The organism is Salmonella sp. A29-2 (assembly GCF_020150755.1).
Lineage (GTDB): Bacteria > Pseudomonadota > Gammaproteobacteria > Enterobacterales > Enterobacteriaceae > Salmonella > Salmonella enterica.
The window spans coordinates 4,145,637-4,260,979 of record NZ_CP083731.1 but is presented as its reverse complement, the minus strand read 5'-3'; the positions used below and the strand labels follow the sequence as shown (position 1 = coordinate 4,260,979).

Annotated in this window: 96 protein-coding genes, 1 tRNA gene and 4 pseudogenes (1 of these 101 only partly in view); 46 read left to right on the top strand and 55 right to left on the bottom strand. The window is 51.5% G+C overall.

Translation table 11 applies throughout. From position 1 onward, the window contains the following. The first annotated feature begins 203 nt into the window (after positions 1 to 203). On the top strand, positions 204 to 1,613 hold the full coding sequence (gene cycA, locus K8W53_RS20710) for a D-serine/D-alanine/glycine transporter (protein ID WP_000228322.1): 1,410 nt from the start codon (positions 204 to 206) through the stop codon (positions 1,611 to 1,613). 111 nt (positions 1,614 to 1,724) lie between these two features. On the opposite strand, the gene ytfE is transcribed toward cycA, so the two are convergent. The 3 genes from ytfE to K8W53_RS20695 form a co-directional block, all read right to left on the bottom strand. After that, positions 1,725 to 2,387 (bottom strand): iron-sulfur cluster repair protein YtfE, encoded by a 663-nt coding sequence (gene ytfE, locus K8W53_RS20705; protein ID WP_000331471.1) that lies wholly within the window; start codon positions 2,385 to 2,387, stop codon positions 1,725 to 1,727. Positions 2,388 to 2,489: 102 nt separating this feature from the next. Further along, the gene (locus K8W53_RS20700) at positions 2,490 to 3,455 is read right to left on the bottom strand and encodes a DMT family transporter (RefSeq protein ID WP_000623290.1); all 966 of its coding nucleotides are present in this window, start codon (positions 3,453 to 3,455) and stop codon (positions 2,490 to 2,492) included. A gap of 80 nt (positions 3,456 to 3,535) precedes the next feature. Beyond that, entirely contained in the window at positions 3,536 to 4,384 is an 849-nt protein-coding gene (locus tag K8W53_RS20695; protein WP_023224888.1) for an SDR family oxidoreductase, read from the bottom strand. Between the two features lie 87 nt (positions 4,385 to 4,471). Here K8W53_RS20695 and K8W53_RS20690 point away from each other — a divergent pair, with 87 nt between their 5' ends. After that, complete coding sequence (locus tag K8W53_RS20690) at positions 4,472 to 4,858, top strand: winged helix-turn-helix transcriptional regulator (RefSeq protein WP_001201294.1); 387 nt, start codon at positions 4,472 to 4,474, stop codon at positions 4,856 to 4,858. A gap of 57 nt (positions 4,859 to 4,915) precedes the next feature. Here the strand turns inward: K8W53_RS20690 and K8W53_RS20685 are convergent, their stop codons facing one another. Then, positions 4,916 to 6,859 carry a bifunctional 2',3'-cyclic-nucleotide 2'-phosphodiesterase/3'-nucleotidase gene (locus tag K8W53_RS20685; protein ID WP_023224887.1) on the bottom strand — a complete coding sequence of 648 codons (1,944 nt, stop codon included), beginning with the start codon at positions 6,857 to 6,859 and terminating at the stop codon, positions 4,916 to 4,918. A gap of 267 nt (positions 6,860 to 7,126) precedes the next feature. On the opposite strand from K8W53_RS20685, the gene cysQ reads away from it, so the two are divergent. Continuing rightward, complete coding sequence (cysQ, locus tag K8W53_RS20680) at positions 7,127 to 7,867, top strand: 3'(2'),5'-bisphosphate nucleotidase CysQ (protein WP_000893398.1); 741 nt, start codon at positions 7,127 to 7,129, stop codon at positions 7,865 to 7,867. Here the strand turns inward: cysQ and K8W53_RS20675 are convergent. Continuing rightward, positions 7,857 to 8,414, bottom strand: coding sequence for a YtfJ family protein (locus tag K8W53_RS20675; protein ID WP_000175305.1), 558 nt, complete (start codon positions 8,412 to 8,414; stop codon positions 7,857 to 7,859). The two genes, cysQ and K8W53_RS20675, sit on opposite strands and share 11 nt — an antisense overlap. A gap of 326 nt (positions 8,415 to 8,740) precedes the next feature. On the opposite strand from K8W53_RS20675, the gene K8W53_RS20670 reads away from it, so the two are divergent. Next, complete coding sequence (locus tag K8W53_RS20670) at positions 8,741 to 8,947, top strand: DUF1107 domain-containing protein (RefSeq protein WP_000689229.1); 207 nt, start codon at positions 8,741 to 8,743, stop codon at positions 8,945 to 8,947. An 84-nt stretch (positions 8,948 to 9,031) separates the two neighbouring features. Here K8W53_RS20670 and K8W53_RS20665 read toward each other — a convergent pair whose 3' ends face one another. Both K8W53_RS20665 and msrA read right to left on the bottom strand, forming a co-directional pair. Further along, entirely contained in the window at positions 9,032 to 10,375 is a 1,344-nt protein-coding gene (locus K8W53_RS20665) for a hemolysin family protein (RefSeq protein ID WP_000934970.1), read from the bottom strand. A gap of 182 nt (positions 10,376 to 10,557) precedes the next feature. Then, positions 10,558 to 11,196, bottom strand: a complete 639-nt coding sequence (gene msrA / locus K8W53_RS20660) for a peptide-methionine (S)-S-oxide reductase MsrA (protein ID WP_023224886.1) — start codon at positions 11,194 to 11,196, stop codon at positions 10,558 to 10,560. Positions 11,197 to 11,408: 212 nt separating this feature from the next. On the opposite strand from msrA, the gene tamA reads away from it, so the two are divergent. Genes tamA through K8W53_RS20645 form a run of 3 tightly spaced genes read left to right on the top strand, consistent with a single transcriptional unit; the run spans position 11,409 to position 17,265 of the window. Then, entirely contained in the window at positions 11,409 to 13,142 is a 1,734-nt protein-coding gene (gene tamA / locus K8W53_RS20655; protein WP_001120231.1) for an autotransporter assembly complex protein TamA, read from the top strand. After that, positions 13,139 to 16,918, top strand: a complete 3,780-nt coding sequence (gene tamB, locus K8W53_RS20650; protein ID WP_052939503.1) for an autotransporter assembly complex protein TamB — start codon at positions 13,139 to 13,141, stop codon at positions 16,916 to 16,918. Before tamA ends, tamB begins: the two co-directional genes overlap by 4 nt. Positions 16,919 to 16,920: 2 nt before the next feature. Continuing rightward, positions 16,921 to 17,265, top strand: coding sequence for a gamma-glutamylcyclotransferase (locus K8W53_RS20645; RefSeq protein WP_001219167.1), 345 nt, complete (start codon positions 16,921 to 16,923; stop codon positions 17,263 to 17,265). Between the two features lie 53 nt (positions 17,266 to 17,318). On the opposite strand, the gene K8W53_RS20640 is transcribed toward K8W53_RS20645, so the two are convergent. The 4 genes from K8W53_RS20640 to fbp form a co-directional block, all read right to left on the bottom strand. After that, positions 17,319 to 18,527 carry an MFS transporter gene (locus K8W53_RS20640; RefSeq protein WP_000203131.1) on the bottom strand — a complete coding sequence of 403 codons (1,209 nt, stop codon included), beginning with the start codon at positions 18,525 to 18,527 and terminating at the stop codon, positions 17,319 to 17,321. Further along, on the bottom strand, positions 18,524 to 19,687 hold the full coding sequence (locus K8W53_RS20635; protein ID WP_023181360.1) for a metallo-dependent hydrolase: 1,164 nt from the start codon (positions 19,685 to 19,687) through the stop codon (positions 18,524 to 18,526). The genes K8W53_RS20640 and K8W53_RS20635 overlap by 4 nt, the downstream gene beginning before the upstream one ends. A gap of 409 nt (positions 19,688 to 20,096) precedes the next feature. Beyond that, the gene (gene ppa, locus K8W53_RS20630) at positions 20,097 to 20,627 is read right to left on the bottom strand and encodes an inorganic diphosphatase (protein WP_000055079.1); all 531 of its coding nucleotides are present in this window, start codon (positions 20,625 to 20,627) and stop codon (positions 20,097 to 20,099) included. Positions 20,628 to 20,853: 226 nt separating this feature from the next. Then, entirely contained in the window at positions 20,854 to 21,852 is a 999-nt protein-coding gene (gene fbp / locus K8W53_RS20625) for a class 1 fructose-bisphosphatase (RefSeq protein ID WP_000853764.1), read from the bottom strand. A gap of 174 nt (positions 21,853 to 22,026) precedes the next feature. On the opposite strand from fbp, the gene mpl reads away from it, so the two are divergent. Together mpl and iolR are read left to right on the top strand one after the other, a co-directional pair. Beyond that, the gene (gene mpl, locus K8W53_RS20620; protein WP_001219837.1) at positions 22,027 to 23,406 is read left to right on the top strand and encodes a UDP-N-acetylmuramate:L-alanyl-gamma-D-glutamyl-meso-diaminopimelate ligase; all 1,380 of its coding nucleotides are present in this window, start codon (positions 22,027 to 22,029) and stop codon (positions 23,404 to 23,406) included. Positions 23,407 to 23,896: 490 nt separating this feature from the next. Further along, positions 23,897 to 24,730 (top strand): myo-inositol utilization transcriptional regulator IolR, encoded by an 834-nt coding sequence (gene iolR / locus K8W53_RS20615; RefSeq protein ID WP_000033840.1) that lies wholly within the window; start codon positions 23,897 to 23,899, stop codon positions 24,728 to 24,730. Positions 24,731 to 24,780: 50 nt separating this feature from the next. Here iolR and iolT1 read toward each other — a convergent pair whose 3' ends face one another. Further along, on the bottom strand, positions 24,781 to 26,214 hold the full coding sequence (iolT1, locus tag K8W53_RS20610; protein WP_000107709.1) for a myo-inositol import MFS transporter IolT1: 1,434 nt from the start codon (positions 26,212 to 26,214) through the stop codon (positions 24,781 to 24,783). A 227-nt stretch (positions 26,215 to 26,441) separates the two neighbouring features. Then, complete coding sequence (locus tag K8W53_RS20605) at positions 26,442 to 26,636, bottom strand: hypothetical protein (RefSeq protein ID WP_023224155.1); 195 nt, start codon at positions 26,634 to 26,636, stop codon at positions 26,442 to 26,444. 36 nt (positions 26,637 to 26,672) lie between these two features. Here K8W53_RS20605 and iolT2 point away from each other — a divergent pair, with 36 nt between their 5' ends. Next, on the top strand, positions 26,673 to 28,109 hold the full coding sequence (gene iolT2, locus K8W53_RS20600) for a myo-inositol import MFS transporter IolT2 (protein ID WP_000083108.1): 1,437 nt from the start codon (positions 26,673 to 26,675) through the stop codon (positions 28,107 to 28,109). A gap of 352 nt (positions 28,110 to 28,461) precedes the next feature. Here iolT2 and iolB read toward each other — a convergent pair whose 3' ends face one another. From iolB to K8W53_RS20585, 3 genes and pseudogenes are all read right to left on the bottom strand, one after another. Then, positions 28,462 to 29,271, bottom strand: coding sequence for a 5-deoxy-glucuronate isomerase (gene iolB / locus K8W53_RS20595; protein ID WP_000002010.1), 810 nt, complete (start codon positions 29,269 to 29,271; stop codon positions 28,462 to 28,464). A 24-nt stretch (positions 29,272 to 29,295) separates the two neighbouring features. Continuing rightward, entirely contained in the window at positions 29,296 to 30,801 is a 1,506-nt protein-coding gene (iolA, locus tag K8W53_RS20590; protein WP_000450729.1) for a malonate-semialdehyde dehydrogenase IolA, read from the bottom strand. Between the two features lie 15 nt (positions 30,802 to 30,816). Next, positions 30,817 to 31,119: pseudogene (locus K8W53_RS20585) on the bottom strand (hypothetical protein). A gap of 122 nt (positions 31,120 to 31,241) precedes the next feature. Between K8W53_RS20585 and reiD the strand changes: the two are divergent. From reiD to iolI1, 5 genes are all read left to right on the top strand, one after another. After that, positions 31,242 to 32,066 carry a myo-inositol utilization transcriptional regulator ReiD gene (reiD, locus tag K8W53_RS20580; protein WP_000332219.1) on the top strand — a complete coding sequence of 275 codons (825 nt, stop codon included), beginning with the start codon at positions 31,242 to 31,244 and terminating at the stop codon, positions 32,064 to 32,066. Between the two features lie 259 nt (positions 32,067 to 32,325). Next, positions 32,326 to 33,246 carry a myo-inosose-2 dehydratase gene (gene iolE / locus K8W53_RS20575; RefSeq protein ID WP_012601329.1) on the top strand — a complete coding sequence of 307 codons (921 nt, stop codon included), beginning with the start codon at positions 32,326 to 32,328 and terminating at the stop codon, positions 33,244 to 33,246. An 18-nt stretch (positions 33,247 to 33,264) separates the two neighbouring features. Then, complete coding sequence (iolG1, locus tag K8W53_RS20570) at positions 33,265 to 34,275, top strand: inositol 2-dehydrogenase IolG1 (protein ID WP_000172704.1); 1,011 nt, start codon at positions 33,265 to 33,267, stop codon at positions 34,273 to 34,275. A gap of 97 nt (positions 34,276 to 34,372) precedes the next feature. Next, positions 34,373 to 35,716 carry a lysosomal glucosyl ceramidase-like type III secretion effector SrfJ gene (gene srfJ / locus K8W53_RS20565; RefSeq protein ID WP_000678388.1) on the top strand — a complete coding sequence of 448 codons (1,344 nt, stop codon included), beginning with the start codon at positions 34,373 to 34,375 and terminating at the stop codon, positions 35,714 to 35,716. Beyond that, on the top strand, positions 35,717 to 36,550 hold the full coding sequence (gene iolI1 / locus K8W53_RS20560) for a 2-keto-myo-inositol isomerase IolI1 (RefSeq protein ID WP_023224154.1): 834 nt from the start codon (positions 35,717 to 35,719) through the stop codon (positions 36,548 to 36,550). Here the strand turns inward: iolI1 and K8W53_RS20555 are convergent. Both K8W53_RS20555 and K8W53_RS20550 read right to left on the bottom strand, forming a co-directional pair. After that, positions 36,547 to 37,713, bottom strand: coding sequence for an MFS transporter (locus K8W53_RS20555; protein ID WP_001111174.1), 1,167 nt, complete (start codon positions 37,711 to 37,713; stop codon positions 36,547 to 36,549). The two genes, iolI1 and K8W53_RS20555, sit on opposite strands and share 4 nt — an antisense overlap. A gap of 60 nt (positions 37,714 to 37,773) precedes the next feature. Further along, complete coding sequence (locus K8W53_RS20550; RefSeq protein ID WP_014343940.1) at positions 37,774 to 39,711, bottom strand: bifunctional 5-dehydro-2-deoxygluconokinase/5-dehydro-2-deoxyphosphogluconate aldolase; 1,938 nt, start codon at positions 39,709 to 39,711, stop codon at positions 37,774 to 37,776. A gap of 416 nt (positions 39,712 to 40,127) precedes the next feature. On the opposite strand from K8W53_RS20550, the gene iolD reads away from it, so the two are divergent. From iolD to iolH, 5 genes are all read left to right on the top strand, one after another. Beyond that, complete coding sequence (gene iolD / locus K8W53_RS20545; RefSeq protein WP_000849477.1) at positions 40,128 to 42,068, top strand: 3D-(3,5/4)-trihydroxycyclohexane-1,2-dione acylhydrolase (decyclizing); 1,941 nt, start codon at positions 40,128 to 40,130, stop codon at positions 42,066 to 42,068. A gap of 180 nt (positions 42,069 to 42,248) precedes the next feature. Next, positions 42,249 to 43,271 carry a D-chiro-inositol-2-dehydrogenase IolG2 gene (iolG2, locus tag K8W53_RS20540; protein ID WP_000736098.1) on the top strand — a complete coding sequence of 341 codons (1,023 nt, stop codon included), beginning with the start codon at positions 42,249 to 42,251 and terminating at the stop codon, positions 43,269 to 43,271. Between the two features lie 72 nt (positions 43,272 to 43,343). After that, entirely contained in the window at positions 43,344 to 44,570 is a 1,227-nt protein-coding gene (locus tag K8W53_RS20535; protein ID WP_000661780.1) for an MFS transporter, read from the top strand. Between the two features lie 160 nt (positions 44,571 to 44,730). Beyond that, positions 44,731 to 45,546 carry a 2-keto-myo-inositol isomerase IolI2 gene (gene iolI2 / locus K8W53_RS20530; protein ID WP_001019382.1) on the top strand — a complete coding sequence of 272 codons (816 nt, stop codon included), beginning with the start codon at positions 44,731 to 44,733 and terminating at the stop codon, positions 45,544 to 45,546. A gap of 52 nt (positions 45,547 to 45,598) precedes the next feature. Beyond that, entirely contained in the window at positions 45,599 to 46,483 is an 885-nt protein-coding gene (gene iolH / locus K8W53_RS20525; RefSeq protein WP_023224153.1) for a sugar phosphate isomerase/epimerase IolH, read from the top strand. Between the two features lie 55 nt (positions 46,484 to 46,538). Here iolH and yjgA read toward each other — a convergent pair whose 3' ends face one another. Beyond that, positions 46,539 to 47,090 carry a ribosome biogenesis factor YjgA gene (yjgA, locus tag K8W53_RS20520; protein ID WP_000166287.1) on the bottom strand — a complete coding sequence of 184 codons (552 nt, stop codon included), beginning with the start codon at positions 47,088 to 47,090 and terminating at the stop codon, positions 46,539 to 46,541. A gap of 95 nt (positions 47,091 to 47,185) precedes the next feature. On the opposite strand from yjgA, the gene pmbA reads away from it, so the two are divergent. The 11 genes from pmbA (at position 47,186) to K8W53_RS20465 (ending at position 56,730) form a co-directional block, all read left to right on the top strand. After that, the gene (pmbA, locus tag K8W53_RS20515; protein WP_052939502.1) at positions 47,186 to 48,538 is read left to right on the top strand and encodes a metalloprotease PmbA; all 1,353 of its coding nucleotides are present in this window, start codon (positions 47,186 to 47,188) and stop codon (positions 48,536 to 48,538) included. Positions 48,539 to 48,636: 98 nt separating this feature from the next. Then, positions 48,637 to 49,023: a cytochrome b562 gene (gene cybC, locus K8W53_RS20510; protein ID WP_001232231.1), complete on the top strand. Its 387-nt coding sequence runs from the start codon at positions 48,637 to 48,639 to the stop codon at positions 49,021 to 49,023. A 277-nt stretch (positions 49,024 to 49,300) separates the two neighbouring features. After that, on the top strand, positions 49,301 to 49,639 hold the full coding sequence (locus K8W53_RS20505; RefSeq protein WP_001255103.1) for a glycine dehydrogenase: 339 nt from the start codon (positions 49,301 to 49,303) through the stop codon (positions 49,637 to 49,639). 10 nt (positions 49,640 to 49,649) lie between these two features. Beyond that, the gene (locus tag K8W53_RS20500; RefSeq protein ID WP_000435389.1) at positions 49,650 to 50,012 is read left to right on the top strand and encodes an SFCGS family glycine-rich protein; all 363 of its coding nucleotides are present in this window, start codon (positions 49,650 to 49,652) and stop codon (positions 50,010 to 50,012) included. Beyond that, the gene (locus tag K8W53_RS20495) at positions 50,012 to 50,314 is read left to right on the top strand and encodes a DUF4312 family protein (protein ID WP_000975187.1); all 303 of its coding nucleotides are present in this window, start codon (positions 50,012 to 50,014) and stop codon (positions 50,312 to 50,314) included. Before K8W53_RS20500 ends, K8W53_RS20495 begins: the two co-directional genes overlap by 1 nt. Before the next feature lie 22 nt (positions 50,315 to 50,336). Next, positions 50,337 to 51,113 (top strand): DUF4311 domain-containing protein, encoded by a 777-nt coding sequence (locus K8W53_RS20490; protein ID WP_000478578.1) that lies wholly within the window; start codon positions 50,337 to 50,339, stop codon positions 51,111 to 51,113. An 11-nt stretch (positions 51,114 to 51,124) separates the two neighbouring features. Beyond that, complete coding sequence (locus K8W53_RS20485) at positions 51,125 to 51,769, top strand: DUF4310 family protein (protein ID WP_000392127.1); 645 nt, start codon at positions 51,125 to 51,127, stop codon at positions 51,767 to 51,769. A 58-nt stretch (positions 51,770 to 51,827) separates the two neighbouring features. Next, positions 51,828 to 52,961 (top strand): amidohydrolase/deacetylase family metallohydrolase, encoded by a 1,134-nt coding sequence (locus K8W53_RS20480; RefSeq protein WP_023224151.1) that lies wholly within the window; start codon positions 51,828 to 51,830, stop codon positions 52,959 to 52,961. Beyond that, positions 52,945 to 54,063, top strand: a complete 1,119-nt coding sequence (locus K8W53_RS20475; RefSeq protein ID WP_023224150.1) for a DgaE family pyridoxal phosphate-dependent ammonia lyase — start codon at positions 52,945 to 52,947, stop codon at positions 54,061 to 54,063. Before K8W53_RS20480 ends, K8W53_RS20475 begins: the two co-directional genes overlap by 17 nt. Beyond that, positions 54,060 to 54,800, top strand: coding sequence for a 2-dehydro-3-deoxy-phosphogluconate aldolase (gene dagF / locus K8W53_RS20470; RefSeq protein ID WP_000779255.1), 741 nt, complete (start codon positions 54,060 to 54,062; stop codon positions 54,798 to 54,800). Before K8W53_RS20475 ends, dagF begins: the two co-directional genes overlap by 4 nt. A 16-nt stretch (positions 54,801 to 54,816) precedes the next feature. Next, positions 54,817 to 56,730, top strand: a complete 1,914-nt coding sequence (locus K8W53_RS20465; protein WP_001212148.1) for a BglG family transcription antiterminator — start codon at positions 54,817 to 54,819, stop codon at positions 56,728 to 56,730. Positions 56,731 to 56,790: 60 nt separating this feature from the next. Here the strand turns inward: K8W53_RS20465 and K8W53_RS20460 are convergent, their stop codons facing one another. The 7 genes from K8W53_RS20460 to treR form a co-directional block, all read right to left on the bottom strand. Further along, a complete protein-coding gene (locus K8W53_RS20460) occupies positions 56,791 to 57,207 on the bottom strand; it encodes a type II toxin-antitoxin system VapC family toxin (protein WP_000048134.1) in 417 nt (138 codons plus the stop codon). Beyond that, the gene (gene vapB / locus K8W53_RS20455) at positions 57,204 to 57,434 is read right to left on the bottom strand and encodes a type II toxin-antitoxin system VapB family antitoxin (protein ID WP_001261294.1); all 231 of its coding nucleotides are present in this window, start codon (positions 57,432 to 57,434) and stop codon (positions 57,204 to 57,206) included. The genes K8W53_RS20460 and vapB overlap by 4 nt, the downstream gene beginning before the upstream one ends. 167 nt (positions 57,435 to 57,601) lie before the next feature. Continuing rightward, a complete protein-coding gene (nrdG, locus tag K8W53_RS20450; RefSeq protein ID WP_001009178.1) occupies positions 57,602 to 58,066 on the bottom strand; it encodes an anaerobic ribonucleoside-triphosphate reductase-activating protein in 465 nt (154 codons plus the stop codon). 216 nt (positions 58,067 to 58,282) lie between these two features. Further along, the gene (gene nrdD / locus K8W53_RS20445; protein ID WP_000187821.1) at positions 58,283 to 60,421 is read right to left on the bottom strand and encodes an anaerobic ribonucleoside-triphosphate reductase; all 2,139 of its coding nucleotides are present in this window, start codon (positions 60,419 to 60,421) and stop codon (positions 58,283 to 58,285) included. 408 nt (positions 60,422 to 60,829) lie between these two features. Then, a complete protein-coding gene (treC, locus tag K8W53_RS20440; RefSeq protein ID WP_000155049.1) occupies positions 60,830 to 62,482 on the bottom strand; it encodes an alpha,alpha-phosphotrehalase in 1,653 nt (550 codons plus the stop codon). A gap of 49 nt (positions 62,483 to 62,531) precedes the next feature. Next, positions 62,532 to 63,950, bottom strand: coding sequence for a PTS trehalose transporter subunit IIBC (gene treB / locus K8W53_RS20435; protein ID WP_023194702.1), 1,419 nt, complete (start codon positions 63,948 to 63,950; stop codon positions 62,532 to 62,534). A 137-nt stretch (positions 63,951 to 64,087) separates the two neighbouring features. Continuing rightward, positions 64,088 to 65,035 carry a trehalose operon repressor TreR gene (gene treR / locus K8W53_RS20430; protein ID WP_001675396.1) on the bottom strand — a complete coding sequence of 316 codons (948 nt, stop codon included), beginning with the start codon at positions 65,033 to 65,035 and terminating at the stop codon, positions 64,088 to 64,090. Between the two features lie 156 nt (positions 65,036 to 65,191). Between treR and mgtL the strand changes: the two genes are divergently transcribed. Further along, positions 65,192 to 65,290 (top strand): mgtA regulatory leader peptide MgtL, encoded by a 99-nt coding sequence (mgtL, locus tag K8W53_RS24065; protein WP_107320725.1) that lies wholly within the window; start codon positions 65,192 to 65,194, stop codon positions 65,288 to 65,290. Between the two features lie 140 nt (positions 65,291 to 65,430). Next, complete coding sequence (gene mgtA / locus K8W53_RS20420) at positions 65,431 to 68,139, top strand: magnesium-translocating P-type ATPase (protein ID WP_000920858.1); 2,709 nt, start codon at positions 65,431 to 65,433, stop codon at positions 68,137 to 68,139. Between the two features lie 115 nt (positions 68,140 to 68,254). Here the strand turns inward: mgtA and K8W53_RS20415 are convergent, their stop codons facing one another. From K8W53_RS20415 to pyrL, 5 genes are all read right to left on the bottom strand, one after another. Further along, the gene (locus K8W53_RS20415) at positions 68,255 to 68,701 is read right to left on the bottom strand and encodes a transposase (RefSeq protein ID WP_023224642.1); all 447 of its coding nucleotides are present in this window, start codon (positions 68,699 to 68,701) and stop codon (positions 68,255 to 68,257) included. A gap of 74 nt (positions 68,702 to 68,775) precedes the next feature. Beyond that, complete coding sequence (ridA, locus tag K8W53_RS20410) at positions 68,776 to 69,162, bottom strand: 2-iminobutanoate/2-iminopropanoate deaminase (RefSeq protein ID WP_000047544.1); 387 nt, start codon at positions 69,160 to 69,162, stop codon at positions 68,776 to 68,778. Positions 69,163 to 69,238: 76 nt separating this feature from the next. Beyond that, positions 69,239 to 69,700, bottom strand: a complete 462-nt coding sequence (gene pyrI, locus K8W53_RS20405) for an aspartate carbamoyltransferase regulatory subunit (RefSeq protein ID WP_017465841.1) — start codon at positions 69,698 to 69,700, stop codon at positions 69,239 to 69,241. Positions 69,701 to 69,712: 12 nt separating this feature from the next. Beyond that, entirely contained in the window at positions 69,713 to 70,648 is a 936-nt protein-coding gene (pyrB, locus tag K8W53_RS20400) for an aspartate carbamoyltransferase (protein WP_000013055.1), read from the bottom strand. A gap of 35 nt (positions 70,649 to 70,683) precedes the next feature. Beyond that, a complete protein-coding gene (pyrL, locus tag K8W53_RS20395; RefSeq protein WP_000249504.1) occupies positions 70,684 to 70,785 on the bottom strand; it encodes a pyr operon leader peptide in 102 nt (33 codons plus the stop codon). Between pyrL and K8W53_RS20390 the strand changes: the two are divergent. Beyond that, positions 70,765 to 70,906: pseudogene (locus K8W53_RS20390) on the top strand (hypothetical protein). The gene pyrL and the pseudogene K8W53_RS20390 sit on opposite strands and share 21 nt — an antisense overlap. Here the strand turns inward: K8W53_RS20390 and K8W53_RS20385 are convergent. The 5 genes from K8W53_RS20385 to arcA all read right to left on the bottom strand — a co-directional run bounded on the left by K8W53_RS20385 (position 70,876) and on the right by arcA (position 76,289). Beyond that, positions 70,876 to 71,364: an arginine repressor gene (locus tag K8W53_RS20385; RefSeq protein WP_000666051.1), complete on the bottom strand. Its 489-nt coding sequence runs from the start codon at positions 71,362 to 71,364 to the stop codon at positions 70,876 to 70,878. The pseudogene K8W53_RS20390 and the gene K8W53_RS20385 sit on opposite strands and share 31 nt — an antisense overlap. Positions 71,365 to 71,550: 186 nt before the next feature. Continuing rightward, complete coding sequence (locus K8W53_RS20380; protein ID WP_000514424.1) at positions 71,551 to 72,954, bottom strand: YfcC family protein; 1,404 nt, start codon at positions 72,952 to 72,954, stop codon at positions 71,551 to 71,553. Positions 72,955 to 73,009: 55 nt separating this feature from the next. Next, the gene (argF, locus tag K8W53_RS20375; protein ID WP_023224641.1) at positions 73,010 to 74,014 is read right to left on the bottom strand and encodes an ornithine carbamoyltransferase; all 1,005 of its coding nucleotides are present in this window, start codon (positions 74,012 to 74,014) and stop codon (positions 73,010 to 73,012) included. 111 nt (positions 74,015 to 74,125) lie between these two features. Beyond that, positions 74,126 to 75,058, bottom strand: a complete 933-nt coding sequence (gene arcC, locus K8W53_RS20370; RefSeq protein ID WP_000428751.1) for a carbamate kinase — start codon at positions 75,056 to 75,058, stop codon at positions 74,126 to 74,128. A 10-nt stretch (positions 75,059 to 75,068) separates the two neighbouring features. Then, complete coding sequence (arcA, locus tag K8W53_RS20365; protein ID WP_000410846.1) at positions 75,069 to 76,289, bottom strand: arginine deiminase; 1,221 nt, start codon at positions 76,287 to 76,289, stop codon at positions 75,069 to 75,071. 675 nt (positions 76,290 to 76,964) lie between these two features. On the opposite strand from arcA, the gene K8W53_RS20360 reads away from it, so the two are divergent. Beyond that, a complete protein-coding gene (locus K8W53_RS20360; RefSeq protein WP_000635207.1) occupies positions 76,965 to 77,417 on the top strand; it encodes a YhcH/YjgK/YiaL family protein in 453 nt (150 codons plus the stop codon). Positions 77,418 to 77,491: 74 nt separating this feature from the next. On the opposite strand, the gene argF (K8W53_RS20355) is transcribed toward K8W53_RS20360, so the two are convergent. After that, on the bottom strand, positions 77,492 to 78,496 hold the full coding sequence (gene argF, locus K8W53_RS20355; protein WP_000103041.1) for an ornithine carbamoyltransferase: 1,005 nt from the start codon (positions 78,494 to 78,496) through the stop codon (positions 77,492 to 77,494). Further along, positions 78,466 to 78,561, bottom strand: a complete 96-nt coding sequence (gene argL / locus K8W53_RS24060; protein ID WP_223148976.1) for a putative translational regulatory protein ArgL — start codon at positions 78,559 to 78,561, stop codon at positions 78,466 to 78,468. The genes argF (K8W53_RS20355) and argL overlap by 31 nt, the downstream gene beginning before the upstream one ends. Before the next feature lie 100 nt (positions 78,562 to 78,661). Between argL and rraB the strand changes: the two genes are divergently transcribed. Both rraB and miaE read left to right on the top strand, forming a co-directional pair. Beyond that, positions 78,662 to 79,078 (top strand): ribonuclease E inhibitor RraB, encoded by a 417-nt coding sequence (gene rraB / locus K8W53_RS20345; RefSeq protein WP_000002940.1) that lies wholly within the window; start codon positions 78,662 to 78,664, stop codon positions 79,076 to 79,078. Between the two features lie 11 nt (positions 79,079 to 79,089). Next, a pseudogene (gene miaE, locus K8W53_RS20340) lies at positions 79,090 to 79,901 on the top strand (tRNA isopentenyl-2-thiomethyl-A-37 hydroxylase MiaE). Positions 79,902 to 80,134: 233 nt separating this feature from the next. Here the strand turns inward: miaE and K8W53_RS20335 are convergent. Beyond that, positions 80,135 to 80,623, bottom strand: coding sequence for a DUF3617 domain-containing protein (locus K8W53_RS20335; protein WP_000826193.1), 489 nt, complete (start codon positions 80,621 to 80,623; stop codon positions 80,135 to 80,137). 106 nt (positions 80,624 to 80,729) lie between these two features. After that, entirely contained in the window at positions 80,730 to 81,233 is a 504-nt protein-coding gene (locus tag K8W53_RS20330) for a GNAT family N-acetyltransferase (RefSeq protein WP_001519079.1), read from the bottom strand. Between the two features lie 194 nt (positions 81,234 to 81,427). On the opposite strand from K8W53_RS20330, the gene K8W53_RS20325 reads away from it, so the two are divergent. Continuing rightward, positions 81,428 to 82,615, top strand: a complete 1,188-nt coding sequence (locus tag K8W53_RS20325) for a YjgN family protein (protein WP_023224639.1) — start codon at positions 81,428 to 81,430, stop codon at positions 82,613 to 82,615. A 141-nt stretch (positions 82,616 to 82,756) separates the two neighbouring features. Here the strand turns inward: K8W53_RS20325 and K8W53_RS20320 are convergent, their stop codons facing one another. The 3 genes from K8W53_RS20320 to pepA form a co-directional block, all read right to left on the bottom strand. Continuing rightward, positions 82,757 to 85,612 carry a valine--tRNA ligase gene (locus K8W53_RS20320; protein ID WP_023224638.1) on the bottom strand — a complete coding sequence of 952 codons (2,856 nt, stop codon included), beginning with the start codon at positions 85,610 to 85,612 and terminating at the stop codon, positions 82,757 to 82,759. Further along, a complete protein-coding gene (gene holC / locus K8W53_RS20315; RefSeq protein WP_001523689.1) occupies positions 85,612 to 86,055 on the bottom strand; it encodes a DNA polymerase III subunit chi in 444 nt (147 codons plus the stop codon). Before holC ends, K8W53_RS20320 begins: the two co-directional genes overlap by 1 nt. 136 nt (positions 86,056 to 86,191) lie before the next feature. After that, complete coding sequence (gene pepA, locus K8W53_RS20310; protein WP_000397158.1) at positions 86,192 to 87,703, bottom strand: leucyl aminopeptidase; 1,512 nt, start codon at positions 87,701 to 87,703, stop codon at positions 86,192 to 86,194. Between the two features lie 280 nt (positions 87,704 to 87,983). Between pepA and K8W53_RS20305 the strand changes: the two genes are divergently transcribed. The 3 genes from K8W53_RS20305 to lptG all read left to right on the top strand — a co-directional run bounded on the left by K8W53_RS20305 (position 87,984) and on the right by lptG (position 90,280). Beyond that, positions 87,984 to 88,034 (top strand): hypothetical protein, encoded by a 51-nt coding sequence (locus K8W53_RS20305; RefSeq protein ID WP_212724070.1) that lies wholly within the window; start codon positions 87,984 to 87,986, stop codon positions 88,032 to 88,034. Positions 88,035 to 88,097: 63 nt separating this feature from the next. Continuing rightward, positions 88,098 to 89,198 (top strand): LPS export ABC transporter permease LptF, encoded by a 1,101-nt coding sequence (gene lptF / locus K8W53_RS20300; protein ID WP_000584132.1) that lies wholly within the window; start codon positions 88,098 to 88,100, stop codon positions 89,196 to 89,198. Continuing rightward, positions 89,198 to 90,280: an LPS export ABC transporter permease LptG gene (gene lptG, locus K8W53_RS20295; protein WP_001182242.1), complete on the top strand. Its 1,083-nt coding sequence runs from the start codon at positions 89,198 to 89,200 to the stop codon at positions 90,278 to 90,280. Before lptF ends, lptG begins: the two co-directional genes overlap by 1 nt. Before the next feature lie 216 nt (positions 90,281 to 90,496). On the opposite strand, the gene idnR is transcribed toward lptG, so the two are convergent. The 4 genes from idnR to idnD form a co-directional block, all read right to left on the bottom strand. Next, a complete protein-coding gene (idnR, locus tag K8W53_RS20290) occupies positions 90,497 to 91,495 on the bottom strand; it encodes a DNA-binding transcriptional regulator IdnR (protein ID WP_001244065.1) in 999 nt (332 codons plus the stop codon). Positions 91,496 to 91,558: 63 nt separating this feature from the next. Then, entirely contained in the window at positions 91,559 to 92,878 is a 1,320-nt protein-coding gene (gene idnT, locus K8W53_RS20285; protein WP_023224636.1) for a gnt-II system L-idonate transporter, read from the bottom strand. A 61-nt stretch (positions 92,879 to 92,939) separates the two neighbouring features. Next, positions 92,940 to 93,704: a gluconate 5-dehydrogenase gene (gene idnO / locus K8W53_RS20280; protein ID WP_000998688.1), complete on the bottom strand. Its 765-nt coding sequence runs from the start codon at positions 93,702 to 93,704 to the stop codon at positions 92,940 to 92,942. Positions 93,705 to 93,728: 24 nt separating this feature from the next. Then, positions 93,729 to 94,760 carry an L-idonate 5-dehydrogenase gene (gene idnD, locus K8W53_RS20275; RefSeq protein ID WP_023224635.1) on the bottom strand — a complete coding sequence of 344 codons (1,032 nt, stop codon included), beginning with the start codon at positions 94,758 to 94,760 and terminating at the stop codon, positions 93,729 to 93,731. Positions 94,761 to 94,976: 216 nt separating this feature from the next. On the opposite strand from idnD, the gene idnK reads away from it, so the two are divergent. Further along, positions 94,977 to 95,507: a gluconokinase gene (gene idnK, locus K8W53_RS20270; RefSeq protein WP_052939501.1), complete on the top strand. Its 531-nt coding sequence runs from the start codon at positions 94,977 to 94,979 to the stop codon at positions 95,505 to 95,507. Between the two features lie 27 nt (positions 95,508 to 95,534). Here idnK and ahr read toward each other — a convergent pair whose 3' ends face one another. Beyond that, positions 95,535 to 96,554 carry an NADPH-dependent aldehyde reductase Ahr gene (gene ahr, locus K8W53_RS20265; protein WP_000152557.1) on the bottom strand — a complete coding sequence of 340 codons (1,020 nt, stop codon included), beginning with the start codon at positions 96,552 to 96,554 and terminating at the stop codon, positions 95,535 to 95,537. Between the two features lie 222 nt (positions 96,555 to 96,776). Here ahr and K8W53_RS20260 point away from each other — a divergent pair. From K8W53_RS20260 to K8W53_RS20245, 4 genes and pseudogenes are all read left to right on the top strand, one after another. Next, positions 96,777 to 96,861: transfer RNA gene (locus K8W53_RS20260), tRNA-Leu, on the top strand. 221 nt (positions 96,862 to 97,082) lie between these two features. Beyond that, a pseudogene (locus K8W53_RS20255) lies at positions 97,083 to 97,367 on the top strand (Arm DNA-binding domain-containing protein); the annotation flags it as partial. A gap of 361 nt (positions 97,368 to 97,728) precedes the next feature. Next, positions 97,729 to 101,244: an AAA domain-containing protein gene (locus tag K8W53_RS20250; protein WP_023224633.1), complete on the top strand. Its 3,516-nt coding sequence runs from the start codon at positions 97,729 to 97,731 to the stop codon at positions 101,242 to 101,244. Positions 101,245 to 101,340: 96 nt separating this feature from the next. After that, positions 101,341 to 102,330 (top strand): restriction endonuclease, encoded by a 990-nt coding sequence (locus K8W53_RS20245; RefSeq protein WP_077944497.1) that lies wholly within the window; start codon positions 101,341 to 101,343, stop codon positions 102,328 to 102,330. A 60-nt stretch (positions 102,331 to 102,390) separates the two neighbouring features. Here the strand turns inward: K8W53_RS20245 and K8W53_RS20240 are convergent, their stop codons facing one another. The 7 genes from K8W53_RS20240 to brxC all read right to left on the bottom strand — a co-directional run. Continuing rightward, on the bottom strand, positions 102,391 to 103,740 hold the full coding sequence (locus K8W53_RS20240) for a phospholipase D-like domain-containing protein (RefSeq protein ID WP_023224631.1): 1,350 nt from the start codon (positions 103,738 to 103,740) through the stop codon (positions 102,391 to 102,393). Between the two features lie 122 nt (positions 103,741 to 103,862). Next, positions 103,863 to 105,932 (bottom strand): protease Lon-related BREX system protein BrxL, encoded by a 2,070-nt coding sequence (gene brxL, locus K8W53_RS20235; RefSeq protein ID WP_023224630.1) that lies wholly within the window; start codon positions 105,930 to 105,932, stop codon positions 103,863 to 103,865. A gap of 10 nt (positions 105,933 to 105,942) precedes the next feature. Continuing rightward, the gene (pglZ, locus tag K8W53_RS20230; RefSeq protein WP_023224629.1) at positions 105,943 to 108,540 is read right to left on the bottom strand and encodes a BREX-1 system phosphatase PglZ type A; all 2,598 of its coding nucleotides are present in this window, start codon (positions 108,538 to 108,540) and stop codon (positions 105,943 to 105,945) included. Then, on the bottom strand, positions 108,540 to 109,109 hold the full coding sequence (locus K8W53_RS20225; protein WP_023224628.1) for a hypothetical protein: 570 nt from the start codon (positions 109,107 to 109,109) through the stop codon (positions 108,540 to 108,542). Before K8W53_RS20225 ends, pglZ begins: the two co-directional genes overlap by 1 nt. Beyond that, a complete protein-coding gene (locus K8W53_RS20220) occupies positions 109,103 to 110,224 on the bottom strand; it encodes an AAA family ATPase (protein ID WP_023224627.1) in 1,122 nt (373 codons plus the stop codon). Before K8W53_RS20220 ends, K8W53_RS20225 begins: the two co-directional genes overlap by 7 nt. Beyond that, entirely contained in the window at positions 110,224 to 113,880 is a 3,657-nt protein-coding gene (gene pglX / locus K8W53_RS20215) for a BREX-1 system adenine-specific DNA-methyltransferase PglX (RefSeq protein ID WP_023224626.1), read from the bottom strand. Before pglX ends, K8W53_RS20220 begins: the two co-directional genes overlap by 1 nt. 48 nt (positions 113,881 to 113,928) lie before the next feature. Further along, on the bottom strand, positions 113,929 to 115,343 hold the final stretch of the coding sequence (brxC, locus tag K8W53_RS20210; protein WP_052939500.1) for a BREX system P-loop protein BrxC. Its footprint extends 2,200 nt past the window's final position; the window shows 1,415 of its 3,615 coding nt (coding positions 2,201-3,615); its start codon lies beyond the right edge, outside the window; its stop codon occupies positions 113,929 to 113,931.

The following is a 115,343-nucleotide window of genomic DNA, read 5'->3' as shown; positions in this document are numbered from 1 at the left end:
TTACGTGTATTTTTGTGAGCTAATTCGCATTATCAAAGTGATATAACACTCATTTTAAACATAAAATTAACATTGTATTTAAATCTTAGTATTCATCCCGCCGATTCTTACCTAATATCGATGAGTCCTGATAACAGGATCGTCGTATCATAGACCAAAGGCCGTAGAGCCCGCACAACACAGACAGGTACAGGAAGAAAAACATGGTAGATCAGGTAAAAGTCGCAGCCGACGAACAGGCTCCGGCTGAACAGTCGCTACGGCGCAATCTTACAAACCGTCATATACAGCTTATCGCTATTGGCGGCGCTATTGGTACCGGTCTGTTTATGGGATCGGGTAAAACGATCAGTCTCGCCGGACCGTCGATCATTTTTGTGTATATGATCATCGGTTTTATGCTTTTTTTCGTGATGCGCGCCATGGGGGAATTGCTGCTCTCGAATCTGGAATATAAATCGTTTAGCGATTTTGCTTCCGACCTGCTTGGCCCCTGGGCGGGATATTTCACCGGCTGGACGTACTGGTTTTGCTGGGTAGTGACCGGTATGGCTGACGTGGTGGCGATTACCGCCTACGCGCAGTTCTGGTTTCCCGGCCTTTCCGATTGGGTCGCCTCGCTGGCGGTAGTGATCCTGCTGCTAAGCCTCAACCTCGCCACCGTTAAAATGTTTGGTGAAATGGAATTTTGGTTTGCTATGGTCAAAATCGTCGCCATCGTGGCGTTGATTGTGGTCGGGCTGGTGATGATTGCGATGCACTTTAAATCGCCGACCGGCGTTGAAGCGTCTTTCGCGCATCTGTGGAATGACGGCGGCTGGTTCCCGAAAGGTATTAGCGGGTTCTTTGCCGGTTTCCAGATTGCGGTGTTCGCCTTCGTGGGCATTGAGCTGGTCGGTACTACCGCCGCAGAAACTAAAGATCCGGAAAAATCGCTGCCGCGCGCGATTAACTCAATACCGATCCGTATCATCATGTTCTACGTCTTTGCGCTGATTGTCATTATGTCGGTGACGCCGTGGAGTTCCGTGGTGCCGGATAAGAGCCCGTTCGTTGAGCTGTTTGTACTGGTGGGTCTGCCTGCCGCCGCGAGCGTGATCAACTTTGTCGTGCTGACCTCGGCGGCGTCTTCCGCCAACAGCGGCGTCTTCTCGACCAGCCGTATGCTGTTTGGCCTGGCGCAAGAAGGCGTGGCGCCAAAAGCGTTCGCTAAGCTATCAAAACGCGCGGTACCGGCGAAAGGCCTGACCTTCTCCTGTATCTGCCTGCTGGGCGGCGTGGTTATGCTGATGGTCAACCCGAGCGTGATTGGCGCATTCACCATGATCACTACGGTTTCGGCTATCCTGTTTATGTTTGTCTGGACCATCATTCTGTGTTCATACCTGGTGTACCGCAAAAAGCGTCCCCACCTGCATGAAAAATCCATCTATAAGATGCCGCTCGGTAAGCTGATGTGCTGGGTCTGTATGGCGTTCTTTGCGTTCGTGCTGGTATTACTGACGCTGGAAGACGATACGCGCCAGGCGCTGATCGTGACGCCGCTGTGGTTTATCGCGTTGGGTCTGGGCTGGCTGTTGATAGGTAAGAAACGGATGGCGGGAATGCGTTAATTGTTTTGCCCGGTGGCGCTGGCGCTTACCGGGCTTACAGCGTAGCGTTGATTTGGAGGCCGGATAAGGCGCCGTTTACAGCCGCCATCCGGCAAAATGCCCGGCTGGCGATTATTCCCCGGCCAGCGCGCGTGGGAACAGCACGTTATTCTCCAGGCTGATGTGCTCCATCAGATCATCAATCATCTCATTAATGCCGTTATACATCGCTTTCCAGGTGGTACAGGCTTCTGGCGGCGGCGTTACATTTTGGGTGACGTGTTTGATGACGTCTACCAGCTCTCCCGCCTCGTCATGCTCGCTTTCCATTACGCTTATCGGGCCCGTTGCCTGGCGACCCATACCCTGTTTGATCATGGGGAACAGGATCTGTTCTTCTTTCATCATATGGCTGGAAAGCTCTTCATGCAGCGCGGTGAGATATTTTGTCAGGCCGCGTGGGACGTTTGGCTTATCCGCGTGGACGCGTTCCACTTTGGTTGCCTGCAGGATAAGCTCCGGCAGTTGTTCGCGATGTCGGTCATGATAGCGCACCACGATATGGTCAATAATGTCCGCCAGCGGAACGGCGCGCCAGTCTTTTTCGATGGGCTGTTCAGCCAACTGCGCGAGTTGCGCTTCAATGATGTCAATATCGACGTCGTGACGCGCGGCGGCGCGCGCCAGCGTCTGTTTTCCACCGCAGCAGTAATCCATATCGTACTGGCGAAACAGCGCCGATGCGCGGGGAATAGAGAGCGCCAGTTCGCCTAAAGGTTGATCGCGATAAGCCATAGCCGTTACCTCATTTGCAATAATATAAGTTGTATTTTAAATGCATCTTTAAGGCGAGGCTATAACTCTTTCGGGGTGCGTATAATTTAAGCGAGTATGAAATTAGCGTTCCGTGACCGGAACGACGGTCGCTTTTTCCGGTTTCGCTCTCACGGCAATGACCACGCCCGCCACCAGGAGCGCAATGCCGCTTAACGTCAGGAATGGCGGGATTTCCTGGCGCAGAATGAAGGTATAGAGCAGTCCCGCCAGCGTCTCAAAAACAATCAGCGGCCCTAAAATAACGGTTGGCAATTTTTGGCTGGCGATATTCCAGCACAGCGCGCCCACCCAGGAACACAGCACCGCGATGGCGATCATCAGACCGATAAACAGCGCGGGATGCGGGCCAAAGGGCAGGGTAAACAGCGGTTTCTGGATACTCAGCCACAGACAGACCGCCGCATAGCCGATTAACGAGACCGGCAGCGTAACCAGCGCCTGCGCCGTTGCCCACATCATGGGATGTTTGTCGGGATTTTCCCGCAGCCAGCGGGCGTTGCGCAGCGCATACCATGCCCAGCACGCTACGGAAATCAGCGCCAGCACAATGCCTGAACCATAGCGCCAGCCGCTAACATCGGATAATCCTTGACTAAGTTCAGCAATATTGACGCACAGCAGGCCAAAACCGATAAGCGCCAGCGCGGGCGCTAAACGCCGCCAGGATAATCTGCCGTCTCGTTGGCTATAGAGAACGTTAGCGAAAAGCGGAATGACGACCGGCAATGTCCCGATGATCATCGTCGACACCGGCGCGCCGGTTCGCTGAATGGCGCTGGCGAGGCAGGCGTAATAGATTACATTGCCCATCAGAGTCAGCGACAGGGCGGTGGACCAGTCTTTGCGCGTCAACTGGCGTAACCGCGTGCGGCCTAACCAGGCAATCGGTAGGGCAATCAGCCCCAGCGCCAGATAGCGTCCCATTGACTGTAAGAGGGCCGGGTAATCCGGCACGATTAACGGGCCGACGAAAATCAATCCCCACATTAGCCCTGCCAGCAGGGCGTATAGCACGCCGCTAATCATCAGATTCTCCTCATAAACCGTTCCGTCATTATCAGAGAAGGTCTATGAGGATGCTACATAAATTAACTAAATTTTAACACTTACAGTACGGAGCGAAGGCTTTCTGTGAGCGTCGTCGTCGGGCGACCGATGAGTTTACGCAGCGTATGGCTGTCATCAAACAGGCCGCCTTTCGCCGCGCCAGCGTCAGAATTGGCCAACATATCCGCCAGTCCGTCAGGCAGGCCTGCGCCTTTCAGCGCGGCGGCAAAATCGACTTCGCTCAGGTTCTGGTAGACGATTTTTTTTCCGCTCTGATGAGTAAGTTCATCCGCCAACTGGCGTAATGTCCAGGCGTCATCACCCGCCAGCTCGTAGACATTCCCGGCGTGACCCTCTTCACAGATGACGCGCGCGGCGGCGGCGGCATAGTCAGCGCGCATTGCGGAGGCGATTTTCCCTTCTCCCGCCGCGCCAATAAAGACGCCATGTTTCAGCGCGGCAGGGACGCTCGCCAGGTAGTTTTCCGTATACCAGCCGTTACGTAATAGCGTGTGAGGAATACCTGACTCAGCCAGCATCTTTTCCGTTTCAATATGTTCATCGGCGAGCGCCAGCGGCGATTTATCCGCATGTAGCAGGCTGGTATAGGCGATGAATTTCACCTTCGCGGCAATGGCGGCCTGAATAACGTTGCGGTGCTGCGCGGTGCGTTGTCCCACTTCGCTGGATGATATAAGCAGCAGTTTATCAACGCCCTGTAAGGCGGTGGTCAGCGCGGCTTCGTTAGCGTAATCCGCCTGGCGAACGGCAATCCCGCGCTGACTGAGCGGGGCGGCTTTTTTCGGGTTACGGACGATCGCGATGAGGTGACTGGCGGGCGTCGTTTTTAGCAGGTTTTCAATAACGTGTTGGCCCAGTTGGCCTGTTGCGCCAGTGATAGCAATCATGGTGAACTCCTCAGTGTTGGTCTTGTGTTTTATTACGCTACCACCTAAACTTACTTTTAGTAAGTACGTACAAAAAGGTAAGTATCAATGCGCGCTCATACTCTTTCCCGGCAGTTGCGTGAAGGCAATCTCTTTGCTGAACAGTGCCCGTCCCGTGAGGTGTTAAAACATGTCACCAGTCGCTGGGGCGTACTGATTCTGGTGGCGTTACGCGACGGTACACACCGTTTTAGCGACCTGCGCCGCAAGATGGGAGGCGTGAGTGAAAAGATGCTGGCGCAGTCGTTACAGGCGCTTGAACAGGACGGATTTCTCAACCGGGTGTCATATCCAGTTGTTCCGCCGCATGTGGAGTACAGCCTGACGCCGCTTGGCGAGCAGGTGAGTGATAAAGTCGCCGCGCTGGCGGACTGGATAGAACTGAATTTGCCCCAGGTATTGGCGCAGCGGGACCGTTTATCAGATGACGGCTAGCGCTTTATTCGGCCTGCCAGTCAGGCCGAATAAACGCAGCGCCATACGGGACACACGTTACTTGCTCAAATCCACCTGATAAATGGCAAAACCAATATCATCGACGGCAACCTTCTTCATCGGATACTGTCCTTTCGCTTTAATGAAGGCAGCGGCTTTATCGCCTGGCGATGTTTCAAAGCGGATATCCAGCGCCGTATTGCTGTGGATTGGCGCCAGACGCCAGTTATTATCCGCCGCCGGATGGATTTCGCCCGCGCGTTTTGACTCTGCGCCAATCCATGCCGCCAGCACGGCGCGATTTTCATCCGGAGATGCAAAGGCGATATGGCTGTCGCCCGTGCCGGCAAACTTGCCGCCGTAAGCGCGATAGTTATTCGTGGCGACCAGGAACGTAGCGTTCGGGTCGACAGGCTTACCGTTAAAGGTCAGGTTTTTAATACGTTCCGCCTGCGGATTCACCATCTGGCATTCGCCATCATAGCGGGCGGGCTGTGACACATCGATTTGATAATTCACGCCGTCAATGACATCGAAATTATAGGTGCGAAAGCCATCCCAATTGATCAACGATTGCGGTTTGTTGCTGTGAATATCAATCTGATTAAATTGTCCGGCAGAACATTCCAGCCACTCTTTTACCTCCTTGCCGCTGGCTTTCACCACCACCAGCGTATTCGGATAGAGATAAAGATCGGCGGCGTTACGGAAGGTCAACTGGCCTTTTTCCACTTCGACAAAACTGGCAGGATCGTTCTTACGCCCGCCAACTTTAAACGGCGCGGCGGCGGACAGCACCGGCAGTTTCGCCAGATCCGGATCGCCCTGAATAAAGTGTTCCACATACGCTTTTTGCGCGTTATTCACCACCTGTACGGTAGGATCGTCCTGCACCAGAGCAAGATAACTGTACATGTTATCGGCGGATTTACCGATGGGCTTGCTGACAAACTCGCGGGTGGCATCGTGATCGGCTTTCAGAATACCGACCAGCTTACTGTCTTCCGCTGCCAGCGACTTTTTAGCGGCGGCGTCATAGATAGGCCGCGCTTCCGCTTTCGCCTGCGTAACCTGCCATTTGCCGCTGTCGTTATTGAGCACCAGATCGACCACTCCCAGATGGTCGCCCCACATGCCAGGCATTACCGCAGGAATGCCGTTAAGCGTACCTTTGGCGATATCCGCGCCTTTGATGTCGGCAAAATCTTTACCGGGGAAGACGGCGTGGGCGTGGCCAAACATAATCGCGTCGACGCCGGGAACTTCGCTGAGGTAATAAACCGAGTTTTCCGCCATGCTGTGGTACGGATCGGCAGAAAGGCCTGAATGAGCAATGACTACCACGATATCTGCGCCTTTCTCGCGCATTTCGGGCACATATTTCCGGGCGGTTTCCGTAATGTCATTGACGGTAACTTTGCCGCTCAGGTTCGCTTTATCCCAAATCATGATTTGCGGCGGGACAAAGCCGATATAGCCAATTTTCAGGGTTTGCGGGTTGCCGTCTTTATCAATAACGTTCGTCTCTTTAATCAGATAAGGCGTAAAGAGCGGCTTTTGGGTTTTAACGTCGATAATATTGGCGTTAACATAAGGGAATTTCGCGCCAGCCAGCGCGTTATGCAGATAGTCCAGACCATAATTAAACTCATGGTTGCCGAGGTTTCCAACCGCGTAATCCAGAGTGTTGAGCGCTTTATAGACCGGGTGAACGTCACCGTCTTTGAGCCCTTTTGCCGCCATATAATCGCCCAGAGGGCTCCCCTGAATCAGGTCGCCGTTATCCACCAGCACGCTGTTTTTGACTTCATTTCGGGCGGCATGAATCAAACTTGCGGTACGTACCAATCCGAATTTTTCGGTTGCGGTATCCTTGTAATAATCGAAATCCATCATGTTGCTATGTAAATCAGTAGTTTCCATGATACGGAGATCGACGGTGGCCGCATTCACGCTGGCGGCGATCAGCGTAGCCAGAAGCGTTGCACTAAACTTAATCATCAGAGGCACCTTTTAAGAACGCAATAGAAAAGCCGGATAGTGAAAAATAGCGATGATAAACAGTGAAACCCGATATCGTTCCGACCGTCGCCAGAAGAAGGCGAAACCGCCCCATCCGGCCGATTTTTTGCGAGTGTTCACAGAAGGGTGAATCATGCCATGAAAGGTATTATCAAAACCGCAGACGGTATCACAGTTGGCGGAACCCTTAACGATCGGGTATAAGTAAAACAACGAGTTAACGCCCCCGTCATAAAGAGGTGGAGAATGTTAGAACAAGTATGCCAGCTTGCACGGAACGCGGGCGATGCCATTATGCAGGTTTATGATGGAGCCAAACCGATGGAGTACGCCCGCAAGCAGGACGATTCTCCAGTCACTGCGGCGGATATCGCCGCACATACCGTGATTCTCGAAGGGTTACGCACGCTCACGCCGGATATTCCGGTGCTTTCAGAAGAAGATCCGCCTGCCTGGGAAGTGCGCCAGCACTGGCAGCGCTACTGGCTGGTCGATCCGCTCGACGGCACCAAAGAGTTCATCAAGCGCAATGGCGAATTCACGGTCAATATCGCGCTGATTGAGCAGGGCAAACCGGTGTTGGGCGTGGTCTATGCGCCGGTGCTGAAAGTGATGTACTACGCGGCGGAAGGTAAGGCCTGGAAAGAGGAGTGCGGAGTGCGTAAGCAGATTCAGGTCCGGGATGCCCGCCCGCCGCTGGTGGTGATTAGCCGTTCGCATACGGATGATGAACTCACCGAATATCTCCAACAGCTTGGCGAACATCAGACAACTTCTATTGGTTCCTCGCTGAAATTCTGTCTTGTGGCGGAAGGCCAGGCGCAGCTTTACCCCAGATTTGGGCCGACCAGCGTCTGGGACACTGCCGCAGGTCATGCCATTGCCGTTGCAGCCGGGGCGCACGTTCACGACTGGCAGGGAAAAACGCTGGACTATACCCCTCGTGAATCGTTCCTTAACCCCGGCTTCCGGGTGACTATTTACTGAGGAGCTTATGCAGCAGGTCGACCACCTGCTGTACCTCTTGCTGGGTTAACGCGCCATCTTTCACCCATTGAACCCGACCGTCTTTGTCAAGCACGATGACGGCGGACCCCTCTTCTTTTAATTGCCAGGCGTTACGCGCCACGCCATTGCTGTCGACAATAAATTGCGACCACGGATAGAGCTTTTTATTACTTTCTATACTGCTACGCACGAACATACCGGAGCCTGGGATCGCATCATCAGTGTTCACAATTGTGGTCGTCTGGTATCTGTCATGCGGGAGCTTGGCTGATTTAATCGCTTCAATCAGCGTGGCGTTTTTTTCCTTCGCTGACGTTCGACCCGCAATGTGCAGCAGGACGCGCACTTTTCCCGCCAGCTGCGCGCTATTCCAGTTTTTATAACTAAACTCATCTTTATTCAACGTCAGTTCGCCACGATCGGCAATGCCTACCGGCGGCACCCGTTGGTTAACTTCAAGGTTATGCGCACAAGCCATTATGGGGAGTAGCAGACACGACATCGCCAGAATTTTACGTAGGGTCATGGTCATTCCTTCTTTATTTTTTTGCAGGTGATCCGACCACTTTGGGCCGATAGTTAATCATATGTGCGATTGATGCTTTTTCCCGCAAAGGGGATGCCAGTTTGCGGGCGGGCGCACACTTCCTGTGAAAAATGAAGGCATATACTGAGAAAAATGAGCTGATGTTTAGATAATTCTGAATAACTGTAATCAAAAGGTAAATATACTTATGCACACTGGAAACGACGTAGATATGGTCTATAGTCATATGGCATTAAAATTTGCGCCTTAAAACTGTTGGGCCGATTGTGGCACCGCAAGGGCGTAATACACTGCAGGAGACAACAATGAAAATTTTCCAACGCTACAACCCGCTACAGGTGGCGAAGTACGTGAAGATCCTGTTCCGTGGACGGTTATATATCAAGGATGTTGGCGCTTTTGAGTTCGATAAGGGGAAGATTCTTATCCCAAAAGTGAGAGACAAGCAGCACTTGTCTGTGATGTCTGAAGTTAACCGTCAGGTTATGCGTCTGCAAACTGAGATGGCGTAACCAAAAGTGCTATGCAGTAGGTTAAAAAAGTAAAAAAAAACGGCTCCTGAATCAGGAGCCGTTGATGTTTCTGGCAAACGGATTTCAGGCCGCGCTGTCTTCTTTACCTTGCGCATCGGGCAGTTTCGGTGCCGGTACGTTGCTTTTATTGTCGAGACGCGTCACCAGCAACTGATCGATACGGTAGTTGTCGATATCCACCACTTCAAATTTGTAGCCGGAAAACTTCACCGAATCAGTACGTTTTGGAATCTTGCGCAGCATAAACATCATAAAGCCGCCAATGGTTTCATAGTTGCCGGATTGCGGAAACTCATCGATATCCAGCACGCGCATGACGTCGTCAATCGGCGTGCCGCCGTCAACCAGCCAGGAATTTTCATCGCGCGCCACAATTTGCTCTTCCAGTCCCTGGCCGACCAGGTCACCCATTAGCGTGGTCATCACATCGTTCAGCGTAATGATACCGACGACCAGTGCGTATTCATTCATAATGACCGCGAAATCCTCGCCCGCCGTTTTGAAACTTTCCAGCGCCTCAGAAAGGGTCAGCGTATCCGGCACAATCAAGGTATTGCGAATTTGCACGCCGCCATTCAGCGCCATACTTTGGTTCGCCAGCACGCGGTTCAGCAGATCTTTGGAGTCTACATAGCCGATGATGTGGTCGATATCTTCATTACACACCAAAAATTTTGAGTGCGGATGTTCGGCGACCTTTTTCTTCAGGCTTTGTTCGTCTTCGTGCAGATCAAACCAGATGATACTTTCGCGCGGCGTCATGGAAGACGGTACGGTGCGGGATTCAAGTTCAAACACATTTTCAATCAGTTCATGCTCTTGCTTGCGCAAGACGCCCGCCAGCGCGCCGGCTTCCACCACTGCGTAAATATCATCAGAAGTAATGTCGTCTTTCCGCACCATTGGAATTTTGAACAGGCGGAAGATGTTGTTTGCCATGCCGTTAAACAGCCACACCAGCGGGCGAAAAACGAACAGGCAGAAGCGCATCGGGTTGATGATACGCAAAGCCACAGCTTCTGGCGCAATCATACCGATGCGTTTCGGGGTTAAATCCGCGAACAGGATAAACAGCCCCGTCACCAGCGAGAAAGAGAGAATAAAGCTCAGCTGCTCGGAGAGTTCTGGCGACATATAGTGCGAGAAAAGGGCGGAAAAGGCGGGCGAAAATGCCGCATCGCCGACGATACCGCCAAGAATAGCGACGGCGTTCAGGCCAATTTGCACAACGGTGAAAAACATGCCGGGATTTTCCTGCATTTTCAATACGCGTTGTGCGTTGATACTGCCTTCATCAGCTAATAACTTAAGTTTAATCTTACGTGATGCGGCAAGCGAGATCTCGGAGATGGAGAAGAACGCACTTACAGCGATCAGGCAGAATATAATGAATATACTGTTTAACATATCTTATCCGGCGAAACGCCAGATCCTCGGAAGGGAAGTTTATAAATCCGTGTGGTAACGTTTAATGAAAACCGGCTCGTAGCAGTGAGCCGATAAGTTCAGGGCTAGTATAGCGTAAGCTACTGTAAAGTCGCCAGAGGGTTCATTTTCAACTCCGACAAGTTCCCCCTACGCCAGCGTCGTCACGCGTCAGGCGGCAGGCAAACGCCGATCCCGCCAATCCCGCAGTAACCGTATGGATTTTTGTGCAGATACTGTTGGTGTTCATCTTCGGCGTAGTAAAACGGCGTCGCATGGGCGATTTCCGTGGTAATAGGGCGATGGTCTCCGGCGGCGGCCATTGCCGACTGAAAGCGCTCGCGACTGGCGTGAGCGGCGGCATTCTGTTCCGGCGTTAAGGGATAAATTGCAGAACGGTATTGCGTACCGTGATCGTTACCCTGTTGCATCCCCTGCGTCGGATCGTGATTTTCCCAGAAGGTCTGTAAAAGCTGCTCATAACGGATAACGGCAGGATCGTACACTATCCGTACCGCTTCGGTATGACCGGTCTGCCCGGAGCAGACTTCCCGGTAGGTTGGATTAGGCGTGTAACCGCCTGCATACCCTGCCGCGGTGCTATATACGCCGGGCAATTGCCAGAATAAACGTTCTACGCCCCAGAAACAGCCCATAGCGAAGTAGGCGATCTCCATCCCGGCAGGGACATTGGTCATAGAGTGTTCATTTACCGCATGCAGAGTGGCGATCGGCATCGGGGTGTTGCGTCCTGGTAACGCATCTGCTTGAGTAACCAGATGTTTTTTATCAAATAAACTCATGAGCTATTCTCCCGAAAGCGTTAATTGGCGTTAAGGTTGTAACGAGACGCATCTTTGCACACAATAACAACATTAATGTATCTGGATTTAACCATAAGAAATATTTGGGCAGTCGTCTGCTTTTCAATCGCAATTGTTGATTTTATGTTAAGCCGCGGAGCGGTAGTGTGATTTTTTCCAGGGGTGGGAATAGGGGATATTCAGGAGAAAATGTGCCACATATCCGTCAGTTATGTTGGGTTAGCTTACTGTGCCTGAGCAGTTCTGCGGTAGCCGCAAATGTTCGTCTGAAAGTCGAAGGGCTATCCGGAGAGCTGGAAAAAAACGTTCGCGCACAGCTCTCTACGATTCAGAGCGATGAGGTGACGCCGGATCGGCGCTTTCGCGCCCGAGTTGATGATGCGATTCGCGAAGGGCTTAAAGCGTTAGGCTATTACGAACCCACTATCAAATTCGACTTGCTTCCACCGCCTGCGAAAGGACGGCAGGTATTAATCGCCAGGGTTACGCCCGGCCAGCCGGTGTTGATTGGCGGTACAGAAGTCATTTTACGCGGCGGCGCGCGCACGGACAAAGATTATCTGGCCTTACTGAAAACGCGTCCGGCAATCGGCACGGTGCTGAACCAGGGAGACTATGACAATTTTAAAAAGTCGTTAACCAGCGTGTCGCTACGTAAAGGCTATTTCGACAGCGAATTCATTAAAAGTCAGTTGGGAATTGCTCTGGGCCGTCATCAGGCGTTTTGGGATATTGATTATGATAGCGGTGAGCGCTATCGCTTCGGGCCTGTCACCTTCGAAGGTTCGCAGATTCGTGATGAATATTTACAAAATCTGTTGCCGTTTAAAGAGGGTGATGAGTACGAATCGAAAGATTTGGCGGAACTAAACCGCCGACTTTCCGCTACCGGATGGTTTAATTCTGTTGTGGTGGCGCCGGAATTTGAGAAGTCGCGTAAAACAAAAATTCTGCCGTTAAAAGGCGTGGTATCGCCGCGAACCGAAAACACGATTGAAACCGGGGTGGGGTACTCCACCGACGTCGGGCCGCGCGTGAAAGCGTCGTGGAAAAAACCGTGGATGAACTCCTACGGTCATAGCCTGACCACCAGCACCAGTATTTCTGCGCCGGAACAGGTGCTGGATTTTAGTTATAAAATGCCGCTGCTGAAAAACCCGCTGGAGCAATACTATCTGGTACAGGGCGGTTTTAAACGTACCGATTTGAATGATACGGAGCAGGACTCGACCACGCTTGCCGTTTCGCGTTACTGGGACCTTTCCAGCGGTTGGCAGCGGGCGATTAACCTGCGCTGGAGTTTCGACCACTTTACCCAGGGGAACGTCACCAACACCACCATGCTGTTCTACCCGGGCGTGATGATCAGTCGAACCCGCTCGCGAGGGGGACTGATGCCAACCTGGGGCGATTCGCAGCGCTATTCAGTAGACTATTCGAATACGGCCTGGGGCTCCGACGTGGATTTCTCCGTGCTGCAGGCGCAAAACGTCTGGATTCGGACTTTGTACGATCGCCACCGTTTTGTGATGCGCGCCAATTTGGGCTGGATAGAAACCGGTGATTTCGACAAAGTTCCGCCGGATTTACGTTTCTTCGCCGGGGGCGACCGCAGTATTCGCGGCTATAAATACAAATCTATTTCGCCTAAAGATAGCGACGGCAATCTTAAAGGCGCCTCAAAACTGGCAACCGGATCGCTGGAGTACCAGTATAACGTCACCGGCAAATGGTGGGGGGCGGTGTTTGTCGATAGCGGCGAGGCGGTGAGTGATATTCGCCGTAGCGATTTCAAAACCGGGACCGGGGTCGGCGTGCGCTGGGCGTCGCCGGTTGGGCCTGTCAAACTCGATTTTGCCGTACCGGTCGGCGACAAAGACGAACACGGTTTACAGTTTTATATCGGTCTGGGGCCTGAATTATGAGTTTATGGAAGAAAATAAGCCTCGGCGTGTTGATTTTCATTGTGGTGTTACTGGCGAGCGTTGCGTTTCTGGTCGGGACGACGACGGGGCTGCATCTGGTATTCAGTGCGGCGAACCGCTGGGTGCCGGGGCTGGAGATTGGGCAGGTCACCGGCGGCTGGCGGGACTTATCGTTAAAAAATATCCGCTATGAGCAGCCGGGCGTTGCGGTGAATGCGGGCGAAATTCATCTGGGCGTCGGGCTTGATTGCCTGTGGCGCAGTAGCCTGTGCGTCAATGATCTGGCGTTAAAAGACATTAATGTCGCTATCGACAGCAAAAAAATGCCGCCTTCCGAACCGGCGCAAGAAGAGGAAGAAAGCGGACCGCTGAACCTCTCCACCCCCTGGCCCATCACGCTGTCGCGCGTGGCGCTGAATAATATCAATATCAAGATTGATGACACTACCGTTTCGGTGTTGGATTTTACCTCCGGGCTGGCATGGCAGGAGAAAAACCTGACCCTGAAACCGACGCGGCTTCAGGGATTGCTGATCGCGCTGCCGAAGGTCGCTGACGTGGCGCAGGAAGAGGTGGTTGAACCCAAAATCGAGAAACCTCAACCGGATGAAAAGCCGCTTGGCGAAACGCTAAAAGATCTGTTTGCAAAACCGGTAATGCCGGAGATGACTGATGTTCACCTGCCGCTCAATCTGAATATCGAGTCATTTCGCGGCGAGCAGCTACGCATCACCGGCGATACCGATCTGACGGTGCGCACGATGCTGCTTAAAGTCAGCAGTATCGACGGTAATATGAAGCTGGATACTCTGGATATCGACGCCAACCAGGGCACGGTGAAGGCCTCCGGTACGGCGCAGCTCGCCAATAACTGGCCGGTTGATATTACGCTCAACAGTACGCTGAATATCGATCCGCTAAAGGGTGAAAAGATAAAACTCAAGGTCGGCGGCGCGTTACGCGAACAACTGGAGGTCGGGGTGAACCTTTCCGGGCCGATGGATGTCGCGCTTCGCGCCCAGACGCGGCTGGCGGAGGCCGGTTTACCGCTCAATCTTGAAGTCGTCAGCCAACGCATTGCCTGGCCATTGACGGGTGATACCCAGTTTCAGGCTGACGATCTGAAGCTCAAACTGAGCGGTAAGATGACCGACTATACGTTGTCGATGCGAACCGCCGTGAAAGGACAAGATATTCCGCAGGCGACCATCACGCTGGATGCCAAAGGGAATGAGCGGCAGATTAATCTCGATAAACTCACCGTCGCCGCTCTGGAGGGAAAAACCGAACTGAAAGCGCTGGTGGACTGGCAGCAGGCGATTAGCTGGCGTGGCGAACTGACGCTGAATGGCATCAATACCGCTAAAGAGATCCCGGACTGGCCCGCGAAGCTTAACGGCGTCATGAAAACCAAAGGCAGCCTCTACGGCGGCACCTGGCAGATGGATGTCCCGGAGCTCAAGCTGACCGGCAATGTGAAGCAGAACAGCGTTAACGTCAACGGGACGCTAAAGGGCAACAGCTACATGCAGTGGACGATCCCGGGGCTGCACCTTGCGCTGGGCCCAAACAGCGCCGATATAAAAGGCGAGCTTGGCGTTAAGGAGCTGAATCTTGACGCCGCCATCGATGCGCCGGGGCTGGATAATGCGCTGCCAGGACTGGGCGGCATGGCAAAAGGAATCGTTAAAGTCCGCGGTACGGTAGAAGCGCCGCAGCTGTTGGCGGATATCACCGCCCGCGGTCTGCGCTGGCAGGAGCTGTCTGTCGCCCAGGCGCGCATTGAAGGCGATATTAAATCCACCGATCAGATAGCGGGCCATCTCAACGTTCGCGTAGAGCGGATTTCGCAGCCCGACGTTAACATCAATCTGGTGACGCTTGACGCCAAAGGCAGCGAGAAGCAGCATCAGCTACAGCTCCGTGTTCAGGGAGAACCGGTATCCGGTCAACTCTCCCTGACAGGCAGTTTTGATCGCGAGGCGGCGCGCTGGAAAGGGACGTTAAGCGACACCCGTTTCCAGACGCCGGTGGGGCCATGGTCGTTGACCCGCGCGATTGCGCTGGACTACCGTAATAAAGAACAGAAAATCAGTATCGGGCCGCATTGTTGGCTGAACCCGAACGCCGAGCTGTGCGTACCGCAAACCATTGATGCGGGCGCCGCAGGACGGGCGGTGGTCAATCTCAACCGCTTTGATCTGGCGATGCTGAAGCCATTTATGCCTGATACCACTCAGGCCAGCGGGGTCTTTAGCGGGAAAGCGGACGTGTCGTGGGATACCACCCAGGAGGGATTGCCGCAGGGGAAGGTCACGCTTTCCGGTCGTAACGTGAAGGTCACGCAGACCGTCAATGACGCGCCGTTACCGGTCGCGTTTGAGACGCTGAACCTCAGCGCCGAACTGCATAATAATCGCGCCGAGCTGGGATGGCTGATTCGCCTGACGAACAATGGTCAATTCGATGGCCAGGTGCAGGTAACCGATCCTCAGGGGCGGCGCAATCTCGGCGGTAACGTCAACATGCGCAATCTCAATCTGGCGATGGTCAACCCTGTCTTTTCGCGCGGCGAAAAAGCGGCGGGAATGTTAAACGCCAGGCTACGTCTGGGCGGCGATGTGCAAAGCCCGCAGTTGTTTGGTCAGTTGCAGCTTAGCGCGCTGGATATTGACGGTAATTTTATGCCGTTTGAGATGCAGCCGAGCCAGCTCACCATGAACTTTAGCGGTACGCGTTCGACGCTCGCCGGTATCGTGCGAACACAACAAGGGCAAATTAACCTGAACGGTAACGCCGACTGGAGCCAGATTGACAACTGGCGCGCGCGGGTGACGGCGAAAGGCAGCCGGGTGCGGATTACCGTTCCGCCGATGGTGCGCCTGGATGTCTCGCCGGATGTGGTCTTTGACGCGACGCCTTCGCTGTTCACGTTGGATGGGCGTGTGGACGTTCCGTGGGCGCGAATTGTGGTGCACGACCTGCCGGAGAGCGCGGTCGGCGTCTCCAGCGATGTGGTTATGCTCAACAATGACCTGCAACCAGAAACGCCGCAGACAGCGTCTATTCCCATCAACAGTAATCTGACGGTCCACGTCGGCAACAACGTGCGCATCGACGCCTTCGGGCTTAAAGCGCGTTTGACCGGCGATTTGAAAGTCGCGCAGGATAAGCAGGGGCTGGGGCTGAATGGTCAAATCAATATTCCTGACGGCCGATTCCGCGCCTACGGCCAGGACCTGCTTGTCCGTAAAGGCGAGCTGCTGTTCTCCGGCCCGCCGGATCAGCCGCTGCTCAATATCGAAGCGATCCGTAACCCTGACGCCACCGAAGACGATGTCATTGCGGGCGTGCGCGTCACAGGCACTGCTGATGAACCCAAAGCGGAAATCTTCTCCGATCCGGCGATGCCGCAGGCTGAAGCGCTTTCTTATCTGCTGCGTGGGCAGGGGTTGGACAGCAATCAGAGTGATAGCGCAGCAATGACCTCCATGCTTATTGGCCTGGGGGTTGCGCAAAGTGGTCAGGTTGTGGGTAAAATCGGAGAGACATTCGGTGTAAGTAATCTGGCGCTGGACACGCAAGGGGTGGGCGATTCGTCCCAGGTTGTGGTCAGCGGCTATGTACTGCCGGGTCTACAGGTGAAGTATGGTGTAGGGATATTTGACTCTCTGGCGACGCTCACGTTACGTTATCGCCTGATGCCTAAGCTATATCTGGAAGCAGTGTCTGGCGTAGATCAGGCACTTGATTTGCTCTATCAGTTTGAGTTTTAGCAATGCGAATATTTGTCTATGGCAGTTTACGACAGAAACAAGGCAACAGTCACTGGATGACCAATGCCCAATTGCTTGGCGATTACCGTATCGATAACTACCAGTTGTATAGTCTGGGCCACTATCCAGGCGCAGTTCCGGGAAACGGAGCGGTATACGGTGAAGTTTATCGAATTGATAACGCCACGCTGGCCGAACTTGATGCTTTGCGCACCAGGGGCGGTGAATACGCACGCCAGTTAATCCAGACGCCTTACGGCAGCGCATGGATGTATGTATATCAACGTCCTGTTGATGGGTTAACTCTGATTGAAAGCGGTGACTGGTTAGACAGAAACCAGCCCTGAACTGAACACGCCACCCTCGGGTGGCGTTGTTTTTTACATTCTGGCTGATGGCGCTAGCGCCGGGCATGGTGAGCTCTTATTCTGCCGTAGATCAATAATGACGCGCCTCCCAGGATAACAATGCATCCGAGAACCATAAATCCCTGCATATAGCTGCCGGTTGTCCGGTAAAAATAGCCGACCATTAGGCCTGCCAGCGTACCGCCGCCGCCGGCGCCGATGCCATTAATAATACCGGAGGCTGGGCCAATCGCATGGGGTTTAACGTTCGACTGGATAATCGACCAGATATTGGGGGTAAAGCTGGCGGCATAATAACCCATCGCCAGGGTAATGAGCGTGATTTTAAAGCCCGGCGCATCGACAAATGGCAGGAGAAATAACATCACGCCGGGGATTAGTAGGCCCAGTGAAGCAATAAGTACACGCTTTTGTGTCTTATCACTGATCCATGAGATAGGGATTGCCAGTATAACCGCAGTCAGATAAGGCAGAGAACTGACCAATGCTTTACTGAATCCGGTATAGCCGAGAGAATTGACAACCATGGGGATCCATAACGTAATTCCCCAGAACAACATCCCTTGAGTGATGTAGGTAAAAATAAGGAGTAGGAAGGGGGTTCCGCCCAGCGATTCCAGGGTAAGTTTAGTTTTCTCTGTTGGCGCCGGCGCACGATAATAAGGCGCTTCTTCCTGTTTTTTCAGCATTGTTATATAAAGTGGAACCACAACAACAATGCCGATCACACCAGTGATAATAAAAACATTTCGCCAACCGAAGGCAGCATCCAGCGGGGACAAAATCATAAATCCCAGGCCTAATGCCAGGAACTGTCCATAATACTGGATAATGCTGTTCGCCTGCGTCCGTTCTTTGTCTGAAAACCAGTCGCTGGCGAAGCGGGACTGCTGCGGCCAATAAATGCCTTCGGTAATGCCAAGCACCAGCCGACAAATCAAAATAACGTACACTGACGAGGTAAATCCGACAAAAACGGTCGCAATCGACCAGATTAGCACCATCAGAATGACTATTTTTTTCGGATCGTATCGCTGGGTAAATACGCCGCCAAAAATATTTGAAAAGGCATAGCCAATAAGAAATATGGTTAATACAATGCTGGCCGTTGCGCCATCAATATTCAGGTCGTGTGTAATCGTAGGTAACGTAACGGAAAGATTAGAACGGTCAAGATAAGCAACAAAAAGGCCGAACATTAATGTTGCGCCGATCCGTAGCCATTTTTGCATTGAGGTCATTTTTCAACTCCGTTTGGCCGCGCGCCAAAATCAATTTGACGAAATAATATCTCACCGGATTTTATGGTCATTTGTGGTACCAGCACATGCGTCCCCGTGAGCGTTTCACCATGAATATCGGCAAATTCAACATGCCTGTTTTTTAATTTAAAGATGGCGATATCGGCAAATGCCCCAGGGGCCAGCGTACCAATTTCTGCTGCCATGCCCAATAAAACTGCTGGGGTATGGGTACAGGCGTTAATGACATCGGTAAGCGCGACGCCGAGTGCTAAATATTTCGATAAAATCCATGGTAAGGCGTAAACAGGCCAGGCGAGTTTAGTGATGGTTGAGAGATCGCTACTGATGATATCCGGAAGAAAGCCATTGGCGATGGCTCGGCGTGCCGTGTTCATTGAAAAATGGCTGCGACCATTGGCGGCATCAAATATAACGCCTCTTTCCCTTGCCTGACGGACTTCGGCTAAGACAGCGCCTTCATCAGTAAGAATGGTGCTACCTTTGCCGTGAAACGCATGAGCGATAATATCGCCGCGGCGTAGCAAGGAGACAAGTTCTTTCATGGGAACGACGGGATGAGTCGAGTGTATTGCCACGGGGCACCTTAAATCGTTGGCAATACGAAGGGATTCAGTCAGCGGTTTTAATCCATATTCAGCAATGTCCTCAGTCTGAACCTTGAGTTTTAATCCCTGAAGAACGTTGCGATACTGGCGAAACAGCGCGTGGATCTTATTTTCATCAATATTGTCAGGATCATAATTTTCTTGTGACCAGGTTTGGCCCGGCGGCGACACGGTCAGAAACGCTTTGATTCGAACTTTGCTGGCGCAAATCACCGTTCGGTAGAAGGCATCAAAGTTTGCCGTACCGGCAGAACCTGCATCCACGACGGTGGTGACGCCATTCGGCGGCATGTACATATCAGGCCTGACGCCACCTTCCGTCGCGTCATAAAAAACATGCGCGTGATAATCGATAAGACCGGGAGTGACGATCATACCGTCGGCATGGATAATCTGGGTCTCCGAAGTTACAGGATATTTATCGGCATCAACGATAATATCGTTAATGATGCGTAAATTGTTAATCTCATTAATATTACGAGCGGGATCGATGATATGTCCACCGGTAATTAATATATCATTTTTCATCATAATCTCTTAAAATAGTAAATAATTATGGCAGCCCTTAAAAATATATTAAAAAGTGTGTTTTGAGCGGATATTATGTTGGATTAAAAATACGGTTATTGGTATGGAGAGCTTAGGATACCTTATTAAAAAGGTAATCGGGCCTATGCACTAAATAAGAATTTGGCGCTTGCTAATATTTAGGGCGTAAGTCCAGAGGAGTCTGCGGGCATTCACAAAACAATTATTATCTTAAGCTTTTTAGAGAAAATGTGAGCGTATTCAACCCTTTTTAATAAAAAATAAGGTAAAGTCTTATTCATTCCGTGAATGTTAAACTAATAATGATAAAAATTGTGTTCTATTCATTAGCCAATAAAAAGGCCCTCATTACTATGAGAGCCTTTATCTTGACGATTATGTAAAAGCGAACTTATTTCTTCGCTGCGCGCTCGAAGGAGGCAACGATTTCCGCTTTAGCCGCTTCGGCGTTGTCCCAACCGTCAACTTTCACCCATTTGCCTTTTTCGAGATCTTTATAATGCTCGAAGAAATGAGTGATCTGCGCTTTCAGCAGTTCCGGCAGATCGTTCACATCTTTAATGTGATCGTACTCTTTGCTCAGTTTGGTGTGCGGTACGGCAACCAGTTTCGCATCTTCACCGGATTCGTCGGTCATTTTCAGTACGCCAACCGGACGGCAACGGATGACGGCGCCTGGCTGCAGCGGGTACGGCGTCGGGACCAGAACGTCTACCGGGTCGCCGTCCAGAGACAGGGTATGGTTGATGTAACCGTAGTTGCACGGATAGAACATCGCGGTGGACATGAAGCGGTCAACGAACAGCGCGCCGCTCTCTTTGTCAACTTCGTATTTGATCGGATCTGCGTTAGCCGGGATCTCGATAACGACGTAGATATCTTCCGGCAGTTCTTTACCCGCCGGGACGTTGAGTAAGCTCATGTCTGTTTCCTTTGAATTTATGACAAACAAGTGGCGAGTATTATAGCCAACTCACGCCGAAAGTCTTCGCTTGTTTTCGTTTCCGCCTCATCTGGCGCGTCGTTGCGGAGCATGAACGCCAAAGGTTAAGAACCGGAAAAATCACGGGCCTGATAAGGCAACGCCGCCATCGGACATGTTATTGCCCAATGGCGGCTTCATGCGTTATTCCGCATGGTGGTAAAGATTACGCGTCCGGGTATTCGCGGATAAAGCGTTCCACATCGTCAACCATATGGCGGTTGCCGACGAAGAACGAGCGGCGCTGGTGCAGGCTTTCCGGAATGATATCCAGAATACGTTCTTTACCATCGCTTGCTTTGCCGCCGGCCTGTTCCGCGAGGAACGCCATCGGATTGCACTCATACAGCAGACGCAGTTTCCCCTGCGGATGGCTGGCGGTGCTGGGGTAGAGATAGATGCCGCCTTTCAGCAGGTTGCGGTGGAAATCGGCCACCAGAGAGCCAATGTAACGTGAGGTATAAGGGCGACTTGTTGAACTATCCTCTTCCTGGCAGAATTTGATGTACTTCTTCACGCCATTCGGGAATTTAATGTAGTTGCCTTCGTTAATGGAGTAGGTTTTACCCTTTTCCGGGAAACGCATACGTTCCTGGCACAGACAGAACACGCCCAACGACGGATCGTAGGTGAAAGCGTGTACGCCGCAGCCGGTGGTGTAAACCAGCATGGTGGACGAGCCATACACGACATATCCCGCAGCGACCTGTTTGTTGCCGGGTTGCAGGAAATCTTCTTCGGTGACCGGCGTGCCGACGGGCGTCACGCGGCGATAAATCGAGAAAATCGTACCGACAGAGACGTTAACGTCGATGTTAGAAGAGCCATCCAGAGGGTCCATCAGCACCACATATTTCGCGTGTTCGCAGCCTTCAAAGACGACGATTTCGTCCTCTTCTTCCGATGCGATGCCCGCTACAATATCGCGCGCTTTTAGTGCAGCTTTCAGTTTCTCGTTCGCGAACAGATCGAGTTTCTGCTGAACCTCGCCCTGTACGTTCTCAGCACCGCTGGCACCCAGGATATCGACCAGACCGGCCTTGTTGATATCGCGGTGGATGATCTTGGCGCCCAATTTTATTGCCGACAGCAAAGCAGTGAGCTCACCGGTAGCCTGAGAGAACTCGTGCTGCTTTTCGACAATAAATTCACCTAACGTTTTCATAACACTTTCCCTGCAATTGATTGGAGTAAAGCGACCGTAACAATCTTAACAAACATTTCAGATGATGCGCTCAGGTGAATCGCGCCAGCAAAGTACAGATTTACCTGAAATGCGTTTCTCACTTGCCAGACATGTGCGTAAAATGGCTCGCAGATAAAAAAAGGATAGTGACGTATGCGCATTCATATTTTGGGAATTTGTGGCACTTTCATGGGGGGGCTGGCGATGCTGGCTCGCTCGCTTGGTCATGAAGTAACGGGTTCGGACGCCAATGTGTATCCGCCGATGAGTACCTTACTTGAGAAGCAAGGCATTGATCTGATCCAGGGTTATGACGCCAGCCAGCTCGATCCGCAGCCGGATCTGGTGATTATCGGCAATGCGATGACGCGCGGGAATCCGTGCGTGGAAGCGGTGCTGGAAAAAAACATTCCCTTTATGTCTGGTCCACAGTGGCTGCACGACTTTGTGTTGCGCGACCGCTGGGTACTGGCGGTCGCCGGTACCCACGGCAAAACCACGACCGCAGGCATGGCGACCTGGATACTGGAAGCGTGCGGGTACAAACCGGGCTTTGTGATTGGCGGCGTACCGGGCAACTTTGAGGTTTCCGCGCGCCTGGGCGAGAGCCCGTTCTTTGTTATCGAAGCGGATGAGTACGACTGCGCGTTCTTTGATAAACGTTCTAAATTTGTGCATTACTGCCCGCGGACGCTGATCCTCAACAACCTTGAGTTTGATCATGCCGACATCTTCGACGATCTGAAAGCGATCCAGAAGCAGTTCCACCATCTGGTGCGCATCGTGCCGGGGCAGGGGCGCATCATCTGGCCGGAAAACGACATCAACCTGAAACAGACCATGGCGCTGGGCTGCTGGAGCGAGCAGGAGCTGGTGGGCGAGCAGGGACACTGGCAGGCGAAGAAGCTGACTACGGATGCTTCCGAGTGGGAAGTGTGGCTGGACGGCGAAAAAGTCGGCGATGTGAAATGGGGCCTGGTCGGCGAGCACAATATGCATAATGGGCTGATGGCGATTGCCGCCGCGCGCCACGTGGGCGTCGCGCCCGCAGAAGCGGCCAGCGCGCTGGGGTCATTTATTAACGCCCGCCGCCGTCTGGAACTGCGCGGCGAAGCGAACGGCGTGACGGTGTATGACGATTTTGCTCACCATCCGACGGCAATTCTGGCCACGCTGGCGGCGCTGCGCGGTAAAGTGGGCGGCACCGCGCGCATTATCGCAGTGCTGGAGCCGCGTTCTAACACGATGAAGATGGGGTTATGCAAGGATGACCTGGCACCGTCGTTAGGGCGTGCGGATGAAGTGTTCCTGCTGCAGCCGCCGCATATTCCGTGGCAGGTTTCAGAAGTGGCGGACGCCTGCGTACAGCCTGCTCACTGGAGTGGCGATGTCGATACGCTGGCGGAAATGGTGGTGAAAACCGCACAGCCTGGCGATCACATCCTGGTGATGAGCAACGGCGGTTTCGGCGGCATCCATCAGAAATTGCTGGATGGGCTGGCGAAAAAAGCTCAGAACGTAACAGCGTATTAAATGACTATGCGGTCAGCCAGCCTTGTGGCTGGCTGTTTTATATGGGGCATCTTGCCATCGAAAGCGCATTCCGCTCGCCGGGAGACGTTAAAGCAATACTGAAAAATCATTTGCCGCTCAGTATTGAAAAAGAGTAGACGCATATCCTTAAAGTAATCAGTGTAATACACTAAGAGTGTTCCGCCGGTTGCCGTATGCGGGACGAAAAGAGCCAGTTCGCAATAACAGATGAAGGTTTCGTGATTTATAAACGTCATCTTCTGCCTTTCAACGTTTGCGATGCCGCCTGGCTGCGGGCATCGTCCAGTCATAACAATGCTGATCCTGTCGCATTTATGCGGTCAGATTCAGATTGCTCAGAACCCAGCCCGCCAGCAAATTCTGTACTGAAGGTAACCACAGCGCAATTTGAATGTTGTTAACTGTATGTTCAGTTCATTTGTGCTAATATTGTTATTTACGAAATTTTCGTTCTATTAGAGTATCATGCATGTCTAAACATCAAACTCAACTTTCCTTACTGCAGGATGATATCCGCAGTCGCTATGACAGCCTTAGCAAACGTCTTAAACAAGTTGCTCAGTATATTCTGGATAACAGTAATAGCGTTGCTTTTGACACGGTCGCTTCCATCGCGCAACATGCCGATGTTCCCCCTTCGACACTGATTCGTTTTGCTAATGCGTTTGGTTTTAGCGGATTTAATGAAATGAAACAGGTATTTCGCCAGCACCTGATGGAGGAAACAGTAAGCTATACCGAGCGGGCGCGTCTGTTCAGACAGAAAAATGCGGATGAAGGGGAACCTACCCCGGAAAAGCCGGGTGAAATTCTGAAGCTATTTTCAATGGTGAATGCACAGGTATTACAACAATTACCGGTGCAGATTAAAAATGAGCAGTTGGATGCGGCGGTCAATCTGTTAGCGAAAGCCGACAATATTTATGTGATTGGATTACGTCGTTCGTTTAGCGTGGCCAGTTATTTAACCTACGCATTGCGTCATCTGGAGAGACGGGCATTTTTAATTGACGGTATTGGCGGAATGTTCTCTGAACAGCTAAGTATGGTCAGCCCCGACGATGTCGTTATTGCCATCAGCTACTCGCCTTACGCGCAGGAAGTGGTGGAATTAGTCGAGCTTGGCGCGAAACGCGGTGCGCACCATATTGCGATAACCGATAGCCAGGTCAGCCCGCTGGCAGCGTTCAGTGAAGTCTGTTTTGTGGTACGTGAAGCGCAGGTCGATGGTTTCCGTTCTCAGGTCGCGTCCATGTGTCTGGCGCAAACGTTAGCGGTTTCACTGGCGCTGGCGACGGAGTAAAAAAACAAGCCGATGATCGTATTTAGCGATCATCGGCATTGTGGTGAAACTTAATCAGAATAACGTTCGGTTTGAATTGGCTGCAGTTTTTTTCTGCGTTTTGCTAACACTACGCTCTCCATTTTCTCCAGCGAAATGCCTTTTGTTTCCGGCAGGTAACGGCAGATAAAGAAGTAACTGAAGATGCAGCAGATGGCAAATATCCACATTGGAAATGCGCCGTGGAAATGCGAAAGTAAATACGGGTTTTCATTAATCATCGGGAAGAATTGCGAAACTAAAAAGTTTGCCATCCACATAAATCCGACCGAAATACTCATTCCCTGCGACCTCATCCGGTTAGGGAATATTTCAGAAATAAGCACCCATGCGCCCACGCCCCAGGAAAGCGCGTAGAAAATCATAAAGAACAGCATACCAAATAGCGCGAAATAACCGGTTGCCTGGCTGTACAGCGCCCATGAAGTGAGCAACAAGCCGATGATGCTGCCGATAGTGCCTTTACGCATCAGCGACAAACGCCCCATCTTATCCATGATCATTGCGCCAATAATGGAACCGATAAGCTGAATCACGCCGATCCAGATTGTCTGGAACAGGGCCTCCTGGGCGCTACCGGTCACATCCTTAAGGACGATTGGCGCGTAATACATCATGACGTTAACCCCTGTTACCTGTTGCAGCATAGCGATCATGCAGCCCAGGATCAGGATGAAACGCACGTTCCCGTCGCGGTAATTGAGTTTTTGATGGGCGTTTAGTTGGTCATTTTGCAGTGAGGTTTTTATATCGGCAAGAAGATGTCTGGCATGTTCTTCGTTGGATATTTTGGTCAGTATTTTTAGCGTCTCCTCCTCGCGACCAATCATCATCATCCAGCGGGGAGATTCCGGGATTAAAAAGACTAAAATACAGAACAAAATGCAGGGAATAATGCCCGCAGCAAACATATAGCGCCAGCCAAGTTCAATGAGCCAGGTATCCGCTGCAATCGATGCTATTTTGTAGTTAACGTAGAAGATCAGAATCTGACCGAAAACGATAGCGAACTGCTGCATACTTAATGCTCTGCCGCGCATGTTTTTCGGTGAGACTTCAGACATATACATCGGTGATACTGTTGCCGCCAGGCCGACTGCCAGTCCACCGATAATGCGATAAATCACAAAATGGGTGAACGTGTAGGAGAGGGAGGTGCCCACTGCGGAAATAGTGAATAACAGCGCTGAAACCATCAATGATTTCTTGCGTCCAAAACGTTTAGATAAATATCCGGCGCTAAACGAACCAATAACGCACCCCACCACAACGCAGGAAACCGCCCAGCCGGTCTCAGCAGGAGATAGATGAAAGTAGCTGGTCAGTGAACCAATCGCACCTGAAATAACAGCAGTATCGTAGCCAAATAATATTCCGCCCAGTGCGGCAATCGCGCAGATGCGTAATATGTAACCCGTATTATAACAACTATCTGATGTGGACATAGGTAGATTATCTCCAGAATAAACTTCATCTATCTGTTTGAATTTAGTGAACAAATAGACAAATTCATCTTATGTCGGTCATTGCCGTAGCTCTGCCGACGATCTTATAGCTATTGAGAACTCTCGTTTCACAACCTATGTTTTAATTTCAAAACGATCAATAATGAAACTTATGTTTTGTTATGGGTATCACATTTCGAATTTCATAATCCTGGCGTTTTTTATCGTTAAGATGCTGCGTTTTGCGCAGTGCTACCCTCTATCTTGGTGAATTTACTTGATTTTATTGCTTTCGTGACAGTGCCTGAGTTCAATTTGTCAGGGGCCTTACTTTTTGTTCTTTCCTGGAACATCTCCATTTCGTGATCTTTTGCATGGAATTTTTCTTCTAATGAATGCAAAAATAAAATGAAAAATTTCATTGGTGTGTTGTTTCCTCAACAGGCAAGGGAGGGATTATGTCTCAGAGAAGTAAGTACAATTCGGCCTATGTGTACGTCCTGTGTTGTATTGCGGCGCTGGCTGGATTGATGTTTGGTTATTCAACGGCGGTGATTACCGGGGTGGTATTGCCTTTACAGCAGTATTACCAACTGACGCCAACCGAGACCGGATGGGCCGTTTCCAGTATCGTGATTGGTTGTATCATCGGCGCGCTGGTCGGTGGAAAAATTGCCGATAAACTGGGGCGTAAACCTGCGCTTCTGATCATTGCGATCATTTTTATCGCTTCTTCCTTAGGGGCGGCGATGAGTGAATCGTTCATGATCTTCTCCCTTTCCCGCATTGTGTGTGGTTTTGCGGTTGGGATGGCCGGAACGGCATCCACCATGTATATGTCTGAACTGGCGCCTGCTGAAATTCGCGGCAAAGCGCTGGGCATTTACAATATCTCCGTGGTATCTGGCCAGGTTATCGTGTTTATAGTCAACTATCTGATAGCAAAAGGAATGCCTGCTGATGTGCTGGTTTCCCAGGGCTGGAAGACTATGCTTTTTGCCCAAGTGGTACCCTCCATTGCGATGTTAGCGATTACGCTTTTCCTACCCGAATCACCGGCATGGTGCGCCCGTAACAACCGCAGCGAAGCCCGTTCGATAAAGGTGCTTACCCGGATCTACAGTGGATTAACGGCCACAGATGTGGCCGCTATTTTTGACAGCATGAAAGAAACCGTACGTCCACAGGACAACGTCGCCGGGGGAGAACGCACCAACCTGAAAAGCTCGCCGGTGCTCCGCTATATTCTGTTGGTTGGATGCTGTATCGCCGTTTTGCAACAGTTCACAGGCGTTAACGTAATGAACTATTATGCGCCGCTGGTGTTGCAGAACAGCAGTACCGAAGTGGTTATGTTCCAGACCATTTTTATCGCGGTATGTAATGTGGTGGGCAGTTTTATCGGCATGATCCTGTTCGACCGCTATGGCCGTATACCGATTATGAAAATTGGTACCATCGGCTCAATTGTCGGCCTGTTGATCGCGTCATACGGTTTGTACACCCACGATACAGGCTACATTACCATCTTTGGCATCCTGTTTTTTATGCTGCTGTTTGCCGTCAGCTGGAGCGTTGGCGCATGGGTACTGATTTCTGAGGTTTTCCCTGAAAAGATAAAAGGTTTTGGGATGGGGCTGGCGGTGAGCCTGATGTGGATAGCCAACTTCCTCATCTCACTGTTGTTCCCGGTCATAAATGATAACGCCTGGCTGCAGGAGACCTTCGGCGGCGCTTTCTCGATGTGGATTTTTGTCGTCTTTAATTTGGTCTGCTATGTCTTTATTTCTCGTTATGTGCCGGAAACAAAAGGGGTGCCGCTAACAGAAATTGAACGGCTGGCCGAGAACAAGCTGCGTGAAATTCAGGGGAAACGTCGCGATGTAATAGCCTGATACCTCTCCAATATTAGCGGAGAATATCCAGAGATATTCTCCGCTGGTTACACAACCTTTACTCCCTCCAGCGAGTGCGCACAGGATATACCCTGTTGAAACCTCCCCAGTGTTTACCACCTCTACGTAACTAATTGATCTATAATAATATCGGCAAATAGGGTAAGTCTTCTTCTGCATCATCATTTTATTGCGTATTCCTGGTGGGGGCCGTGCCGTAAATACGCTATATACAAAACAGGGAAATAATTTAAGAGAAGGCGGATAGCGATCTTATGAGCGTGTGTGGCGCAGAGTTGAATAAAAAAGCCAGCCGCAGAGGACGGCTGGCAAAGTACCACTCAACGAAGTGTTATCGCGGGTAGTCTGGTGAGTTAATCCACGCGTGGTTCTCTTCCCAGGTGAAACGCCATTTTCGTAGCGGGCCGGCCATCACGTTCAGATAGTAGTTATCGTAACCCGCGATGGTGGCAACCGGGTGGTAGCCCTTAGGTACTTTCACTACATCCCGGTTATAGACCGCCATACATTCATCCAGGCTGCGATCGTCGGTGTAGACGCGCTGTAAGCAGAATCCCTGAGGTGGATTGAAACGGTGATAGTACGTCTCTTCCAGATAGGTCTCCTGACCTTCAACTGCCGTATCGTGCTTGTGCGCGGGCCAGGAGCTGGTATCGCCTTCATTAGTGTACACTTCAACGACTAGCAGGCTGTCGGCGAGCTGGCTATCAGGAAGGATGTTATGCACCAGGCGCTGATTGCGCCCTTTTCCCCGATGCTCTACCCCGACCTCTTGTGGCGAGATCAGACGTACCGGAAGCTCTCCGAATCCCGGCGCGCTGCATACGGCCAGCTCAAGGTCGGTTTCGGCTGTCACTTTCGCCTCCGTATGATGGGGGAGGTAAACCGAATAAGCCGGAATGCGTTCAAACGGACTCATGCGCTGACCAATCCGATAGAAAAAACTGTCGGCGGCCTTAACGCTGGCCAGCCCGGCAACCAGCACCAGACAGCGTTCACGCTCATCGGACGGCAGGGTTATCGACTCTCCAGCCTTCAACTGCCAGACATCAAAACCGACATACTCCCAGCCTGCATTTTGAGGGGAAATGTGTTGGATATTTCCCGACTCAGAGGTACAGGTACTCAGCAAGTTGGCCATAATCTTCTCCTTCCTGAAAGCGTATTAACCGAGAGTCGGCATACTGAACTCCGATACGATCTGCTGTCCGTTCGGCCAACGCGAGGTAACGGTTTTCATCCGGGTATAGAAGCGCACGCCATCCGGCCCATGGACGTTCAGGGCGCCAAACACCGAGCGCTTCCAGCCGCCAAAAGAGTGAAATGCCATCGGAACCGGAACTGGAATATTAATACCGACCATCCCGGCTTCAACCGACTGGGCGAATTCGCGCGCATAATGACCGTTGGTGGTGAAAATCACGCTGCCGTTGCCGAATTCATGGGAGTTTACCGTGCTAATGGCGGTGGCATAATCCGGGACGCGCACAATTCCGAGAACCGGGCCAAAAATTTCTTCACGCCAGATGGTCATCTCAGGCGTGACGTTATCAAACAGAGTGCCGCCGACATAAAAGCCTTCAGGATATCCCGCCACGCTATAGTTGCGGCCATCCATGACCAGAGTTGCTCCCTCGCTAACTCCTTTGTCGATGTAACCCAACACTTTCTGTTGATGAGCACGTGAAACAACCGGGCCCATTTCATTTTCATCTTTGCCGCGCAGCTCTCCCGGGCCGATACGTAGCGCCGCAATCAGTGGTTTCAGGCGTTCGATCAGACGGTCCGCCGTTTCATCTCCCACCGCGACCACTACCGGCAGCGCCATACAGCGTTCGCCCGCGGAACCAAATGCTCCGCCCATAATGGCGTTGACGGTGGCGTCCAGATCTGCATCCGGCATGACGATTGCGTGATTTTTGGCGGCCCCGAAGGCCTGTACGCGTTTGCCATGGGCGCTGGCGGTGGTATAGATATGTTCCGCGACGGCGGAGGAACCGACAAAGCTGACGGCCTGTACGCGAGGGTCGCTGGTCAACAGGCTAGCCGCCTCATTGCCACAGTGAACAACGTTAAACACGCCGTCCGGCAGGCCAGCCTCCTGCAGAAGCTGCGCCATACGTAACGATGCGGACGGCACCAGTGCGGGCGGCTTCAGGACGAAGGTATTGCCGCAAGCCAGAGCAACCGGGAACATCCACATAGGCACCATTGCCGGGAAGTTAAACGGTGTGATGCCTGCCACAACCCCAAGCGGCTGCATTAATGAAAAGCTGTCAACGCCTGAGCCGACGTTAAAGGAGTACTCTCCTTTGCTGAGGTGCGGGATCCCGCAGGCAAATTCGACAACCTCTATGCCGCGCGTCAGTTCGCCAAGCGCATCTGACCAGACCTTGCCATGCTCGCTGACGATCAGCGCCGCCAGTTCGTCCCGATGCTTTTCCAGTAATACTTTGAATTCAAAAAGGATACGTGCCCGGCGTAGCGGAGTCATTTTACTCCATGCCGGAAAAGCCTCATGTGCGCTTTGAATTGCCGCCAGCATCTCCTCTCGGGTGCTCTGGGTGACCTGACGAATTACTTTACCGGTGGCCGGATTAGTCACCGGTAGCGTCTCGCCGCTGCTGCTCAGTGTCGTTTTACCATGAATAAAATTGCCGACTGTTTCCATCTCTTTTTTATCCTCTTAAACCGATGTTGACGACGTTCTGACTGAGCGGTCACAGGAAAGCCTGGTTATCTTCAGCCTAAAACGCATACCGTATTCAATGTAAATTTTAGGATTAAAAATTTCAAATTTATTTTTATGAAATTTTATTTTGAAAATTTGACGACTGATTTTTATACGAGGTTATGTGCAGTAAGAAACCAAAATTCTAATTAACTTATTGATTTTTATTGTTTTTATTTGTTGTGGTATCAATAGTTGTCTGTTGTGACGAGGAAAGATTTGGAAAAAATTATGATCTATATAGCATTTTTGTTTCATTTGGTGTGGTATAAAAATTCAAATTTCAGGGGTGTTTCGGCACCACAGTTTCGGATATTGGAGGGTAAATCATGCGCTTGTGCTTCTGTCCTTCAGAACGAGAGAATAAGGCTCAGCCCCAGTTGGCGTATGTGAGTCAGGTCAGTGAGAGCAATGGTCCGTTTGTCCGGTTCATGCATATGCACCCACAGACCGTTGAACTGATTCTTATCACCGAAGGAGACGGGGAGTATTTCATTGGCGATCGCATCTACCCGGTTCGTAAAGGCGACCTGGTCATTTATAACAGCCAGGTGGTGCATGATGAGTATCTGGAAAGCGGGCGACCAATTGGCACTATTTGTTGTGGGATTAACAATATTTCGTGTCCGGGTCTACGTGAGAATGCGCTAATACCGGATGATATTGTGCCGGTTATTCCACTGTATCACCATTATGCGACGGTGGAAAAACTGATGAGCTCCGTGTTTACCGTTATTAATCAGCATGCGGTAGAAGGGCCAGCAATGGCGCAGCTATTGACCCAGGTAGTACTCAAATACATTGAGGGAAATGTCTTATTACGCACAGGTAACGATGCCATACAGCGCCATGAAAATTTACTTGATTCAATAAAATCCTATATTGATCGCAATTTCTATGAGCCAATTCGGCTGGATACGCTGGCGACGAAATTTAATGTCAGTCCTTATTATGTTTCCCATGAATTTAAACGCCGCTATGGTTATTCACCGATGGATTACCTGATAAAACGTAGGCTGGGGGAGGCGCAATCGTTACTAACCACGGATGAAGGCGGGCGCGAAAAGATCACCTCTATTGCTTATCGTGTTGGCTTTAGCAACCTTAGTCATTTTCAGAATTACTTCAAAAATAAAGTAGGGAAAACGCCCGGTCAATATCGCAAGGACTATCGTAAAGCTAATTATTTATTATTTGAATATTAATGCTTGCTAAAATTTAATCGTCATGAGAATGGTCGCAATACTGCGGCCATTTTTTATTTGTCGGTATATTTTATGCGTTTATCTATAGCGCGAAAAGTCTGGCAATATCATTAAAGAGTGATGATTTTTTTGTGATACCTGACGCATTTATCCCACTTCTTCAACCAGGATAGATAAAGTTTTTCAGGCTACAAAAAGTAATATGTTGTCCATCAAAGGTTAATTTGCATCGCGGTATGCAGTAAAAGCGTTTCATTAAGTGGGAGCCAGCAACATGTACAATGTAAAAAAGAGCATTAAGTTGGGGATTGCGCCTATCGGTTGGCGCAATGATGATATTCCTGAGATTGGTAAAGAAAATACATATAAACAAATACTTAGTGATGCCGCGCTTACCGGTTTTTCCGGGACAGAAGTTGGCGGTTGTTATCCGCAGGATCCTGCTGAGTTAAATAAAGAGTTAATGCTTCGCGGACTGGAAATACCAGGCCAGTGGTTTTCTTCCTTTATTATTCGCGATGGTATTGCATCTGCGATGAATGCTTTTGAACAGCATTGTGCTTATTTGCAGGCAATACATGCATATGTCGCCGTTGTTTCTGAACAAACTTATAGTATTCAAGGTATTATCGATAAGTGCGTTTATACAGAGAAGCCTAACTTCAGCGACAGCGAATGGCAGCTTTTATGCGAAGGACTTAATGCGCTTGGGAAGATTGCCAATGCGCACGGGCTGAAGCTCGCTTTCCATCATCATATGGGCACCGGTGTGCAGACTCTGCCAGAAGTGGATCGACTCATGGAGAATACCGATCCGCAATTTGTACATCTGCTGTTTGATACCGGGCATATATATGTTTCTGACGGCGATGTCATGCCGCTACTGAGTAAACATTTTGATCGTATTAAACACGTTCATTTTAAAGATGTGCGTAATGAAAAACTTAAAGCATGTCGCCTCGCGAAGAAATCCTTCCTCAATTCTTTCCTTGATGGTGTGTTTACCGTCCCCGGCGATGGAAATATTGATTTTAAATCCGTATTAGCTTATCTGGTCGGGCATCAATATTCTGGCTGGATTGTTGTTGAGGCCGAGCAGGATCCTAAGAAATATAACCCATTGGAATATGCGCAAAAAGGTAAAAAGCATATTGATGAGTTACTGAAAAATTATCTTTAATTGAAAAGGAAACAGAAAATGACTTTAAAAGCAGGTATTGTAGGTATCGGCATGATCGGCTCCGATCACTTAAGACGTCTGGCCAACACCGTGTCGGGTGTAGAGGTTGTTGCCGTATGTGATATCGTCGCGGGTAGGGCGCAGGCGGCGCTGGATAAGTATGCGATCGAAGCCAAAGATTATAATGACTATCACGATCTGATTAATGATAAAGACGTTGAAGTGGTCATCATTACCGCATCAAATGAGGCGCATGCCGATGTGGCCGTTGCCGCGCTAAATGCTAACAAATATGTTTTCTGCGAAAAACCGTTAGCGGTGACGGCTGCGGATTGTCAGCGTGTGATTGAAGCAGAGCAGAAAAATGGTAAGCGCATGGTGCAGATTGGTTTTATGCGCCGCTACGACAAAGGTTACGTTCAGCTGAAAAATATTATCGACAGCGGCGAAATCGGTCAGCCATTAATGGTTCATGGACGTCATTACAATGCCAGCACGGTGCCAGAATACAAAACGCCACAGGCTATTTATGAAACATTGATTCATGAAATTGACGTTATGCACTGGCTGCTTAACGAAGATTATAAAACCGTTAAGGTTTACTTCCCGCGTCAGTCCAGCCTGGTGACCACTCTGCGTGATCCGCAGCTGGTTGTAATGGAAACCACCTCCGGCATCAATATTGTGGTTGAAGTGTTTGTGAACTGCCAGTATGGCTACGACATTCACTGCGATGTTACCGGCGAGAAAGGAATGGCGGAGCTGCCAACCGTCGCCAGCGCCGCGGTACGGAAAGCGGCGAAGTATAGCACCGACATCCTGGTTGACTGGAAACAGCGCTTTATTGATGCCTACGACATTGAGTTCCAGGATTTCTTCGATCGTCTGAACGCAGGATTGCCGCCGGCAGGCCCAACGTCATGGGATGGTTATCTGGCTGCGGTTACCGCTGATGCCTGCGTGAAGTCTCAGGAAACAGGGAATACCGAGATTGTTGAATTACCCTCAAAACCTGATTTCTACAAATAAACCTTCCGCGTATTAAAACCTTCTGCCGGATAGCGATGCTTAAGCGTCCTGTCCGGCATATCACAATTTATTATCTTCTTTTATCCGGAACTTCCCTATGAAAGGCAGACTCATCTCTTCCGATCCGTATCGTCAGCAATTCCTTGTTGAGCGTGCGGTCTCTTTTTCGCATCGTCAGCGTGATTGCAGTGAATTAATCAGCGTCTTACCGCGCCACACGTTACAGCAGATTGACGGATTCGGCGGCAGCTTTACCGAAGGTGCGGGCGTGGTATTCAACAGCATGAGCGAAAAGACGAAGGCGCAATTTCTTTCCCTTTATTTTTCTGCTCAGGAACATAATTACACTCTGGCGCGGATGCCAATTCAGAGCTGTGATTTTTCCCTGGGCAATTACGCGTATGTCGATTCCAGCGCTGACCTGCAGCAGGGACGGCTCTCCTTTTCCCGCGATGAAGCGCATTTAATACCGCTGATTTCCGGGGCGTTGCGGTTAAATCCACACATGAAGCTGATGGCTTCGCCGTGGAGTCCGCCGGCGTTTATGAAAACTAATAACGATATGAACGGTGGCGGCAAGCTGCGGCGCGAATGCTACGCCGACTGGGCCGATATCATTATCAACTACCTGCTGGAATACCGCCGCCACGGCATTAATGTGCAGGCGCTCTCCGTGCAGAATGAGCCGGTGGCGGTAAAAACCTGGGACTCCTGTCTGTATAGCGTGGAAGAGGAGACAGCCTTTGCCGTGCAGTATCTGCGTCCGCGACTCGCCCGGCAGGGTATGGATGAGATGGAGATCTATATCTGGGATCACGATAAAGATGGCCTGGTAGACTGGGCTGAACTCGCCTTTGCTGACGAAGCTAATTATAAGGGAATTAACGGGCTGGCATTCCACTGGTATACCGGCGACCATTTTTCGCAAATACAGTATCTGGCCCAGTGCCTGCCGGATAAAAAACTCCTGTTTTCCGAAGGCTGTGTGCCAATGGAGAGCGATGCCGGTAGCCAGATTCGCCACTGGCATACCTATCTCCATGACATGATTGGTAATTTCAAATCGGGTTGTAGCGGGTTTATCGACTGGAATCTGCTGCTGAACAGTGAGGGCGGGCCGAATCATCAGGGTAATCTGTGTGAAGCGCCCATTCAATACGATGCGCAAAACGACGTGCTGCGGCGTAACCACTCCTGGTATGGTATTGGCCACTTCTGCCGCTATGTGCGTCCGGGGGCGAGGGTCATGCTTTCTTCAAGTTACGATAATCTTCTGGAAGAGGTGGGATTTGTGAATCCTGACGGCGAGCGTGTGCTGGTGGTGTATAACCGCGATGTACAGGAAAGGCGTTGCCGGGTGCTGGATGGCGATAAAGAGATCGCGTTAACGCTGCCGCCGTCAGGCGCCAGTACGTTGCTATGGCGGCAGGAGTCGATCTGAATGATGAAGCTGGGATTTAATGAAGCGACCTGTATGCGAAACTCCATGCTGGCACAGGATGTTGTGTTGGCGGAACGTTTTGGCTATGACTACATCGAAATCCGTCTGGATATGTTGCAGGAGTGGTTGCAGAAACATACGTTAAGCGAGCTGGCAGACATTTTTGCCGTCGGCCACCTTAAGCCCTGGGGCTACAATTCGCTGGAAGACATTACGTTTTGTGATAGCGAAAGCTGGGCGGAGAAACGGCGGCAGTTGGCTTTCGCCTGCCATGCTGGCTCAGTGGTGGGGGGGGATTGTCTGGTCGTGGTGCCCACCATTCGTCAGGGGGGAAATTTTCCGCCAGGGGAAACGGTGAAAGATTCAGTGAAGCGTCTGCGCGAGATGGCGGCAGTGGCGGAAGAAAGCCAGATGCGGCTGGCCTTTGAGCCGATCGGTTCCGCAGGATGCTGTGTGCGCAGTCTTGCCATGGCGATGGAGATCGTAGATGCGGTCGATCGCAGTAATGTCGGGCTGGTCGTCGATGCCTTTAACCTTTACCTGCACGATCAATGGCGGGATCTGACCACGCTTCGCCAGATCCCTGTGGAAAAGATCTTCGTTTACCATATTGATGACGCCGATAATCTGCCGCTGGCAACGCTGGAGCATTGCCATCGTCTGTTTCCTGGCAACGGCGTGATCCCACTGCATGAGATCACGCATGAGCTAGTGCAGAAGGGCTATGAGGGGATCTGTTCGCTGGAACTGTTTAACCCTGGCTACTGGCAGATGGCGGCCAGCGAAGTCTTTGCGATAGGGGCGGAAAAGACTCGCCCCTTCTTAACAGCTTAATGTTGCCGCAGCAGGAGATGGACAACCGCCGCGCCCAGCAGCGCGCAGGCCGCGGCCAGAAGAAAGACCTGCTGATAGCCGATAAACGGCGTCAGCAGGCCCGCTATTGGTCCGGTAAATCCGTAGGCCAGATCCTGAAACGCTGACCAGACGCCGAGGGCCGTACCACGAATCTCCGGTGGCACTCTGCGCACAACCTCTACGCCCAGCGATGGGAACATCAGCGAACAGCCGCAGCCGGTAATCGCCGCGCCAATCAGCGCAGCGCCTGCTGACGGAGCGGCCCACATTACCGCCAGTCCGGTCCCCTCTACCAGTAGTGAAAAGGTTGCGACCGTGGCGCCGCCGTAACGGTCGGGAAATTTGGCGCAGAAAAAGCGGACAGCGATAAACGCAATGCCAAACAGCGTCATCGCAAAACCGGTGTTATCCCAGTGACGCTCGTTGAACCAGAGGGCGGTAAACGCGCTTAGGGTGGCAAAACCAATGCCCTGGAGCACAAGCCCTGTTCCGGGCCGCCACACCAGGCCGACTACCCGTAGTACTGGCACGCGGGGACGGGCTGTTGGGATATTCCCCGGAATGCCATAGATGACTCCACTGGCGATGATCGGCAACAGCACGACGAGGAGCGCCGGAAGCGCCAGGCCGGCCCTGGCGTAAAGCGACAGCCCCAGCGGCGCGCCGATAGCCAGCGCACCGTAGGTCGCCATGCCGTTCCAGGAAATAACCTGACCCGCGTGGGTCGAGCCCGCCAGCCACATCCCCCAGGTTAAATTACCGGTCAAAATGAAACTTTCACCGATGCCCAGCAGCACACGACCAACAATCAGTATGGCCCATGCGAGCAGCGGAACCGGGTGAGCGATTAGACTGACCAGCATCAGCAGACCTGATGCGGCGCAGTAGAACTGACCGGTGATAACCGTCCGACGTCCGCCTGACGTGTCGGCTTTTCGACCCGCGGCGCCCCGGGTAAGCAAGGTGGCGATAAATTGGCTGCCTACCGCGATACCGATCAACAGATCGCTCAGATGCAACTGCTGCTGAACGTACAGCGGCAGCATGACTAACGGGATGCCAATAGTCAGATAGTTGAGAAACATCGCGGCGCTGATACGAAACAGCGTGATCGATGTGGAATGTTGTGTGAGAGCTGGCATGGAATCGTCCTTGAACACGCCCCTTGTCCGATGCAGACACGGGGCGTGATGAGGCAGGCATTAACGTGCCGGGCGGTATTCGCGCCAGTAGTCGATAAGCATGCGGTATTTTTGTTTCACCGTTGCGATGAGCTGTTCATCGTTAAGCTGGCCGCCTAACCACTGGCGTGACGGTTCGCCAAAGATGGTCCGGCCGACGGCGAAACCTTTCACCCAGGGCATATCCGCTGCTGCGGCGAATCCTGACTTCAACTCGCTTTCCGGTGCGTCCAGGCCAAGTATCAATATACCGCGACATTCAGGGTCATAATGCTCAATATGCTGGCTGATTTCTCGCCAACGATCTGGGCTTAACGGCGGCAGTTTCCACCAGTCCGGCAGGATCCCCAGTTGATAAAAACGTTCCACAATCTGAGGATAGTATTGCTCATTTTGGTCTGCCGCATCGCGCGGCAAGATGACTTCCAGCAGCAGATCGTGACCAGACTGGCAGCAGGCGCGGTAAACCTCGTCAATGAGCGCCTCTTGTTCAAGACGTACCGACTCTGCATCGAGTGGATGATAGAAGACCAGACATTTCACGACGTGCTCTTGCGGCCAGCTGACAAGCTGAGAGCCAATATCGCCATGTTCCAGCTTCAGCGGATACGAACCGGGCATCTCAACCGGTCGGCCAATCCACCATCCCTGGCCGGTCACGTCGTTAAGCGCCTGCTGACCAAAGGTGGTATCGGCAAGGATGCCGCTATTATTCTGTAAACCGGCCTCAAGCGCCGCCTGACGTGCCCCTTCCAGCAGTAGCATCTTCAGGGGGGGGATCGCGGATTCACTGGCGCCGACTTCATTTGCGATATCCACCAGTTGCTTGCGATGGTCAAAGGCGAATACGCACAGCTCCGGCCAGTGCTGTTTACGGGTTGTGACCCGATGAAGGTGATTCAGCCGCGGGTCTTTGTCTGGCCGGGTGATGGATTGTTCACGCGCGAGGTAGTCGTCCAGCTCTTTTTTGGTTGGCATGGCGGGGGCACAACCGTGGCGCGATACCACTAACGCGCCGCAGGCGTTTGCATAACGGCAGGCTTGCTCCCAGCTTTCATCGTTCAGGTATCCCCGCAGCAGTCCTGACATAAAGGCATCGCCCGCGCCCAGAACGTTCAGAACGTCTACGCGAACGCCGCTATGTATCTTCACCTGCGACCAGTCATCGGCGATGTTGCCTTCAAAGACTGAGCAGCCCAGCGCGCCGCGTTTGCACACCAGTACGGCCTGGGTCAACTGACGGACGCGCCGCAGGGCGGTCAGCGTGTCGGTACTGCCGCCGGCGATATGGAATTCTTCTTCGGTCCCAACGATCAGATCGAAATGGCGCAATACCTGCTGGAGCTGTTCGGTAACCTGTGATGAGGCGATGAAACGCGTTTCACCGTCTCCTAGCGACGTCAGGCCCCACAGTACGGGGCGGTAGTCGATATCCAGTGCCCGCCGCAGCCCGTGTTTTTGCGCATACTCCAGCGCTTTAAGAACGGCGGCGCGCGTATTGGGGTGAGAAAGATGGGTACCGGTGACGGCTAATGCGCGTGAAGAAGCGATGTAATCTTCGCGGATATCCTCAGGTGTTAGCGCCATGTCCGCGCAGTTATCGCGGTAGAAGATCAGAGGAAAGGTGTCCTGATCTTTAATGCCGAGGATCACCAGCGCGGTCAGACGATCGCGATCCGACAGCAGGCACTGCGTATCCACACCAACGCGGTTTAATTCTTCACGAACGAAACGTCCCATATGCTCATCGCCGACGCGGGCCAGCATAGCGGAACGTAATCCCTGAATGGCCGTGCCGTAGGCAACATTGCCTGACGATCCCCCTAAATATTTAGCGAAAGTCGTCATATCCTCCAGCCGCGACCCGATTTGTTGACCATACAAATCAACGGCGACTCGTCCCAGACAGATAACGTCCAGCGGCTTTTGCTCACTACTGACTGCTTTATTCATTGACATATCCCCTAACAGAAGACGGTGTTATTTTTGCCCATACTAAGGTTTGGTGATTTCATTTTCAATAAAAATGGAAATAATGTTTTCATTTATTGTTTGAACAAGATCACAGAAATGGCATTTCCGGGCAACGGATATAATCATTTTTTGTTGTGTTTTTTGTTTTAATTGATTGATTATTAATGTGTTATTGCTTTTAAAAGCACATGGAAGATAAATTTCATTTTCATGGAAAATACGTCTAAATGTCGAAATTTTTTAACCGTTTTTTGATCTCCTTCCCATAAATGAAATATAAATTCCATATAATTGTGAGGACGGAAATTTTGATCCTATGATAAGTCTCTGTGTTTTTGGGGCTGAAGCGATGCATAAGCAGGCAACGACAGCCGAACGGTTGATAAAAGCAGGTGGGGTACATGAAAACAATCAGGTTGACCATGGCGCAGGCTTTGGTGCGCTTTCTTGATAATCAGTACATCGACGTAGACGGCAGCGAAATCAAATTTGTAAAAGGGATTTTCGCCATTTTTGGCCACGGGAACGTCGTCGGATTGGGGCAAGCGCTGGAAGAGGACTGTGGCCAACTTAGCGTTCATCAAGGGCGTAACGAACAGGGAATGGCGCATATCGCGACGGGATTTGCCCGCCAGATGCGTCGCCATCAGATTTATGCCTGCACCTCCTCAGTGGGGCCAGGGGCCGCCAATATGATCACCGCAGCGGCGACCGCGACGGCTAACCGTATTCCACTGCTTTTGCTGCCGGGCGATGTGTACGCATCGCGTCAACCCGACCCGGTTTTGCAACAGGTTGAACAAGAACACGATCTGACGCTGAGCACCAATGACGCTTTCCGTGCAGTTAGCCGCTACTGGGATCGCATTACGCGTCCGGAACAGCTAATGAGCGCCTGTATCAGCGCGATGCGGGTGTTAACCGATCCGGCGGATACGGGGGCCGTGACGCTTTGCCTGCCACAGGATGTGCAGGGTGAAGCCTGGGATTATCCGGATTATTTTTTCGCTCGCCGGGTCTATCGTCTTGAGCGTCACGCGCCGACGGAGCCGATGCTGAACGAGGCGGTTGCGCTGATTCGCCGCCACCAGCGGCCGCTGATCGTTTGCGGTGGGGGCGTGAAGTATTCGCAGGCTGAAGAGGCGCTGCTGAGATTTGCCGAACGCTGTCATCTGCCGATTGCTGAAACCCAGGCTGGCAAGGGAGCGCTCAGTTCTGCACACCCGTTGAACGTCGGCGGGATTGGCGAAACCGGTTCACTGGCGGCGAATCTGCTGGCGCAGGAAGCCGATCTGATTATCGGTGTGGGGACGCGCTATACCGATTTCACCACCTCCTCAAAGTGGATCTTCCAGAATCCCGACGTGCGCTACTTAAATATCAACGTTAGCCGCTTTGATGTCTTCAAGCTGGATGGCGTACAGATGCAGGGTGACGCTCGCGTCGCCCTGACGCAGCTTAGCGAACGGCTGGCCCAGGAGCATTATGCTTCGCAATGGGGTGAGACTATTCACCGCGTCCGCTCGCAATATATGGCGGAAGTTGAGCGCGTCTATGCTGTGGAATATAGCGGAGAGGGCTTCAAACCTGAAATTGAGGATCATATGGATACTCAAAAGGTGTTTGAAGAGTTTAATGAGATTACGCGATCGTGGCTGACCCAGACGCGCGTGTTGGGCGTGCTTAACCGGATGTTGCCGGAAAACGCGCTGGTGGTGGCGGCGGCGGGCAGCCTGCCGGGCGACCTCCAGCGTGTCTGGCAAAGCCGCGGCGAGAATGATTACCACGTCGAGTACGGCTACTCCTGTATGGGCTACGAAGTCAATGCCGCATTGGGGGCCAAGCTGGCGCAGCCGGAACGCGAGGTGTACAGCTTCGTGGGCGACGGTTCGTTCATGATGCTGCACTCTGAGTTGGTCACTTCCGTCCAGATGGGGAAAAAGATTACCGTCATTTTGCTCGATAACATGACCAACGGCTGTATCAATAATCTGCAAATGGAACACGGTATGGACAGTTACTTCACCGAGTTTCGTTTCCATCAGCAGGAGAGCGGTCGTCAGGAAGGCGGGTTTATCCCGGTCGATTTCGCTCGCATCGCTGAAGGATATGGCTGTAAAAGCTATCGCGTCACCACCATTGAACAACTGCATGAAGCGTTGGAAGATGCTCGTAAACAGACCGTGAGCACGCTGATAGACATAAAAGTGCTTCCCAAAACGATGGTGCATAAGTACCTGAGCTGGTGGCGCGTTGGTGGGGCGCAGGTATCCCGTAGCGAACGTATCCAGGCGGTAGCGCGTATGCTTGAAGAACATATCGGACAGGCCCGGCAGTACTGATTAATTTGCCGTCGCTCAGGTTGCAGAAGTGTGGTTATTGTTCTGCAACCTGAACGATACAGCGTCAACGCATTGTTTGCTTTTCAGAACGGCAAAATAAAACGATCCGTTTTTCGCAGAATTACGGATGCTTTTCTTTTGCGGTTTTAAATTTACTATTCATGAGATTAAGAGGTACGAATGAAAAAGCTTCGATGTGGTGTTATTGGCCTCGGTCGGGTAGGTAAAATGCATGTTGAGAATATGTATTTACTGCCTCAATTAGATATTATCTGCGCCGCCGATTATTTTATTGAGGAGATGAGCGATTGGCTTTATTCGGTAAATATAACTTCAGGGTATAAAAATTATCAGGAACTTTTACAGCGTGATGATATAGAGGCAGTTTTTATTTTCACCTCAACGGATATGCACGAAGAGATCGTCACGGCGGCAGCGCAGGCGGGGAAGCACATTTTTTGTGAAAAACCGCTCAGCATGAATGAAGATGAGCAGGCCTCAATGGCGGTGCTGAGAAAAGTGAAAGAGAAGGGGGTGACGCTGCAGGTTGCCTTTAATCGCCGTTTTGATCCTCAGTTTCACGAGGTCTTTGAGCTGGTGCGCAGCGGCAAGATTGGTCGGCCCCAGATGATAAAAATCACCTCCCGCGATCCGGACCTGCTACCCCATGATCTGATCAAACGTATTGGCGGCCTGATTTTTGACTTCACCATGCATGACTTTGATATGGCTCGTTTTATGATGCAGGATGAAGTCAGCGAAGTCTATGTTAAGGGCAATACGCTGATTGATCCCAGCCTGAAAAATATTGATGATGTTGATACGCTTGCGGTGATGCTGACTTTCAGAAACGGCGGCTACGCGCTCATTGATAACAGCCGTCGGGCGGTATATGGCTATGACCAACGGGTGGAGGTTTTTGGCTCAGAAGGGATGGCGTATGCGGATAACGTTAGTGAATCGACGGTGAAAGTTTTCAACAGCCAGCACTGCATAATGAAAAATCCCCTTCCTGATTTCACGGTTCGTTATCGCGAAGCTTACCGAACGGAAATATTACACTTTATTGATTCAGTCCTGCATCATACGCCGGTTGTCTGTACCGGCGAAGACGCATTATTGGCCCAGCGTATCGCTATTGCAGCGCAGCAATCATTAAAAAGCGGGCTGCCAGTGAAAATAACAAGCGATATTTATCTTTAACTGCATCTGTTAATAATGAATAAACTCTCGCACTGAAAAGTGTGAGAGCTTTTCTATACCGAGGGTAATAAAATGAAAGAAATGCAGGCAACGCTGCCCCAGACATTTTATATAAAACCAGGTAAGTTTATCTGGAGCTACCTGGGAACATTTTTATTTATGTTGGGCGGCTGTATCGAGAACAGCTGGTTATCTGCCTGGTTAAATACGCAGGGATTTGATCAGGCGCATATCGGGCAGATTTTTGCCGGATATGGGATTGTGGTCGCGATCACCTCCTGGCTATCCGGCGTCTGTGTGGACGTTTTTGGTCCTAAAAAGGTGATGGTTACCGGTTTTATCGTCTATCTTCTGGCTTCCGTCGCGTTTCTGAACTTTGCGCTACCCAGCCATGATTTTGGCGCCATTCTCGTGACCTATATGCTGCGTGGCGTGGGGTATCCGCTGGTCTGTTACTCCTTCCTGGTACGCCTGACCATCCAGTTGGATAATCACCAGCAAGGGATCGGCACCTCGCTATTTTGGGTGGTCTATAACCTTGGTTTTACTATCATTGGGCCGGTGGTGGCGGCGTCGTTAATTCCTGCGTTGGGGCATATCAACGTGATGTGGGCCGGGATGGGCGTTGCGCTGCTGGGGGTTCTCTTCATGCTGGTGCTGGAACGCAATGAATTCATTCTGAAACCGCGAACGACGCCGGTCTTCAAAGAGTTATCTGCGGGTATCTCCATTATGTATGAACGGCCACGGATCGGTCTGGCGGTGATTGTCAAAACTATTAACGGTCTTGGCACCTATGGTTTTGTTGTCGTATTACCTCTGTTTCTGCTGGATAAGCACTTTACGCTTGAGGAATGGGCGAGTATTTGGGGGATTACCTTTATCTCTAACCAGGTCTTCAACATTATCTTTGGCTGGATGGGCGATAAAATTGGTTTTCGCCGAACCATCCAGATTTTTGGCAGCATCCTGACCGGTGTCGCTACGCTGATTGTTTACTGGGTGCCGATGATATGGGGGCATAACTATGTCGCCTTTATGCTGGCGATGTGTTTGTGGGGAGCCGGGCTGGCTGGCTTTGTGCCAATGACGCCGCTGGTGCCGATGATGGCGCCGGATAAGAAGGGGGCGGCGAACTCGGCCGTGAACTTTGGCTCCGGCCTGGGGAATTTCGTTGGGCCAGCGCTGGTCTCTGTTCTGGCAGGGTTCGGCACCGGCGTGGTGATGTATACTATGGCGGGGCTCTATTTATTCAGCGGCATTCTGGTGCAGTTTCTTAAAGTACCTGGCGAGAAATAGCTTCAAATATTCTTCAAAAATCCCTTATAGCCTGTGATGTTCATCACTAAATTAAACCGGTTTTTATCAAGATTGATAAAGCCGGTTTTTTCACCCTACGTTAAATTGTACTAACGGATTACGGTTATTTACCCACTCATATACGTTCAGGGAGAAAATAATGAATATCGAAAAAACACGGTTTTGTATTAACCGGAAAATTGCACCGGGTCTAAGCATAGAAGCATTCTTTCGACTGGTTAAACGTCTTGATTTTAATAAAGTGGAATTGCGTAATGATATGCCAAGCGGCAGCGTTACTGATGACTTGAATTATAATCAGGTGCGTAACCTGGCAGAAAAGTATGGACTTGAAATTGTCACAATTAATGCGGTCTATCCCTTCAACCAACTGACCGAGGAGGTCGTAAAAAAAACGGAAGGATTATTACGAGACGCGCAGGGAGTCGGCGCGCGGGCATTAGTTCTTTGTCCGCTGAATGATGGAACGATTGTGCCGCCGGAGGTTACGGTTGAGGCAATAAAACGACTGAGCGATCTCTTTGCCCGGTATGATATTCAGGGGCTGGTTGAACCTTTGGGATTCCGCGTAAGTTCGCTGCGTTCTGCCGTCTGGGCTCAGCAACTGATCCGGGAAGCAGGTTCCCCCTTTAAGGTTTTGCTGGATACCTTCCATCATCATCTGTACGAAGAGGCCGAAAAGGAGTTTGCGTCGCGCATTGATATTTCTGCTATCGGGTTGGTGCATTTGTCCGGTGTGGAAGACACCCGACCAACGGAAGCATTGGCTGATGAGCAGCGTATTATGCTGAGTGAAAAGGATGTAATGCAGAATTACCAGCAGGTGCAGCGTCTGGAAAATATGGGATATCGCGGTATTTACGCTTTTGAACCTTTTTCTTCCCAGTTGGCTTCCTGGAGTGAGGCGGAAATAGAGGAACAAATTAATCGCAGTGTGTCATTGCTGTTGCAATGATACAGCTAATTTCCAGGTGACCGTTTTCAGTTTCCGCAGCGTGGTATTTACAATGAAAATTGCTTTTGATGTCGATGTTATTAAACATTTACCCATTACCCAAATGGTACGGCAGGTTTCCGAGTGGGGGTATAAATATATTGAGCAGTCGCCGCACCCGCGTATTAATCCGTTTTATAAACACCCTAAAGCTGGTCGCGATACCATGCAGGAATATAAACGCGCCTTGCAGAACTACGGTGTGGAAATCTCGTCATTTATTGTGGTTTATCGTTGGTCCGGCCCCGATGAAGAGCGTCGGCGCGCCGCGATAACCAACTGGAAGCGGATGATTGAGATTGCCGTTGATATGGGCGTACAGGTGATTAATACCGAGCTTTCCGGGACGCCGGATGAGCCGGAGATTTGTGAAGAGATGTGGTATCGCTCCATGGAGGAACTGCTGCCGATCGTGGAACGAGAGGGAATTCGAATCGAAATTCAGTCTCACCCCTGGGATTTCTGCGAACTGAACGATGAGACGGTCGACATGGTGCAGTCTTTGCGTAGTGATAACGTGACCTATCTGTACAGCGCACCGCATGGCTTCTTTTACGATAAAGGGCAGGGCGACGTTGCAAGGATGCTGAACTATGCCGGGGCCGATCTTTCGCATGTTCTGCTGGCCGATACGCACAACCACACGCTTCCCTGCCGCTATATCATGAACCCGCCTGGCGTGAATGCGACGATTCATCAGCACATCGGGCTGGGAGAAGGTGAGGTCGATTTTGACGCGCTATTCCAGGCGCTGCGTGAAATGGATTTTGCAAACCGCACGTTTAAGGTGGGCGGTGAGGCAATTATCACCACGTCGCTGTTTGGTTATCCTGAAAAAATGAGTGTTCAGGCGGTGGAAACGCGCGAGCGGATCGAGCGGGAGCTACTCGGACGTTAAAAAAGGGTGGATTTGCCTGTACCGCGCCACAGGCTGGCGCGGTCATTTGTGGCAATTACCCTTCGTTTTCCGCCAGCTCGCGCAGATACTGGAAAATCTGACGCGCTGATTTCGGCGGTTTGTTGCCTTCTTTCTCTTTCTTCGCATTGCGGATCAATGAACGAAGCTGTTGACGATCGGCGTGCGGCCACAGGGTCAGTACTTCGGCTACCGCGTCATCGCCTTCGACGATCAGACGATCGCGCAGATGCTCAAGCTTGTGAAACAGCACCACCTGCTGATTATGGCGGTTCTTCAGCTTGTCCAGCGCCTGGCGAATAGGTTCAACGTCGCGTTGGCGCAGCATTTTTCCGATAAGCTGCAACTGGCGGCGGCGTCCTTCCATTTTGATACGCTGGGCCAGTTCAATGGCGTCGCGCAGATCGGCGTCCAGCGGGATCTTATCCAGCGCGTTTTTCCCCAGATCCACCAGTTCCGCGCCCAGGCGTTTTAATTCCTCGGCATCGCGTTTAATTTCACTTTTACTGACCCAGATAATTTCATCGTCTTCGTCTTCGATGTCATCACCGGGAACGTCGTCGAGCCAGTCTTCGGGCTGCTTTGTCATGTCAGGCTCCTTAAAAAAAGAGGCTAATGTTACCAGTTAAGATGCGCACTGAAAAACGGTTCTCTGTTAGACTTCAGAGAAACTCTCTCTACATTATGGCATTTGCAATGAAAGTAATCTCACAAGTTGAAGCGCAGCGTAAGATTCTGGAAGAAGCAGTTTCGACAGCGCTGGAGTTAGCCTCAGGCAAATCGGATGGGGCGGAAGTCGCCGTCAGCAAGACTACCGGCATTAGCGTCAGCACCCGTTATGGTGAAGTAGAGAATGTCGAATTTAATAGCGACGGCGCGCTGGGCATTACGGTGTATCACCAGAACCGCAAAGGCAGCGCCTCTTCGACGGATTTAAGCCCGCAGGCGATTGCCCGTACCGTGCAGGCCGCGCTGGATATCGCGCGTTACACGTCGCCGGACCCGTGCGCAGGCGTGGCGGACAAAGAACTGCTGGCGTTTGACGCGCCGGATCTGGACTTGTTCCACCCGGCAGAGGTTACGCCAGACGAAGCCATTGAACTGGCCGCGCGTGCGGAACAGGCTTCTCTAAAGGCGGATAAACGCATCACCAATACCGAAGGCGGGAGCTTTAACAGCCATTACGGCATTAAAGTGTTCGGCAACAGCCACGGCATGTTGCAGGGATATTGCTCTACGCGCCATTCGCTCTCAAGCTGCGTCATCGCCGAAGAGAACGGCGATATGGAGCGTGATTACGCTTACACCATCGGTCGGGCAATGGCGGATCTGCAAGCGCCGGAATGGGTCGGGGCCGAGTGCGCGCGTCGTACCTTATCCCGCCTGTCGCCGCGTAAGCTTTCCACCATGAAAGCGCCGGTCATTTTCGCCAATGAAGTGGCGACAGGGCTATTTGGTCATCTGGTCGGGGCGATTGCCGGCGGCGCGGTATACCGTAAATCCACTTTTCTGCTCGACTCGCTGGGCAAACAAATTCTGCCGGAATGGTTAACCATCGAAGAACACCCGCATCTGCTAAAAGGGCTGGCGTCTTCACCGTTCGACAGCGAAGGCGTGCGTACAGAGCGCCGGGACATTGTGAAGGATGGCGTACTGACGCAATGGTTGCTGACCAACTATTCCGCCCGCAAACTGGGGCTGAAAAGTACCGGTCATGCCGGCGGCATTCATAACTGGCGTATCGCCGGGCAGGGGCTGAACTTTGAGCAGTTGCTAAAAGAGATGGGCACCGGCCTGGTGGTGACGGAACTGATGGGCCAGGGCGTCAGCGGTATTACCGGCGACTACTCCCGCGGCGCTGCGGGATTCTGGGTTGAAAATGGTGAAATCCAGTACCCGGTAAGTGAAATTACCATTGCCGGTAATTTAAAAGAGATGTGGCGTAATATTGTCACCGTGGGTGATGATATTGAAACGCACAGTAATATACAGTGCGGTTCGGTATTGTTACCGGAGATGAAAATCGCCGGACAATAATACCCGTCATACTTCAGGCTGCAGGCGCGTTGGCTGCCTGCAACCCGAATTATTCAGGGTATTACACTTATCGTTAATAATAAAAAAGGAAGTGAGCAATGCGTAAAAGCCTGTTAGCTATTCTTGCTGTGTCATCGCTGGTATTCGGTTCGGCTGTTTTTGCTGCCGATCTTGAAGATAATATGGATATTCTCAATGATAACCTGAAAGTTGTTGAGAAAACGGATAGTGCCCCTGAACTGAAAGCGGCATTAACCAAAATGCGCGCGGCCGCGCTGGATGCTCAAAAAGCTACGCCGCCAAAGCTGGAAGATAAAGCGCCGGATAGCCCGGAAATGAAGGATTTTCGTCACGGTTTTGACATTCTGGTCGGCCAAATTGATGGCGCGCTGAAGCTGGCGAACGAAGGTAACGTTAAAGAAGCGAAAGCGGCGGCGGAAGCGCTAAAAACCACCCGCAATACGTATCATAAGAAGTATCGTTAATTTTTGTGGGATGGCGGCTTCGCTTTATCCGCAGGTCGCCATCCGGCAAACTGTAATACCCATCACACTTTCTCACTTTATACGACAACGTTATTGTTTCGCCATTTCCTCTTTATGCTGCGATAGATCTCACACTTTCCCGGCGATAATTCATTAATGCCGCCTTTTCTGTGGCGCAGATCACCTATCCCACTCGCATTTCCACTTCGAGGTGGAAAATAACTCGCTACAAACTTTTAACCCTTGCCGCTAGTTTTATCTCATTGCCATTAACGGGGTGAGACGCGTGGATAACGGAGCAGTAAAACACGATGCCGGTGAGCGAATTAACGAACTGGCTGAACAGGTGTTAACGCAGGTGGATGGCCTGCTGGGGCGGCATCACATTGTCCCCAATGCGGTACAGACGCAAATGCTGACCTCGCACGTTCGCGCGATGGCGCACCGGTCAATTACCGGCGAGCCTTTACCGGAAGTCGATGCCAGCTTGTTTGATGAAATCTCAGCCGAATCAATGGCGCTCGCCCGCGAGATCGTGGCGGCGTTTGGCAACCTTCCTGACGAAGAAGCCTGGCTATTATCGGTACATTTTGAAGTCGCGAAAGACAACCTCTAAGGAGCAAAAAATGGAACAGATTACCGTCGTGATTGGCGATCGCCTGGGTAAAGGCCAGAAAGTGGCGGCAGGCGTGGAAAAAGCGGGCGGTCGCGCGGTCGTCGTACCGGGCGTCGCGGCAGACATGAAGCTGGGCGATGTGATGAAAGCGGAAAACGCCACCTTCGGCATTTCATTTTGCGGCAGCGGCGGCGCGGGCGCTATCACCGCGCAAAACAAGCATGGCTACAAAGCCAAATATGGAATGCGGTCAGTGGATGAAGGCGTCACCGCTATCAATGAAGGCTGCAACGTGTTGGGTTTCGGCTTTATGGATAAAGAAGAGCTCGGCGAGCGCCTGGTGCAGGCGTGGCAAAAGAAATACGGCGCCTGATGATGAAAGAGCAATTCACCACCACGGTGAGAGTAAAAGGCAAGGGCGACGCCAAAGCACGCGCCTTTGCCGATGCGCTGAACCATGTTCAGTCGGCGGTGATGAGAGAGTCGCCGTATATCTTACTGCGTATTGAGCCACAGGATGTGCGGATTGTTCAGGCGCATGAGTCGGTGCGTAAAGAGGCCTTTCTGTTTTTCTTTTTGCGCCGGGAACGACGCACTTACAGCGTGGAGCTGGATGTGACCGTCAACGTGACCGCCATCAATCTCGATAGGGTGGATTTCGTCGCGAAACGCTGATTTTTATTAAAAAGGCATAGTTATGTTCCTGATAATACTAATTAAATCGCTCATTATCGGTGCGCTGGTCGGCGTAGGGGTGGGCGCTGGGGCTGCACGCATGTTTCACGCGCCAACCACGCAGGGGATGGGCGCGTTCCGTACGTTGGGCGAACTCAACTCTTGTGAAGGCGACCCGGCATCTCACTTCTCCTTTGGGCTGGGTTTCTTCTTTAACGCCTGGGCCTCGTCTGTGGCGGCCGGATCGTTCACCCAGGATGTCGATCACCGCATCATCCCTAACTGGGGCGCGGCGGCGCTCATGATCAAAAACCGTAACGTTGGCGAGACGCTGCACGACCCGAAAAAAATGGCGATCGCCTGCGCCGTCATCGGCATGATCGTCGTGACGTTCCTTAACCTGACCGCCTCATCCGTGCCAGAAGCGCTACAGGTGACGGCGGTTAAGGTGCTGGTACCGGCGGCAAACCTGCTGGTCAACATCGTCATGCCTGTGATCTTCTGGTTAGCGGCGATCGACGCTGGTAAAAAATCGGGCTTCTGGGCCACCGTTTTCGGCGGCGCGGCGCAGCTCATCATGGGGAACGCCGTACCGGGGTTGGTACTGGGTATTTTGATCGGTAAAGGCGTAGAAGAGAGCGGCTGGAACCATGTCACCAAAGTGATGATGGTCGCCATCGTTTTGCTGTTTGTGTTGAGCGGCTTCTTCCGCGGCTTCGACATGAAAATGATCGAGTCTTTCAACATGACGGTACCGAACTGGCTTGAACTGATCCACAACTCGCTCAGCGGCAAATAACGGAGGCCACAATGGAAGAGAATAAAGGTTTTTGGTATGCCGACTGGTCGTTCCCGATCTTTGTTGGCCTGCTCTCCTCCGGCGTTTTCGCCGGGACGCATATGTACTATCTGTACGGTATCGGCGCATTTAACGAAGTCGCTTTTGTGGCGATGTTGAAAGCGGGGATGGATACCGGCGTCTACGGCGCGGTCGCCGCTTTCGGCGCCAGCTTTTTATTTGCCCGCATTATCGAAGGTTCGCTGGTCGGAATTCTGGATATCGGTGGGGCAATTCAGACCGGCGTGGGCTTAGGGGTTCCGGCGTTACTGCTGGGAGCCGGCTTTGTCTTCCCGGTGGCGAACTTTATCGCTTCGCTGATAACCGGTCTGGTGATTGGCCTGGCGATTGGCTACATCATTATTCTGGCGCGTAAGTTCACCATCAATCAGAGCGACTCCACGTACGGGGCGGACGTCATGATGGGGGCCGGTAACACTTCAGGTCGTTTTCTGGGGCCGTTGATTATCCTCAGCGCCATGACGGCATCGATTCCCATTGGTCTGGGCTCTCTGGTGGGCGCGCTGCTGTTTTATATCTGGCAGAAGCCGATTACCGGCGGCGCGATTTTAGGCGCGATGATCCTCGGTTCCATCTTCCCGATTGCGATTAGCTAACTGTTGATTTGTAGGCCGGATAAGGCGGTTGCGCCGCCATCCGGCAAAGGAGAGAACGATGTTTGATTTACTCCTGCGCCATGCGCGTCTGGTCGATGACACGCTGACTAATATTGCCCTGCAAGATGGCAAAATCGCGGCGTTGGGTGACGTTGATGGCCCGGCGGTGAAAACCATTGACCTGCGCGGCGAGTGTTACGTTAGTGCGGGTTGGATTGATTCGCACGTTCACTGCTACCCGACATCGCCGATTTACCACGACGAACCGGACAGCGTGGGTATTGCCACTGGCGTTACCACAGTGGTGGATGCCGGCAGCACTGGCGCAGATGATATTGATGATTTCTATGCTCTGACCCGTCAGGCGACCACCGAGGTTTATGCGCTGCTGAATGTTTCACGCGTTGGGCTTATTGCCCAAAATGAGCTGGCTAACATGGCCAATATTGACGCCGATGCGGTCCGGCAGGCGGTAAAACGCCACCCGGATTTTATCGTCGGCCTCAAGGCGCGGATGAGCAGCAGCGTGGTAGGCGTTAACGGCATCACGCCGCTGGAACGCGCTAAAGCCATGCAGCAAGAAAACGGCAACCTGCCGCTGATGGTGCATATTGGCAATAACCCGCCGGATCTGGACGAAATAGCGGAGCGTCTGACGGCGGGCGATATCATTACCCACTGTTACAACGGTAAGCCGAACCGTATTCTGACGCCGGAAGGCGAGCTGCGCGCCTCGGTGACACGAGCGCTGGCGCGCGGCGTGCGTCTGGACGTCGGGCATGGTACCGCCAGCCTGAGCTTTGCGGTGGCGAAACGCGCCATTAGCCTGGGGATTTTACCGCATACCATCAGTTCCGATATCTACTGCCGTAACCGCATTAATGGCCCGGTGCATTCGCTGGCTAATGTGATGTCGAAATTCCTCGCCATCGGCATGTCGCTGCCGCAGGTCATTGCGTGCGTGACGGCCAATGCCGCCGATAACCTGAATCTGAAAACCAAAGGGCGTCTTCAGCCGGGTCTGGATGCCGACCTGACCCTCTTTACGCTTAAACGCCAGCCCACCGTGTTGGTAGACGCGGAACACGACAGCTTACAGGCTGAAGAATTGCTGACGCCGCTTGCCGCGATACGCGCAGGCAAGGGCTATATGACCGAACAAGGGAGCGCGGAACATGCCTTCGATTTTTGAGAAGTATCAATTAAAACAGGTGATTAACGCCTCCGGACGTATGACGGCGCTCGGCGTCTCTACGCCGCGCCCGGAAGTGATAGACGCGGCGATGGCCGGAATGAATCAGTATTTCGAGATGAAAGATCTGGTGAATAAAACCGGTGAGTACATTGCGAAATTGCTGGAGGTGGAAGGGGCGACGGTAGTCTCCTGCGCCAGTGCGGGCCTTGCCCAGTCGGTTGCCGCGGTCCTGGTTCAGGACAGCGACTGGCTGCTGGAAAACCTGCACGTTACACCGATTGAAAATAACGAAATCGTCCTGCCAAAGGGCCACAACGTCAACTTTGGCGCGCCGGTGGGAACGATGGTGGCGCTGGGCGGCGGCAAACTGGTGGAAGCCGGTTACGCCAACGAATGTTCCGCCGCGCAGTTGGCGGCGGCCATTACGCCGTGCACGGCGGCTATTCTCTATATCAAATCTCACCACTGCGTGCAGAAAAGTATGCTCAGCGTGGAGCAGGCTGCGGTGGTGGCGCGCACGCATAATCTCCCGCTGATTGTAGACGCGGCGGCGGAAGAAGATTTGCAGTGCTACTACCGCGTGGGCGCAGATCTCGTTATCTATAGCGGCGCGAAAGCGATTGAAGGGCCGACCAGCGGGCTGGTGATTGGCAAAACGCAGTATGTTGAGTGGGTAAAACGTCAGTCAGCGGGCATTGGCCGGGCGATGAAGGTCGGCAAAGAGGGAATTGTTGGCCTGACCTGCGCCATTGAATTGTACCTGCGGGCGCAAAAAGAGAGCGGCGCGGAGATGGTAGAAAAAATGGCGCCCTTTATCGACACGTTGAACACGTTTAACGGCGTCAGCGCCCGTGCGGTGTGGGACAGCGCCGGACGCGACATCGCGCGCACGGAAATTAAGTTTGATGAAGCCGTTGTCGGCATCGCCACTGGCGACTTGGTCGACGCGCTGAAGCAAGGGGAATACGCGATTTACTTTCGCGGATACAAAGCCAACGAAGGGATTATTGAAGCGGATGTCCGCAGCGTCGATCGCGCGCAGTTAGCGATTGTGGCGCGTCGTATTGGCGAGGTGATTAATCAGGAGAAACAAGCATGAAACTGACCCCTAACTTTTACCGCGATCGCGTTTGCCTGAACGTGCTGGCCGGTTCGAAAGATAACGCCCGGGAAATCTACGCGGCGGCGGAAGGTCATGTGCTGGTTGGCGTGCTCTCCAAAAACTATCCGGATGTGGCAAGCGCAGTCGCGGATATGCGTGAATATGCGGCGCTTATCGACAATGCGCTCTCCGTCGGACTGGGGGCAGGCGATCCTAACCAGTCGGCGATGGTGAGCGAAATCTCGCGTCAGGTACAGCCGCAGCATGTCAACCAGGTGTTTACCGGCGTAGGGGCCAGCCGGGCGCTGCTGGGGCAAAACGAGACGGTGGTGAACGGTCTTGTCTCGCCGACCGGCACGCCGGGGCTGGTGAAAATTTCCACCGGCCCGCTAAGCAGCCGCGCGCCGGACGGCATCGTATCCATAGAAACGGCGATTGCGCTACTCAAAGACATGGGCGGCAGCTCCGTTAAATACTTTCCGATGGGAGGGCTCACCTGTCGCGACGAGTATAAAGCGGTAGCTGAGGCCTGCGCCCGCCATGATTTCTGGCTGGAACCGACGGGCGGTATCGATCTGGAAAACTTCGCCGAGATTCTGCACATCGCCCTTGATGCAGGTGTAAGCAAAATCATTCCTCACATTTATAGTTCGATTATTGATAAGGTGAGCGGCAACACCCGTGCGGACGATGTGCGTCAGTTACTCGCTATCGTCCGGTCGCGTGTCGGCTAATCATGAGGAGAGAGACGTGCGATTCCCCAACCAACGTTTAGCGCAGCTATTTGCGATGCTGCAAAACGAGACGCTGCCGCAGGACGAACTGGCGCAGCGGTTGTCGGTCTCCACGCGTACCGTTCGGGCGGATATCGCCGCGCTGAACATGTTGCTGACGCCGCATGGCGCGCAATTTACTCTCAGCCGCGGCAACGGGTATCAGCTCAAAATTGATGATCCGGCACGTTATCAATCCCTGCAAACGCAGCAATCTCCCACGCTGGCGCGCGGTCCGCGCACCAGCCAGGAGCGGATACACTATTTGCTGGCGCGTTTTTTAACCTCCGCCTTCTCGCTGAAGCTGGAGGATTTAGCAGATGAATGGTTTGTCAGCCGTGCGACGTTGCAGAACGATATGGCGGACGTGCGAGAGCATTTGCTGCGTTATCATCTGACGCTGGAAACGCGTCCGCGTCATGGCATGAAATTGTTTGGCGGAGAGATGGCGATTCGCGCCTGTCTGACCGACCTTTTATGGACGCTGGCGCAGCAGGAGCCCTCCCATCCGTTAATTGTTAGTACCACGCTGAACACCGAGGTGTCTCAACGGCTGCAGTCTCTTTTGCCGGATATTTTCTCTCATTGTCAAATCCGCCTGACCGATGAGAGCGAGCTGTTTCTGCGTTTGTACTGCGCGGTGGCGGTACGGCGTATTCGCGAGGGGTATCCGTTATCGGAGTGCGTGGCAGAGGAGGTCGATGAAAAAGTGCGCCATGCGGCGCATGAGATTGCGGAGCTACTACAACAGCTGGCCGACAAGCCGCTGTCGGAGCCGGAAGTAAGCTGGCTGAAGGTGCATATTGCCGCCCGCCAGGTACAGGAAATTGCCCCCAGCGCCATTAATGCCGATGATGAAGAGGCGCTGGTGCGCTATATCCTCAATTTTATTAATACCCAGTACAACTATAACCTGTTGAATGATAAACAGCTTCACGCGGACTTGCTGACCCACATCAAAACGATGATCACCCGCGTGCGCTACCAGATCATGATCCCCAACCCACTACTGGAAAATATTAAGCAGCACTATCCGATGGCGTGGGATATGACGTTGGCGGCGATATCGAGTTGGGGAAAATACACGCCGTATACCATTAGCGAAAACGAAATCGGTTTTCTGGTGCTGCATATTGGCGTTGGGCTGGAACGTAGTTACAACATTGGCTACCAGCGGCAGCCGCAGGTACTGTTGGTGTGCGATGCTGGTAATGCGATGGTGCGGATGATTGAAGCGGTACTGGCGCGGAAATACCCGCAGATTGAGATTGCCCGCACGCTGACGCTACGCGACTATGAGGCGCGGGACAGTATTGTGGAGGATTTTGTGATTTCCACGGCGCGGATCGGTGAAAAAGATAAACCGGTCATCATGATCGCGCCCTTTCCTACCGACTATCAATTGGAGCAGATCGGTAAGCTGGTGCTGGTGGACAGAACCCGTCCGTGGATGCTGGATAAATATTTCGATGCCTCGCATTTTCGCATCGTGGAAGGGGAAATAGATCAACAGACGCTGTTTAAAACGCTGTGCGATCAGTTGCATGAGGAAGGCTTTGTTGATGCGGCGTTTCTCGATTCGGTTATTGAACGTGAAGCTATTGTCAGTACGTTATTAGGCGACGGGATTGCCTTGCCACACGCGCTGGGGCTGCTGGCGAAGAAAACGGTGGTTTATACGGTGCTCGCGCCGCAGGGGATTGCCTGGGGTGACGAAACGGCGCACGTTATTTTTTTACTCGCCATCAGCAAAAGTGAATATGAAGAGGCGATGGCCATCTACGATATTTTCGTCACTTTCCTGCGCGAACGCGCCATGACGCGCCTCTGCGCATGTCAGAATTTTACGCAATTTAAAACGGTCGCGATGGAGTGCGTGAGTCGTTTTTGACACTTTCCCGTCACATCATTGTTAAGAAGATTTATGTACTTGTCGGTATGCCAGCACGGGTTATTTTACCCAATCTTCGTACTGCAAACCCGGTACCCGCTCAAACTCCCTCACGTTATTAGTGACCAGTATCGCCCCGGACGCAATGGCATGGCCGGCGATAGCAGCATCGTTTGATCCAATCGGCGTACCGGCGGCGGCCAGTACGGCACGGATCTCTGTGGTGGCATCCACTGCCGCCCGGTCCCAGGCCAGCACGGCATCCAGGCGACTACAGAATGCATCGACCAGTTGGGCATGGCGCGGCGAGGCCTTTTTGCCCGTACAGCCAAAACGCATTTCGGCGTAGGTAATCGCCGACACCACAATACGATGGCGGCGCAGCACTGCCTGCTCAAGGCGTTTCAGCACAGCTTCCGGCTGTTCGCGCATAATGAAAGAACAGATGCAGGTATCCAGCATGTAGGTTTTACTCATAGTTCAAAGCGTCCCTCATCGCTGATGATGTCTTCGCGTTCCGTCAGAAAGTCTGGGCTGGCTTTTTCCTCATGACGGAATGATCCCCAGGAAGGGCGGGCGGGGCGCAGTATAATCGTGTCGCCTTCGCGGAAGATTTCAAGTTCGTTGACGCCGTCAAAATCCAGATCGCGTGGAAGGCGGATCGCGCGGTTATTGCCATTTTTAAATACAGATACGGTTCGCATGGTCGTCTCCTGCCCTTGTGGGCGTGATGTTATAGGCCAGTGTCGGAGTTAATTATATGCCTGTGCGTGACATATGTATAGGCATATGCATATACCTGTAAGCAGGAGGCGAAAGAAGGGCGTAAAAGTTGCGGACGAGTAACGGTTATTGACCCAATATCCCCGCATCAACGCAAATGATGCACTACCTGGTTGCTGCTACCGCGCCAGATAAGCGCCGGGTCTTTCAGATCCTGCACAAATTTGCCATCGACCAGCACGTTGATGAGATCGACCACCTGCATCTGTGCGGCGTTAAGTTCATCGAGCTTGTAGCCGGTCCACACCCAGATATCTTTCCCCGGGCACTCCGCGTGGATACGTTGTACCAGTGTCAGGATATCCGGTACGTTTTGCGGATGCAGCGGATCGCCGCCCGACAGCGAGATCCCCTGACGGTGAATGCGCGTGTCGTTCAGATCGGCAATGATCTTATCTTCCATCTCTTTGGTAAACGGCTGGCCGGAGTTCAGCCGCCAGGTGCTTTTGTTATAGCAGCCAGGGCATTCATGCACGCACCCTGACACAAACAGGGTGCAGCGGGTGCCGGGGCCGTTAACGATGTCTACGGGGTAGTATTGGTGAAAGTTCATGTTTCCTCGTTGCATTTGGCGCTGTAGCGGCGTTGGCCGCTCTTACTTACCCAGGTCACTTACTTATGTAAGCTCCCTGGGATTCGTTCGTTTGCCGCCTTGCTACAACACCAACTGCTTAGAGGAAATTCATGAAATTGGAACTATAGCCAGCGGTTGTAGGCCGGATAAGGTGTTTACACCGCCATCCGGCATTTACGCATTGCAAACGGAGGATTAACCTATCTGCCCATTGCCTAAATGCTTCACGCGGCGCTTCACTTCTTCCTGCTTACCGGCGTTAAACGGGCGCGCGTCCGGGCTGCCTAAATAACCGCACACGCGGCGGGTGACCGAGACGCGCGCGGCATCGTGGTTGCCGCATTTCGGGCAGGTGAAACCTTTACTGGTACATTCGAACTCGCCGGTAAAGCCGCACTCGTAGCATTCATCGATCGGCGTGTTGGTGCCGTAATACGGTACATGCTGATAGCTGTAATCCCAGACATCTTCCAGCGCTTTCAGGTTGTGCTGAATGTTCGGGTATTCGCCGTAGCAAATGAAACCCCCGTTCGCCAGCGGCGGATACGGCGCTTCGAAATCGATTTTGTCGTACGGGTTAACCTTCTTCTCCACGTCGAGGTGGAAGCTGTTGGTGTAGTAACCTTTATCGGTTACGCCCGGCACCACGCCGAACTCGGCGGTATCCAGACGGCAGAAGCGGTCACAGAGGTTTTCACTTGGCGTGCTGTACAGACTAAAGCCGTAGCCGGTCTCTTCTTTCCACTGATCCACGGCCTGGCGCAGACGCTCCACAATCGCGATGCCTTTAGCGCGAAGCTGCTCGCTGTCGTACAGGTGCTCGCCGCCGAACAGCGCGTTAATGGTTTCATGGATACCAATGTAGCCCAGAGAGATGGATGCACGACCATTTTTAAAGATTTCAGACACGTCGTCGTCCGCTTTCAGCCGCACGCCGCAGGCGCCTTCCATATACAGGATAGGCGCGACGCGGGCTTTCACGCCTTCAAGGCGGGCGATACGGGTCATCAGCGCCTTCCGCGCCAGCGCCAGACGTTCATCCAGCAGTTTCCAGAATGCGGTTTCGTCGCCTTTTGCTTCCAGCGCGATGCGCGGCAGGTTAAGGCTAATCACGCCCAGGTTGTTACGCCCGTCATGGATCTGCTCGCCGTTTTCGTTCTCCCACACGCCGAGGAAGCTGCGGCAGCCCATTGGCGTTTTGAACGAACCGGTGACTTTGACCACCTGATCGTAGTTGAGGATGTCCGGATACATGCGCTTGCTCGCGCACTCCAGCGCCAGTTGTTTAATGTCGTAGTTCGGATCGCCAAACTTGTGGTTCAAACCGTCGCGGATAGCGAAGACCAGTTTCGGGAACACGGCGGTTTTGCGATTTTTACCCAGACCGGCGATACGGTTACGCAAAATAGACGCCTGGATCAGACGCGACTCCCAACTGGTGCCGAGGCCAAAACCAAAGGTCACGAAAGGCGTCTGGCCGTTAGCGGTGTGCAGCGTGTTAACTTCGTATTCCAGCGACTGGAACGCGTCGTAGCACTCTTTTTCGGTGCGAGAACGCGCATACCCTTCGGCATCCGGGATCTGCCACTCATCGGCGGTTTTGCGGTGCTTGTTATAGCTTTCGGTGACAAACGGCGCCAGCACTTCGTCGATACGGTTAATGGTGGTGCCGCCATAAATATGGCTGGCGACCTGCGCGATAATCTGCGCGGTAACGGCAGTGGCGGTAGAGATAGATTTTGGCGGTTCGATCTCGGCGTTACCCATCTTAAAGCCCTGGGTCAACATGCCTTTCAGGTCGATCAACATACAGTTGAACATCGGGAAGAACGGCGAATAGTCGAGATCGTGATAGTGGATATCGCCGCGCTCATGCGCTTGTACTACGTCACGCGGCAACAGGTGCTGGCGGGCATAGTGTTTGGCGACAATCCCGGCCAGCAAATCGCGCTGGGTGGGAATGACTTTACTGTCTTTGTTGGCGTTTTCATTGAGCAACGCGGAGTTAGTTTGCTCTACCAGGCCGCGAATTTCCTGGTTCAGACGACCACGCTTTTCACGCTGAATGTCGCGATCGTGACGGTATTCGATGTAGGCGCGGGCAAGCTGTTTGTACGGGCCGGACATCAGTTGGTTTTCAACCGCAGTTTGGATCTCGTTAATATCCACCTGACTGCGTGCGTTCATTTGGCTGCTAACGACTTCTGCGACGGTGGCACAGTAATCTGCGTCATCGACTCCCGCTGCTTTAGCTGCACGTAGAATGGCTTCCTTAATGCGCTCTGATTTGAATGGCACTTTACAGCCATCTCGTTTCATCACATGCGGTGTCATGATCACTCCATATTTGTAAGAACAGGTTATCCACAGAGGCCGGGGAAGCCATAACAGGTTTATTCATCTCTTTTCCAACGACTTCCCGCAATCCTGACCCAGGTTATCCACAATTCACCTTGTGTCGAGTGAACAGGTGTTGTAGCAATTGTAGTCAATTAATACAACATATTGGGTCGGCGTGCATTTTAAAGTCTATATGTAGTGATTTGCATCAAGGATGTTTGCAATTTTATTGATGTAGAACAAGGTAAAAATCAGAGCGTACAGATGGCGGGCGCTGTAGCGTTTGTAAAAGATAGCAAGAAAAATCTGATTAATTATTCAACAAAAACAGACAGTAACCTGGAGCAACGCCACAGCCCGTGTCAATAGGTTTGTGGCGTTTATCCGTATAAGGACGTCGCGTTAGCGTTGTAACCACCAGATGGCTTCAAATGGGCGGAGCGTCATCGCGGCTGGCTGGCTGGCGACCTCGCCATAATTATGCAGTAGCGCCTGCCACTGTCCTTTGATATGCGGCGGATGCCACTCCTGGCACTGGTCACTCAGATTGGCGACAACCAGCAGGGTTTGCCCCTGCCACTGGCGGCGATAACACCATACTGATGGGCTATCCGGGAGGAGATCCTGATAATCGCCCCAGATCAGTACAGGCTGAGTTTTACGTAGCGCAATCAGCTTTTGATAGGTGTAAAACACCGAGTTTTCATCGCGTAATGCTGCCGCGACGTTAACCTCCGTATAGTTATCGCACAGGCTTATCCACGGCTCGCCCTGGGTGAACCCGGCGTTTTTACCGTTGTCCCACTGCATTGGCGTGCGGCTGTTGTCGCGGGATTTACTGGCCAGGATAGCCAGCAGTTCGTCGGGGTCGCGTCCGGCGGCGCGTAGCGCGGCAAACATGTTATGGCTTTCCACGTCGCGATAATCGGTGATGCGGGTAAAGTGTGGGTTGGTCATGCCGATTTCTTCGCCCTGATAGATATAAGGCGTCCCTTGCATACCGTGCAGCGCCATCGCCAGCATTTTCGCGGCTGGAACCCGGTATTCCCCCTCGTCGCCAAAGCGGGAAACGATGCGCGGCTGATCGTGATTACACCAGAATAACGCGTTCCAGGCGACGTTATGCATCCCCTGTTGCCAGTGGCGGAACAACGCTTTCAGCGCCACATAATCAGGTTTTGCCAGCGTCCACTTTTCGCCATTGGGGTAATCCACCTTCAGATGATGAAAATTGAAGGTCATCGAGAGTTCGTCGCCGCTAAGCGCGGCATATTGCTGGCAGTTTTCCAGCGTGGTAGAGGACATTTCGCCTACCGTCATCAGATTACGCGGCGTAAAAACGTCACGGTTCATTTCGCGTAAAAACGTATGCGCGCGCGGTCCGTCGGTATAAAAGCGGCGTCCGTCGCCCGTCGGATCGTCAGGAAAATCCTGATCTTTGGCGATCAGGTTCACCACGTCCAGACGCAGGCCATCCACGCCGCGATCGGCCCAGAATTCGCAGACCTTTTTCAGCTCGGCGCGCACGGCGGGGTTTTCCCAGTTCAGGTCGGCCTGTTCAGGCGCGAAAAGGTGTAAATAATATTGTTCGCTCTGGCTATGCCAGCGCCAGGCGCTGCCGCCAAATTTGGATTGCCAGTTATTCGGGCAGACATCCGGCGTGCCATCGCGCCAGATATAAAACTGACGGTATGGGCTCTCTTTGTTCAGCGCTTCGCGAAACCAGGCGTGCTGGGTAGAAGTATGGTTAAACACCATATCCAGGATGATACGAATACCGCGTGCTTTCGCCTGCGCGACCAGCTCGTCAAAATCATCCAGCGTGCCGTAGGTCGGGTCGATAGCCGTATAATTTGCGACGTCATAACCGTTATCCACCTGCGGCGAGATATAAAACGGCGTGAGCCAGATGGCATCTACGCCGAGTCGCTGTAGATAGTCAAGGCGCTGCGTGACGCCGCGTAAATCGCCGGTGCCGCTGCCGGTCGTGTCCTGAAAACTTTTCGGGTAGATCTGATAAATAACGCCGTTTTGCCACCAGAGGGGAATAGTCATTGTTGTTTCCTGCAAGTGCGTTGGGACGCAACTGCGCCCCGAAGAAGAATTAGACAATTTGTAATGTGCCCTGACGATGCTTACGCTGATAGATAAAGGTGGTCAGAATCACCGGGATAACGATCGCGATAACCATCGCCATGCCGTACACCTGCCAGTAGCGCGGCGGTATAGACAGGATACCCGGCAGGCCGCCCACGCCGATACCGTTGGCGATGACGCCGTTCAGACCGCAGAGCAGTCCCGCCAGACCAGATCCGATCATCGCGCACAGCATCGGAAAACGATACTTCAGGTTGATACCGTACATCGCCGGTTCGGTTACCCCAAGGTAAGCGGAAATGGCGGCAGGAATGGAGATCTCGCGTTCATTGTGTTTACGGCTGGAGATGATGATGCCCACCACGGCGGAGGCCTGCGCGATATTCGACAGCGCAATCAGCGGCCAGACTGGCGTACCGCCCATGCTCTGGATCATCTGCATATCGATAGCGAGCGTTGTCTGGTGGACGCCGGTAATGACCAGCGGGGCATACAGGAAGCCGAACAGCGCCGCGCCTATCGGGGCGAAACTGCCGGTCATCAGATAACGTACCGCAAAGGCCACGCCGTCGCCGATCATACGACCAAAGGGGCCGATAAAGGTGTGGGCGAGAAAGACGGCCAGTATCAACGAACACACCGGGACGACGACCAGGTAGAGATAATCCGGCACGATGCGTTTCAACCGCGTTTCAATAAACCCAAGCGCCAGCCCTGCCAGTAGCGCCGGGATAACCTGCGCCTGGTAGCCCACTTTCTCAATGCTAAATAAGCCGAAGTTCCAGACGTCCGGCGTTTGCTGGCCCAGCAGATACGCATTCATCAACTGCGGCGACACCAGCGTCACGCCGAGCACGATACCAAGAATCGGCGTGCCGCCCATTTTTTTCACCGCCGACCAGCAGATCCCCACCGGCAGATAGAAAAAGATCGCTTCGCCGATCAACCATAAAAAATCATAAAGCGTTTTTAGCGCCGGATGCATCTGCGCCAGCGTTTGGCCGTTGCTCATCGGCACATCGCCGATCACGTTACGAAAGCCTAAGATCAAACCGCCGCTGATCAACGCCGGTAGTAGCGGAAAGAAGATCTCCGCAAAGTGGGAAATTAACTGCTCATGCCACTTCATGTTCTGGCGAGCGGCTTTTTTGGCCTGCTCTTTATCGGCATACGCTTTGCCGGTGGTCTCCAGCAGCGCGTTATAGTAATCGCCGACTTCGGTGCCGATCACCACCTGAAACTGCCCGGCGTTGGTGAAACAGCCTTTAACCATCGGTAATTGTTCGATCTCTTTTGGCCTGGCGTTCGCGGGCTGGTGGAGCACAAAGCGCAGGCGAGTAATGCAGTGGCTCACCGTGGCGATGTTGTCGCGCCCGCCGACCAGGTCAATCAGCCGGTCGATATCGGCTTGTTTTACTTTGCTCATCGTAAAGCCTCATGGCAGAGGAGGTAAGTTATGGGTTGGCGCAAGAGTAGCTCTTCAACGTTGGTTTAAAAATGGGAACGTTCCCGAAACGCAGCGACGATCACAAATTACTCGTGGTATTCCGTTTAATTAGTCACTCAGGCGAGGGTAGAAGGAATGACGATCCGGCGCGGATCGCAGCGGCCATTGATCTGTTCGATCAGCTGCGAAGCCGCCTGTCGTCCGGCTTCAGCATAGCCAGGATCGACAGTGACGATCTCCGGGTGCAGGAATTTTATCAGCGGCGTGTTCCCGACGCTTGCCAGTTGCAGCGTCTCAATACGTTGCTCCTGTAAATACTTACTGGCGCCCAACGCCAGCGTATCGGTGGCGCAGACTAACGCGGTGGTATCCGGCATGATGACGCTTGCCGTATGCTCATAGCCCTGCTTCATGGCAAGACCGGGCAGGGCGGCGACGGGATGAAGTTTATGTTTTTTGCAAAACGCCAGGTATGCGTCATGCCGACGTTTGCCGGTGGTAATATCGCTATGGGGAACGCCCAGAAAGCTAATGTTGCGGTGTCCCTGCTCATACAGCCGCTGCATAAGGATATGAATTGCGCCCTCGTCGTCGTAACAGACGGAGGCAAAACCTTGCGCATCTCTTGCCAGCAGCATCAGTGAGGCTTTCCAGGGGGCGATCAACTCTTCTGTGATGCCGGTAAAGCCAAACAGCACCACGCCATCAATGTTACGTCGTCTGAGCATGCCCAGATGTTCCATTACCAGCGTCGGCGAGAACTGACTTTCCATCATAATAGGGTCGTAGCCCTGTTCATAAAACGCAGGCAGCATGGTTTGAACCGCGAGGTTTTCAGACAACGAATCAAGGCGAGTGACGATAATAGCGACCACTTTATCGCTTTGTCCCCGCATCGCACGGGCGGAGCGGGACGGAGAGAAACCGTGTTGATTCATCACCGCTTCGACACGCTCGCGGGTACGTTCGCTTACGCCGCTTTCATTGTTAAGCACGCGGGAAACGGTTGATTTCCCTACGCCGCTCAGGCGGGCGATGTCTTTGATAGTGAGCCGGTTTTGCATCCTGTTTTCCCGTGGCGTGACGCTGATGGTGATGGTGATGGTGATAAAAAGAGTAACTTTACTCAAGCGAAGGGCAATGGGCAAAGTCTGGTTTATCGTTGGTTTAATTACGTAACGGTATGATACCGCCATAATTGCCACAAAACTTATGGATTTATGCGTATAATCCACGGCGCAAATCGTTTACTTACCGGAGGCGACATGGACCCTGAACCCACCCCTCTCCCGCGATGGAGAATTTTCCTTTTCCGGTAAGCCTGCCTCTGCTGTCTTACCGGTGTGTAAGACAGTGACACAATAACGTCCCTGTTTTTATTTAAACATTGCTCATCGGGCAAGGCTTTGCCGCGCCTGAAGAATTTTCTGCGCCTGACTTCGGCGCGGAGGGATTACCTATGCTAAAAACCATTACCCGCCAGCTTTTTGCCCGGCTTAATCGTCATTTGCCTTATCGTCTGGTTCACCGCGATCCGCTGCCCGGCGCGCAGACCGCGGTAAATGCGACTATCCCGCCTTCGCTGAGCGAGCGCTGTCTGAAAGTCGCGGCAATGGAGCAGGAGACTCTCTGGCGCGTTTTTGATACGCACCCGGAGGGATTAAACGCCGCCGAGGTAACGCGCGCGCGTGAAAAGCATGGCGAAAACCGCCTTCCAGCCCAGAAACCCTCGCCGTGGTGGGTGCATTTGTGGGTATGTTATCGCAATCCTTTCAACATCTTACTCACGATTCTTGGCGGCATTTCTTATGCCACGGAGGATCTGTTTGCCGCAGGCGTTATCGCCCTGATGGTCGGTATCTCAACGCTGCTGAATTTTGTGCAGGAAGCGCGCTCGACAAAAGCGGCGGACGCGCTAAAAGCGATGGTGAGCAATACCGCTACCGTACTGCGGGTTATTAATGAAAATGGCGAAAACGCCTGGCTGGAATTACCCATCGATCAACTGGTGCCCGGCGATATTATTAAGCTGGCGGCGGGGGATATGATCCCGGCGGATTTACGGATTATCCAGGCGCGCGATCTGTTTGTCGCCCAGGCGTCGCTGACCGGCGAATCTCTGCCAGTCGAGAAAGTCGCCGCGACGCGTGAGCCCCGGCAAAATAACCCGCTTGAGTGCGACACGCTGTGCTTTATGGGGACGAACGTCGTGAGCGGAACGGCGCAGGCCGTGGTGATGGCGACCGGCGCCGACACCTGGTTTGGTCAATTGGCGGGGCGCGTGTCGGAACAAGATAACGAGCAGAACGCTTTCCAGAAAGGAATTAGCCGCGTCAGTATGTTGCTGATCCGCTTTATGCTGGTCATGGCGCCGGTAGTACTGATTATTAATGGTTACACGAAAGGTGACTGGTGGGAAGCGGCGTTATTTGCGCTTTCGGTCGCGGTAGGACTCACCCCGGAAATGTTGCCGATGATCGTCACCTCCACCCTCGCGCGCGGGGCGGTGAAGCTTTCGAAACAGAAAGTTATCGTGAAGCACCTTGACGCGATTCAGAACTTCGGCGCGATGGATATTCTGTGCACCGATAAAACCGGCACTCTGACGCAGGATAAAATTGTGCTGGAGAATCATACGGATATCTCTGGTAAGCCCAGCGAGCATGTACTGCATTGCGCCTGGCTGAACAGCCATTATCAGACCGGTCTAAAAAATTTACTGGATACGGCGGTCCTGGAGGGAGTAGACGAAACCGCCGCGCGTCAGCTCTCCGGACGCTGGCAGAAAATCGATGAGATTCCGTTTGATTTTGAGCGTCGCCGGATGTCGGTGGTGGTCGCCGAAGATTCGAACGTGCATCAACTGGTCTGCAAAGGCGCGTTACAGGAGATCCTGAACGTGTGTACTCAGGTGCGCCACAACGGCGATATTGTGCCGCTGGACGACAATATGCTGCGCCGGGTGAAACGCGTTACCGACACGCTGAACCGTCAGGGGCTACGCGTGGTCGCCGTCGCGACCAAATACCTGCCTGCGCGTGAGGGCGATTACCAGCGTATCGATGAATCTGACCTGATCCTGGAAGGGTATATTGCTTTTCTCGATCCGCCGAAAGAGACCACCGCGCCGGCGCTGAAAGCGCTGAAGGCGAGCGGAATTACGGTGAAAATTCTCACCGGCGACAGCGAGCTGGTAGCGGCGAAAGTTTGCCATGAAGTTGGGCTGGATGCGGGCGATGTCGTTATTGGCAGTGATATTGAAGGGTTAAGCGACGACGCGCTGGCGGCGCTGGCCGCCCGTACGACGTTGTTTGCGCGTCTGACGCCGATGCATAAAGAGCGCATCGTCACTTTACTCAAACGCGAGGGGCATGTGGTCGGTTTTATGGGCGACGGGATTAACGATGCTCCGGCGTTGCGGGCGGCGGATATTGGTATCTCGGTAGATGGCGCGGTGGACATCGCCCGTGAAGCGGCCGATATTATCCTGCTGGAAAAGAGCCTGATGGTGCTGGAAGAAGGCGTCATTGAAGGTCGTCGTACTTTTTCTAATATGTTGAAATATATCAAGATGACGGCCAGCTCAAATTTCGGTAACGTGTTTAGCGTACTGGTGGCGAGCGCCTTTTTGCCGTTCCTGCCAATGCTGCCGCTGCACTTGCTGATTCAAAACCTGCTGTACGATGTATCCCAGGTGGCGATTCCGTTTGATAATGTCGATGAAGAACAAATTCAAAAGCCGCAGCGCTGGAATCCGGCGGATTTGGGGCGCTTTATGGTCTTTTTCGGTCCGATCAGCTCGATTTTCGACATTTTGACCTTTTGCCTGATGTGGTGGGTATTTCATGCGAATACGCCAGAAACGCAAACTTTGTTCCAGTCCGGCTGGTTTGTGGTGGGATTACTGTCGCAAACGCTGATTGTGCATATGATCCGTACCCGCCGTCTGCCGTTTATTCAAAGTCGCGCCGCCTGGCCGCTGATGGCGATGACGTTGTTGGTGATGGTGGTGGGAGTCTCGTTGCCGTTTTCGCCGCTGGCGTCTTACCTGCAGTTGCAGGCGCTGCCGTTAAGCTATTTCCCGTGGCTGATTGCCATTCTGGCGGGCTATATGACGTTAACCCAGTTAGTGAAAGGGTTTTACAGCCGACGTTATGGCTGGCAGTAAACACTTTCGTCGGGGATTCGCCAGCGTGCTTAATCCCCGATATCGCTAACCAGGTCAGATGCCCGTAAAGCTCGACAAGTTTTACGCGATCGGCTTTATCTTTAAATTTCTGGGCTTATTCAAGCAACTGTAGAATGCTATATGCAGGCATAAAAAAGAGGAATGTCCAGCTAAGTTTGTAAAATGTGTTCTCTGCCCCCAATCCGGAACGAGAGGAGGAGATGTCCCACCGCCGGATATGTTTTGCGGATATGCGACGAAAGCGGCGAATATAGCTAATGCAATAAACTAAGTAAGGAGGAATCGCTAAGGCGCCAGTGGGCTTAGGAAACATAAGGGTAAGCAATATGGCTGCGACAATGAAGCATAAAAAGACTATCTTCGCGGTAGATTCTATCTGTTTTAATTCCTGGCGTATGCTTTCAGCATGTTTCTCCTGCCAGCGACGGAGCGTGCTGTTGCTAAATCCATATTCTTCGCACAACGCCTTATTCGGCACGCCGTTTTTAGACTGTTGCAGAAAATCGGCGATTTGCTCCTCGGTAAAACGCGCTCTTACCATTGCCGCCTCTCCATGGCTGTTGGTGCCCCGAACCGGGCAAACTTGCGCCGCCCGGCGGGGATGACGTCCGGCGCTTAGCGACGAACAGCGATCGCTTCAATCTCAATTTTCACGTCTTTCGGCAGACGGGCAACTTCCACGCAGGAACGCGCCGGGAAGGTGGCGTTGTGCTCGGTGAAGAACGCTTCGTAGGTAGCGTTGACGGTCGCGAAATCGTTCAGGTCTTTCACGAAGACGGTCGTTTTCACAATGTCGCCTACTTTCAGGCCAGCGGCTTCCACGATAGCTTTAACGTTTTCCAGCGACTGACGTGCCTGAGCGGATACGTCTTCCGCTACGGCACCGGTTTTCGGATCGACCGGGATCTGACCGGAAGTGATTACCATGCTACCCAGGTCAACGCCCTGTACGTATGGGCCGATTGCTGCTGGTGCATTTTCCGTCGCAATAGTTTTGCTCATGATTTCTCCTGAATTACAGCGGTAATAGAATGTCCCCGCTCATTATAGGGAGCCGGGATCTCATAACCAACCCCCATTAGTTGGCCAGCACCACATTATGCGAAAACTCTTTTTCACAGTATTTGCATTTGAGGGCGATATCATTGGCGCGTTTTTTCACTGCAAAGCTGGAGGATACCGGTTCCGCGTGGCTGATGCAGTTGCTGTTCGGGCAAACCAGCACATTATTAATACGCTCTGGCAGGCTGGGGCGTGATTTCCCGACTACGTCGTAGTTGTCGATGCGGTTAACGGTGGCCTGCGGCGCGTACAGAGCAAGTTGGTTAACCTGCTCTTCGGTGAGAAAGGTGTTTTCTATTTTGATTAAGTCTTTACGCCCCATCTCGCCAGACGGGAGATTCAGACCGATAGTGATTCGCTGATCGGTCTCGGTCAATTTAAACAGACTCAGCAGTTTAAAGCCTACCTGCGCAGGGATATGGTCAATCACGGTGCCGCATTTAATGGCTTCAACCTGCAGTTTGTTATCGTGTGTCATCGTTTTTCTCCCTTACAGACTCAGTTCGCTATTCAGTACCAACGCCAGTAACGCCTGGCGAGCGAAAATACCGTTGCCCGCCTGTTGGAAGTACCAGGCGTGTGGCGTTTTATCCACATCCGTGGTGATTTCATCAATCCGCGGCAGCGGGTGCAGCACTTTCATATTTTCACGCGCGCCGTTCAGGTCGCTGGCGCGCAGAACAAACTGCGCCTTCACATTGGCGTACTCGGACGGGTCGAGACGCTCTTTCTGTACGCGAGTCATATAGAGGATGTCGACGTCGGCCATGACCTCTTCAATAGAACCATGCAGGCTCCAGGCCATCCCTTTTTCATCAAGCATATCCAGAATGTACTGCGGCATCGCCAGCGCGTCCGGCGCGATAAAATAAAAACGGTTGCCGCTAAATTTCGCCAGCGCCTGGGTTAGCGAATGCACGGTGCGGCCATATTTCAGATCGCCGACCATCGCGATATGCAGGTTATCCAGACGGCCCTGCGTTTCCTGGATGGTAAACAGATCCAACAGGGTCTGCGTCGGATGCTGGTTCGAACCGTCGCCCGCATTGAGCACCGGCACCTGACCGGAAAACTCCGTCGCCAGACGTGCCGCGCCTTCTTGCGGATGGCGCATCACAATCGCGTCCACGTAAGTGCTAATCACTGAGATCGTGTCGGCTAACGTTTCTCCTTTTTTCCCCAGCGACGTGTTGGCGCTGTCGGAGAAGCCCACTACGCTGGCGCCCAGGCGATGCATTGAAGTTTCAAACGACAGGCGGGTACGCGTGGAGGCTTCGAAAAAGCAGCTGGCGATCACTTTATGTTTCAATAGCTCCGGCTGCGGGTTGGCTTTTAATTTCGCCGCCGTCGCCAGTACCAGATTAAGATCGTCGCGGCTGAGGTCGTTTATGGAAATGATATGTTTTTGATATAGCGGGTTAGCCATGTTTATCTCCTGACGCCTGGGCAAAAAAAAGCCCCTCAATTGAGGGGCTTGGTATTGGTTTTCAACGGAAAGAAAAACGGCAGGCCTGCGTCTTTTTTCAGACGCGGTAAGACAGAATGTCGTACACACTGAACCATGCTTCCTCCCGGCAAATTGTCCGCGATTATACCCAGCTCTGTTTTGGGATCAAGCGAATTAATGCATGATTTACTTGTCGCAAACGGTTCTTATGAATTTAAATTCATTTTAAGCAAGTAATTAATTTGTTTGTGTACCAGCGCCGTGCGCTGAACGACCCGCGGTGCGACCCAGACAATACTGCTACCGGCAACGACGCCGAGAATTTCCGGCAATGCGTGGTAATCCAGAATTCTCGCGACGGCGCGACCATAACCTGCCGCCGTATGGATAAGGATAAATTCGCTATTATGTTCAACGCTAACGACCATTTCGGCTATTGAACGTCCGGCATCCGGCGAAGGTCGCCGCTGGGGATTTACGGAATAAATCTTTTGTCCCTTCGTATTTCTGATTTTTATTGCGCCCAGCAGCTTGAGCAGGCGCGAAACCGTAGACTGACTGATACCTTCAAATCCCTCATTTTGTAAATCGCGGCGAATCTCCTCCTGGGACAGGTAACTTTTTTCACTAATCAGGCGCTGACAAACCGCCAGTTGCTGTTGTTCTTTGGCGGAGTAATCATCGTATTCCTTCATAAATGCACCTTATCTTTATTATTAATATCAACGGACTGGCGAAATTCATCACATTTGTCACATCGATTGCGGATCAATCGGGCGGTTTTGCAGGAAAATGAGAAGCCGATCAAAAAAGGTGACGGCGTGCCTGATGGCGCTGTGCTTATCAGTCCTGTCGGATAAGACGCGTCGCCATCTGGCTCGTTACATCATCGCTCCGATGCTCAGTACCGCCATATTCAGCAATGTCAGGATCAGCAACAGCGGCGCGACCCATTTCAGATAGCGGACATAGGGAACCCGCGCGATTGCCAGACCGCCCATGACCACGGCGGAGGTGGGAGTAACCAGGTTCACAATCCCGGAGGCCGACTGGTAGGCGGTTACGACCAAATCCCGCTGTACGTGGGCAAAATCCGCTAACGGCGCCATAATGGGCATCGTCAATACGGCAAGACCGGAAGAGGAGGGCACCAGGAAGGAGAGCAATACTTCCAGCCAGTAGGTTACGTTTATGAAAATGGTGGTAGAGAGGCCGGAAACCAGACTTTCCGCGCTGTGCAAAATAGTGTGGGTAATCATACCGTTATCCATGACCACCACAATGCCGCGCGCGATACCAATAATTAGCGCCACGCCGAGCAAATCCCGCGCGCCGTCGATAAAGGTACTGGTGAACGCTTCCTCACCCATCCGCGTTATCACGCCAACGATAATCGCCGCCGCCAGAAAGACGCCGGAGATTTCCGCCATCCACCAGCCGAGAACCGCCACGCCGTAAATCATCACCGCGAAAGAGGCGGCGAAGATCAGCAGTACCCATTTCCGGGTAGCCGTAAACTCCAGCAGTGTATTGGCGCGATTGCCGAGGAAATGGGCGCGATTTTCCTCCATTTTATCCGCCACGATAGAAAGCTCAGGATGGGCGCGGACTTTGCGCGCATAGCGCATTACCCAAAACACGCACAGTACGTAGCCGACAATTAACAGCAGTACGCGCATCAGCATGCCCTGCGTAAAAGGGATGCCGGCGGCGTTGGCGGCAATGACCGTGGCGAAAGGATTAATGGTCGAACCGAGCGTGCCTATCCCCGCGCCGAGCAGTACGGTTGCCGCCGCCACTAACGGATCGAAGCGGGCCGCCATCATGACCGGCACCAGCAGCGTGTAGAAGGGCAACGACTCCTCCGCCATGCCATAGATAGTGCCGCCTGCGGCGAACAGCGCCATCAGAATGGGGATCATCCACTCATCTTTGCCGTTGAGTTTGATAGTTACCCGTTCAATACCGGCATCAATCGCCCCCGTTTTATTCACCACCCCCAGAAAGCCGCCGATAATCAAGACAAACAGCGCGACGTCAATGGCGCCAGCGGTGTAGGTTTCGTGGTTATAGAGGCCGTCAATCGGCGCCAGTAAAACAGCGGTAATCCCTTGCGGATGCGCGTCCACGGGGGCATACGTTCCCGCCACCGGCACCTCTTTTCCCAGCGTGGCGTTCATCGCCATTTGGTATTTTCCCGCCGGCACAATCCAGGTCATCACCGCGACCAGGGCAATAAGAATAAACAGGATGGTATAAGCGGTGGGAAATTTAAATTTACCCATGATGTTTTCTCCTGATATCACGGATATGCGCCGCGAGGGCGCATATCCTGTGGGATTAGTCGCCGAGCGTCGCCACCATGACCGCTTTGATGGTGTGCATCCGGTTTTCCGCTTCATCGAAGACTATCGAGCCTGCGGACTCGAACACCTCTTCCGTGACCTCCAGTCCTTTCAGGCCGTAAGCCATTTCGATTTCGCGTCCCACTTTGGTGTGCTCGTTATGGAAGGCGGGCAGGCAGTGCATAAACTTCACATCAGGATTACCGGTAGCGTTTACCACCTGCTGGTTGACCTGATATGGCGTCATCAGACTGACGCGCTCCGCCCAGGCTTCTTTGGGCTCTCCCATCGAGACCCAGACGTCGGTATAGAGGAAATCCACACCGTGAACGCCATCTTCAACGCTCTCCGTTAAGGTGATACGAGCGCCGGTAACGCTGGCGATTTCCCGGCACTGCGCGACCAGCGCGGCATCAGGCCAGAAGGACTTTGGCGCTATCAGGCGGATATCCATGCCCATCTTCGCCGCGCCCACCATCAGCGAGTTGCCCATGTTGTTGCGCGCGTCGCCCAGGTAGGCGAAGCTCAGTTCCGGCAGCGTTTTACCCGGCGAATGTTCCAGCATGGTCATCAGATCGGCCAGGATCTGTGTGGGGTGAAATTCATCGGTCAGGCCGTTCCAGACGGGAACGCCCGCGTATTCCCCTAGTTCTTCCACAATGTGTTGACCAAAACCGCGATATTCGATGCCGTCATACATCCGCCCCAGGACGCGAGCAGTATCTTTCATGGACTCTTTATGGCCGATCTGCGAGCCGCTTGGGCCGAGATAAGTCACCTGCGCGCCCTGGTCGAAAGCGGCGACTTCAAACGCGCATCGGGTGCGGGTAGAGGTTTTTTCAAAAATCAGCGCGATGTTTTTGCCAATCAGTGTTTGCTTTTCGCATCCGGCTTTTTTTGCGGCTTTCAGCTCAATAGCCAGATCGATGAGGTGTTGGATTTCCGCCGGGGTGTAGTCAAGCAGCTTCAAAAAGTTACGATTTTTCAGTGAAATAACCATTACAATATCCTTGTTAAAATGAATTGCCTGATGGCGCTGCGCTTATCCGGCCCACGGTTATGCGCGCTCTGTAGGCCGAATAAGGCGGAAGCCGCCATCCGGTAAAAAGCCTTATGCGTCAACGTCGGCGGTTTCACACCGAATCAAAGTGCCTTTCTCGCCCGCGAGAATGGCTTGCCCATCCGCCAGCGAGCCGATTCCGGCAATGCCGCGGCAATGGCTGACAAACTCAGCGCAGGCGGTCACTTTCGGGCCCATCGAACCGGCGTCGAACTGCATTTCACGAAGCAGTTCCGGCGTAACCTGCGCCAGCGGGCGTTGGGTGGGCTTGCCCCAGTCGAGATACACCGCGTCGGCATCGGTCAGAATGAGCAGCGCGTCGGCGTGAATTTGGCTGGCAAGCAGGGCGGCGGACAGATCTTTGTCGATCACCGCCTCGATACCGTGGTAGCCATCGGCTTTTTCCACGACCGGTACGCCGCCGCCGCCGTTACAGATAACCAGGTGATCGCGGCTAATCAGCGCGCGGATGGCATCGTTTTCCACAATGCGTTTCGGCTGCGGGGAGGGCACAACGCGGCGGAAGGCGTTACCGTCGGCTTTGAATACCCAGCCCTTTTCTGCCTGTAACGCACGGGCTTGCGCTTCGTCGTAAATGGGGCCGATATATTTGGTTGGATTGAGGAATGCCGGGTCGTTGGCATCGACTTCGACCTGGGTGAGCAGGACGCTGATTTCACGCTCCGGCAGATGATTCTTCAGCGCCTGTTGCAGCATGTAGCCAATCATGCCCTGGCTTTCCGCGCCGAGAATATCGAGCGGGTAGGGCGTAACGTTAGCGTAGGCGCTATTTTGTAGCGCCAGCAGTCCTACCTGTGGGCCGTTGCCGTGCACTAACACCACGCGCCATTGCCGGGTAAGCTGGGCGATGGTTCTGGCCGCCAGTTCGATATTTTTACGCTGAATATCAGCCTCCAGCGGTTCGCCGCGTTTGAGCAGCGCATTGCCGCCCAGCGCGACGACCAGTGTGCGTTTGTTTTCCATAACGTCTCCTTTAAATACCATCGCGTTCCAGTGGACAGCTCATGCAGCGTGCGCCCCCGCGCCCGCGACCCAGCTCATCGCCGGGAATGGGAAGGACGGTAATGCCGGCTTTGTCGTATTTTTCGTTGGTCCAGATGTTGCGCTCATAGCCCACCACCACGCCGGGACGCAGGGTGAGCACGTTATTGGCGTCATTCCACTGTTCGCGCTCAGCTTCAAATGCGTCGCCGCCAGTGGTGATTAAGCGCACCTGATCGATGCCAAGCGCTGTTTCAAGAGCATGAACCAGCGTGCTCTCCTGGGTTCGTTTCAGACCGCCGCGTCCGTCTGGCGTCAGCGTCCAGCACTGCACGTCCGGGCGAACGACTTCCGGATAGACGGAGAAGGTGTCGATATCAATGTGGGTCATGACGGTGTCAAGGTGCATACAGGAGCGATGTTTTGGCAGTTCAACGGCAATGACGCGTTCCGCCTGACGATGTTTAAACAATGCCTGCGCCAGGAACTCAACGCCCTGCGGCGTAGTACGTTCAGACATACCGATCAACACCGCGCCGCGGCCAATCACCAGCACATCGCCGCCCTCTAAAGTGGCGTGGTCGTAATTAATGTCCTCGTCGCCGAAATATTTAATGAAATCACCGCCTGCGAATTGAGGATGCCAGCGATAAATAGCACGTAAATTATTCGTTTCACGTTGGCGTGCAGGTTTCGCCATGGGGTTAATTGAGACGCCGTTATATATCCAGCAGGACGTGTCACGGGTAAATAGGTGATTCGGTAATGGCTTCATAATAAAGTCATTAATATCGTGAGTATCGACCACCATATTTTTTATGGAGGCGGGGATTTCGCCGTAAGTTAAACCGCCGCTTAAATGGCGAGCCAGTTCACGGTGCGGCATATCCGCCAGCCAGGCGCGAATATCTGCGGCAAAGGTGGGCCCAAGGCGATAATCGGAAATTTGCGTGTCCAGTAGCCAGGCTTTAGCGTCAGCCACATCCAGCGTTTGGGTGAGCAGGTCGGTTAACAGCAACACTTCTATCCCTTGCTGGCGCAGCGTGTTGGCAAAAATGTCATGCTCTTCGCCAGCGCGCTCTACGGATAATACATCGTCAAAAAGTAATTCCTGACAATTTGAAGGGGTAAGTCTTTTTAGGCTGAGATTGGGCCGATGCAACATTACGCTGCGTAATTGACCGATTTCAGAACCGACAAAATGCTTTTCCATCATTATACCTTTTACATAATTTCAAGAATAAAGAAGGAGTGGCTGCAAATATTTAGCGTGCTTGCAGTCGCGGCGTTTCAGTTAAATTCGGGAGCAATGATTGAATTTTATTTGGGTTGTTAATGTGATGAGATTCACATCAATCAAGGAGTGCTATTTTTCTTACTTAATATATGAGCCGGGTCAGAGAAATTCAAAAAACAATAAGGCATTAAATGAATTACTACGCAGCTATATGGTTTGTTATTTTTTTATTGTTAATTATTTGTTTGCTGTATTGAATGATGTTTAAATCTTAAATCATTGAAAATAAAGTGATTATTTTTAATGGTTGCATAACTATGCGTGAGGGGGATTTTATTATCGGGGATATTTAAATAATTTAAAAATAACTATGGATAGAGAAGTCATTTATGCAGGGAGAGCGAATTGTGATCGCTAAAACGTTTTTATGTTAACGCCTTTAATATCAAAGCGTTGTTAGTGGTGGCAATTTGGCGCCGCTGGGGTTTATGCATAGGTGCTGCATAAAGTTGGGCGAACTATTAACAATATATAAACACCGCTGGCGATAAACATGCGCTGGCGCAAAATCGATGAGAGTAAGGGTAGTATGGCAGCCATTTTTCTCGTATAAAGAGAAAAATAAAACGCTGTTTTAACTAAGGGGATGCGATGATTGTTGGCAATATTGAACATCTGGAGGCCTGGCTGCCGACGGCGTTACGGCAGGCGATTGAGCACGTCAATGCGCATGTCACGGCAACGACCGCGCCAGGTAAGTATGACATTGACGGCGACAGGCTGTTTTATATGATTTCTGAAAATATGACGGAGCCGGGCGAATCGCGTAGCGCAGAGTACCACGCTCGTTATCTTGATATTCAGATTGTGCTACAAGGTCAGGAAGGGATGGCATTCAGTACCCGGCCTGCGGGAACGCCGCACACGGACTGGCTGGCGGATAAAGACATTGCATTTTTACCGACGAGCGTCGACGAGAAAACCGTCGTCCTGAACGAAGGTGACTTTGTGGTGTTTTATCCCGGCGAAGTGCATAAGCCCCTGTGCGCGGTGGGAGAACCGGCGCGGGTACGTAAAGCGGTTGTGAAGATGCTGATGGCGTAATGTTTTTGTACCGGATGGCGGCGCCTGCACGTTGCGATCTTGTAGGCCAACCGCCATCCGGCATCATCACGACATTATTTAGACAGCGTCGCTACCATTACTGCTTTGATGGTATGCATTCGGTTTTCCGCTTCATCAAAGACAATGCTGGCCGCAGACTCAAAAACCTCGTCGGTCACTTCCATCCCGCCATGTAAACCGTACTCTTCGGCCATTTTTTTGCCGAGCGTGGTTTCGTCATCATGGAACGCAGGCAGACAATGCAGGAACTTAACCTGCGGATTGCCGGTTAACGCCATCATCTGGCTGTTGACCTGATAATCACGCAGCAGGGCAATACGCTCCGCCCATTTCTCTTTGGGTTCGCCCATAGAGACCCAAACATCGGTATAGATAAAATCCGCGCCTTTTACGCCCGAGGCGATATCTTCGGTCAGGGTGATGGCGCCGCCGTTCTTTTTCGCCATGGCGCTGCACTCCGCCACTAACGCGGCTTGCGGCCAGCAGGCTTTTGGCGCGACCAGACGGAGATCTAATCCTGTTAACGCGGCGGCTTCCAGCATGGAGTTACCCATGTTATTACGCGCGTCTCCGGCATAGACCAACGTCATCTCGTTAAAGGCTTTACCCGGCAGATGTTCCTGCATGGTGAGCAGATCCGCCAGTAATTGCGTTGGGTGATACTCATCGGTTAAACCGTTCCATACCGGCACACCGGAATATTCAGCCAGCGTTTCGACGATCTCCTGGCCATATCCTCGATACTGAATACCGTCAAACATCCGGCCCAGGACGCGGGCAGTATCTTTGATGGACTCTTTATGGCCGATCTGGCTCCCGCTGGAACCCAGGTACGTCACGCGCGCCCCCTGATCGTATGCGGCAACTTCGAAAGAGCATCGTGTCCGGGTCGAGTCTTTTTCGAAGATGAGCGCAATATTCTTACCCACCAGCTTTTGTTCTTCTTTACCGTTTTTCTTATCGGCTTTCAGTTTGGCGGCAAGCTGCAACAGAGCAGTGAGCTCGCTGGCGGTGAAATCAAGTAACTTTAAAAAAGGTTTTTGGTAAAACGTAGACATACTTCCCTCACATGGCTTAGGCCTCTCATTGAATTAAAATTCACTTTATATGGATGATTATTCATTTGCAACCCTGTTTGATAAAACTTTTCTCGATAAGGTGGAGGCAACGTCGGCGGTATGTGACAATAAGAGTATCGGCAGGACATCTATGAGGAACGAGCTATGGCAAACCCGGAATTACTGGAAGAGCAGCGTGAAGAAACGCGGTTAATTATTGAAGAGTTACTTGAGGATGGCAGCGATCCGGATGCGCTGTACACTATCGAGCATCACCTTTCCGCTGACGATTTCGAAACGTTGGAAAAAGCCGCGGTAGAAGCCTTTAAACTCGGCTATGAAGTGACGGAGCCGGAAGAGCTGGAAGTGGAAGAGGGCGATACGGTTATTTGTTGCGACATCCTCAGCGAGTGCGCGTTGAACGCCGAACTCATCGACGCTCAGGTTGAGCAACTGATGAACCTGGCGGAAAAATATGATGTCGAATACGACGGCTGGGGAACCTATTTCGAAGACCCTAATGGCGAAGAGGGTGACGACGACGATTATGTCGATGAAGATGACGACGGCGTGCGTCACTAAAGCTGCATAGTATGACGGTACGGCAGCGTCTGCTGTCGTATTTTTTTACAGGTTACGTATGAATTACCCGCAAATACTCTCTCCGGTGCTTAATTTCCTGCATTGCCCGACGCCGCAGGCGTGGATTGTCCAGGCCCGCGATCCGCAAAATCTTCCTCTTCTGCTTACCGATCACTTGATCTGCGAACTGAAGGCTGCGCAAACCGCGTTGCTGTTGGTGCGTAAATATGTCGCCGATAAATCTGGCGCCGACGCGCTGCTCGCCTGGCTGCAACCTTACGAGGCGTTCGCGTTTCGTCAGGGGCCGGAGCCGGATTTTGTTGCCCTGCATAAACAGATTAGCAAAAGCGCCATGCCGCAAACTGATGACCCCTGGGGTCGTCAGCTTATCGACCGTATGGTGTTATTGATTAAAGAGGAGTTGCACCATTTTTGGCAGGTACGCGAGGTCATGCAGGCCAGAAACATTCCTTATGTGAAAATCACCGCCAGCCGCTACGCGAAAGGAATGTTGAAAGCGGTACGCACGCACGAACCGCTCACCTTAATTGATAAGCTGATTTGCGGGGCGTATATCGAAGCCCGCTCCTGCGAACGTTTTGCCGCTCTGGCGCCCTGGCTGGATGAGGATTTACAGACGTTTTATCTCTCGCTTCTGCGCTCCGAAGCGCGGCATTATCAGGATTACCTGGCGCTGGCGCAGCAGATTTCCGCCGAGGACATTTCTGCGCGCGTGCGCTATTTTGGCGAGGTGGAAGCTGACCTTATCTTGTCGCCAGACCGCGAGTTTCGTTTTCATAGCGGCGTGCCAGCCGCCGGATAAAGGGTAAAATTAAAGATTAGCGTTTTTATCTTTTACGCTGTCGCCACCTGCGTGGTCATCCGCCCGGCATCAAACTGCTGGCGAGCAGGAAAAGTCATTTTCATGATATTCTGTCCTGAGTAAAGCCTGCCCTGCGGCAGGCAAAAAGAACTCACTCAGTGTTATATTCCCGAAAGGTGACCTTGAACAATGCCATTTTTGCATCATCACTACGGGTTCTTGTGTTGAAATACTTACTGTTTCACGCCTTTTGACGCTTCAGAGCAGGTCTTGCCAACAAAGGTTTGTTTAATTTTGTTGATGGAGGTTGTTTTATTACCTCCTGCATCGACATCCGATTTCATGGTCATCGCAAATTCTGTATCGCTTATTTTCGTCGTTTCTACAATAGAGTGCGATTTGACATCAGGATTATTACAGACAGTCTCATTGATCAGTTTGGTATCCGTACTTTCTACAAATGTTGTCGTGCAACCGCCTGCACTGGTAGAAAAACCCTTCACCATTTTTTTAGAATCTTCAGACATTTTAGGGGTATAACACATAAGCGTCGCTATGCCCGAATTTTTTTCATCCATTAATACTTCTTTTGTATCTGGATTGATGGTGCGCATTTCTATATTTTCCATTTTCCATTCGCCGGGCTGTATATCTAATGCATATACATTAGAGATACTAATAAACATAGCGGGGAAAACAATTGCTGATAATAGGCGTTTCATTTATAACTTCCTTGAATAATAAGTGGTTCCCGGATAACAGGATGTTTCCGGGATTACTTATATCAGCAAAAATAATACCTGGCGAGGATAAATAAACGCCTGGTTTTCAGAGATCCTTTAACATCCTCACTTCGCAATCGACATGTCCGGTGCAGCCGAGCGGTTCGCTAATATGTTCAAATCCTAAACGTTCGTATAGCGCAATCGCCTCGCGTAAAAAAGCCGTTGTTTCCAGATAGCAGCGTTTAAAACCCTGTTCACGGGCATGATCCAGCGCCATCAGCGCCAGCTTTTTCGCCAGCCCCTGACCACGAATCACCGGTAAAAAATACATTTTTTGCAGTTCACAAATGTCTGGTTCGCTACAGGATAACGGCGCCACGCCGCCGCCGCCCACCACACAACCGTTTTGCTCTACCACCCAGTAGGCCGCGCCCGGTTGGCTATAAACCTGATACAGTTCATCCAGATTGGGGTCGGCAACGGTATAACCTTTATCGGCGGTAAGTCCGTATTCCGCTGAAACCTGACGGATGACACGGGCAATAGCGGCATTGTCGGCGGTAGTGATTCGGCGCACCGTGAGCGTTGGCGAGGCGACATTATTCATAATATAGCTCAATTTTTAAAATTTATTTATAGATTACTTTAATACCACCGTCTTGAGTTACGCGCAAGGAGATCCTAAATCAGACAAAATAAAAGGCGGAAAAATTAAACAAAAATAGTATCGTAGTCAAATCAGTAACAATTTACTGGTTTTTATTATTAATTCTAATAGATTGTAATTCAGGGATATGATTCATGAATAACGTTATCAGTAGTAAAGATAACCATAATCACACGTTGGTGTTTACAGGCAAGGGCGGAAAGTATTTTGTTATTTGCCTTGTGAATTTCTTGTTGACGTGTATCACGTTGGGAATCTATGCGCCGTGGGCGATGGTGAAATGTCGACGTTATATTTATACTAATATGACGCTAAACAATCAGCCTTTTGCTTACAAAGCCACGGGCGGCGCGTTATTTATTAGTGTGTTGTTAGTTTTTATTATTTATATTGTTAGCCTCTCTCTTATTGAACACGGTCATCCCGGTCTCGGTTTTACGCTATTCGGCTTATTAATTGCGATTATTCCTTTTATGGCGGTGAAAGGATTACAGTATCAGGCGATGATGACTTCGCTTAATGGCGTACATTTTGGATTCCAGTGTTCCATGCGGCGCGCCTGGTGGTACATGTTCGCTCTCCCGGTACTCCTGATGGTGGCGCTTTATATTGTTCTTTACATTATCTCACTGGTAACCATCGCCGTCGGCGGTTTAGTGTTCAATATCGTTTTTCTCGGTTTGCTGGCTATTATTGGGATAGGGGTCATTAACGGTATTACCTACAGCAAATGGATGACCTTGTTTGGCAATGGCGCAAACTTTGGCATTCATCGTTTCTCGATTCAGGTTAATGTTAAAACGTGCATCAGAGGGTGCGTGTTGGCAATGTTGACCCTTTTCCCTTTTGCTGTCGTGATTGGTTATCTAATCGCGCCGGTGTTCACCAACATGATTCTTTTGAGTATGATGGGGAATGCGCAGGCAGGAGGGGCGCTTATTCTGCAATATTATGGCCAGATAATGGCATGTTATTTCCTCTATTTTCTCGCGATTATTGTGGTAACCAGTTACTTATATGTGGCGTTACGCAACCTGTTTTTAAACAATTTGTCACTGGCGAACGATTCGATTCGTTTTCATTCCTCTGTCACTGCACACGGTATGCTGTGGCGGTTACTGGTGGTGTTTGTGATTTCCGGCGTGACCTTAGGGCTGGCTTATCCGTGGTTGAAAATTTGGCTGGTGAGCTGGCTGGCGCAGAATACACAGGTCCAGGGCGATCTGGATTCGCTTGAGTTAACCAATGATGAGAAGCCGCTGGAAAACAGCCTGCTAATGTGGATTTCTCGTGGCATCATGCCTTACTTCCCGTTTATCTGATGTAAAAAGGCCGACGTTTACGTCGGCCCATAATTCATGTTGTCGGATGGCGGCGTGAATGCCTTATCCGGCCTACCGATCGCGCCATGTCAATAAGCGAACGTGTAGGCCTGGTAAGCGAAGCGCCATCAGGCTTTCAGATTACAGCGCGCTAATAACCGCCTGCTGCTCAATCAGCTTCGCTTTTGCTTCTGCATAGCCTTCCAGCTTCTCACGCTCTTTGGCAATGACCGCTTCCGGCGCGCGAGCAACGAAACCTTCGTTGGACAGCTTGCCTTCGATACGGGCAATCTCACCTTCGATTTTTGCCACTTCTTTCGCCAGACGCGCCAGCTCATCGTCTTTGTTGATGAGGCCAGCCATCGGGATCAGCAGTTCAGCGCCGTCGATGATTTTGGTCACGGAAACCGGGCCTTTGTCATCGGCTGGCAGCACGGTGATGCTTTCCAGACGCGCCAGGGTTTGCAGGAAGCTACGGTTGTCGTTAACACGACGAACGGCTTCTTCACTACAGCCGCGCAGCAGCAGTTCCAGCGGTTTGCCCGGGGCGATGTTCATTTCCGCACGAATGTTACGTACCGCGACGATCGCCTGCTTCAGCCACTCGGTATCGGCCAGCGCGGCTTCATCCACCTGTGCGGCGTTATATTCCGGGAACGGCTGTAGCATGATGGTATCGGCGGTAATACCGCAAATGACCTTCACGCGCTGCCAGATGGTTTCGGTGATGAACGGAATAATCGGGTGCGCCAGGCGCAGCAGACCTTCCAGTACGGTGACCAGCGTATGGCGGGTGCCGCGCAGTTCAGACTCGGAACCCCCGGTCATTACCGGCTTGGTCAGCTCCAGATACCAGTCGCAGAACTGGTTCCAGGTGAACTCGTACAGAATGCCTGCGGCGATATCGAAGCGGAAGCTGTCCAGCGCGTCGCGGTAGGCTTTAACGGTCTGGTTGAATTCCGCCAGGATCCAGCGGTCCGCCAGCGACAGAGTCATTTCGCCGCCGTTGAAGCCGCAATCCTGCTCTTCGGTGTTCATCAGCACAAAGCGGCTGGCGTTCCACAGCTTGTTACAGAAGTTACGGTAACCTTCCAGACGCTTCATATCCCAGTTGATGTCGCGGCCGGTCGAGGCCAGCGCCGCCAGGGTAAAGCGCAGGGCGTCGGTGCCGTGCGGCTCAATGCCGTTCGGGAACTGCTTCTCGGTACGCTTGCGGATTTTCTCCGCCATCTGCGGCTGCATCATGTTGCCGGTGCGTTTTTCCAGCAGTTCCGGCAGGGAGATGCCGTCCACCATGTCCAGCGGGTCGATAACGTTACCCTTGGATTTGGACATCTTCTGGCCTTCGTCATCGCGAATCAGACCGGTCATATAGACGGTATGGAACGGCACCTGCGGCTTGCCGTTTTCATCTTTGATGAAGTGCATGGTCATCATGATCATGCGGGCAATCCAGAAGAAGATGATGTCGAAGCCGGACACCATCACGCTGGTCGGGTGGAACTGACGCAGGGCGTCGGTGTTTTCCGGCCAGCCGAGGGTAGAGAAGGTCCACAGTGCGGAGGAGAACCAGGTATCAAGAACGTCTTCGTCCTGACGAAGCGCAACGTCGGCACCGAGGTTATTTTCCTGACGCACTTCTTCTTCGGTACGGCCAACGTAGACGTTGCCGTCGTTGTCATACCATGCCGGGATACGGTGACCCCACCACAACTGACGAGAGATACACCAGTCCTGGATATCACGCATCCAGGAGAAGTACATGTTTTCGTACTGCTTCGGCACGAACTGAATGTCGCCGTTCTCAACCGCTTCCACCGCCGGTTTCGCCAGCACGTCGGCACGGACGTACCACTGGTCGGTCAGCATCGGTTCGATAACTACACCGCCACGGTCGCCGTAAGGAACGGTCAGATCGTGCGGTTTAATTTCTTCCAGCAGGCCCAGCGCGTCAACGGCAGCAACGATGGCCTTACGGGCAGCAAAGCGTTCCAGCTTCTGGAACTCAGCCGGAATCTCGCTTGAGTAAACGTCGGATTCCTCACCTTTGGTATCGAACACTTCCGCGCTTTCGCGAATGTCGCCGTCAAAGGTCAGGATGTTGATCATCGGCAGGGCGTGACGTTTCCCGACTTCATAGTCGTTAAAGTCGTGCGCCGGGGTGATCTTCACGCAGCCGGTGCCTTTTTCCATATCGGCATGTTCATCGCCCACAATCGGAATGCGGCGGTTAACCAGCGGCAGAATAACGAATTTGCCAATCAGATTTTTATAACGCGGATCTTCCGGGTTCACGGCCACGCCGGTATCGCCCAGTACGGTTTCCGGACGGGTGGTGGCGACGACCAGGTAATCTTTACCGTCTGCGGTTTTTGCGCCGTCGGCCAGCGGATAGCGGATGTGCCACATCGAGCCTTTGGACTCGCGGTTTTCCACTTCCAGGTCAGAGATGGCGGTGCGCAGTTTCGGGTCCCAGTTCACCAGGCGTTTGCCACGGTAAATCAGGTCTTCTTTGTACAGGCGAACAAAGACTTCTTTCACGGCATTGGAAAGGCCTTCGTCCATGGTGAAGCGCTCGCGCTCCCAGTCAACGGAGTTGCCGAGACGGCGCATTTGGCGGGTAATGGTGCCGCCGGATTCCGCTTTCCACTGCCAGATTTTGTCGATAAACGCATCGCGGCCGTAGTCGTGACGGGTTTTACCTTCTTCAGCGGCAATCTTGCGCTCAACCACCATCTGGGTGGCGATCCCGGCGTGGTCGGTGCCGACCTGCCACAGGGTGTTTTTACCCTGCATACGCTGGTAACGGATCATGGTATCCATGATGGTTTGCTGGAAAGCATGTCCCATATGCAAACTGCCGGTGACGTTCGGCGGCGGGATCATGATGCAGAAGGACTCTTTGCTTTCGTCGCCGTTAGGCTTGAAATAGCCCTGCTTTTCCCAGTGCTCGTAAAGCGGCTGTTCGATATCTTGGGGGTTATATGTCTTTTCCATTATTTCCAGGTTGCCGTATTCAGGTTAAAACCAGCCACGCGGTAGGCTTTGTAGCGTTCGCGCGCCAGTTGTTTCAAAGTTTCTTCGTAAGGGACGAAGTCTACCACTTCTGTGAAAGCGGTGGCAAAATCTGCAAAGCTTGTACGCAGGCTGATTAAAATATCGCGCGGGCTGCTGTTGCGTTTTTGCGGCCAGGCGATTTCAACCGGCGCGCCGCCGCGTGGGCCTTCGCCTGCCAGATTGTGCGGGACAAAACTTTCCGCCGGTCTTGCCCACAGCGCTTCATCCAGCCGAATGGCCTGCTTCTCATCTTCGCAGGCGATCAGCACGCGCTTGCCGGCGCGCCAACGTTCTGCGGCAATTTCACACACCAGTTGTTCAACGGCGCTTAAACCGTTGACGGTGGTGTCATTGTCCAGAAGATAGAACGTCGCATTCTTCATATATGGGGCTTCTTGTGGTGGATTTAAATGCGTTGCCATGATGCCTCCCGTAGGCCGGATAAGCGCAGCGCCATCCGGCAAAACGCCTGATGGCGGCGCTAATGCGCCTTATCAGGCCTACGGGGTAATCTCAAACTTACTCTTCGCCGTTAAAGCCCGCACGATTGAGCAGGAACTGCGACAGCAGCGCTACCGGACGACCCGTCGCGCCTTTCGCTTTGCCGGAGCGCCAGGCGGTACCGGCGATATCCAGGTGCGCCCAGTTATACTTACGGGTAAAGCGCGACAGGAAGCAGCCCGCGGTGATAGCGCCGCCAGGACGACCACCAATATTCGCCATATCCGCAAAGTTGGACTCCAGTTGTTCCTGGAACTCATCGCCCAGCGGCAGACGCCACGCGCGGTCGCCCGCTTGCTCGGACGCGCCGATCAGTTCATGCGCCAGCGGGTTATGGTTCGACATCAGACCGGTGATGTGATGACCCAGCGCAATCACGCAGGCCCCGGTTAGTGTCGCGACGTCAATGACGGCTTCCGGCTCGAAGCGTTCAACGTAGGTCAGCACGTCGCACAAAACCAGACGGCCTTCGGCGTCGGTGTTCAGGACTTCAACGGTTTGACCAGACATGGTGGTCAGCACGTCACCCGGACGATACGCGCGTCCGCCCGGCATGTTTTCACAGCCCGCCAGTACGCCGATAACGTTAATCGGTAGCTGAAGCTCGGCAACCATACGCATCACGCCGTAAACCGCCGCCGCGCCGCACATGTCGTACTTCATCTCGTCCATCCCTTCAGATGGCTTGATGGAGATGCCGCCGGAGTCGAAGGTCAGGCCTTTACCCACCAGCACGATCGGGCGCGCGTCTTCGGATGGATTGCCCTTGTACTCAATCACCGACATCAGCGATTCATTCTGCGAACCGTGGCCGACCGCCAGATAAGCGTTCATACCCAGTTCGCGCATTTGCTGTTCGCCGATGACGCGGGTGATGACATTTTTGCTGTAGCTGTCAGCCAACTGGCGTGCCTGTGACGCCAGGTAGGCGGCGTTACAGATATTGGGCGGCATGTTGCCGAGATCTTTCGCTGCCTTAATCCCGGCGGCGATGGCCAGACCGTGCTGAATGGCGCGTTCGCCGCTGGTGAGCTCACGGCGGGTCGGCACATTAAAGACCATCTTACGTAGCGGGCGGCGCGGCTCGCTCTTGTTGGTCTTGAGTTGATCAAAGCTATAAAGCGTCTCTTTGGCCGTTTCGACGGCCTGACGCACTTTCCAGTAGTTGTTGCGGCCTTTAACGTGCAGTTCGGTCAGGAAACAGACGGCTTCCATCGAACCGGTATCATTCAGAGTATTTATCGTTTTCTGAATAACCTGCTTATACTGACGTTCATCAAGCTCGCGCTCTTTGCCGCAACCAATGAGGAGGATTCGCTCGGAAAGAACGTTAGGAACATGGTGCAGCAACAGAGTCTGCCCCGGTTTTCCTTCCAGTTCGCCGCGACGCAGCAATGCGCTGATGTATCCGTCGCTAATTTTGTCGAGCTGTTCTGCAATCGGAGAAAGGCGACGCGGTTCAAAGACGCCCACGACAATGCAGGCACTCCGCTGTTTCTCCGGGCTACCGCTTTTTACACTGAACTCCATGCACTATGCTCCTGAATCTTAAAGACAACAGTGGTGGCTACAGCTATACTCGTCGTCTTTCAAGTTGCAGATGCGTTGGCTGCGCCTGCTCACCCCTGTCACTTACCTGATGTAAGCTCCGGGGCTTCACAGTCTTGCCGCCTGCCTGCAACTCGAAATCCATTAGAGTATAGAAATTGAAAGCTTTCGTAACTCATGTCCGCTGTTGCGGTGACTTCGTGTTAATCTTAACGTTATTACGGCATTGGCACGTCAGAACAAGTTCTGAGAGGTGAATCCGCTGAGTATAATGATCTTAGCGATGATTTCGACGACTCAAGAGAATAAATGACGTTTAAGCCATGAAACAAGCTAAATTCCAGCAAAAAAATGGGTTTTTACGGGCGTATTTAAAGTGATAATCATAAGATATCTGGTGCGGGAGACGCTCAAAAGCCAGCTGGCGATACTCTTCATCTTACTTTTGATCTTCTTTTGTCAAAAGTTAGTGAGGATTCTCGGCGCGGCGGTTGACGGCGATATTCCCGCAAATCTGGTGCTCTCGCTTCTGGGGCTGGGCGTACCGGAAATGGCGCAGCTCATCCTACCTTTAAGCCTGTTCCTGGGGCTGCTGATGACGCTGGGCAAACTGTATACCGAAAGTGAAATTACGGTCATGCACGCCTGTGGGTTGAGCAAAGCCGTGCTGGTAAAGGCCGCCATGGTACTGGCGTTATTTACCGGTATCCTTGCGGCGGTTAACGTGATGTGGGCCGGCCCCTGGTCGTCAAAACACCAGGATGAAGTGCTGGCGGAGGCGAAAGCGAACCCCGGTATGGCGGCGTTGGCGCAGGGACAATTCCAGCAGGCGACCAACGGCAGCTCGGTGCTGTTTATCGAAAGCGTTGACGGCAGCGACTTCCACGATGTTTTCCTGGCGCAAATTCGCCCTAAGGGCAATGCTCGTCCTTCTGTGGTCGTGGCCGATTCCGGACACCTTACTCAGTTGCGCGATGGTTCCCAGGTTGTCACCTTAAACAAAGGGACGCGTTTTGAAGGAACGGCGTTGCTACGCGATTTTCGCATCACCGACTTCCAGAACTATCAGGCGATTATTGGCCATCAGGCCGTGGCGCTGGACCCGAACGATACCGACCAGATGGACATGCGCACGCTGTGGAATACCGACAACGATCGTGCTCGCGCCGAGCTGCACTGGCGTATCACGTTAGTCTTTACCGTATTTATGATGGCGCTGATGGTCGTGCCGCTCAGCGTGGTGAATCCACGTCAGGGGCGCGTCTTGTCTATGTTGCCCGCCATGCTGCTTTATCTGCTGTTCTTCCTGATCCAGACCTCCATTAAATCGAATGGCGGTAAAGGCAAACTGGACCCGGTTATCTGGATGTGGGCGGTCAACCTGATCTATCTGGCGTTGGCGATTGGTTTAAACCTGTGGGATACGGTGCCGGTCCGCCGCCTGCGTGCCCGTTTTCTGCGTAAAGGAGCGGTATAATGCAGCCATTTGGTGTACTTGACCGCTATATCGGTAAAACCATTTTTACCACCATCATGATGACGTTGTTCATGCTGGTGTCGCTCTCCGGGATCATCAAGTTTGTCGATCAGCTGAAAAAAGCGGGGCAGGGTAACTACGACGCGCTGGGCGCGGGTATGTACACCCTGCTCAGCGTACCTAAGGATATCCAGATCTTCTTTCCTATGGCGGCGCTGCTTGGCGCGCTGCTGGGACTGGGGATGCTGGCGCAGCGTAGCGAACTGGTGGTGATGCAGGCATCGGGCTTCACCCGTATGCAGGTGGCGCTGTCGGTGATGAAAACGGCTATCCCCCTGGTGCTGTTGACCATGGCGATCGGCGAATGGGTCGCCCCGCAGGGCGAGCAGATGGCGCGTAACTATCGTGCGCAGGCGATGTATGGCGGCTCGCTGCTTTCCACCCAGCAAGGTCTGTGGGCGAAAGACGGGAATAACTTTGTCTATATTGAACGGGTGAAGGGCGACGAGGAACTGGCCGGCATTAGTATTTACGCTTTCAACGATCAGCGTCGTTTGCAGTCGGTGCGTTACGCCGCTTCGGCAAAATTCGACCCGGAGCATAAGGTCTGGCGTTTGTCGCAGGTGGATGAGTCCGATCTGCAAAACCCGAAACAGATCACCGGTTCGCAGACGGTGAGCGGCACCTGGAAAACGAATCTGACGCCGGATAAGTTAGGCGTGGTGGCGCTGGATCCGGATGCGCTTTCCATCAGCGGTCTGCATAACTACGTTAAATATCTGAAGTCGAGCGGACAGGACGCCGGACGTTATCAGCTCAATATGTGGAGTAAAATCTTCCAGCCGCTCTCCGTGGCGGTGATGATGCTGATGGCGCTGTCGTTTATCTTTGGACCGCTGCGTAGTGTGCCGATGGGCGTGCGCGTGGTGACGGGGATTAGCTTCGGCTTCGTCTTTTACGTTCTCGACCAGATTTTTGGCCCGCTGACGCTGGTATACGGCATTCCGCCGATTGTCGGCGCGCTGCTGCCGAGCGCGTCTTTCTTCCTGATTAGCCTGTGGCTAATGCTGCGTAAGTCGTAATCACAGGCCGCCATCCGGCAATGCAGTAAAGCGCAGTGCCTGATGGCGCTGCGCTTATCAGGCCTACTATGACCCGTAGGCCTGATAAGTCCTTTCCGCCGCCATCCGGCAGACCGCCTGGTATTCCTCAAATGATGTAGTGCGTAACCTGACGCGTGGCGCTTTTGGCTACGCGTTAAGCTCAGGCAAGCTGCGGGAAAAAGTAGATCAAAAAATTTATAACGTGCTGCCGTGATAAATCTGATAACCCAAATCAATCGTATTATGGTTGAGATCGTTATTTTTAATTTTGTTGAGCAACATCTGCGCGGCTCTGCGCCCGATCTCAAAACGAGGGGTAATTACGCTGGCGAGGCTCGGTATCATTTGCCTGCCCATCTCCAGACCGTGGAAGCCGGCGATGGAGATCTGCTCCGGTACGGCCAGTTGACGCTCTCGGCACCACAGTAGAGCGCCCATTGCGATATCGTCGTTAGTACAAAAGACGCCATCCACGTCCGGGTGCGCAGTAAGCGCATCACGCATTAGCTGTATCCCCAGATGGATAGAGGAGATAGCGCGGGGATTGATACGCAACGGTGCCAGCCCCCGGCGCGTCATCGCATCGCAGTAGCCGTGATAACGCTGCTCATCACGGATATCGTCTTTTGAACCCAGATAGAGAATTTTCCGCCGCTGGCGTTTATCCAGCATGGTGCTGACCATATCAAAGGCGGCCTGACGGTTATCAAACCCCACCTCCATATCTAAGCGATCGCCCTGGATATCCATGAGTTCTACAATCGGGAGGGTAGCTGAGCGCAGGAATTTGACGGTTCTGAGGGTATGATATTTTTCTGAAAGAATAATGCCGTCGATATTGTAGGACAATAAATTGATAACGGACTCTTCTTCCGAATCGCGATTGTAATTGTAATTCGCAATGAGAGTTTGGTAGTTATGACCCGACGTTACGGATTCAATCCCGGCAAGAATGTCGGCAAACAACTGATTCTGAAAAGAGGGGATCAGCACGCCCAGAGTGTAACTTTGCGCGTTTAACAGCATAGCTGGCGCGCGATTTGGTATGTAGTTAATTTCCTCCATGATCTGCGCAATACGCTCGCCGGTTTCCCTGGCGACTTTTTTCGGCGAGCGGATGTAACGGCTCACCGTCATTTTTGTCACGCCAGCAAGCGTAGCGATATCCTGCAAAGAAATTCTGTGATTCCTCATGTTTTCTCCAGTACCGGGGGCGGGAACGTCGCCCCCATGGTTAATTGGGCTGCGGATGATGAATTAATGCAGAACCGCATTCAGCGCCAGTACGCCCAGCAACCCCATGACAGAAATCAATGTTTCCATAACGGTCCAGGTGCGTAGGGTTTCCCCGACGCTAAGATTAAAATACCCTTTAAACAGCCAAAAACCGGGATCGTTAACATGTGATGCAATAACGCTTCCCGCGCCTGTCGCCAGTACCATTAACGCCGGATCGGCGTGGGTTACGTTAATAATCGGCAATACGACGCCCGCTGTGGTTATCGCGGCCACGGTCGCGGAACCTAACGCAATACGCAGCACGGCGGCTACCGTCCAGCACATTAATAACGGAGATAGCGAGGTGCCGGTCATTAATTGCGAGATATATTGACCCACGCCGCTATCCACCAGCACTTGCTTAAACGCGCCGCCGCCCGCGATGATAAAAACAATCATCGCAATAGCGCCAATGGACTCGCCGACGATATCCATCACCTGCTCAACCGTACGTCCGTTGCGTCGGCCCAGCGTAAAAATGGCGATGATAATGGCAATAAACAACGCCACTGCTGGATTACCAATAAATTCGAAGAAAACCCGCACGGCATTCTTTTTTGGCAGCGTGATTTCACATACCGCTGCGATGGCCATCAGAATGACCGGGATCACGGCGGCAAAAATACTGTTCCAGAATGACGGCATCTCCTCTTCACTGAATAGGTGAGGATTAAATAATCCTTCAGGCGGCGCTTTCTCAAAGCGCGCCAGCAATTTTGAAAACAGAGGGCCGGCAACAATCACGGTCGGTATGGTAATGATTAACCCATACAGCAGGGTCGTACCGAGATTTGCCTCAAAAATTGTCGCAATAGCGGTAGGGCCGGGATGCGGCGGCAGGAAGCAGTGCGTAACGGATAAGGCGGCGACCATTGGAACCCCGACATACAGCAATGGCAGTCCCGATGAGGCCACAATCGTAAAAACGAGCGGCAACAGCAGTACGAATCCGACTTCAAAAAACATTGCCAGGCCGACGATAAGCCCGGTGATCACCAGCGCCCATTGCACGCGTTTTTTGCCGAACGTATTAATGAGCGTCGTCGCAATGCGCTGCGCGGCGCCGGTATCGGAAATTAATCTTCCCAGCATCGCGCCAAAACCGAGGATCATGGCGAGTCCGCCCAGAGTACCGCCAATTCCGTTTTGTATGGAGTGCAGGACGTCTTGTGCGCCCATCCCTTCGGCAAATCCCACCACGGCGGCAACCAGAACAAGGGCGATAAAGCCGTTAACTTTAAAGCCAATCATTAAGACCAACAGCAGCGCAACGCCTGCCGCAATAATTATTAATGGCATATTCGTCTCTCTTATTAGCGCCAAAATAGCAGCGCTTACGCGCTGCGTCGTATTTCCCTGGTCAGACGGCAACCAGCATACCGCCATCGACAAACAGCAGATGTCCGTTAACAAAGTCGGAGGCTTTTGACGAGAGAAACACCGCTGCGCCAATAAGCTCCTGGGGATCGCCCCAGCGTGCGGCAGGCGTACGTTTGCATAGCCAGGAGGTGAAGGCTTCATCTTCAACCAGCGCTTTGGTCATCTCCGTTTTGAAGTATCCCGGCGCAATACCGTTGACCTGGATATTATGACGCGCCAGCTCCACGCACATGCCGCGAGTCAGCATCTTCACGGCACCCTTCGACGCGGCGTATGGCGTAATCGTGTCGCGGCCCAGCTCGCTTTGCATCGAACAGATGTTGATCACTTTTCCTGCCTGCCGCGCCACCATACGGCGCGTAACGGCCTGAGAGACGAGAAAAACCGCGGTCTGATTTACGGCGATGACGTCATTCCACTCCTGTTCGGGAAACTCAGTAAACGGATGACGGCGCTGGATACCGGCGTTATTTATCAGGACGTCAATGACGCCGATATCTTTTTCGATATGTTCAACCGCAGCTTCAATATCCTGTTTATGAGTGACATTAAAGGGAGCGGCAATAGCCTTTATCCCTTCCTGCTGAAGTTTCGTCACGGCTGTTTCGGCGCGCTCCGGGGTAATATCGTTAACAATAATGCGCGCGCCATAGCGACCAAGACCGGTCGCCAGCAAATAACCAATTCCCTGAGCGGCTCCGGTGATAAGGATATTTTTACCTGCCAGTGAAAAAAGATCGTTCATGATAGTGTCCCTTATTTTACTTTCTCAGAAAACGAGCTGAACTTTTGCCGCCTGTGTTTTGTCTCCGGCAAAGATCAGCGCCGCTTCCAGGTCGGTAAATGGATATTCCGCGCTCAGTAACGGCAGCGGATTGATAACGCGGTTGGCAAGCCAGGAAACCGCAGTATTAAATTCGGTAGTAAAGCGGAAAGAGCCTTTCAGCGAGATCTCTTTGCTTATTACCATCATCATTGGGAAGTTGGGAACTGCGCCGCCCATGCCAACCTGCACCATCACGCCTTTTGCCCGTGTGACTTCCAGACACGTTGAGATAGAGGAAGGATGCCCAGAGACTTCAAAACTGATATCGAAATACCCTTTTTCTGCTTTCCAGCCATCAAGAGAGTCATGCTGTGGGTTCACCAGCGTATCCGCGCCCATCTGCCGGGCCAGCGAGAGAGAACGGGCGCTGATATCGGCACATACCACTTCCGCCGCGCCCAGCGTTTTTACCGCGCTAACAATCAGGCAGCCAATAGGGCCAACGCCGGAGATAAAGACGCGTTTGCCCTGCAGATCGCCCGCCTCATGAGCCGCATGAATGGCAACCGCCAGCGGTTCGGCAAAGGCCATGGCTTTTTCGTCCGCCTGTTCCGGCCAGGGAATGCACTGAGCGGTATCGACAGCTTTAAATCGGGTAAAACCGCCATCGACATGCGGAAAATACATGGCGCTGCCAAAGAAACGCATTTCAGTACAGTGGTTTTCTTCATGCTGCAGACAGTATTTGCAATGACCGCAAGGCTTCGATGGATTAATCGCTACCGGTTGTCCTTCACGTAATAAATCTGAGTCGCTATGAACGATTTTGCCAATCACTTCATGCCCTAAAATCATTGGCGCTTTTACTGTAAAATTGCCGACTTTGCCTTCCTGATAATAATGTAAGTCAGACCCACAAATGCCGCCACGGGTAATTTGTACGAGTGCTCCTTTCTTATTCCATTCAATATTTTGTTCCGTAACGGCAACAGCACGCTTACCCGCAACAACGCAGGATTGAGTTTTTACTTCCATAAATTCCTCACTGGTCAGGTAGTTACCCTGAACGCATTTAAGCGGTTTTATTTGTCATTATTTGTGACTTATGTCACGCTGGAAAATTGTTACACTACAATGTTACGCATAACGTGATGTGCCTTAGAGTTCTTCTCTATGGAAATTAAAAAACGTGAAATTGTCGAACGTAGAGGCGTAATATTGTGGAGTGGAATATGACTCAGAGGTATTTAAATGGCCGGCGAAAGCTATATTTTAATGGGTGTTTCAGGTAGTGGTAAATCTTTAATAGGCAGCAAAATTGCAACATTATTTTCTGCGAAGTTTATTGACGGCGATGATCTCCATCCGGCGAAAAACATTGATAAAATGTCTCAGGGAATACCGTTAACTGATGAAGACCGCTTACCCTGGCTGGAACGATTAAATGACGCTTCATACAGTCTTTATAAAAAAAATGAGATGGGATTTATTGTCTGCTCGTCATTAAAAAAACAGTACCGCGATATTTTACGTAAGAGCAGCCCTAACGTACATTTCCTGTGGCTGGATGGCGATTACGCCACCATTCTGCAGCGAATGCAGCGTCGTGCCGGGCATTTTATGCCGCCAGACCTGCTGCAAAGTCAGTTTGACGCGCTGGAGCGACCCTGTGCCGATGAACATGATATTGCGCGTATCGATGTTAATCATGACATCGAGCACGTGACGGAGCAGTGCCGACTGGCTGTACAGGCTTTTCGTCAGGCACTCAGCGCTTCCTGATCATTGTCAAAGCGCTGAGTCAGGCGGTCAGAAGTCAGCTTTTAGCACTACACGATAGCGGGCTTTGCCGTCGCGAACGTGCTGGATAGCCTCGTTGATTTGTGACATTGCGAACAGTTCCGTGGTGGGCGCGACTTTGCTGCGTCCGGCGAATTTCATCAGTTTGCGAAGTTCATATGGCGTTCCGGTTGCCGAGCCTGAGATACTGCGATCGCCGGCAATTAATGTAAACGCCGGTACGGGCAGCGGCTTCAATACCGCCCCAACGGTATGGAAGTTGCCGCCATAGGTCAGCGCTTCGAAGTAGGGCTGCCAGTCGAGATCGACGTTGACCGTGTTAATAATGAGATCGAACTGGCCCGCCAGTGCTTTTAACGCTTCCGGATCGCGGCTGTTCACCACGTTATTGGCCCCCATCGCCAGCACTTCCTGCTCTTTCGATGGATTTGAGCTGAACGCGGTGACTTCGCAGCCCATTGCATGTAACAGCTTTATGGCGATATGCCCCAGCCCGCCGATACCGATGACGCCAACGCGGCTGGTAGCAGTAATATGGTGCATCAATAGCGGTTTAAAGACCGTAATGCCGCCACATAACAGCGGGCCTGCGGACGCCATATCTATATTCTCCGGAAGAGGAATTACCCACTGCCAGCCCGCGCGAAGCTTCTCGGCAAAACCGCCACGATTGAGGATAGTGGGCACTGCGCCTTCCAGGCAGTTAATTTGATTGCCGCTGATACAGGCATCGCAGTGTCCGCAGCTGCGCGCCGTCCAGCCGATTCCAACGCGCTGGCCGACTTTTAGCCCCTTATCCTGTGCCGCGCTGCCGAGCGCGGCCACCCGACCAATGACCTCATGTCCGGCAACCAGAGGGTATTGAGAGAACCCCCATTCATTGTCGATCATCGACAGATCGGAATGGCAGATCCCGCAGTAGTCGACCCGTACCTCGACATCTTCCGGTTGGAGTTCTCCCGCGTCATATTCGTAGAGTTCGAGCTCGCCGCCCGCCTCTTTGGCGGCGTAGCTTTTTATTATCGTCATTGTGTTTCCCTTAATGTGGTGTTGAACTGAAAAGTGTAGAGCATGGAGGCAAGGGACGCCCGGCGTTAATCTGCTGGAGAAGGCGGGAAGTAGCCTGATTATTCTATTTAATACTCAACGCTGCTGAAATTTTCAGCACTTAGCGAAACAGGTGTATGCTCGTGCTTGCATGGCGGCGTATGACAGGTATAATCCACAACGTTTTCCGCATACCTCTTCAGTGCCGAAGTGGCGAAATCGGTAGACGCAGTTGATTCAAAATCAACCGTAGAAATACGTGCCGGTTCGAGTCCGGCCTTCGGCACCAAGTGATGCAATAATTAGCTACCTAAGGGTGGCTTTTTTTGTGTCCATTTTCTTCCAAATTCGTCCATATCCGTCTGTAATTAAAAGATAATTTATTTCTCGGTGATAACCATTTTTATTTTGTGGTCTTTCCGTGTTGGTCATTTTTCATCCATTGACATCCACGCGATTTGGGGGCAAAAAAAGGGGGCAAACCCGGTTCGATAGAGGAGTGACCCCCAAATGGCGCTTACAGATCTCGCAATCCGGCATGCCAGGCCGCTTGGCAAGGCATACAGGCTCTCTGACTGTCACGGTCTTTACATTCAGGTGAACCCCAGCGGATCTAAGCTGTGGTATCTGAAATTTCGCTTTGGAAACAAAGAGAACCGTATGGCATTAGGCCCTTATCCGCTTATTTCTCTGGCACTGGCAAGGGAGAAGCAAGCGGATATAAGAAGGCTTATTCTAGAAGGCGTTAATCCGGCGGAAAAACGCAGAGAGGAAAAGCGGGGTGGAGAGCCCCTTTATACGTTCGAGTCCGTGGCGCGCGAATGGGTCTCCAGGAACATAATCTGGTCGGCGGAACATTCGACAGCGTTATTTTCTGAGCTTACAGGTTCCAATATTGCACTGAACGCTATCCAGTCGGGCTCACGGGCTTCTGGAGCGAGCTGCGCAGCCGATAATCCTCTACTGCTTCAGTTATAACGCTATTATGTGACATGCAGCATGATATGGTCGTTTTCTGAACTCCGTATAACCTGAGTATTTTTATCGAAGCGTGAACAAAACATTGCAGCCAGCCTTTCAACGTGGACAATAGTTATCCATACGGTGATTTTATATTCGATAAATCAATGGGTTTCATTGAAACATAGGACTGGTAATGGATGACAATGCTTTAGGGTTTGCCTCATACTGGCGCAATTCGCTGGCAGATGCTGAGTCAGGAAAGGGCAGTTTTGAACGCAAAGATGCCAAAAATTTCACTCACTGGCATGGGATAGCGGCGGGACGTCTTGACGAAACGATCGTCGGTAAATTTTTTGAGGGAGAAAAAGACGACGTCGAAACAGTCGATGTCATCTTGCGGCCAAAGGTTTATTTCCGGTTACTGCAGCGTGGAAAGGACCATTCCGCTGGTGCGCCTGATATTGTTACCCCGATAGTGACGCCAGCCCTATTGAGCCGTGAAGGTTTTTTATATCCGACGCCAGCGACCTCCATTCCCAGAGACCTGCTTGAACCTTTGCCAAAAGGGGCATTTTCAATTGGTGAGATTGGGCAGTATGATAAATATAAAACGACACATACCTCATTCTCTATCAACTTTGATGACAGCGTTGATAAGACCGCCGAAACAGATGAAGAACGAGAAGCACGATATGCAGCCTGGCAGCAGGATTGGCGTCAATATCTGGATGATTCAGAGAAGCTACTGAAGAACGTTGTCGGCGACTGGATTAAAAAACCCGAGCAATATGAACTCGCTGAGCACGGTTATATTGTTAAAACGGCGCAATCTGGCGGCGCCAGTTTCCATATCCTTTCACTTTATGATCACCTGCTTGTTTGCAAAAAGGATGTGCCGCTCTTCAATCGTTTCGCCTCGCGAGAGGTTCATGCTGCAGAGTCATTACTTCCTCCGGAAGCAAAATTCAGCGACAGGCTTGGACACTCCGGGGATAAGTTTCCACTGGCAAAGGCTCAGCGCGATGCCTTAAGCCATTTTCTGGATGCGAGGCATGGCGATATCCTTGCCGTTAATGGTCCCCCGGGGACCGGAAAAACCACGCTGGTGCTTTCTATCATCGCCACGCAGTGGGCCCGAGCGGCTCTCGAAAAATCTGAGCCTCCGGTTATTATCGCGACTTCAACGAATAACCAGGCTGTAACTAACATTATCGAGGCGTTCGGGAAAGATTTTTCCCAGGGCACTGGTGCAATGGCCGGACGATGGTTGCCAGAGCTGAAAAGCTTCGGCGCTTATTTTCCCTCAAGCACTCGTAAAGCCGAGGCCGCCAAAAAATATCAAACTGAAGATTTCTTCAACCAGGTTGAGTCAAAAGAGTATGTAGAGGATGCACTGCTGTTTTATCTGGAGAAAGCTAAGGCAGCCTTTCCTGAAAAAGAGTGTTCATCCCCTGAAAAGGTTATTGAACTCCTGCATGGTCAGTTGGCAGCAAAATCCGAACAACTGGTAAGGCTGAACGCTGTATGGCAAACGTTAAGCCAGGTTCGGGCAACGCGAGAGCTTATTGATAACGACATTGAGCAATATCTCGATAATTTAAATAAATTACTCTCCGGGCAAGAACAAAAAGTTACTCAACTAAAAAGTGCTAAAGCGGAATGGAAAAAATATCGGGCCAGTGAATCACTGATCTATCCATTATTTTCCTGGCTACCAGTGGTTCGCAATAAGCGGCAGTTCCAAATACAACTGTTTCTCGAAGATAAATTAGGTGCGCTGATTGCGGGAAATCAATGGTCGGATCCTGAAACCATCGAACGTAATATCGATAGGTTGCTTAATTCCGCCGAGCGCGAGCAAACAACCTACCGGCAGCAGATTGACTCCGCGCATGAAATCGTTCTTAAAGAACAGCAGGCGGCTCAGGAATGGCAGAGGCTGGCACTTGATTTAGGGCATGAGGGCGACGAGGAACTGAGCTTCTCACAGGCAGATGAGCTGGCTGATACGCAGATTCGCTTCCCTGCATTCTTACTGGCGACCCACTACTGGGAAGGTCGTTGGTTGATGGATATGGCCAGCATTGATGATCTGCAGAAAGAAAAGGGCAAGAAAGGTGCTAAAGGGGTAACAGCTCGCTGGCAACGCCGAATGAAACTTACCCCATGCGTGGTCATGACCTGCTATATGCTGCCCGGCAATATACAGATAAGTGAACATAAAGGACAACGTAAATTCGAGAAAAGTTATTTATATGATTTTGCCGATTTACTCATTGTCGATGAAGCCGGGCAGGTGCTTCCTGAAGTGGCTGCTGCCTCGTTTGCCTTAGCTAAAAAGGCATTAGTGATTGGTGATACGGAACAGATCCCGCCAATATGGAGTATTACTCCTGCTATTGATATAGGTAACATGCTGGCGGAAAAAATTCTGTCAGGCAGTACGCAAGAAGAGATTACTGAGAAATATACGGCAATCGCAGAGCTTGGTAAAAGCGCCGCATCTGGCAGCGTCATGAAAATAGCGCAGTGTGCTTCACGCTATCAATATGATCCCGAACTGGCACGTGGCATGTACTTATATGAACACCGCCGGTGCTTCGATAATATTATTGGATACTGCAATACGCTTTGCTATCACGGTAAGTTGTTGCCTAAAAGAGGATGTGAAGAGAGCAATTTAATGCCCGCCATGGGTTATCTCCATATTGATGGTAAAGGAGAACTGGCAAGTAGCGGAAGCCGATATAATTTGCTGGAGGCTGAAACGATAGCGGCCTGGCTGACAGATAACCAGCAAAATATTGAAGCGCATTACGGAAAATCGCTTCATGAAGTTGTCGGTATCGTGACGCCTTTTAGTGCGCAGGTATCGACCATCAAACAGGCGCTGGATAAACAAGGCATCAGCGCAGGCGCGAATGAAAAGTCGCTTACAGTAGGCACCGTGCATTCTCTTCAGGGCGCTGAAAGAGCGATTGTTATATTCTCGCCAGTCTATTCAAAGCATGAAGACGGCGTGTTTATTGATAGCGATAACAGCATGCTGAACGTTGCTGTCTCCCGTGCGAAGGACAGTTTCCTGGTCTTCGGCGATATGGACCTGTTTGAGATCCAGCCAGCCTCATCTCCGCGAGGATTACTGGCAAAATATCTCTTTGAGTCAGAGAAAAATGCGCTCTCTTTTGATTATAAAGAGCGTAAGGATTTAAAAACTTCCGAGACCAAAATCTACACACTCCATGGTGTGGAGCAGCATGATAATTTCCTGAATCAGACGTTTGAAAATACCGGTAAACACATCACGATAGTTTCTCCATGGCTGACCTGGCAAAAACTGGAGCAAACCGGTTTTCTTGATTCTATGATTGCGGCGTGTTCACGTGGTATTAACGTCACGATTGTCACTGACAGAAGCTACAACACTGAACATAATGATTTTGAGAGGCGAAAAGAGAAGCAGCAGAACCTCAAAGCGGCGCTGGAGAAACTGAACGCCCTTGGTATTGCGACAAAACTGGTCAATCGTGTTCATAGCAAAATTGTTATTGGGGATGAGGGTTTGCTGTGCGTGGGATCGTTCAACTGGTTTAGTGCGACACGTGAAGCGCGATATGAACGATACGATACATCGATGGTTTATTGCGGTGATAACCTGAAAGGCGAAATTGAGGCTATTTATAGTAGCCTTGAGAGGCGTCAGGTTTAGGTCAGGAATGTGATTAGCCATCTTAACAGTGTTTCCCCAGGCTAAGATGGCTGTGAGGCATTTTCAGAAGGAATTATTGTGGCGACTAAAATGTGGATGATCCGCGGTGATGGCGGAAAATTGTACGATGACTTCAGGGACAAACAGGTTGTTGCAATCGGCTGGTCGCAGCTCGCTCCCTATGTGAAACCGGGATGCTCAAGAGAGCAGTTGTTTACCCGGTATCAGGAGCTTGAGCCACAGACTAAGCCAGGCACAGTTCGTTCCGGTGCTTCCCAGGTCTGGCGCTTTGTGAATGAAATGCAGAAAGGCGACTGGGCTATTACTTATTCACCTTCTAATCGGACCTATTTAATAGGGAAAATCGCCTCAGATTTTGAGTTCCATTCCGAGTGGCTTGAAGATGGCATGGGCATCGCCCGTAAGGTGAAGTGGAACGCGGAAGAGATTAAGCGCGATAGTCTGAGCGATGCAACCAGAAACACCCTTGGCTCAACGCTGACGGTTTTTCAGGTGCCTGATTTTGCCGTGAATGAATTAGTGCAGGGCAAAAAGCCTGTCTCAGATGTCGTGCCGGAAGTACCTGTTTCAGGTGGAGAGGATGAGGTCGTTTCTAATCCTCTGCGTGACATGGAAATGATCGCTTTTGAAGGCATCAAAGATCGTATCAACCGTCTCGACTGGGATGAGATGCAAAATCTGGTCGCAGGCGTGTTACGTAGTATGGGATATAAAACTCAGGTATCGCCTGCTGGTGCTGACCGTGGGAAAGATATTATTGCTTCGCCTGACGGCTTTGGGTTCGAAAATCCGCGCATTATTGTTGAAGTGAAGCACCGGCGGGAACAGATGAACAGCCAGCAAATTCGTAGCTTTATCGGTGGCCGTCATAAAGACGATCGCGGGCTGTATGTCAGCACAGGTGGATTCAGCAAGGATGCACGCTATGAGGCCGATCGTTCTACAATCCCGTTGACGCTATGGACGCTTGACGATTTGGTCCGCGCGTTAGTGGAAAACTATGAGCAAGTGGATATTGAAACTAAACTGTTGGTTCCGCTTAAGAAAACGTACTTGCCTGCATGAATTTTTGACGCCTGTTTTTGTATAAACAGGCGTTGCTGTAGATTGGTGTGAAAGATGGTACTAAATATTCACTCGAACTGGATAGCCTAATGCGCGTAAGGCCTTATTGGTTCTGCCATTTCTGGGAGGAGTATCATCGGGTCTGGCCCATCCAACAACTTCTGCGATAGAGTTAATACCATAATGCTGAAATTTGTATTCATCGTCTTTTCCAGCTTGGTAGATTCTTTCCCACATCAATGAGGCCTTTCCACCATAGAGGACGTAATTGAGTAATTCAGCAATAGTCATGCCTTTTTGATTAGTTTTACCCATGATCCATTCTGTGAATAAAACAGCACGTTTTTCCTTGTTTAAAGATGTGTTAGCAGAATGCCCAAATATATCAGCACTCATTTTTATCACATGGTCCATCGTTGCATGTGTATAGGAGAATATTTTATGGAGATTATCCTCAGTCAATAGAACAATATTATTTTTTGATAAATGATCACGGATATATGGTGCATAGACCTCAAGGTGAATATCTTCATTAGATAAAGGTATTGATAGGTCTTTCCACCAGGAGAGCATACTCATCAGCGCTGCCTGTGGATTTTTACTATTTGTACGATGATAATCTTCAAAAGGATAAGTGTTATCCTTCTGATGAACTATATTATAATAATAGGCATGTAGGAACTGATCGGTTTGCCAAAATTCTGGAGTGTCTTCTGATATCCATACAGGTCTGTAATCATTAATCTGGTCTGAGATATTCTTAATGATTGAAAACGTGCTTTCCCATTCTTTATGGAAACTCTCTTTTCTTTTATCTTTAGTTTTTTTGTTATCAATAAAGCTCACTCCACCCCATTCAGGTATTTTTCGCTTTCTGATAACTTGTCGTTCTTTTTTCTCTAACTCGAGTTTTGATTTTAATAGCTGCCTTTGTTCGTCAATAATATCTTCACTAAGATCAACACAACAGTCAAGAGACGCTAAGTTTTCGAAAAACTCTTCTAGTTGTCCAATTAGATTAGAATTGTATAAATCACTTTCAGTGAAGAAAATACCAGTCTCTATATTTGTATGCCATGCGCGATCGGTTAAATTAGCCGATCCAATATATGCACCATAACCCTTCCACCAGATGACCTTGCTGTGAAGGCAATCCGGAACAAGTTTGCAGAAGATATTGTTTTTTGTATTGGCAAGAAATTTTGTCAGAAGTGAAGGCGATACAGGGACAGTATGATCGTACCGCATCCAGATATCCAGGCGATGATGATTTTTCAGACAGTGGTCAAGAAGCGTGGTTTTATCATCTCCATAGGCTATTGCCGCAACGACACCATCAATTTCGCTATCTGATGGAGGTAGAAAAGAAGTAAAAAACTGCTTATTCAATCCATTTGCAATTAGTTTCATTATTATCTAACCGTACATCATTCCAGATGAAAAGGGAGATTGACGAATATAGTCCAAAAAAATTAACAAAAAAAGGCTGGCAGGTTATTTAACCGAGGAGTGTGACTCACCCCTCGATATATTCAGTTTACTCCCAACGCCTTATAAACCGCATCTACAGGTTCAGAGTAAAAACTGACCTGGAATTTGGTAAACAACTCGGCTGGCACTGTCGGGATATCTACCGCGGAAGACATCGGCAAAAGGACCTTTTTTGCGCCGCTGTCGAAAGCAAGTTGTAAGCTAGCCGCCAGATCCTGAACCGGGTTGATCACTCCACCGAGCGTCATGCTACCTAACACAACCATTTGTTCCTGAACAGGTTTCGCCAGTAATACGGAACACAGCGCAATCAGCGCGGCAAGACTGGTCGCAGTGCTTGGTCCAGTATTGTGCAATTCGACTACGTGCAGGTGGTACTCATGTTCAGAAAATTTTGCTGTTGCGCTAACGCGGCTGAGGTTGCCTTTGAAATAGTCAAATCCAACCCGGATGGCTTCCTTAGCCGAGGTGCTTGATCCCAGACCGGAAACGCTATGCTTACCATTGCCTGGGGTCATCTGAGTTTCGAAGCGATACAGACCCGTCATGCCACTTTCCGCTTGCGTCACTAAATGCACTACGCCTGGCTTTGGCATGCCAACAGGAATTAATTCGCTGCCGCCCTGTTCCGGCACGCTGACGAAGAATTCTTCCAGCGTCTCATTATCGATGTAACTAAAATTCACATCGAAGAACTCCAGTCCGCCCAGCTTTTTAAGCTGTTCTTTGACTCGACGGCGGGCTTCCATGGCGTAGGTCAGGCAAACCCGGACGTCCTCTTTGCTGTAAGAACCATTGGGGTGAAGAAGTTTCAATAGACCAGAAACCGTGCGCCTTACCGCGATAACGTCGCGCTGGTTGAGGTTATTACCCAGCTTGTAGAACTTATCGATTGCGTCGGAGAAGCTGCGCTTACGCATTTCCCGCATGTATTCGGCGAGATAATCTGTAATAAGGCCGTAGCGGTTGGTAAAGAATTCCGGGCGCATTTTCGGGATTTCCCAGCCGGGGATATAGGCATGGAAGCGGTCGAAAAACGCCGTATCGATCATCGCGGCAGGGAAGGGGGCTAACAGATGGCTGGTTTTGACTAGCGTCTCAACGCTTTGGTTAATGTTGCCGACGAACACCATCGATGCTTTGCCTTCAATCGAATCTCTTCCGCGGGAAAACGAGCCAGACGCCATGTAATCCTTCATGATTTGCACGCCGTCTTTGTCTTTGAAAGTGATCCCCGCCACTTCATCAAACGCGACGACATCCCACATGCCAACCAGGCCAATCTGGCGGCTGGCCATGTTGTAAAACAGGTTGGCTACCGTGGTTTGCCCGCCGGAAACTAACAGTGAGTTTGGCGAACATTCTTTATAGACATGGCTTTTACCGGTGCCGCGTGGACCCAGTTCGCAGACGTTATAGTTGTTTTCCACGAAAGGGATCATGCGGGTGATCAGGTGCCACTTGGTTCGCTGCTCAATGTTAGCAGGTTCCATACCCACGGAGCGCAGCAGAACATCAATCCACTGGTCGCGGTTGAAGTGCGTACGCGCGGTAAATATCTCTTCCATGTCCATATTGGGCATCTGGATAGGTTTAAGCGTCATCAGAGAGAAGGGCGACGTTTTTTGTCCTTCCTCAAAGAAGTAGTTCACGGTGATCATGCACCAGATGCCGCCGGTCAACAGCTTCTCGTTGTCCTTGACCATTTGCGGCGGCACCAGTGCATCTTTAATGCCGAGGTTGGAAAGCTGGGCTTCGTAAACGTCTTTCTTCTGATTGAGCTTTACCGACACTTTATCGATGATCTTGTAGGATCCTCGCTCACGAATGAGCGATTTCACCTTCTCTGCTTCATCCGGGCGGACGTAGTTATCAGCCAGAATACGCTTAACCGACTGTAGCCCCTGCTCGACAACCTCACCGTCATCGGAGGCACAGTACATACCGAGTAGATATTCCAGTACGTAAACTGGAACATTAGCCCCTTCTTTAAGTTGCTTAGTCAGATCCTTACGCACCACGCGACCGCGAAAATGCTGATTCAACAATGAATCCAGGTCCTGAGCCAACGCAGAGGCCGCTTCCATGTTAATGGCTGAGTTATCCTGCATAACGCCTCACTTAAAAGAAGTCATCCTGAAATGCCAGGTCGATCGTGATTGGGTAGCGACCATACTCTGTTGCGCTGTCCGCATTCTCCAGGATCAGAACATACTTGTTTTTACGATTGAATGCCGTCCCCATGAGTTTCATGGTTACATCGCGGGTGCGTTTACCCATATCTTCGTTATCACTGTCAAAGCATACTGTTTCCGTACCGGAGACGACCTGGTTGTTTTCATCCACGATAAAGATATTCAACGTGCGCGGCTCATTTAACTCATTCACTGCCGTAGTCTGAATAAAACCAACTTTATCAATGCTGTTAACCAGTTTGATCACCTGATCCCGTGCTACAATGGACACGGGTTGTCGCTGGGGTTGCTTCTCAGCCGCTTTCTTTTCAAGCGCGCGAATCTTCAACACGGGAACACACACTTCCTGCAGCATGGCTCCGCCATGAACGAAACGAGCGCCCCCTACGAAGTGGAAACGCTGTACTCCTTTGGGTAACAGGAATTCACTCTCATCGCTTGCGCCTGCAGTATCAGCAAGTTTGCCGTGCCAGCAAAATTCATTTTCAGGCAGCTGATGACCCACAATAAAGCGCTTATTCGCTTCAATCGTGTCTTTGGCTTTACTTTCCAGCTTCGTTTTATCCTGCTCCACCAGCGCTTGTTGTTGGAACAAGAACCCATGATCGGCGGTAACAAAAATTCGGCTGGCATTAAATCGGCTACGCAGGCGTGAAACCAGATCTTTTAGCTCAGTGATTGCACTTCGGCAGGCCTCAAACGTTTTATCTTCCGTTGCAGCCTTATCACCCATGGCATCTATAGTGTCGTGCCAGATATAAACTACGGAAGCGTTGCGGATTTGTTCATTCACTTCCTGGTTATTGGCGTTCTGCAAATCCTTTGCTTTCAGTACCACTCCATTTACCTTCGCCAGAATAGCGGCTCGTTTATCGAACCCGTGGGTAGACATCCCATCGGCGTAGACTACGCCAGAATTATCAGGAAGGTAGCTCAACGACTCATGAGGCAACAGTGCGGCCATGCCCAGTTGGGTATAGCTTGGGAGTACTCCGGTCTGGGAGCGCAGCTCTGCGCTGAAGTGCTTCTCATGGTTAATATGCCTGCCCAGTTCTTCCGCCACTTCATAGCGCAGTGCATCCGAGATCACGACAAAAACGCGTTTCACCTGCGAGGTGTCAAACTGACGTTTAACATTCTCTTTATAGAAATTGCGCTGCAGGGGTATGCCACTAAACTGCCATGTCTGCATACGGTTTTCCGCTTCCAGCAATTTGTTCCAGCCGCGACTCAGCTCGGCCAGGTACCAATTGCTGTACAACTCTTCAATGAATTTATCCAGTTCATGCAGGATCATCGCCCCTTTGCTGTGCACCGGTGCGGCATATTCATTAAACAAACGATAGGTCTGATCGAAGCGATAAATTTCGTCGCAGTAGGCCTTCCAGAACGCGCCTGTATCGGGGAAATTAAATCCGTCAGTGTAGCGGTTACGCAAATTCAGCAAACGTTCCGCCTGACGAATAGCATTCCAAATAGAAAGATACTCTGGACGTGTCTGGCTCCAGTATTTAGCACTGCGCTCAGATACCAGTGCTTTAAACGCATCTCTGTCCAGAGTGGTGCTTTCTTCCTGCAGTTGTGTAACCAGACCACGGATAATAATTTGTTCAATGGCCTCGAACGTTTCGCATTTTGCCAGTACGTATGGTGAGCTGTGGTTGTAGTGCTCTTTTGGCTGGAGAGTCTGCTGCAAATCCTCAGCACAATAATCGTATTCTGCTTTATAGCGACGATCGTTGCGCCACGCCCCCATAAAGGCCAGTGAAGACGCCCGTCCAGCAGCGGTAACCAGCACATTTTTACTCAACCAGTCACGATGCGCTTCATCACCCTGAGCCCAGAGATCGGTACAGAACAGTTTCAGAATCAGGTTATCTAGGGAAGGAGATTCAGATTGGTACCCGAGCTCAATGCGAAGAATCTCCCAGAGTACCTCATCCAGGCCAAGTTTCTTCAGTACGGCGAAGGTGTTCTCCAGTGCGCTGTCATCCTGCTGCCGTGCCGCGACAAATTGCCGAATCAAAGCAAACAGAATCTCTTTGGTTTCAAAGGTACTGCCCCCAACCACCACTGCCAGCATTTTCTTATCGAGAGAGTTTTCCGTTTCGCGCTCGGTAACCCATCCCTTCAGGATCTGAGTTCGCTTGACGGTAAAGAAGGCTTTGCGGATCTGAATATGTTCGCGTAACCCCAACTGCGGGATACCCAGCGAATTCAGAGTGATCGCCGCATAATCAGCGTGGAATTCGGTGCTATAGAGGCGAATATCCAGCAACCAGTCCTGCTCGCGAGCGGGAACCTCACTGGTGAAATAGAGTAAAAATTTTTGCTCAGGCTCATCGATTTCGAGTCGTTTTTTTGTTGCGAGCACAGAAACGCCGCGCATATCCAGCAGCGTGACATTGTCGAGATCCAGCTCATTGAGTGAATCAGTGAAGCGTTGTTCCGGGTCATGCCAGAAGACGATACGGTTGTCAGTAAACTTCTGACGAAGCCCGGATTCCAGTTCTTTAAATTGCATTATTGATTCTCAAACCAGTCGACCAGTTCATGAGCGCTAGGGCAAGCAGGGTGTCTGGCAGAACTCTGAATATCAAAACCGTGATGCGTTACCATTCTTTTGGCAAATGCGGTTTTAGAACTCCCCGGTCCCTGCTTTCTTAGCTCACGTGAAATTTCTTTTAAACGATCCCATGGCATTTCAGTTGTAGCTTCAGGTAACTCTTCATTAAATGCGTCTACCTTAAGCCATTTTTTCATTGCCTCTGAATCGGCAAGAAACCAGGCCTCAACAGCTTTGACCGCGATAAACGAGATGTCGACATCTTGATGGGCAATTCGGGCCTGCACATCAGCAACAGATGCCGCATCTTCCAGATCGGTCAGAATACAGATCCGTTCAGCGCCGACATTTTTGAGCCTTGCAACGAAGTTATCGACATACTTCGGCAACAGGTTACCACCACCTTTGGCATCAATGACAGGAGTTACCAATTCAAAATCATTTGCGTGCAAAAATGCAATGAACGCTGGTGAGTTCACTATGATTAACTCAGTATCACCTTCAACGATAAACCCTACTTTTACCATGGCAAACCACCATCAAACATATTCATCAGCCACGCGGTATCCAGTGGGATTTCCTTCTTATCAATACCTGCATCAGAAGCGTGCTTCAACTGAGTTTTCCCATCTTTCTTACTTACAAACCACAGTTCATCAGGTTCCAGATTGCGAACAACAGATTCACTATGGGTAGTAATAACAATCGGATGATTCAAAGAGGCATTTTCACGCATCAATTGCACAAGTTCCCCAATGGCTTTTGGGTGGATGCCTCGTTCAGGCTCTTCAATAATGGTCATTCCCGTTTGCTGTGCCCGACTCAATATGGCCGTCATAATGCATAGGGTAAAGATGGTGCCGTCAGATATTAGGTGGGCAGGAAAACGGGCATGGGTTCCCTCTTCTTTGAAGGTTAGTACCGTCGAACCATCTAATTTTTGTTTTTCGGTCGATACATTTTCCATCCCCGGAACTATGAGCTCCATCCACTCCAGTATTTGCTCTTTAAATTCGCTATTCGATTCGAGAGCAGCAAGCACAGAAGCAATGTTTCGGCCATGACTGTCCAGAAATGTTGAGTCGGTTTTGGCGCTATCGGGCTCTTTAGCTCGTAACGGATCGATGCGAAAAACGACAATATTGGTCAAAAAAGCGTACAGTTCACTTTTCCCCAGTAACATTAGTGCCGTCATATCCGACGAGTAGTTAGGGATTAAGGTCGCTGGGGTTTCATCATCATCGCTCAGGCGAATCATAAGAGTATCTGGGTGCTTACGATCAATATGAATATCTCCATCAATAACCAAGCTCTCAGTTATCACTGGTTTTTTATCCATATTTTTGATCGTCAGATCATAGATAAACCGTTTACCTGTCAACTCAATATCAAGATGAATAGACGCCGTAGTCCGCTTTTCTTTACGCAGCTTGTAGCAATGAATCTGCTTAAAACCGCCAAAATCACGGATTGCTTGTGTCGCACCGGTTTTCACTACGGCACCAAAAAAAGCCAATGCATCGGTAATGTTACTTTTGCCAGCGCCGTTCGCCCCGGCAAAAGTAATAAACGGCGGGCTTTCCACAAGGGAAAGCTCCGCGATACTCTTGTAGCCTTTAATAATCAGGGGATGTTGATCCATTATGCCTCCTGTGGAGCACTGCCGGTGATCGCCTTCACATCCGCCAGCAGATCGCCAAATTTGCCGTAGTTAATCTTAACGCCGTCATCCAGATCAATAGTGATACGTCTATCAGCATAGTGACGCAAGCGATCGTCAAAATTGCGTAGCTCGTTGAATTTTTTGGTCAACCCATCCAGTTCTTTTTTCAGGCGTGTGGTGGCCGCACCTGATTCAGCATTCTTAAGCTGATCGTTTACCAGATCGATATTTCCCTGATAGCGCGCAAGCAGTGGAACCACGTATTCGGTTCGCATACGCGACAGAGTGCCTTCATTATAACGGTGCAGGTACACCAGGCACTCAAACGCTTTCTCTTTACCGGAGCTGAACAGCCAGTAAATCGGGCGTTTTTTGTACATCTTCATATGATCTTTCCAGAACTGCGTGGAAAGATAGCGGCGGATAGTATCTAGCGAAGATTCGCCTTTTTTCGGCTTGACTGCGTACAAACAGAGGCTTTCGGCGATGAAATCGAGGTTTTTCTGCAGATGTTCTTCGCCCCAGACTGTGCGAACGAACTCTTTAACGCGGGCGGTAACATCGTCGTCGAACCAATCGGAATCCATCAGCGGTAGGATACCGTCTTCATCGGCGGGGAAGGTTTTATAGGCGCCTTCGGCGACTAATTCGACAAAACCTTTGTTGCCTTCATGGGCGTAGACCAAGCCTTCACGATCGAGGGAGTAGCGGCCCATTTGGCAGCCAATTGCGTAAGATATGAACTCAACAAATGTATCTGATTGGAAACGTCCATGGAAACCGTTACTTTCTTCCCCGCTATAGCGGTAGTCTGGATTGCATGTAAGAGTGATATTTTTAATATCCACATTAGGGCTTACATTCTGAGATAATCCATATATAGAAATAATTTTTTTATTATTCTCTACTTCCAAGTTGAGAAGCTCGCTAATTGTTTTTTTATGGGAGTCTATTAACTCAAAGTAACTATTGGCGATGTTGTTTTTTTTCTTTTTAACCAGCAGATTTCTTGAGTAATCCCAGCTATCTTCATAATTATCCCAATCCTCTTTTGATATAGATAGCAAGGTATCAATCTGAGGAATGGATAATAGTTTGACAGGAAGAGAATTTATGCCAATAGAGCTATAGTCTAAGGTTGGGCATAATATATCCAGGAAGTCCTGGATGACATTGCTATTTAATAATGACAAAAATGCTTTCACATTTCCATCTTTAGGAAAAATCCCTGACCCTTTTGTATCAAACAAGAAGCCAGTATTAGTATAGCGTGCTGAAAAAAATCCAGAACTCAGAGATGAGTAGTTAATGCACTCTAAAAAATAATACTCTTGGTTTTTTAGACGTCCTCCAGGACGAAGTTTGTTTAATTCTTCAACGAAATCTTTAAGTTCTTCCCCATCATTTTTCCAATTGACCACATATTCATGATTTCCATACCAACGTCGGAAGGTTCCCCCCTTGTTATATGGATACCATTTTTGATGACTGACTTGTGATTCATTATGTGTTCTACAACCGAATTTGATATTTTTATGACTTACTTCAGTCCAATATCTTAAAAATCTCTCATTGTCTGACGTGGCCATTCCTTGTTTTGCATCAGCCATTTCTTTCAGTTTTACTTCATGAAAAGCATTAATTAATTTATTCCCAGCCCAATAGGCAATTGGCGTGCCTGGGATTTTTTTGAAGTCATTCTGCGCCGTGCTATTAAATTGGTTGTCCCGCTTAAGCAAAGAGTTTTGTTTTTGTTCTTCATTACCTTCAATCAGGCGGAAAAATACTGGCTGATAACGTTCGGTATGATTATTACTAATCACCCAGGCCGTAGTCTGCACAACTTCACCAGAAATTTGCCCAAAAGCCCGCGCCCCTAAATGTGCCATAGTGATCAAGGTCTTATTCGCTAATAACCAGCCACGAAGCGCTTCATAGCTAGACAGGAACATCCATGACTGCATATTCACTTGCGCATTAAAGCCGTTCTCTTTGAGCAAAGAAAATGCATGCTGCATAAACATCGCAAACAAATCTGACTTGCTGTCCGGGAATTGTTTTTTTGCAAACTCTTTCAGTTCGCCATTCATTCCTTTCCCGCCCATATACGGCGGGTTTGCCACCACCGCATCATAACGCTGCGCCAGAATCCACGCCTGCTGGATATACGGGATCAGCTCCGCCGCTGCTTCTTTCTGCTGAATATCCCCTTCAACAGCCAGACGATACAACCCATCCAGGAACGCTTTCAGCGCCGCTTCATCTTCATGTGAAACCTGAATCAGCGATCCCAACGTTTTTGCGCTGGTAAACAATGCCAGCGTTCGCATCAGCAGCTTATATTCCGCGCTGTCGGTATTGGTCAGTGCCGCCCCTTCTGCAAACATATCTCCCATGCTGCCACGCTGCACCTGCTGGTGGAAGTTCAGCTTGGTCCACAGTTCTGCAATATCCAGTTTACTTTCCTGCAGGGAAACGATATTCAGGCGAACGCCACGGCCCAGAATACGACGATCGTCCTGACGTGCCAACATCAGCATCGCAAAACCGGAGAGCTGTGCGGCACGGTCGTCGATGTCCAGGCCGAAAATATTGTTTTCCAGAATCAGCTGCGGAATGTCACGGGTACGGTAACCGCGCTCTTCGTAAATGGCCTTCAGCACGTTATAGGCTTCTGTCAGGATATGCCCGGAACCGCAGGCTGGGTCCAGTACCTTAATGCTTTCAGGCTCAATGCTGGATGGAGTGATCTCAGCCAGCTGTGCCTGCACCTCTGGCGTTTGCTCCGCTGGCTCGATGTAGTACGGCATTTTGCCTTTCAAGCTGGAATCAGGGTAGGTTTGCAGCCACTGGCGACCCACCGAGTTCTGCACCAGATACTGCACAATCCAGTTCGGGGTAAACAGCTGAGTGGCTGCGGGAATATCTTCGCTCTTTACCACCTTGCCGATCACGTCATCTTTCTTCTCTGAGATGTAAAACTGATACAGCCAGCCGATCACTTCGACCTGTTCCCAGTCTTCTGCAGGAATGGTGTCTACCAGCCCACGTAGAATGGAGTCGGTGCGGGTCAGATTATCCGGCAGCACTAGCTCAATTTCATCATTAACTGCTTCGAACAGGAAAGGCATTGCACCGTGCAACGCATGACACTGGGCAAGCAACAGTTCCCGGTACAGCTCTTCGTCACGATCGCCCGCCAGCTTCATCTCCACCAGGCGCACTTTGTCCAGCCCAAGAGCATCAGCCACTTCCGGCACATGATCCAGCACCTCAAAACCCCCTGCCAGCGTCGGGTGAGACAGCATACGGAAACCGTGCTCCAGATAGCCATGTAGCTCCATATAGCGAATAGCGCAGAAGCGGTTAAACCAGGTGTAAGCAATGTGCTCCACCAGCACGTCGTAGCCCTGCTTTTCTGCACGCTTGACCAGACGCTCACGGCGTGACGCCAGTGACTTATCCAGCGAAAACTGACCATAACGCACGCTGTCGCCAAGATCGGTTGCCTGCGTAATCTGTAAATTACCTTTTTTATCGGCCTCAATACCCAGCGTAGTCAGTTTTTGCATGACCGCATCACGGAACTGTTTACGTGCCACCGGGGCGTATTTTTTGATGTTTGACGTATTCATGTGGAGTCCTGAAATGGGCAGACAACGTCTGCCCTGAACATGGGGAAATTACTGAAGCTGTACGCGTTCGCCTGCGTTAATGGCATCCATGAGCGTTTTACGCAGCTGTTCCAGCGCTTTGTCTACCTGTTCGGCGTTATCCAGCGTTGTCACACCCGCAGCTCGTTCCATCGTTTTACGCGTGTTCACGTAGATGGTCTTTTTCAGCTTGGGTTCAGGCTTAACTACTGGGTCGATAACCCCTGGCTGAGGGGCGGGTTTGGGTTCTGGCACTTTCTTACGCTGTTCTTCAACCCAACCGTTCAGTCGTTCGTTTGCTTTAAATTGTAGCGCCCGAACCTCAGCCTGTTCTTCCATGATTTGCGGGATCAGACCGTTCTGCTCTACTTTCTTACGCGATTGTTGCATCGGGTGCAAAAGCGAGTGCTGCAAGTCAGCAGGGACGAGCATCTCTAGCATGCTTTGCTTCAGTTCATTGATATGGACATCGATCTGCTGCAGCGCATGGTTTCGGTATTCTTCCACCAGACGCTGGTTGATGGTTTCAACGGTTTCAATCAGCGGGATAATCCGGTGCAGCTCTCCGTAAGGTCGTGCCTTACTGTAGATGCCCTCCAAATCCTGCAACGCCTTTTGAGCCGTTTCGTCTTTATCCAGCGCATTACGGTTAGCTTTAAAACTGCCATTTAATGCCGCACTCAAGCGCTGCCAGGTGGCGTATTGGTTTTTGTAGAAGCTGACCAAATCGTCCCAGTCTTCCGAGAAATCTTTAAGATCGTCGGCCGCTGTGGTGATTTTTTCAATGACCGCGTATTCCTCTTTCTCGTTAAGGATCCCGTTCAGCAATACCAGGCCTTCTTCTATCTCTTTACGGCCAGGGTTTTGTCCACTCTCTGCACGAGTTTTAAAAACAGTCAGTTCGCTCTTCCAGCGGCCAAAGAGTTCGCGAATATGAGAGACCAGCGGCTGCTCTTCACGCTCGTTAAACGGTTCTCCAGCAATATCAGCCATCAGTTGCGCGGCTTTAGTCAGCTGCGCTTCGTCATGGCGACGTACTTTATGCAAACGCAAATCGCTGTAACGACGTGAATTATTAAACGCGTCCCACGCCTGCTTCAGTGCGATTTCACTGCCTTGCAGAGTGAAGCTGTATTTTCCGCTGCGCGCCAGCCGAGCAACCAGCAATTTGACCTCATCTTCCGGCCAGCCAAATGGGCGACGGCCAAAAGTGGTGAGGATATCCCGCAGGTAAACTGGCTTATGAGTCTCAATACTCATACTGATCCAGTTATCCACTTCACGCATTGCCTCAGGATTGGACTCTTCCATTTCCCCGAGGTCGAGCTGGGTATCATTTTCTACTGTCAACAGCGCGTGAGTTTCACGATTTACGTCTCCGGTACTCAGACGCAGCAATTTTAGTTTGGAGAAACTGTTCTCGATAACGTAACTGCAGGCTGCAT

Bases quoted from the DNA above. Each gene is read 5' to 3' on its own strand.
- cycA (WP_000228322.1), top strand. From the start codon at position 204: ATGGTAGATCAGGTAAAAGTCGCAGCCGACGAACAGGCTCCGGCTGAA.
- ytfE (WP_000331471.1), bottom strand. From the start codon at position 2,387: ATGGCTTATCGCGATCAACCTTTAGGCGAACTGGCGCTCTCTATTCCC.
- K8W53_RS20700 (WP_000623290.1), bottom strand. From the start codon at position 3,455: ATGATTAGCGGCGTGCTATACGCCCTGCTGGCAGGGCTAATGTGGGGA.
- K8W53_RS20695 (WP_023224888.1), bottom strand. From the start codon at position 4,384: ATGATTGCTATCACTGGCGCAACAGGCCAACTGGGCCAACACGTTATT.
- K8W53_RS20690 (WP_001201294.1), top strand. From the start codon at position 4,472: ATGCGCGCTCATACTCTTTCCCGGCAGTTGCGTGAAGGCAATCTCTTT.
- K8W53_RS20685 (WP_023224887.1), bottom strand. From the start codon at position 6,859: ATGATTAAGTTTAGTGCAACGCTTCTGGCTACGCTGATCGCCGCCAGC.
- cysQ (WP_000893398.1), top strand. From the start codon at position 7,127: ATGTTAGAACAAGTATGCCAGCTTGCACGGAACGCGGGCGATGCCATT.
- K8W53_RS20675 (WP_000175305.1), bottom strand. From the start codon at position 8,414: ATGACCCTACGTAAAATTCTGGCGATGTCGTGTCTGCTACTCCCCATA.
- K8W53_RS20670 (WP_000689229.1), top strand. From the start codon at position 8,741: ATGAAAATTTTCCAACGCTACAACCCGCTACAGGTGGCGAAGTACGTG.
- K8W53_RS20665 (WP_000934970.1), bottom strand. From the start codon at position 10,375: ATGTTAAACAGTATATTCATTATATTCTGCCTGATCGCTGTAAGTGCG.
- msrA (WP_023224886.1), bottom strand. From the start codon at position 11,196: ATGAGTTTATTTGATAAAAAACATCTGGTTACTCAAGCAGATGCGTTA.
- tamB (WP_052939503.1), top strand. From the start codon at position 13,139: ATGAGTTTATGGAAGAAAATAAGCCTCGGCGTGTTGATTTTCATTGTG.
- K8W53_RS20645 (WP_001219167.1), top strand. From the start codon at position 16,921: ATGCGAATATTTGTCTATGGCAGTTTACGACAGAAACAAGGCAACAGT.
- K8W53_RS20640 (WP_000203131.1), bottom strand. From the start codon at position 18,527: ATGACCTCAATGCAAAAATGGCTACGGATCGGCGCAACATTAATGTTC.
- K8W53_RS20635 (WP_023181360.1), bottom strand. From the start codon at position 19,687: ATGATGAAAAATGATATATTAATTACCGGTGGACATATCATCGATCCC.
- ppa (WP_000055079.1), bottom strand. From the start codon at position 20,627: ATGAGCTTACTCAACGTCCCGGCGGGTAAAGAACTGCCGGAAGATATC.
- fbp (WP_000853764.1), bottom strand. From the start codon at position 21,852: ATGAAAACGTTAGGTGAATTTATTGTCGAAAAGCAGCACGAGTTCTCT.
- mpl (WP_001219837.1), top strand. From the start codon at position 22,027: ATGCGCATTCATATTTTGGGAATTTGTGGCACTTTCATGGGGGGGCTG.
- iolR (WP_000033840.1), top strand. From the start codon at position 23,897: ATGTCTAAACATCAAACTCAACTTTCCTTACTGCAGGATGATATCCGC.
- iolT1 (WP_000107709.1), bottom strand. From the start codon at position 26,214: ATGTCCACATCAGATAGTTGTTATAATACGGGTTACATATTACGCATC.
- K8W53_RS20605 (WP_023224155.1), bottom strand. From the start codon at position 26,636: ATGAAATTTTTCATTTTATTTTTGCATTCATTAGAAGAAAAATTCCAT.
- iolT2 (WP_000083108.1), top strand. From the start codon at position 26,673: ATGTCTCAGAGAAGTAAGTACAATTCGGCCTATGTGTACGTCCTGTGT.
- iolB (WP_000002010.1), bottom strand. From the start codon at position 29,271: ATGGCCAACTTGCTGAGTACCTGTACCTCTGAGTCGGGAAATATCCAA.
- iolA (WP_000450729.1), bottom strand. From the start codon at position 30,801: ATGGAAACAGTCGGCAATTTTATTCATGGTAAAACGACACTGAGCAGC.
- iolG1 (WP_000172704.1), top strand. From the start codon at position 33,265: ATGACTTTAAAAGCAGGTATTGTAGGTATCGGCATGATCGGCTCCGAT.
- srfJ (WP_000678388.1), top strand. From the start codon at position 34,373: ATGAAAGGCAGACTCATCTCTTCCGATCCGTATCGTCAGCAATTCCTT.
- iolI1 (WP_023224154.1), top strand. From the start codon at position 35,717: ATGATGAAGCTGGGATTTAATGAAGCGACCTGTATGCGAAACTCCATG.
- K8W53_RS20555 (WP_001111174.1), bottom strand. From the start codon at position 37,713: ATGCCAGCTCTCACACAACATTCCACATCGATCACGCTGTTTCGTATC.
- K8W53_RS20550 (WP_014343940.1), bottom strand. From the start codon at position 39,711: ATGTCAATGAATAAAGCAGTCAGTAGTGAGCAAAAGCCGCTGGACGTT.
- iolD (WP_000849477.1), top strand. From the start codon at position 40,128: ATGAAAACAATCAGGTTGACCATGGCGCAGGCTTTGGTGCGCTTTCTT.
- iolG2 (WP_000736098.1), top strand. From the start codon at position 42,249: ATGAAAAAGCTTCGATGTGGTGTTATTGGCCTCGGTCGGGTAGGTAAA.
- K8W53_RS20535 (WP_000661780.1), top strand. From the start codon at position 43,344: ATGAAAGAAATGCAGGCAACGCTGCCCCAGACATTTTATATAAAACCA.
- iolI2 (WP_001019382.1), top strand. From the start codon at position 44,731: ATGAATATCGAAAAAACACGGTTTTGTATTAACCGGAAAATTGCACCG.
- iolH (WP_023224153.1), top strand. From the start codon at position 45,599: ATGAAAATTGCTTTTGATGTCGATGTTATTAAACATTTACCCATTACC.
- yjgA (WP_000166287.1), bottom strand. From the start codon at position 47,090: ATGACAAAGCAGCCCGAAGACTGGCTCGACGACGTTCCCGGTGATGAC.
- pmbA (WP_052939502.1), top strand. From the start codon at position 47,186: ATGGCATTTGCAATGAAAGTAATCTCACAAGTTGAAGCGCAGCGTAAG.
- cybC (WP_001232231.1), top strand. From the start codon at position 48,637: ATGCGTAAAAGCCTGTTAGCTATTCTTGCTGTGTCATCGCTGGTATTC.
- K8W53_RS20500 (WP_000435389.1), top strand. From the start codon at position 49,650: ATGGAACAGATTACCGTCGTGATTGGCGATCGCCTGGGTAAAGGCCAG.
- K8W53_RS20495 (WP_000975187.1), top strand. From the start codon at position 50,012: ATGATGAAAGAGCAATTCACCACCACGGTGAGAGTAAAAGGCAAGGGC.
- K8W53_RS20490 (WP_000478578.1), top strand. From the start codon at position 50,337: ATGTTCCTGATAATACTAATTAAATCGCTCATTATCGGTGCGCTGGTC.
- K8W53_RS20485 (WP_000392127.1), top strand. From the start codon at position 51,125: ATGGAAGAGAATAAAGGTTTTTGGTATGCCGACTGGTCGTTCCCGATC.
- K8W53_RS20480 (WP_023224151.1), top strand. From the start codon at position 51,828: ATGTTTGATTTACTCCTGCGCCATGCGCGTCTGGTCGATGACACGCTG.
- K8W53_RS20475 (WP_023224150.1), top strand. From the start codon at position 52,945: ATGCCTTCGATTTTTGAGAAGTATCAATTAAAACAGGTGATTAACGCC.
- dagF (WP_000779255.1), top strand. From the start codon at position 54,060: ATGAAACTGACCCCTAACTTTTACCGCGATCGCGTTTGCCTGAACGTG.
- K8W53_RS20460 (WP_000048134.1), bottom strand. From the start codon at position 57,207: ATGAGTAAAACCTACATGCTGGATACCTGCATCTGTTCTTTCATTATG.
- vapB (WP_001261294.1), bottom strand. From the start codon at position 57,434: ATGCGAACCGTATCTGTATTTAAAAATGGCAATAACCGCGCGATCCGC.
- nrdG (WP_001009178.1), bottom strand. From the start codon at position 58,066: ATGAACTTTCACCAATACTACCCCGTAGACATCGTTAACGGCCCCGGC.
- nrdD (WP_000187821.1), bottom strand. From the start codon at position 60,421: ATGACACCGCATGTGATGAAACGAGATGGCTGTAAAGTGCCATTCAAA.
- treC (WP_000155049.1), bottom strand. From the start codon at position 62,482: ATGACTATTCCCCTCTGGTGGCAAAACGGCGTTATTTATCAGATCTAC.
- treB (WP_023194702.1), bottom strand. From the start codon at position 63,950: ATGAGCAAAGTAAAACAAGCCGATATCGACCGGCTGATTGACCTGGTC.
- treR (WP_001675396.1), bottom strand. From the start codon at position 65,035: ATGCAAAACCGGCTCACTATCAAAGACATCGCCCGCCTGAGCGGCGTA.
- mgtL (WP_107320725.1), top strand. From the start codon at position 65,192: ATGCGTATAATCCACGGCGCAAATCGTTTACTTACCGGAGGCGACATG.
- mgtA (WP_000920858.1), top strand. From the start codon at position 65,431: ATGCTAAAAACCATTACCCGCCAGCTTTTTGCCCGGCTTAATCGTCAT.
- K8W53_RS20415 (WP_023224642.1), bottom strand. From the start codon at position 68,701: ATGGTAAGAGCGCGTTTTACCGAGGAGCAAATCGCCGATTTTCTGCAA.
- ridA (WP_000047544.1), bottom strand. From the start codon at position 69,162: ATGAGCAAAACTATTGCGACGGAAAATGCACCAGCAGCAATCGGCCCA.
- pyrI (WP_017465841.1), bottom strand. From the start codon at position 69,700: ATGACACACGATAACAAACTGCAGGTTGAAGCCATTAAATGCGGCACC.
- pyrB (WP_000013055.1), bottom strand. From the start codon at position 70,648: ATGGCTAACCCGCTATATCAAAAACATATCATTTCCATAAACGACCTC.
- pyrL (WP_000249504.1), bottom strand. From the start codon at position 70,785: ATGGTTCAGTGTGTACGACATTCTGTCTTACCGCGTCTGAAAAAAGAC.
- K8W53_RS20385 (WP_000666051.1), bottom strand. From the start codon at position 71,364: ATGAAGGAATACGATGATTACTCCGCCAAAGAACAACAGCAACTGGCG.
- K8W53_RS20380 (WP_000514424.1), bottom strand. From the start codon at position 72,954: ATGGGTAAATTTAAATTTCCCACCGCTTATACCATCCTGTTTATTCTT.
- argF (WP_023224641.1), bottom strand. From the start codon at position 74,014: ATGGTTATTTCACTGAAAAATCGTAACTTTTTGAAGCTGCTTGACTAC.
- arcC (WP_000428751.1), bottom strand. From the start codon at position 75,058: ATGGAAAACAAACGCACACTGGTCGTCGCGCTGGGCGGCAATGCGCTG.
- arcA (WP_000410846.1), bottom strand. From the start codon at position 76,289: ATGGAAAAGCATTTTGTCGGTTCTGAAATCGGTCAATTACGCAGCGTA.
- K8W53_RS20360 (WP_000635207.1), top strand. From the start codon at position 76,965: ATGATTGTTGGCAATATTGAACATCTGGAGGCCTGGCTGCCGACGGCG.
- argF (WP_000103041.1), bottom strand. From the start codon at position 78,496: ATGTCTACGTTTTACCAAAAACCTTTTTTAAAGTTACTTGATTTCACC.
- argL (WP_223148976.1), bottom strand. From the start codon at position 78,561: ATGAATAATCATCCATATAAAGTGAATTTTAATTCAATGAGAGGCCTA.
- rraB (WP_000002940.1), top strand. From the start codon at position 78,662: ATGGCAAACCCGGAATTACTGGAAGAGCAGCGTGAAGAAACGCGGTTA.
- K8W53_RS20335 (WP_000826193.1), bottom strand. From the start codon at position 80,623: ATGAAACGCCTATTATCAGCAATTGTTTTCCCCGCTATGTTTATTAGT.
- K8W53_RS20330 (WP_001519079.1), bottom strand. From the start codon at position 81,233: ATGAATAATGTCGCCTCGCCAACGCTCACGGTGCGCCGAATCACTACC.
- K8W53_RS20325 (WP_023224639.1), top strand. From the start codon at position 81,428: ATGAATAACGTTATCAGTAGTAAAGATAACCATAATCACACGTTGGTG.
- K8W53_RS20320 (WP_023224638.1), bottom strand. From the start codon at position 85,612: ATGGAAAAGACATATAACCCCCAAGATATCGAACAGCCGCTTTACGAG.
- holC (WP_001523689.1), bottom strand. From the start codon at position 86,055: ATGAAGAATGCGACGTTCTATCTTCTGGACAATGACACCACCGTCAAC.
- pepA (WP_000397158.1), bottom strand. From the start codon at position 87,703: ATGGAGTTCAGTGTAAAAAGCGGTAGCCCGGAGAAACAGCGGAGTGCC.
- lptG (WP_001182242.1), top strand. From the start codon at position 89,198: ATGCAGCCATTTGGTGTACTTGACCGCTATATCGGTAAAACCATTTTT.
- idnR (WP_001244065.1), bottom strand. From the start codon at position 91,495: ATGAGGAATCACAGAATTTCTTTGCAGGATATCGCTACGCTTGCTGGC.
- idnT (WP_023224636.1), bottom strand. From the start codon at position 92,878: ATGCCATTAATAATTATTGCGGCAGGCGTTGCGCTGCTGTTGGTCTTA.
- idnO (WP_000998688.1), bottom strand. From the start codon at position 93,704: ATGAACGATCTTTTTTCACTGGCAGGTAAAAATATCCTTATCACCGGA.
- idnD (WP_023224635.1), bottom strand. From the start codon at position 94,760: ATGGAAGTAAAAACTCAATCCTGCGTTGTTGCGGGTAAGCGTGCTGTT.
- idnK (WP_052939501.1), top strand. From the start codon at position 94,977: ATGGCCGGCGAAAGCTATATTTTAATGGGTGTTTCAGGTAGTGGTAAA.
- ahr (WP_000152557.1), bottom strand. From the start codon at position 96,554: ATGACGATAATAAAAAGCTACGCCGCCAAAGAGGCGGGCGGCGAGCTC.
- K8W53_RS20250 (WP_023224633.1), top strand. From the start codon at position 97,729: ATGGATGACAATGCTTTAGGGTTTGCCTCATACTGGCGCAATTCGCTG.
- K8W53_RS20245 (WP_077944497.1), top strand. From the start codon at position 101,341: ATGATCCGCGGTGATGGCGGAAAATTGTACGATGACTTCAGGGACAAA.
- K8W53_RS20240 (WP_023224631.1), bottom strand. From the start codon at position 103,740: ATGAAACTAATTGCAAATGGATTGAATAAGCAGTTTTTTACTTCTTTT.
- brxL (WP_023224630.1), bottom strand. From the start codon at position 105,932: ATGCAGGATAACTCAGCCATTAACATGGAAGCGGCCTCTGCGTTGGCT.
- pglZ (WP_023224629.1), bottom strand. From the start codon at position 108,540: ATGCAATTTAAAGAACTGGAATCCGGGCTTCGTCAGAAGTTTACTGAC.
- K8W53_RS20225 (WP_023224628.1), bottom strand. From the start codon at position 109,109: ATGGTAAAAGTAGGGTTTATCGTTGAAGGTGATACTGAGTTAATCATA.
- K8W53_RS20220 (WP_023224627.1), bottom strand. From the start codon at position 110,224: ATGGATCAACATCCCCTGATTATTAAAGGCTACAAGAGTATCGCGGAG.
- pglX (WP_023224626.1), bottom strand. From the start codon at position 113,880: ATGAATACGTCAAACATCAAAAAATACGCCCCGGTGGCACGTAAACAG.